Annotated in this window: 76 protein-coding genes and 2 pseudogenes; 32 read left to right on the top strand and 46 right to left on the bottom strand. The window is 67.4% G+C overall.

Going from position 1 to position 89,031, the window contains the following annotated elements; translation table 11 throughout:
- The 9 genes and pseudogenes from ACWPOB_RS22850 to ACWPOB_RS22810 form a co-directional block, all read right to left on the bottom strand.
- Positions 1-361: pseudogene (locus tag ACWPOB_RS22850) on the bottom strand (NAD(P)(+) transhydrogenase (Re/Si-specific) subunit alpha); the annotation flags it as partial.
- Positions 362-440: 79 nt separating this feature from the next.
- Positions 441-1,544 (bottom strand): acyl-CoA dehydrogenase family protein, encoded by a 1,104-nt coding sequence (locus ACWPOB_RS22845; protein ID WP_455402223.1) that lies wholly within the window; start codon positions 1,542-1,544, stop codon positions 441-443.
- A complete protein-coding gene (locus ACWPOB_RS22840; protein WP_455402222.1) occupies positions 1,541-3,058 on the bottom strand; it encodes a class I adenylate-forming enzyme family protein in 1,518 nt (505 codons plus the stop codon). Before ACWPOB_RS22840 ends, ACWPOB_RS22845 begins: the two co-directional genes overlap by 4 nt.
- A 10-nt stretch (positions 3,059-3,068) precedes the next feature.
- Complete coding sequence (locus tag ACWPOB_RS22835; protein WP_455402221.1) at positions 3,069-3,269, bottom strand: hypothetical protein; 201 nt, start codon at positions 3,267-3,269, stop codon at positions 3,069-3,071.
- Between the two features lie 136 nt (positions 3,270-3,405).
- Positions 3,406-4,707, bottom strand: a complete 1,302-nt coding sequence (locus ACWPOB_RS22830; protein ID WP_455402220.1) for an acyl-CoA dehydrogenase family protein — start codon at positions 4,705-4,707, stop codon at positions 3,406-3,408.
- A 21-nt stretch (positions 4,708-4,728) separates the two neighbouring features.
- Positions 4,729-5,880, bottom strand: coding sequence for a thiolase family protein (locus tag ACWPOB_RS22825; protein WP_455402219.1), 1,152 nt, complete (start codon positions 5,878-5,880; stop codon positions 4,729-4,731).
- Positions 5,877-6,329, bottom strand: coding sequence for a Zn-ribbon domain-containing OB-fold protein (locus tag ACWPOB_RS22820; protein WP_455402218.1), 453 nt, complete (start codon positions 6,327-6,329; stop codon positions 5,877-5,879). The genes ACWPOB_RS22825 and ACWPOB_RS22820 overlap by 4 nt, the downstream gene beginning before the upstream one ends.
- Positions 6,330-6,546: 217 nt before the next feature.
- Positions 6,547-7,797 (bottom strand): acyl-CoA dehydrogenase family protein, encoded by a 1,251-nt coding sequence (locus ACWPOB_RS22815; RefSeq protein WP_455402217.1) that lies wholly within the window; start codon positions 7,795-7,797, stop codon positions 6,547-6,549.
- 109 nt (positions 7,798-7,906) lie between these two features.
- On the bottom strand, positions 7,907-9,001 hold the full coding sequence (locus tag ACWPOB_RS22810) for a phosphotransferase family protein (RefSeq protein ID WP_455402216.1): 1,095 nt from the start codon (positions 8,999-9,001) through the stop codon (positions 7,907-7,909).
- A 608-nt stretch (positions 9,002-9,609) separates the two neighbouring features.
- Here ACWPOB_RS22810 and ACWPOB_RS22805 point away from each other — a divergent pair.
- Positions 9,610-10,407 (top strand): FadR/GntR family transcriptional regulator, encoded by a 798-nt coding sequence (locus ACWPOB_RS22805; RefSeq protein WP_455402215.1) that lies wholly within the window; start codon positions 9,610-9,612, stop codon positions 10,405-10,407.
- An 84-nt stretch (positions 10,408-10,491) separates the two neighbouring features.
- Here ACWPOB_RS22805 and ACWPOB_RS22800 read toward each other — a convergent pair whose 3' ends face one another.
- The 3 genes from ACWPOB_RS22800 to ACWPOB_RS22790 all read right to left on the bottom strand — a co-directional run bounded on the left by ACWPOB_RS22800 (position 10,492) and on the right by ACWPOB_RS22790 (position 14,614).
- Positions 10,492-10,848 carry a hypothetical protein gene (locus tag ACWPOB_RS22800; RefSeq protein ID WP_455402214.1) on the bottom strand — a complete coding sequence of 119 codons (357 nt, stop codon included), beginning with the start codon at positions 10,846-10,848 and terminating at the stop codon, positions 10,492-10,494.
- A gap of 93 nt (positions 10,849-10,941) precedes the next feature.
- Positions 10,942-11,868, bottom strand: a complete 927-nt coding sequence (locus ACWPOB_RS22795) for a DUF7065 domain-containing protein (protein WP_455402213.1) — start codon at positions 11,866-11,868, stop codon at positions 10,942-10,944.
- Between the two features lie 31 nt (positions 11,869-11,899).
- On the bottom strand, positions 11,900-14,614 hold the full coding sequence (locus tag ACWPOB_RS22790; RefSeq protein WP_455402212.1) for a PEP/pyruvate-binding domain-containing protein: 2,715 nt from the start codon (positions 14,612-14,614) through the stop codon (positions 11,900-11,902).
- A 367-nt stretch (positions 14,615-14,981) separates the two neighbouring features.
- Here ACWPOB_RS22790 and ACWPOB_RS22785 point away from each other — a divergent pair, with 367 nt between their 5' ends.
- A complete protein-coding gene (locus ACWPOB_RS22785; protein ID WP_455402211.1) occupies positions 14,982-15,755 on the top strand; it encodes a tyrosine-protein phosphatase in 774 nt (257 codons plus the stop codon).
- A gap of 260 nt (positions 15,756-16,015) precedes the next feature.
- On the opposite strand, the gene ACWPOB_RS22780 is transcribed toward ACWPOB_RS22785, so the two are convergent.
- The 6 genes from ACWPOB_RS22780 to ACWPOB_RS22755 all read right to left on the bottom strand — a co-directional run bounded on the left by ACWPOB_RS22780 (position 16,016) and on the right by ACWPOB_RS22755 (position 23,522).
- On the bottom strand, positions 16,016-17,692 hold the full coding sequence (locus tag ACWPOB_RS22780; protein ID WP_455402210.1) for an aldehyde dehydrogenase: 1,677 nt from the start codon (positions 17,690-17,692) through the stop codon (positions 16,016-16,018).
- Positions 17,664-18,440 carry an SDR family NAD(P)-dependent oxidoreductase gene (locus ACWPOB_RS22775; protein ID WP_455402209.1) on the bottom strand — a complete coding sequence of 259 codons (777 nt, stop codon included), beginning with the start codon at positions 18,438-18,440 and terminating at the stop codon, positions 17,664-17,666. Before ACWPOB_RS22775 ends, ACWPOB_RS22780 begins: the two co-directional genes overlap by 29 nt.
- A gap of 85 nt (positions 18,441-18,525) precedes the next feature.
- On the bottom strand, positions 18,526-19,359 hold the full coding sequence (locus ACWPOB_RS22770; protein ID WP_455402208.1) for a mycofactocin-coupled SDR family oxidoreductase: 834 nt from the start codon (positions 19,357-19,359) through the stop codon (positions 18,526-18,528).
- 65 nt (positions 19,360-19,424) lie between these two features.
- Positions 19,425-19,862 carry a Zn-ribbon domain-containing OB-fold protein gene (locus tag ACWPOB_RS22765; protein WP_455402207.1) on the bottom strand — a complete coding sequence of 146 codons (438 nt, stop codon included), beginning with the start codon at positions 19,860-19,862 and terminating at the stop codon, positions 19,425-19,427.
- A complete protein-coding gene (locus ACWPOB_RS22760) occupies positions 19,859-20,980 on the bottom strand; it encodes a thiolase C-terminal domain-containing protein (RefSeq protein ID WP_455402206.1) in 1,122 nt (373 codons plus the stop codon). The genes ACWPOB_RS22765 and ACWPOB_RS22760 overlap by 4 nt, the downstream gene beginning before the upstream one ends.
- A gap of 70 nt (positions 20,981-21,050) precedes the next feature.
- Positions 21,051-23,522, bottom strand: coding sequence for a CoA transferase (locus ACWPOB_RS22755; RefSeq protein WP_455402205.1), 2,472 nt, complete (start codon positions 23,520-23,522; stop codon positions 21,051-21,053).
- A gap of 1,425 nt (positions 23,523-24,947) precedes the next feature.
- On the opposite strand from ACWPOB_RS22755, the gene ACWPOB_RS22750 reads away from it, so the two are divergent.
- On the top strand, positions 24,948-25,712 hold the full coding sequence (locus ACWPOB_RS22750; protein ID WP_455402204.1) for an SDR family NAD(P)-dependent oxidoreductase: 765 nt from the start codon (positions 24,948-24,950) through the stop codon (positions 25,710-25,712).
- Between the two features lie 692 nt (positions 25,713-26,404).
- Here ACWPOB_RS22750 and ACWPOB_RS22745 read toward each other — a convergent pair.
- Positions 26,405-26,779, bottom strand: coding sequence for a DUF4247 domain-containing protein (locus tag ACWPOB_RS22745; protein ID WP_455402203.1), 375 nt, complete (start codon positions 26,777-26,779; stop codon positions 26,405-26,407).
- 235 nt (positions 26,780-27,014) lie between these two features.
- On the opposite strand from ACWPOB_RS22745, the gene ACWPOB_RS22740 reads away from it, so the two are divergent.
- Together ACWPOB_RS22740 and ACWPOB_RS22735 are read left to right on the top strand one after the other, a co-directional pair.
- Complete coding sequence (locus ACWPOB_RS22740; protein ID WP_100055274.1) at positions 27,015-28,346, top strand: YhgE/Pip domain-containing protein; 1,332 nt, start codon at positions 27,015-27,017, stop codon at positions 28,344-28,346.
- 113 nt (positions 28,347-28,459) lie between these two features.
- Complete coding sequence (locus tag ACWPOB_RS22735; RefSeq protein ID WP_455402202.1) at positions 28,460-30,037, top strand: bifunctional 3'-5' exonuclease/DNA polymerase; 1,578 nt, start codon at positions 28,460-28,462, stop codon at positions 30,035-30,037.
- On the opposite strand, the gene ACWPOB_RS22730 is transcribed toward ACWPOB_RS22735, so the two are convergent.
- Genes ACWPOB_RS22730 through ACWPOB_RS22715 form a run of 4 tightly spaced genes read right to left on the bottom strand, consistent with a single transcriptional unit; the run spans position 30,016 to position 32,435 of the window.
- A complete protein-coding gene (locus ACWPOB_RS22730; RefSeq protein ID WP_455402201.1) occupies positions 30,016-30,879 on the bottom strand; it encodes a DNA-3-methyladenine glycosylase family protein in 864 nt (287 codons plus the stop codon). The two genes, ACWPOB_RS22735 and ACWPOB_RS22730, sit on opposite strands and share 22 nt — an antisense overlap.
- Positions 30,876-31,463 carry a methylated-DNA--[protein]-cysteine S-methyltransferase gene (locus tag ACWPOB_RS22725; protein WP_100059291.1) on the bottom strand — a complete coding sequence of 196 codons (588 nt, stop codon included), beginning with the start codon at positions 31,461-31,463 and terminating at the stop codon, positions 30,876-30,878. Before ACWPOB_RS22725 ends, ACWPOB_RS22730 begins: the two co-directional genes overlap by 4 nt.
- Entirely contained in the window at positions 31,460-31,951 is a 492-nt protein-coding gene (locus tag ACWPOB_RS22720; RefSeq protein WP_006939896.1) for an RNA polymerase sigma factor, read from the bottom strand. The genes ACWPOB_RS22725 and ACWPOB_RS22720 overlap by 4 nt, the downstream gene beginning before the upstream one ends.
- Positions 31,938-32,435: a methylated-DNA--[protein]-cysteine S-methyltransferase gene (locus ACWPOB_RS22715; protein WP_455402200.1), complete on the bottom strand. Its 498-nt coding sequence runs from the start codon at positions 32,433-32,435 to the stop codon at positions 31,938-31,940. Before ACWPOB_RS22715 ends, ACWPOB_RS22720 begins: the two co-directional genes overlap by 14 nt.
- Positions 32,436-32,825: 390 nt before the next feature.
- On the opposite strand from ACWPOB_RS22715, the gene ACWPOB_RS22710 reads away from it, so the two are divergent.
- The 15 genes from ACWPOB_RS22710 to ACWPOB_RS22640 all read left to right on the top strand — a co-directional run bounded on the left by ACWPOB_RS22710 (position 32,826) and on the right by ACWPOB_RS22640 (position 49,425).
- A complete protein-coding gene (locus ACWPOB_RS22710; RefSeq protein ID WP_455402199.1) occupies positions 32,826-33,863 on the top strand; it encodes an AraC family transcriptional regulator in 1,038 nt (345 codons plus the stop codon).
- 339 nt (positions 33,864-34,202) lie between these two features.
- Positions 34,203-35,099, top strand: a complete 897-nt coding sequence (gene ppk2, locus ACWPOB_RS22705; protein ID WP_455402226.1) for a polyphosphate kinase 2 — start codon at positions 34,203-34,205, stop codon at positions 35,097-35,099.
- A 28-nt stretch (positions 35,100-35,127) separates the two neighbouring features.
- On the top strand, positions 35,128-37,917 hold the full coding sequence (locus ACWPOB_RS22700) for a cation-translocating P-type ATPase (RefSeq protein WP_455402198.1): 2,790 nt from the start codon (positions 35,128-35,130) through the stop codon (positions 37,915-37,917).
- Between the two features lie 119 nt (positions 37,918-38,036).
- Entirely contained in the window at positions 38,037-38,468 is a 432-nt protein-coding gene (locus ACWPOB_RS22695; protein ID WP_100057323.1) for a DUF7144 family membrane protein, read from the top strand.
- A gap of 623 nt (positions 38,469-39,091) precedes the next feature.
- Positions 39,092-40,066: a quinone oxidoreductase family protein gene (locus ACWPOB_RS22690; RefSeq protein WP_455402197.1), complete on the top strand. Its 975-nt coding sequence runs from the start codon at positions 39,092-39,094 to the stop codon at positions 40,064-40,066.
- 65 nt (positions 40,067-40,131) lie between these two features.
- Positions 40,132-41,031 carry a TauD/TfdA dioxygenase family protein gene (locus ACWPOB_RS22685; protein WP_455402196.1) on the top strand — a complete coding sequence of 300 codons (900 nt, stop codon included), beginning with the start codon at positions 40,132-40,134 and terminating at the stop codon, positions 41,029-41,031.
- Between the two features lie 60 nt (positions 41,032-41,091).
- Positions 41,092-42,144 carry a 3-keto-5-aminohexanoate cleavage protein gene (locus ACWPOB_RS22680; RefSeq protein ID WP_455402195.1) on the top strand — a complete coding sequence of 351 codons (1,053 nt, stop codon included), beginning with the start codon at positions 41,092-41,094 and terminating at the stop codon, positions 42,142-42,144.
- A gap of 176 nt (positions 42,145-42,320) precedes the next feature.
- Positions 42,321-43,658, top strand: coding sequence for an MFS transporter (locus ACWPOB_RS22675; RefSeq protein WP_455402194.1), 1,338 nt, complete (start codon positions 42,321-42,323; stop codon positions 43,656-43,658).
- A 52-nt stretch (positions 43,659-43,710) separates the two neighbouring features.
- Positions 43,711-44,304, top strand: coding sequence for an RBBP9/YdeN family alpha/beta hydrolase (locus ACWPOB_RS22670; RefSeq protein ID WP_100055414.1), 594 nt, complete (start codon positions 43,711-43,713; stop codon positions 44,302-44,304).
- Positions 44,305-44,402: 98 nt separating this feature from the next.
- Positions 44,403-45,167 carry a CoA transferase subunit A gene (locus tag ACWPOB_RS22665; RefSeq protein ID WP_455402193.1) on the top strand — a complete coding sequence of 255 codons (765 nt, stop codon included), beginning with the start codon at positions 44,403-44,405 and terminating at the stop codon, positions 45,165-45,167.
- Positions 45,164-45,811: a CoA transferase subunit B gene (locus ACWPOB_RS22660; RefSeq protein WP_455402192.1), complete on the top strand. Its 648-nt coding sequence runs from the start codon at positions 45,164-45,166 to the stop codon at positions 45,809-45,811. The genes ACWPOB_RS22665 and ACWPOB_RS22660 overlap by 4 nt, the downstream gene beginning before the upstream one ends.
- Positions 45,812-45,851: 40 nt before the next feature.
- Entirely contained in the window at positions 45,852-47,432 is a 1,581-nt protein-coding gene (locus tag ACWPOB_RS22655) for a long-chain-fatty-acid--CoA ligase (RefSeq protein ID WP_455402191.1), read from the top strand.
- On the top strand, positions 47,429-47,836 hold the full coding sequence (locus ACWPOB_RS22650; protein WP_455402190.1) for a carboxymuconolactone decarboxylase family protein: 408 nt from the start codon (positions 47,429-47,431) through the stop codon (positions 47,834-47,836). The genes ACWPOB_RS22655 and ACWPOB_RS22650 overlap by 4 nt, the downstream gene beginning before the upstream one ends.
- A 309-nt stretch (positions 47,837-48,145) precedes the next feature.
- Positions 48,146-48,598 carry a MaoC family dehydratase gene (locus ACWPOB_RS22645; RefSeq protein ID WP_100055410.1) on the top strand — a complete coding sequence of 151 codons (453 nt, stop codon included), beginning with the start codon at positions 48,146-48,148 and terminating at the stop codon, positions 48,596-48,598.
- Complete coding sequence (locus tag ACWPOB_RS22640) at positions 48,595-49,425, top strand: alpha/beta fold hydrolase (protein WP_455402189.1); 831 nt, start codon at positions 48,595-48,597, stop codon at positions 49,423-49,425. Before ACWPOB_RS22645 ends, ACWPOB_RS22640 begins: the two co-directional genes overlap by 4 nt.
- 78 nt (positions 49,426-49,503) lie before the next feature.
- Here the strand turns inward: ACWPOB_RS22640 and ACWPOB_RS22635 are convergent, their stop codons facing one another.
- Positions 49,504-51,240: a SulP family inorganic anion transporter gene (locus tag ACWPOB_RS22635; RefSeq protein ID WP_455402188.1), complete on the bottom strand. Its 1,737-nt coding sequence runs from the start codon at positions 51,238-51,240 to the stop codon at positions 49,504-49,506.
- Between the two features lie 199 nt (positions 51,241-51,439).
- Between ACWPOB_RS22635 and ACWPOB_RS22630 the strand changes: the two genes are divergently transcribed.
- Positions 51,440-52,951, top strand: a complete 1,512-nt coding sequence (locus tag ACWPOB_RS22630) for a serine hydrolase domain-containing protein (RefSeq protein ID WP_455402187.1) — start codon at positions 51,440-51,442, stop codon at positions 52,949-52,951.
- Between the two features lie 192 nt (positions 52,952-53,143).
- Here the strand turns inward: ACWPOB_RS22630 and ACWPOB_RS22625 are convergent, their stop codons facing one another.
- Positions 53,144-56,344, bottom strand: a complete 3,201-nt coding sequence (locus ACWPOB_RS22625) for a type I restriction endonuclease subunit R (protein ID WP_455402186.1) — start codon at positions 56,342-56,344, stop codon at positions 53,144-53,146.
- Between the two features lie 186 nt (positions 56,345-56,530).
- Between ACWPOB_RS22625 and ACWPOB_RS22620 the strand changes: the two genes are divergently transcribed.
- The 3 genes from ACWPOB_RS22620 to ACWPOB_RS22610 all read left to right on the top strand — a co-directional run bounded on the left by ACWPOB_RS22620 (position 56,531) and on the right by ACWPOB_RS22610 (position 58,469).
- Positions 56,531-57,013: a hypothetical protein gene (locus tag ACWPOB_RS22620; protein WP_455402185.1), complete on the top strand. Its 483-nt coding sequence runs from the start codon at positions 56,531-56,533 to the stop codon at positions 57,011-57,013.
- A gap of 33 nt (positions 57,014-57,046) precedes the next feature.
- Entirely contained in the window at positions 57,047-57,721 is a 675-nt protein-coding gene (locus tag ACWPOB_RS22615) for a DUF4352 domain-containing protein (RefSeq protein WP_455402184.1), read from the top strand.
- 142 nt (positions 57,722-57,863) lie between these two features.
- Positions 57,864-58,469, top strand: coding sequence for a DUF2510 domain-containing protein (locus ACWPOB_RS22610; RefSeq protein ID WP_455402183.1), 606 nt, complete (start codon positions 57,864-57,866; stop codon positions 58,467-58,469).
- A 208-nt stretch (positions 58,470-58,677) separates the two neighbouring features.
- Here ACWPOB_RS22610 and ACWPOB_RS22605 read toward each other — a convergent pair whose 3' ends face one another.
- The 11 genes from ACWPOB_RS22605 to ACWPOB_RS22555 form a co-directional block, all read right to left on the bottom strand.
- A complete protein-coding gene (locus tag ACWPOB_RS22605; RefSeq protein WP_455402182.1) occupies positions 58,678-59,034 on the bottom strand; it encodes a HepT-like ribonuclease domain-containing protein in 357 nt (118 codons plus the stop codon).
- Positions 59,031-59,489: a helix-turn-helix domain-containing protein gene (locus ACWPOB_RS22600; RefSeq protein WP_455402181.1), complete on the bottom strand. Its 459-nt coding sequence runs from the start codon at positions 59,487-59,489 to the stop codon at positions 59,031-59,033. The genes ACWPOB_RS22605 and ACWPOB_RS22600 overlap by 4 nt, the downstream gene beginning before the upstream one ends.
- Positions 59,490-59,706: 217 nt before the next feature.
- A complete protein-coding gene (locus ACWPOB_RS22595; protein ID WP_455402180.1) occupies positions 59,707-60,513 on the bottom strand; it encodes an acyl-CoA thioesterase domain-containing protein in 807 nt (268 codons plus the stop codon).
- Positions 60,514-60,549: 36 nt separating this feature from the next.
- Positions 60,550-61,803: a hypothetical protein gene (locus tag ACWPOB_RS22590; RefSeq protein WP_455402179.1), complete on the bottom strand. Its 1,254-nt coding sequence runs from the start codon at positions 61,801-61,803 to the stop codon at positions 60,550-60,552.
- Between the two features lie 759 nt (positions 61,804-62,562).
- The gene (locus ACWPOB_RS22585) at positions 62,563-64,182 is read right to left on the bottom strand and encodes an alpha/beta fold hydrolase (RefSeq protein ID WP_455402178.1); all 1,620 of its coding nucleotides are present in this window, start codon (positions 64,180-64,182) and stop codon (positions 62,563-62,565) included.
- 222 nt (positions 64,183-64,404) lie between these two features.
- Complete coding sequence (locus tag ACWPOB_RS22580) at positions 64,405-64,854, bottom strand: DUF6508 domain-containing protein (protein ID WP_455402177.1); 450 nt, start codon at positions 64,852-64,854, stop codon at positions 64,405-64,407.
- A complete protein-coding gene (locus ACWPOB_RS22575; RefSeq protein WP_455402176.1) occupies positions 64,838-65,593 on the bottom strand; it encodes a PASTA domain-containing protein in 756 nt (251 codons plus the stop codon). The genes ACWPOB_RS22580 and ACWPOB_RS22575 overlap by 17 nt, the downstream gene beginning before the upstream one ends.
- A 35-nt stretch (positions 65,594-65,628) precedes the next feature.
- Positions 65,629-66,711, bottom strand: coding sequence for a phospholipase D-like domain-containing protein (locus ACWPOB_RS22570; RefSeq protein WP_455402175.1), 1,083 nt, complete (start codon positions 66,709-66,711; stop codon positions 65,629-65,631).
- A gap of 9 nt (positions 66,712-66,720) precedes the next feature.
- Positions 66,721-67,920: a restriction endonuclease subunit S gene (locus ACWPOB_RS22565; protein WP_100055397.1), complete on the bottom strand. Its 1,200-nt coding sequence runs from the start codon at positions 67,918-67,920 to the stop codon at positions 66,721-66,723.
- Positions 67,917-69,530 carry a class I SAM-dependent DNA methyltransferase gene (locus tag ACWPOB_RS22560; protein WP_100055396.1) on the bottom strand — a complete coding sequence of 538 codons (1,614 nt, stop codon included), beginning with the start codon at positions 69,528-69,530 and terminating at the stop codon, positions 67,917-67,919. Before ACWPOB_RS22560 ends, ACWPOB_RS22565 begins: the two co-directional genes overlap by 4 nt.
- A gap of 2 nt (positions 69,531-69,532) precedes the next feature.
- The gene (locus ACWPOB_RS22555; protein WP_100055395.1) at positions 69,533-71,605 is read right to left on the bottom strand and encodes a restriction endonuclease subunit S domain-containing protein; all 2,073 of its coding nucleotides are present in this window, start codon (positions 71,603-71,605) and stop codon (positions 69,533-69,535) included.
- A 189-nt stretch (positions 71,606-71,794) separates the two neighbouring features.
- On the opposite strand from ACWPOB_RS22555, the gene ACWPOB_RS22550 reads away from it, so the two are divergent.
- Entirely contained in the window at positions 71,795-72,640 is an 846-nt protein-coding gene (locus ACWPOB_RS22550) for a ribonuclease H family protein (protein ID WP_100055394.1), read from the top strand.
- A gap of 53 nt (positions 72,641-72,693) precedes the next feature.
- A complete protein-coding gene (locus ACWPOB_RS22545; protein WP_455402174.1) occupies positions 72,694-73,326 on the top strand; it encodes a ribulose 1,5-bisphosphate carboxylase large subunit in 633 nt (210 codons plus the stop codon).
- A 3-nt stretch (positions 73,327-73,329) separates the two neighbouring features.
- On the opposite strand, the gene ACWPOB_RS22540 is transcribed toward ACWPOB_RS22545, so the two are convergent.
- On the bottom strand, positions 73,330-74,388 hold the full coding sequence (locus tag ACWPOB_RS22540; RefSeq protein ID WP_455402173.1) for a 2,3-butanediol dehydrogenase: 1,059 nt from the start codon (positions 74,386-74,388) through the stop codon (positions 73,330-73,332).
- A 230-nt stretch (positions 74,389-74,618) separates the two neighbouring features.
- Here ACWPOB_RS22540 and ACWPOB_RS22535 point away from each other — a divergent pair, with 230 nt between their 5' ends.
- Positions 74,619-75,884 (top strand): GAF domain-containing protein, encoded by a 1,266-nt coding sequence (locus tag ACWPOB_RS22535; RefSeq protein ID WP_455402225.1) that lies wholly within the window; start codon positions 74,619-74,621, stop codon positions 75,882-75,884.
- 4 nt (positions 75,885-75,888) lie between these two features.
- On the opposite strand, the gene ACWPOB_RS22530 is transcribed toward ACWPOB_RS22535, so the two are convergent.
- The 5 genes from ACWPOB_RS22530 to ACWPOB_RS22510 all read right to left on the bottom strand — a co-directional run bounded on the left by ACWPOB_RS22530 (position 75,889) and on the right by ACWPOB_RS22510 (position 80,909).
- A complete protein-coding gene (locus tag ACWPOB_RS22530) occupies positions 75,889-76,641 on the bottom strand; it encodes an SDR family NAD(P)-dependent oxidoreductase (protein ID WP_455402172.1) in 753 nt (250 codons plus the stop codon).
- Complete coding sequence (locus ACWPOB_RS22525; protein WP_455402171.1) at positions 76,638-77,669, bottom strand: phosphotransferase family protein; 1,032 nt, start codon at positions 77,667-77,669, stop codon at positions 76,638-76,640. Before ACWPOB_RS22525 ends, ACWPOB_RS22530 begins: the two co-directional genes overlap by 4 nt.
- Positions 77,666-78,883 carry an acyl-CoA dehydrogenase family protein gene (locus ACWPOB_RS22520; RefSeq protein ID WP_455402170.1) on the bottom strand — a complete coding sequence of 406 codons (1,218 nt, stop codon included), beginning with the start codon at positions 78,881-78,883 and terminating at the stop codon, positions 77,666-77,668. Before ACWPOB_RS22520 ends, ACWPOB_RS22525 begins: the two co-directional genes overlap by 4 nt.
- 138 nt (positions 78,884-79,021) lie before the next feature.
- Complete coding sequence (locus ACWPOB_RS22515) at positions 79,022-79,642, bottom strand: TetR/AcrR family transcriptional regulator (protein WP_455402169.1); 621 nt, start codon at positions 79,640-79,642, stop codon at positions 79,022-79,024.
- 139 nt (positions 79,643-79,781) lie between these two features.
- Positions 79,782-80,909 (bottom strand): NDMA-dependent alcohol dehydrogenase, encoded by a 1,128-nt coding sequence (locus tag ACWPOB_RS22510; protein ID WP_100056348.1) that lies wholly within the window; start codon positions 80,907-80,909, stop codon positions 79,782-79,784.
- Between the two features lie 143 nt (positions 80,910-81,052).
- Here ACWPOB_RS22510 and ACWPOB_RS22505 point away from each other — a divergent pair, with 143 nt between their 5' ends.
- Together ACWPOB_RS22505 and ACWPOB_RS22500 are read left to right on the top strand one after the other, a co-directional pair.
- Entirely contained in the window at positions 81,053-81,496 is a 444-nt protein-coding gene (locus ACWPOB_RS22505; protein ID WP_455402168.1) for an SRPBCC family protein, read from the top strand.
- Between the two features lie 180 nt (positions 81,497-81,676).
- Positions 81,677-82,120 (top strand): SRPBCC family protein, encoded by a 444-nt coding sequence (locus tag ACWPOB_RS22500; RefSeq protein WP_455402224.1) that lies wholly within the window; start codon positions 81,677-81,679, stop codon positions 82,118-82,120.
- Between the two features lie 16 nt (positions 82,121-82,136).
- Here the strand turns inward: ACWPOB_RS22500 and hppD are convergent, their stop codons facing one another.
- Positions 82,137-83,342, bottom strand: a complete 1,206-nt coding sequence (gene hppD / locus ACWPOB_RS22495; RefSeq protein WP_006940681.1) for a 4-hydroxyphenylpyruvate dioxygenase — start codon at positions 83,340-83,342, stop codon at positions 82,137-82,139.
- A 185-nt stretch (positions 83,343-83,527) separates the two neighbouring features.
- On the opposite strand from hppD, the gene ACWPOB_RS22490 reads away from it, so the two are divergent.
- The 3 genes from ACWPOB_RS22490 to ACWPOB_RS22480 all read left to right on the top strand — a co-directional run bounded on the left by ACWPOB_RS22490 (position 83,528) and on the right by ACWPOB_RS22480 (position 86,915).
- Positions 83,528-84,037 carry an Lrp/AsnC family transcriptional regulator gene (locus tag ACWPOB_RS22490; RefSeq protein WP_006940680.1) on the top strand — a complete coding sequence of 170 codons (510 nt, stop codon included), beginning with the start codon at positions 83,528-83,530 and terminating at the stop codon, positions 84,035-84,037.
- A 210-nt stretch (positions 84,038-84,247) separates the two neighbouring features.
- On the top strand, positions 84,248-85,513 hold the full coding sequence (locus ACWPOB_RS22485; protein ID WP_455402167.1) for a Glu/Leu/Phe/Val dehydrogenase dimerization domain-containing protein: 1,266 nt from the start codon (positions 84,248-84,250) through the stop codon (positions 85,511-85,513).
- Positions 85,506-86,915, top strand: coding sequence for an amino acid permease (locus tag ACWPOB_RS22480; protein ID WP_100056345.1), 1,410 nt, complete (start codon positions 85,506-85,508; stop codon positions 86,913-86,915). The genes ACWPOB_RS22485 and ACWPOB_RS22480 overlap by 8 nt, the downstream gene beginning before the upstream one ends.
- Before the next feature lie 81 nt (positions 86,916-86,996).
- On the opposite strand, the gene fabG is transcribed toward ACWPOB_RS22480, so the two are convergent.
- The 3 genes and pseudogenes from fabG to ACWPOB_RS22465 form a co-directional block, all read right to left on the bottom strand.
- Positions 86,997-87,758 (bottom strand): 3-oxoacyl-ACP reductase FabG, encoded by a 762-nt coding sequence (gene fabG, locus ACWPOB_RS22475; protein ID WP_029546459.1) that lies wholly within the window; start codon positions 87,756-87,758, stop codon positions 86,997-86,999.
- A gap of 32 nt (positions 87,759-87,790) precedes the next feature.
- Positions 87,791-88,552: an SDR family NAD(P)-dependent oxidoreductase gene (locus tag ACWPOB_RS22470; RefSeq protein WP_043797318.1), complete on the bottom strand. Its 762-nt coding sequence runs from the start codon at positions 88,550-88,552 to the stop codon at positions 87,791-87,793.
- 153 nt (positions 88,553-88,705) lie between these two features.
- Positions 88,706-89,031, bottom strand: a pseudogene (locus ACWPOB_RS22465) (acetyl-CoA C-acyltransferase); the annotation flags it as partial.

The raw sequence follows: 89,031 nt of genomic DNA, 5'->3' as shown, positions 1-89,031 counted from the left end.
CCCCGGCGGCGGCCAGCGCCGGGATCTGGTTCTCGGCGTTGCGCGGCGCGAGGAACCCGATCAGCGCCTGCCCCGACCGCATCCGGGCGACCTCGGCATCCGACGGCGGCGCCACCTTGAGCACCACATCCGCCGACCACGCATCCCCGATCCGCGCACCGGCCTCGACGTAGGCCTCGTCCGGGATCAGCGCACCGAGCCCGGCCCCGGACTCGACGACCACGTCGAGCCCCTTCTCGAGCAACGACGGGACGATCATCGGCACCAGCGCGACCCGCCGCTCGCCGTCGTTGGTTTCCCGAACGACGCCGACGGTGGGAGGCGGTGCTGACGGAGAACGGGAATCAATTGATACGTCCATGGTTCGACTTTCGTGAGGTAAGAACACATCGCTTACGAGGTGGTGCTGTGTCAGAGTGCATGTGACCTGCGTCCGCCCGTCAGATACCTGCCGCCGACAGGACGTTCTCGCGATGGCGGTCGACATCACCGAACAGGGCTGCGTCGCTCGTGGCTCGGCGGAAGTAGAGATGAGCCGGGTGTTCCCACGTGAATCCGATGCCACCGTGCAGCTGGATATTCTCGCGGGCGCAGTCCTGGAAGGCACGGGTACACACGACCGCGGCCATCGGCGCGGCCACCCCCACCTGATCGGACCCTTCGTGCAGTGCCCACACTGCATGAACGACTGCCGAGCGAGCATCGTCGGCAACGATTGCCAGATCTGCGCAGCGATGCTTGATCGCCTGGAACGAGCCGATCTCGCGGCCGAACTGCACGCGGACCTTCACGTAGTCCACCACCATGCGCAGGGCTTCCTCCGCCCCGCCCAGTTGTTCGCACGCCACTGCGACCGTCAGGAGGTTCTGCAGATCGGTAAGCACTGCGTCCGCGATGCCGGGCTCCCCGACGGGACGCGCCGTCACCCCGTCGAAGTCGAGTCGCGCGAAGGACCGGGTGAGATCCATGGAATCCTGAACGGTGCGCCGGATACGGGAATCGTCGGTGTCGACGACGAACAACCGCCCACCGTCGGGGGTGCGGGCACGAACGAACACCCACCCGGCCGTCGCCCCGTCCAGGACGAACGAGGTGTGTCCCGTGATCGTCCAGGTGCCGTCGGTCTGCGCGACTGCCTTGAGGTCTTCGGGCACGGTGCCGTCGTTGCGGAATGCACCGAGCGCAACCGTCGCCGTCCGTGAGCCGTCGAGCAACGCCGGGAGCAGCTCCGTTCGCGTCTTCTCGTCGCCGGCCCGCGCGAGGAGACCCTGGGCAAGCACGACCGAACTGAGGATCGGCAGGGGCGAGAGGACCCTTCCCGCTTCCTCGAGCACGATCGCCAAACCTGCGACGCCGATGCCCGCGCCGCCCAGGTCTTCGGGTTCTGCGACACCGGCGAGGCCCAGTTCCTTGCACGCGCGGGACCAGCGCGCCGGATCCCACCTCGGTTGCCCCTCGGGCGCGGCCGTGACTTCGCCTTCGTCGAGGAAGTCCCGGACCACCTCGCGGAGGGCAGCGAGATCCTCGTCCTCTCGAAGAATCATCGGGTTCCCTCTCCCAGCCGGGCCCGCGCGTTCAGCTCGTCCCGCAGCGCCCGCCGCAGCAGCTTTCCGGTCTCGTTGAACGGCAGTTCCGTCCATTCATGGATGTGCGCCGGCACCCGTGTCGAGCGCAGCCGGGCGCGCACCCAGTCCTGCAACGCGGATTCCGACACGACCGCTCCGGGCACGGCGACGACGACGGCCTCGACTCGCTCGCCCCACTCGGGGTCCGCGACGCCGACTACCGCGGCTTCGGCGATCGCGGGATGCTCGGTGAGGACGTCCTCGATTTCACCGGGCGAGATGTTCTCGCCACCGCGGACAATCACGTCGTCGGCGCGACCGTCGAGGAACAGATACCCCTCGGAGTCGAGACGTCCGCGATCCCGTGTGGGATACCATCCGTCGGCATCGAGTGCGCTGTGCGAGGTGTACTCACCGGCGACCTGCTCTCCGCGGACGAACACCTCCCCGTATTCCCCGGCGGGGACCGGAGCGCCGGTGTGATCCCGAATCTCGACCTCCACCGAGTGCAGAGGCCGGCCGACCGAGCCGAGCCGTGCCCGGACGTCGGGATCGACGCTTGCGAGGGCGGCACGATGATCCTCCGGGCCCAGCACCGCGATCGTCGAACTCGTCTCGGTGAGTCCGTATGCGTTGACGAAGTCGACATCGGGCAGCAGCTCCATGGCGCGCTCGACCGTCTGCTGCGGCATCCGGCCCCCGCCGTAGGACAGCGCCCGCAGCGCCGGCAGCCGGGTGCCGGTCGCTTCCAGAACATCGAGGATCCGTCCGAGCATGGTCGGAACCACCATTGCCTGGGTAATGCTCTCTGCGGCAGCAAGTTCCACCCACGGCTCGGGCGAGAACGACGGCAGCTGAACCATGCGGCGACCCGCATAGACCGAGCTGAGGATCGAACTGACACCCGCGATGTGGTAGTTGGGAACCGAAACCAGGATGGCTTCGTCCTCGTCGGCGTTGAAGAACTCGACGGTGCCGACGATGTAGTTGGTCAGGTGCCGGTGCCGCAGAACCGCGGCCTTCGGTGTGCCCGTGGTACCGCTGGTGAACAGCAGGACCGCGGGGGCGTCCGGATCCACGAAGGGCAGGTCCGGATCGGCGACGGATGACGACGCGGCGCGAGTGACGTCGTCGGTGCGACGGATCAGCACGTCCTCACGCGCGGTGAGTCGACCGGCCGCGTCCGCTCCCACCACGACCGTCGCAGGCGCGAGCCGGCCGACCGCCTCGTCGAGCTGAGCGTCGGTGAGCCGATAGTTCAGCGGTGCGATCGGAAGCCCGGCGGCGGCCGCCCCGAAGAGCAGGACCGGAACGGCGGGGGTGTTGAGGTCCAGCAGCGCGACATGCTCGTGATCCGATGCAGTCAACTGCGCAGCCAGAGTGCGTGCTCGGTCGAGCAACTGGCGGTAGGTCAGCCCCCCGTCGCGGGATCCGACGGCGATCCGATCGGGTGCGGTGTCCGCCGCCATCTCGAGGAGCATGGTGAGATTCATCGGTTTCTCCTCAGTCCGACGACGGCAGCGGCTTCGAGGACTTGAGCGTGAGCGGACGGCCGTCGACGGTGAGCGTTCCCACGCCGGCCTTGACGCACAGGACCTCGAGTCCGGTGTCCTGGTCCTCGTATCGCTTTCCGACCTGCGTGCCGTCGGTCAGCCCGGCGGCGGGCTGACCGCCGCCTTCGGCGGGGGCTGCGGTATCGATCATCGGCTGTCCGCCGCATTCGACGACCACTTCGCCCGCCGGACGTACGACGACAACGGACGTATCGCATACGGTGCTGCGGAGTTTGGTTCCCGGCTTCATGTCATTTCCTTCTCGGTGCTGGAGCAATGGTCGACGTTCAGTTCAGGGCGAGTTCTTCGTCCACGAACAGCTCCCGGAACTTCGCCAGCGCCTGCTCCCGTCGGGCGGGGAGGTGGCCGGTCGGGAAGAGCCCGGGCGCGGGTTCCACGCCGCGCAACAACTGCTTGGCGACCTGGATCTTGTGGAGTTCGGTGGCACCATCTGCGAGAGCCATGTGGAAGCTCTCCATCACCCAGCTGCCGAATGGCATCTCCGTGGAGATGCCGAGGGATCCGTGGATCTGGATGGCACGACCGGCGACGTCGAGTAGCACCTTCGGCATCGCGGCCTTGACGGCGGAGATGTCGATGACGACCTTGCGGTAGTCGTTGTACTTGTCGATCTTCCATGCCGTCTGCAGAACCAGCAGCCGGAACTGCTGGAGCTGGATCCACGAGTCGGCGATCATTTCCTGAACGAGCTGGTGATCGGCCAGGGTGCCGCCGCGGCTCTGCCGTGACACGGCACGCTCGAGCATCATGTCGAGCGACTGCTGGACGAGTCCGACGGTGCGCATCGCATGGTGGATCCGGCCGCCGCCGAGTCGGGTCTGTGCCACGGCGAAGCCCTGGCCCCGCTCCCCGAGCAGGTGGTCCTTCGGGATCCGCACATCGGTGTAACGGATGTAGGCGTGCGTACCACCGAGGTTCTCGTGCCCCGACACACCGACGTTGCGGATGATCTCGATTCCCGGCGTATCCGACGGAACGACGAACATCGACGCGCGATGGTGCCGGTCCGCGTCGGGATCGGTGACCGCCATGACGATCAGGAACGACGCGAAGTTGGCGTGCGAGGAGAACCACTTCTCCCCGTTGATCACCCACTCGTCACCCACCAGCTCGGCGCGGGTGGTGAACGCGGTCGGGTCCGAGCCCCCTTGCGGCTCGGTCATCGAATAGGCGGAGACGATGTTGTTTTCGATCAGCGGCTCGAGGTAGCGCTTCTTGAGTTCGTCGTTGCCGTAGTGCGCCAGGATCTCGGCGTTACCCGAATCCGGTGCGTGGCAACCGAAGACGACCGGACCGCTGTGCGTGCGGCCGAGCTTCTCGTTGAGCAGTGCGAGCTTGAGCTGGCCGTATCCGGGGCCGCCGAGTTCGGGGCCGAGGTGGCAGGCCCACAGCTTGTGTTCACGTACCTGCTGCTGCAGCGGTTTGATCATGGAGTTGCGGACGGGATCATTGACGTTCCAGGCATGGTCGACGACGCGATCGACCGGCTCGATTTCCTCGGTGACGAACTCCTCGACCCATTCGAGGTCTTTACGGTACTCGTCGTCGGGTTCGAATCCCCAGCTCATAGCCATATCTCTTCTCCAAACTCAGCGGGTGAGGACGGTGCAGGCACTGATGCCCGGGGCGCCGTAGACGTGGGTGAAGGCCGTGCGGGGTGAGCCCGGAACCTGTCGGTCGCCGGCGTCGCCACGCAACTGCAGGACGTTCTCGTAGACCTGGCGCAGCCCGGTCGCGCCGATCGGTTCACCGTTCGCGAGCACACCACCGTCGGTGTTGATCGGCAGCCGTCCGTCGATCTCGGTGGCGCCGGTCTTGATCAGGGCGCCCTGTTCGCCGTGCTCGCACAGCCCGGTCTCGGCCATGTGCATGATCTCGGCGCCGGATTCGGTGTCCTGGATCTGCGCCAGATCGATCTCGCTCGGTTCGATGCCTGCGGCTTCGAACGCAGCCGCGGCTGCTTCGACCGAGGGACCGTCCGCGACAGCCGGCGACGTCCAGGGGCTGTACACCTCGAACGAGCCGAACCGACGCGACCTGAATTCGCAGGATCGCAGGTAGATCGGCGTCGAGGTGTACTGCTTCGCGCGATCTGCCCGGGCCAGAACGAGCGCCACCGCCCCCTCTCCCGGCGAACAGAACATGTACTGCGTGAGGGGGTAGCTGATCATGGGCGCGGTGGCGATCTCCTCGACCGACAACGGCTTGCGGCGCCACGCGTTCGGATTGCGTGAACCGTTGCGGAACGCCTTCGCGGCCACCTCGGCGAGCGTGGCGTGTTCGATGCCGTGCCCACCCATGTAGCGCTGGATCTTCATGGCGAAGAACTGCGTCGTGACCATCATGCCGGTCTCGCCGTACCACGCACCGAGCCCCAAGTTCTCCGGGTCCTCGTTGAACGCACCGGGGGAATGCTTGTCGAAGCCGACCACCATGCCGACGTCGTACGCACCGGAGAGGATGGCGTGACGGGCGGACGTGAGCGCGGAGCCGCCCGTACCGCATCCGTTCGAGACGTTGATGAACGGAAGACCGGTCATGCCGAGCTCGGACACCAACGTGTCCGCGTCACCGGCGGAATAACTTCCGCCGTAGGCAAATTGCATGTCCTTCCACTCCACACCGGCATCGGCGAGAGCCCGCCGAACGGCATAGGCGCCCTGTGCCCGCCCGCTCACACCAGGGGTGCGACCGAACGGGTGGATGCCGATTCCGACGATGGCGACGTCCTTCGGGTTCATCGGATGTCCTCGCCTTCCGAGTCGAGGGGTGCGAAGGCGTAGGTGAGCACCGTCGTTCCGTCAGGGTCGGTGAAGGCAGGGATCAGACGAAGCCCGTAACGGTTCCCGTTGTTCAACCTCTGTGGGTCGTTCTCGGTGAGGACGGATTCGACGAGTACCTCCCCCAGGTCGATGTATCCGACTCCGTAGGGTGTGAACGGTCCGCCATCGGAGCGGTACGGCGACTTGGGTTCGAACCCCTGCACGGTGAACGCCCACAGTGTTCCTTCGCGCGGTAGTTCGTGGGGTTGTGTGTTGGTGCGACTGCAACGGGGGCACGCATCGTGGAAGGGGAAGGTCACCGTCGCGCAGTCCGCGCAGCGACTCCCGCACAGCGCCGGTCCGTCGCCGGAGCCGGTGTCGATGTCAGTCGTGAACAGCGTCCGGTCGATCAATCGATACGGCTTCACGTCCGGTCCTTTCTGTACGAATATGCGTGCGACGCAATAGCGGATGGGCGGTACGGGCCGCGACGGCGGGACCAGCCGACCCGGCCACGCTCGCCCAGCGTCGCTGGGATGTGATGCGGCTCGCATCCACTTACGGACACTGTATTCATCATGAGGAAAAAAGGCAAGGAGATGTCGGATCTTCGCGGGACCGGCGAGCGGCTCCCGACCTGCCCTGTCAGCGGCGGCAGTCCCGCCACGGCGTCGTGCGGTCCGAGCGCGGCTCTGCCGGCAGGCCGAGCATGCGTTCGGCGATGATGTTGCGCTGGATCTCGTCGGATCCGCCCGCGATGCGGTAGCCCGGCACGCCGAGCACGTGCTGGCTCCACGCGAACGTGCCCCATTCCCCGGAGTCGACAACGAGCCGGGGACCGAGCGCCGCAGCGACGAAGTCGGAGATCCCCAGCATCCGGTGCACCCATTGCATCTTTCGAACGGACCCCACCGCGCCGAGAGGATGCCCCAGCTTCCTGGCCTGCTCGTCGCGAGCGTGGGCGATCTCTCCGAGCTTGTGCGCGATGACCACGTCCGCGAGTTGCTGCCGCAGCACGGGGTCCCGGTCGGCCCCGGTGAACGCGGCCAATCCCAAGGTCTGCAGACAACTGCCGCCCACGCCGGCCGAGGACGAACTGGCCCCGCGCTCGAAACCGAGGGTGGTCAATGCCACCTTCCAACCGGCCCCGACCTCACCGAGGCGCAGGCTGTCCGGAATCCGTACTTCGTCGAGAAACACCTCGTTGAAGCTGGTCCCACCCGACATCTGACGCAGCGGCCGGATCTCGATGCCGGGCGAATCCATGGGGACGAGGAAGGCGGTCATGCCCTGATGTTTGGGGACGTCCGGATCGGTGCGAGCGATGAGCTCACCCCACTGCGAGAACTGCGCCCCGGAAGTCCACACCTTCTGCCCGCTGATCACCCAATCGTCACCGTCCCGCACGGCGCGGGTCCCCAGCGACGCCAGATCCGATCCCGCCCCTGGCTCGGAGAAGAGCTGACACGCGAGCTCGCGCCCGCTCAGGAACGAGCGGATGAAGCGCTGCTTCTGCTCGTCCGTGCCGAGCAGCCGAATGGTCGGCGCGATCAGATGGAGAGTGACCGAAAGCAACTCGTGAGCTCCGCCGCTGTCGAAAGCCCGTTCCTCCGCGGCGAACGCGTCCTCGAACTCCGGCGACAGTCCACGACCACCGAACTCCTCGGGCCACGTCAGAGCCCCGTATCCGGCCTCGTACTTCGTTCGCTGCGATTCCCGCAACCGGTCGAGGAGCGCCTTCTCCGCCTCGAACGACAGGTTGTGGAACACGGAGACATCGTCCGAACCGCTGCCCCAGACAGGAACACCGTCGTCCGCGCCGGCCCGCGGCAGGCCCGATTCGGCGAGCCAGGCCCGAGCCTGATCGCGAAACTCCTCCAAGTTCGGAGTGCGCACCCGAACCACCTCCTTCGAGCCCAGGGCTCGTGTTGAACGTCCTTCGAGCCCGAGGCTCGTGTTGAAATGTCGATAACGCCTCTATTCGCCCCGGCTGCCGAAGCGAAGATCACGGCGTGAGGAGCCCCAGAGCGCGACGGGCCAGTGGTGCCACCGCGGCGCCGCGCTCGCCCATTCGCGGGTCCGTCGTCTCGCCCCGGACGTACCGGGCATAGAGCTGTTGCAGGATCACGACGGTCTTCCAGCAGCCGAAAGCCTCGTACCACGCGATATCCCCGAGATCGAGTGTGCTGCTCCGCGCGTATCGTTCCACCACGGCCTGCCGACCCGGCAGCCCGAGCGCGTACATCCCCGGTACCGCGATGAACGCGGCGTCGGACGACGGATCGACGGTGGAATCGGGCCAGTAGTTCAACAGGGTTCCCAGGTCCACGAGGGTGTCGCCGACGGTGGCCATGTCCCAATCGAACACGGACGTCACTCGATCGGGATTCTCGGGAGCGAACTGGCAGTTGTCCGCCTTGTAGTCGTTGTGCACAATGCCGCTGCGCTGGCTCGCCGGTTTGCCCGTCACGAGGCGCGCTGCAACCTCCCGCACCAGCTTCACCGTCTCTTCGTCGTCGACCTGCGCCTCGACCGCCGCCCATCGCTTCTGCCATCCGGCGAGCTGGCGATCCAGGTATCCGTCGGGACGACCCAGGTCACCCAAACCGACCGAGTCCGGATCCAATTCGTGCAGATCGGCCAACGCATCGATCACCGCGAATCCGATCCGCTCACCCGCATCGGCGAAACGGCGCATCGAGTCCGGCACCGCGTCCCAGACCACGATGCCCTCGCGGTACTCGTTGACGAAGAACTCCGCTCCGATGACATCGGCGTCCGCGCAGTGCAACAGGGCGCGGGGCGCTCGCGGGTATCCGGCGTGCAACCGCGACAGCACCTTGAACTCCCGAGCCATGTCGTGCGCTCCGGGCGCCAGCGTCCCGAACGGTGGCCGGCGCACGACGAGGGGCATGTCGCCGAACATCACGCGATACGTCAGGTTCGCGGATCCCCGAGGGAACTGCAGCACTGAGAACTCGCCGTTCAGCCCGGGAATATTTGCGCGCAGATATCTTTCGAGTCGGTCCCAGTCCAGATCCTCGCCGGGTCGAACCGGTGCGAGCTCCGACTGGGGTTCGGTGTCTTCGGTGGACCTCACTGAGTTCCCTCCCATACCAGGGCAGCATCCTGCGTTGCGCCATACCGACGTGACTGCAATGGCAAAGGAGGACGCAGGGTCGTCGGCCGTCTGTCGAATCCCGCACGAGGTCTCGACGAAGTCGACTCCGAACCCTCCCGGATCCGTCGGTCGGCGAATTCGTGAACTTGTACACGGCGGTGCTACCGCCCTATCCACCACCGTATCGGTAATTGCTCATGAGGTAAAGACCCGATCCGGCCGCGTTGTACAGCGGGATGGCAAGGCCGACCGAAGCCGAACCGGCCCGGACACCGATGTACCCAACGCGCACGGTCACGAATCCGATGTGCCCGACCGTCACACCCGGGAATACCCCGTCCCGGCCGTCTCGACGCGGCCGAAGAACAGGGCGCGGCGACGCCACCGAGCCGAGTCACCATTGTTCCGCGTTCGGCAGCGCACCGGAGCCCGCGGAGCGAACGACTCGAGGGCGCGGTGAGCCACAACAGCGCGACACTCTCGCGCTCTCCCCTGCGGCTAATCAGTAGGGTATATTTTGCCCCGAGCGACACAACCGAAGCTCGCCAATTTGATCAACGGCGCTACTATCAGTCGGAGCGAGGGGCTTGACTAACAAGCATGCCACCCCAGGCCTACCGGTCGTCTACGATCCCGGATTCAACCATTTCGGTGGTGCCCGAAGCGCGAGTGCGCGTTCCCCCAAGGCCTCGGAGGTCACGGCGACTCGGATCGTCAACGACATCGTCGAACAGAAGCTTCAGGTGGGTGATCGACTTCCCGGCGAGGCCGAAATGCTCTCCGCATATGCCGTTAGTCGCGAGACGCTCCGGGAGGCGCTCCGCATCCTCGAAGTGCAAGGCATGATCGCGATAAAGCGAGGACCCGGCGGCGGCCCGATCGTCAGTGCACTCAACGCCTACTACCTGGCTCGGACCGCAACCATGTACTTCATGCTGGCGGGCGCGACGTACAACGAACTCTTCGAGGCCTGGGAAGTTCTCGAACCTCCGATGTCCGCCAAGGTTGCGCGCCTCAGCGATTCGCAGATGAAGAAGGAGGCCTTCGCGGCTGCCGAAAGAGCCGCCGAGATGTCGTCCGACGAAGCGGAGCTCTTGACTGCGGTGAACGACTTTCACGCAGTGATAGCGCAGTTGAGTGGCAGCCGAGTGCTGATGCTTCTCACCCAGGCCGTGAATCACATAGTCGTGGCTCACATCCTGCAGGACGGTGAACTGATGGCCGAATCGGACATCTCGCACGCTCACGCGGAAATCGCCGAGGCCATCATCGCCGGCTGGCCACGCAAGGCATCTCAGCTGATGCGCGACCATATCGAAGAAGTCGTGGCATTCGTTCGCTCCCGCCATCCGGAACGGATGGACGAAGTCATCCAGTGGCGGTGAGGAACGTTCGTAGCACCGGAACCGGACTCACATCCGGTCCGGCCGAGCGGTCGAGCTGCTCGGTGGCCTTCCGCTCAGCGGATGTCATCCACCGACGTACTCACGCAGCTCTTTGAGAAGGCCGCCGTCGCCGACGTTTCCCACCACGCAGGCATGACGGACCTCGATGCCACCGCCCGGCAGTGACGAATGGACTTCGTGCTCCTCGACGAATCCGGCCTCGAAGAACTCCCGCCGGACCGCCGAGTAGCGGTGCCGCGCGGAGTCGGCCGGCCGACCGTCGAGTCGGCAGGCAACCGACCCCGCGGACCGCCTGTCGCCACCGTTCTTGACGATCACGCCGCCCTTCTCGAAGCAGGCGAGAAACGCATCTGCATCGCCTCGCTCGATCGCTCCGAACAGGGCATCGGCGAGCGCGTCCAGCGTCTTCTCGGCTTCCATCGTCTTCCTTCCTCCCACCACGTGCCCCATACCCCCGTGGGGACGTCGGAACGTCCCCACGGGGGCATGGTCGGTGTGTGATCCGACTGCGTGCTATCCGTTTGCTTCGTCGAGCTTCTGTTGCAGGCTCGGGGTCAGCTTCTTCAGCTCCGCGATCTCGAGCACCCCCGTTCCCACGCGTCCGCCGCATTCGAACGTCGCGAACCCGTTGCTCGTGAACCAGCCCTCGTGGTGACTGCTGATCTGCGAGCTGACGCAGTCACCGGTGATGTGGTACGCATCGCCGGGTTTCGTCCAGATGTACGTGTCGCAGCCTTCGACACTGAAACCGTCGTCGCCGATCCGGCCGCCGAAGGCGACCCGGGTCACCTGCTTGAATTCGCCGTCGAACACGTACCCGAAGGACCGTATGCCCGCGTCGGTCGAGAACGTCCCTGCGGCACAGAAGAAGTCCTCGGAGAACTGGGCCTGGATCCAACGGTGTGCACCGATGGTGTTCCAGTCCCGGATCCCCCAGGAGTGATCCTGGAAGGCCCAACCGGACACCTCCGTGGACACCCCGTTCCGGGTCACCGTTCCCGATGCGCGGCCGAAGGTCTCGTAGTGGTTGGCCCCGACCTCGGCGCCCTGGCCGTCGAGCTGCACCGAGATCGCCTCAGTGAAGGCCTCGTAGACGATGTCGATGCTGGTCCCAGTGCTCGGATACTCACTGGCGAAGCGGTACCTCTTCAGCGGATCCAACGTCTGGATCTTCATGTTGCCGAGCTCGAACTTCGAGATGTCCTGGTCGGGGATCGGCAACGTCAGGGCGTTGAAGTGGCCGGCCGGCCGGCCATCGACTGCGATCCAGTCCCAGACATCGGCCCGCTCGCGAGGTCGTTGAAGACCGAAGTGGTGCGATCCGCCGGTATTGCTCGATGGGTCGAACCAGTAGAGCACCCAGCTTTCCTGCCAGCGTTCGTCACCACCGTCCGGGTAGTGCGAACCGTCGTCGGCGGGATCGACCGTGCGTAGCTTCATGGTGTCTCTCCTCGGGAGGTAACCGTGGCGATCATGCGTCGGCCACCTCGAGCAACTCCACCGCTCCGGTCGTCCCGTTGATGCGAATGCGAGCGCCGTCCTGGATGATCTGGGTCGCGCCGACGATCTGCACAGCCGGGATCCCGTGCTCGCGGGAGAGGCAGGCGCCGTGTGCCAGCATTCCGCCGGTCTCGATCACCAGTCCGCTGATCACGCCGAACACCGGCGACCAGCCTGGGTCGGTGGCATTGCAGACGAGCACGTCACCCTGTTCGAGCGTGCCGATCTCGGTCATGCTCGCCAGCACGCGCGCGCGACCCTCGACCTGGCCGGCGGACGTACCGACACCCATGATCCGCCCGGCTGCAAGGTCGGCGGTGGGAAGCACATCCTCCACCGGCACCTCGCCCCGCATGAAGGTCGGCGGCGTGAACTTCCGCGATTCGAACGTGTCGAAGTCGCGCCGGCGGGCGACGATCTTGGCCTGCACCAGCCGATGCTGAGCGGTGCCTCTCAGGACCTCGAACAGCTCGGTCTCGCCGAGGAAGAAGGCGTCGTCTTCCTTGTCGAGTCGGCCGCGCTCGACGCAACGCCGGGCAACCTCCAGGAACGCCTTGCGCTTGGCGTACGTGATGCGGTCGATGAAGTGGCGCCAGTCGTCGCGGAGCACCAGGAAGTCGATGATCTGGCTCTGCAGCAAGGTGAAGAGCTGCTGCTTGAGGGCACCCATCGTGCCCTTGCCCAGGGACTCGAGGACCTCCGCCTCGGCCGCCAGTCGCTTGTCCCGGACGCGCGCCTCCAGTACCGCTGGCGGCGTCGATTCGGGCGCCGCCAGATGAACCTTGAAGGCCTCGTAGTCGACAGCGGGGTCGTCAGCGCGGCGCTTGAAGATCACATCGCGGTCCGGGTGCCCCCGGTGGCCGTGCTCGGTGAGGAACTCGGCGTACTCCTTCAGGAACTCCCTGCCCACGTCGCTGTTCTCCAGCTCCCGGAAGAACGCGGCGCCCTGATGCTGCTTGAACACCGCAGACAGCTTCTCGGAGTTGCGGATCTTCGAGGTGAGCTCGAAGAACGCACGGTTCTCGACGTGCTGGAGCGTGGTCGGCAGGCCGCTGATCAGCTCCTGCCCCAGGAGCTCGTTCGTTCCGGTGTAGTACTTGGACACGAGTGCGCCGTGGAGCGCGAAGAACATCGACATCGCGGTGTAGGCGCCGAACCACAGGGGGTCCATGAAGTCGATGGCGTACTGCTGCAGGTCGCGCTGGTACCTGTAGAGCTCGTCGTCGGACAGTCTCTCGAGCTCGTCCTGCGACAGTCCGTTGGCCCTGGCGACCGCCTTCTCGTTGAAGAGGTAGTCCTCGCGAATGACCTTCTTCCACCGCGACAGGGAGTACACGGGTGAGACGCTGAAGCTGACCATTGCCTTGAGCCAGCGCACCACGTCCAGCGGCTCGTTGAACATGGACTCGTGCATGTCCGCCGGCACCACGTTCGCTCCCGCAGGGCGCGCGAACTTCGGCAGCACATAGCGAAGGCGCTTCTCGTCGAGGTCGACGTTCCAGTAGATGGTGCCGTGCTTGTACTTGTACAGGCGCTGGCCGAGGAGATCCTGGAAGCCGGCGCGGGCGTTCATGTTGTCGTAGCCGACCTGGGTCTCACGAGCACGCACCGAGAAGAACAGCGGGGTCACGCCACCGGTCCAGTACTGCTCGGCGTACTTGAAGGTCCACAGCGTATCCGGGTCCTCGGGACCGTTCTGCCAGTCGTTGAAGCCTTCCGGCCACGTGAAGTTGTGGGCCGTGATCGGACGAGCCTGAAGCAGGTAGAACTTTCCGTCGACGAACGCCCATTCGATGTCCTGCGGGAGGCCGCCGTAGTGTGCCATCACCTTGCGGCCCACGTCCGCGAGCTCGGCCACCTGGCTGTCGGTCAGGCTGAGCTTCTCCGCGTCCTCCTCGGCCACGGGAAGGGTGACCGTGCCACTCGCCTTGTCCGGCGCCCGGACGATCTTCTCCTTCTTATTGCCGACGTTCGCCTGCTTGATGCTCAGTGTGGCGGCATCGATCGTGAACTCGTCCGGATTGATGACGCCGGACACGATCGCCTCGCCGAGGCCGTAGGCCGCATTGACAACGAGTTCGTCGGTACGGTTGGTCAACGGGTTGGCCGTGAACATCACGCCACTCACATCCGCTTCGACCATGGTCTGGACGACGATCGCGATGCTGGCCTCGTGATGGTCGAACCCGTGATCTTCGCGGTAGGCGACCGCACGGGACGTCCACATCGACGCCCAGCAGCGGCGGACCGCATCCAGCACGTTGTCGACTCCGCGGATGTCGAGGTAGGTGTCGTGCATGCCGGCGAAGCTGGCGTCGGCGGTGTCCTCGGCCGTGCCGGACGAGCGAACAGCGACGTAGATCTCGTCGCCCAACTCGGCATAGGCGCGTTCGATCTCCTCTGCCAGTACGGCAGGGATCTCCACCGAGTGGATGACGTCGCGGATCGCGGCAGCCGTCTTCTCGAGCTGATCCAGGTTCTTGTGGTCGAGACCGTCCAGGATCTTGAAGATCCTGTCGGTGGTCCCGCTCTCCGCGAGGGTCTTGATGTACGCCTCGGTGCTTACCGTAAAGCCGTTCGGAACCCGAAAGCCCGCACGAACGAGCTCACCGAGGTTCACTCCCTTGCCGCCGACCAACCGCGCGTCCGTGGCGCCGGGATCGACAAATCGAATGGCTGTACTCACGTGTGCTCCATTCCATCAGTGCTGTGGGCTGTGACTCCCGCCATAGCGGCAATGATGCAGAGCTGCGCCGCGACTGTCAAGGTTCCTCAGGAGGATTTCGGTCCGCGGGCAGGGTCCCGCCGGCTCTGGTCGTGGTATTATGAACTCGTTCAACGAATTTCACATAATCTTGTGCATACCCTGCCGGGTACTCGCCAATCGACAAATTCCTCGGAAGAAAAGGCCTTGACTGTCGGCCTGTCCTCACCTTGGATGGAGTCGGGCACCGCGACTTCGTCAGGATGCATCGCACGGCGCACGTCAACACTGGAGGTACACATGAGCGCCCCGTTCTCAGACCGTGATCCGAGCCGGGCCGGTGGTTGAGATGCCGTCCAGCTTCCTGTCGGGCGTCCCCAACTTCCGGTCCCTCGCCGGCCTTCCCACAATCGACGGCCGCAAGATCAAGGAAGGCGTCCTGTATCGGTCGGAGTCCCTCACCGGACTCGACGAATCCGCGCAGAAGCAACTGGCCGATCTCGGCATCCGCAGCGTCTGCGACCTCCGCAGTGACGGCGAGCGAAACCTGCACCCCCTGATCTGGCCGGGCGATCAGCCGCACTTCGTGCCGGTGGAGACCCTGCCCGACACCCGTGTCGCCGGCAGGGAGCTCATTTCCAAGATCATGAGCGATGCCGAAGGCGATTTTCTTGTCGGCGTCCTGAGCAAGAACGCCGCGGACATGCCAGGCGCCTTCGTCAACAGCATGAAGACGATCTACGACTCGATCATCGACGACGAGCAGCTTCCGCTCGTCGTGATGTGCGTGGCAGGCAAGGACCGCACCGGTTTCGTCATCGCCAACATCCTTGCGGCGCTCGAGGTGGAGAAGGATGCGATCATCGCCGACTACCTGGCGTCCAAGGACGCCATCGACAAGGATCGGCTGCACCGGTCGATGATGGAGTACGTCGACGAGCTTCCTCCGGGCGGTGTCCTCTCGCCCGAACGCCTCGTCGAGGCGGGCAGCCGGCCCGAGTATCTCGAAGCCTCGTTCGAGGCGATCGAGTGTGAATTCGGATCTTACGAAAAGTATCTCGTCGATGTCTGCGGATTGACCCCGGAACGCCGCGCTCGGCTGAAGGATTTGATGCTCGACTGAGCAAACCCCTCTTCGAGGGCCTGGCCCCTGTCCCTTCCCGGGACAGGGGCCAGGTCTTTTCGTCGACGAGCGCCTCCCCGCCCCACCGATCCAACGGGTTGCCTAGCCGACCCGGTGCGCGACGAGCAGTCGCGCCTACGGATCCGGCGACAATACGACCCCCTCTCCCGGAAGGGACAGGGGGTCGAATCGCATCGAATCCCGTTCGCGTCGAACTCGATCGGCCGTCGGAGGTGAACCATATGGCCGCAGGGAAACCGTTACGCGCCGTTGTGGACACCTCGGGTCACAACCGCCGCCGACTCCACGATCTCCTTGGGGAGCTCGTAGCTCGGATCGATGGCGATCGTCTGCGGGCGCAAGTACTCCTCCAGGCCCGCCGGTCCGTGTTCCCGCCCGATCCCCGACTTCTTGAGGCCCCCGAACGCGGCGTTGAAGTCGGCCGTGTAGGAGTTCACCGCGAAGGTTCCGGTCTGGATACGTTGCGCGAGCTTGAAGCCGTAGGCCACGTCGGCAGTGAACACCGATCCCGAGAGCCCGTACTTCGTGTTGTTCGCGATCTGTACGGCTTCGTCCTCGTTGTCGTAGGGGATCACCACGACAACCGGGCCGAACACCTCCTCCTGCGCGATCTCCATCTCGGGCGTCACGTTCGTCAGCAGGGTCGGCTCGACGTACCAGCCGTCGGTCACGCCCTCGGGGACACCGCCCCCGCATTCGACGGTCGCTCCGTCGTTCACCGCACGCTCGATGAAGCCTAGGATGTTGTCGCGGTGTGCTTCGGAGATCACCGGCCCGATATCGGTCTGGGGGTCGTGCGGATCACCGGTCTTCAAGTGCCCGATTGCGTTCACGAGCTTCTCGACGATTTCGTCGTGCTTGGCTCGGGGAACCAGGATGCGGCTCTGGGCGGTGCAACTCTGCCCACTGCTGGGAACGACGCTGACGGTCGCCAGCGTCGGCGCGATCGCGTCGAGATCGGCGTCTTCGAGAACGATCGCCGACGCCTTACCGCCCAGCTCCAGCACGACGGGGCGGATCCGCTCGCCGCAGGCCGCACCGATCTTCGAGCCCACGCCCAGCGAACCGGTGAAGCTGACCATGTCCACATCGTCGTGCGTGACGAGGTGGTTCGATGCCTCTGCACCGCCGGCGACGATGTTGATGACGCCCGGAGGGAAGCCGACCTCCTTGATCAGATCACCCATGGCGAAGACCGCGAGCGGGTTGGGCTCCGGCACCTTGATGACCACGGTGCAGCCCGCCACGATCGCGGGTGCGACCTTCTGTGCGGTACCGGGCATCGAGAAATTGAACGCGACGAGGGTGGCGACCACGCCGGCAGGTCTCTTGACGGTGAGGCTCTGCGTCTGGAACGGCATGACCATTCCGCCCGCAGAACCACCGGCCAGCGGACCGAGGTCTGCGGTGCGAACCTCCGTGAACGGGTACTCGCGACCGACCGCGGCGTTGTAATTCCAGTGCAGTGTCGGCGCAACAGCCTGGTAGACGTCTGCCAGCTGCCGGGTGCACCCAAGTTCGTCGATGAGCAGATCGGCGAACTCGTCCTTGCGCTCGTAGAGCTTCGCGGCAAGTGCTTCACAGAGCTCGGCCCGCTTCTCCACCGGCAGCGTGGGCCAGTCCGTTTCATGGAAGGCTCTGCGAGCTGCCTCCACGGCCGCGTCGATATCGGAGGTGGTGGCCGACGGTACGTGACCGATGACCTTTCCGGTCGACGGCGAGATCACCGACATCTTCTCGTTCGAGGCAGCAGCACGCCATTCACCGTCGATGAAGAATTCGTCGTATTCTCGTTTGAGCTGCATTTCATTCACTCCTGTTTCGACGGCCACGGAATGCACCGTCACGGATTTGCGTATGTCGTGAATCCCGACCGTCGCCGGCGTGTCAGTAGGGTGACGAGCCGCCGTCGACATTGAGGGCGGTCCCGGTTATGGCGGAACTTTCTTCGGCGACGAGCATCGACACGGCATGTGCCACTTCGCTCAGCTCCATGTGCCTTCCGATCCTCGACAGATCCTTGTAATTCTGGTGAGGATCGGCGAAACGGCCCTCCGCCATGGCTTTGGATGCCTTCCGAACACGGGTGGGGATGTGCACGTAGCCCGGGCAGACCGCATTGCACGTGATGCCGTCCATCCCGTAATCGAAGGCGATCGCCTTCGCGAGGCCGAGCAGCGCATGCTTGCTGGTGACGTATGGTCCCACCTTCGGGAGGGTCGGCATCTTCCCCTCCAGGGACGACATCATGACGATGCGGCCCCACTTGCGCTCGAGCATGTCGGGAACGACCGCATGCGTCATCCGGATCGCACTGAGAACGTTCCGGTTGAAGCTGTCGGCCCACACCGAAGGATCGAGATCATGTATGTACCCGAACTCGCTCGACGATCCACCACCCACGTTGTTCACGAGAACGTTGATTCTGCCCAGCGAGGCATGGCATTTCGCCACTACCCGCGCCGCGTCCTCGGGGTCGAGGGCATCGGATTCGATGTACCGGAAGTCGTCGGGTCGCCCGACCGAGTCCGCCAACGCCTCGCCCTTCTCGGCGTTGCGGCCCGTCACGGCAACTCGCATCCCGTCGTCGAGCAGCCGAAGCGCGATCGCCTTCCCGATACCGTCGGTCCCGCCTGTCACCAGCGCGATGCGGGGTTCACTCATGTTCTTCATCCTTCGTCGCCATGAATCTGACGGTCTCACCGTTAGGCTCGACCCCTGTGATCGGTGGTCCGGACCGGGCAGCAGGTCACTTGACCAATTGGCCGGCGTCGACCGGAATGGCCAGGCCCGTGATGTAGCGTGCCGCATCGGACGCCAGGAATGCGATGACCTCGGTGATGTCCTCGGGTTCGAGAACGTCGACGGGCATAGCCGGCATCTGACCGAACACCTTCAGTGCGTCCTGCTCGGTCGGCGATTCGACGTCGGGGCAGAAGAGATCGAACGTCGGTTGATTCATGATCATTCCGGTACGAACGGACCCGGGGCATACCGCGTTGACGCGGATGCTGTGCGGTGCCAGCTCGTTTGCCAGCGTCCGCATCAGACCGATCACGCCGTGCTTCGAAGACACGTACGGCGCGAGGTGCTCGTAGCCCTTCAGTCCCGCCGACGACGACGTCAGGGTGATCGACCCGCCCTTGCCGGCTTCGATCATCGAAGGAACGGCCGCCTTGACCGTGTTGAAGACACCCGTCAGATTGATGTCGAGGACGTCTTTCCAGTCCTTCTCCGGGATCTCCCAGGTCTTGAGGTAGTTCGAACCGATGCCGGCATTGGCGCAGATGATTCCGACAGGACCGAACTTCTCGATGCCTTCCTCGACGAGGGAGCGCACATCCTCGTAGTTGCGGACGTCGCCCTTCTTCGCCAGGATGCGCCCACCCCCTTCCTCGACGAGGCGAACCGTCTCGTCGAAGTCATCCTGCGTCGCCAGCGGGAAGAAGCAGCTGTCGATATCCTCGGCCACATCCAGGGCGAGAATGTCCGCGCCTTCGCGGGCAAGCCGAAGTGCATGGGATCGACCCTGCCCTCGAGCTGCCCCGGTGATCAGCGCAACCTTGCCGGTGAACATACCCATTTGTGTCAACTCCTACTCTGATGTGGGTGCTATTCGATTGTCGAAATGCCGGGCACTGCTCGGCATCAGATCGTCGGGTCGACAGGATCGACGTCCGGCTCCCATTGCGGGATGGTAACGCCGGATCGCTCTTCCCAACGCACCCGCATCGGCATTCCTGCTGACAGGGGCACTGCCGCGTCCAGTGTTCCGACGAGGCGCACCGTCGGGTGGTCGGTGAGCTGTACGAGGATCAGACTGTAGGGCGCCTCGAACGCCGGATCGACGGTGTGCTCGACCACGGTCCATGTGTGGAGCGTCGCGGTACCCGCCGCCTCGACCCACCGCACCGGCCCGTACTTCGTGCCCACCAGCGCAGGGGGGTGCATCGGTGTGCCGTCGTCGTGCAAGGCCACCAGTAGCTTTCGCTCAGCGCAGCCGGCCCAGAACGGTGCCGAGTCGGGGTCGTCGGCGGTCGGGATCGGCAACTGTTCGAGCTGCACCGCTTCCGATACTGATCTCACTCGTCCCTCCTCAGGATCAACGCGCTGGTGGGGGCCGGCGAACCTCCGGTGACCAGACAGGTGCTGGCGTTCGGGACCTGGCCGGTGGATTCACCACGCATCTGGCGCACGCCTTCGACCACATGATTCAGCCCGTGGATGTAGCCCTCCGAGAGATGCCCGCCGGACGTATTGATCGGAATCTGCCCACCGAGGTCGATTGCTCCGCTTGCCGCGAAGGGACCACCTTCGCCCTTCGCGCAGAATCCGTAGTCCTCGAGTTGGACGAGGGCAGTGATGGTGAAGCAGTCGTAGATCTGCGCGACATCGATATCGCTCGGTCCCAGCCCGGCGCGCGAGTACAACGTCCGCGCGGCCTGCACCGAGGGGAAGGTGGTGTACGCATCGCGGAACAGCGAAGGAAAAACCACGCCGCCTTTCGGTTCCGCACCGGTCGACATCGTCACGGCCCGGATCAGCACCGGGGGCCGGTGCCCGTCTCTGGCTCGATCGGTCGCGGTGACGACTACCGCACACGCCCCATCGGTTTCGAGACAGTAGTCGAACAACCTCAGCGGTTGCGAGATCATCCGCGAGTTCTGGTGGTCGTCCAGTGTCATCGTCCGGTGACCCAGCTGCGCCCGTGGGTTCGCGTTGGCCCGCTTCCTGATCGTGCTGGCGATGCTTCCCAACTGCGCGCTCGTGGTGCCGTACTCGATCATATGGCGCTGAGCCACCATCGCGTAGAGCTGACCGGCCGCAGCGAGGCCGTACGGAAGGAAGTATTCGTCGTACGTGCTGTTGCCTCCGACGACGTTCGGTCCGTCCAGCCCTCGCCGGGTCTGTCCGTAGCGGTCGGCACCCGATCTTCCGTTCAGCGCGCGATACACCAATACCGTTGTGGCTTGGCCACTCTCGATGGCCGCCACAGCCTGGGCGATCTGACCCGGCGCTGCCGAGCCTCCGGCGCCGTTGAGGCCCCAGTACGTGAGGTTCTCGATGCCGAGGGCGTTCGCCAACTCGTTGTGTGTCACCGTGTCGAAGTCGTTGCGGATCAGGCCGTCGATGTCGCCCGGGTGCAGGCCCGCGTCCTCGAGCGCGCGATGCGAGGCCTCCACAGCGAGCGCCAGGTCGCTCACACCGGACCGGCGAGTGTACGCCGTCTCACCGATCCCTATGATGGAGCATCTGTCGCGGTGTTCGGCATAGCTACGCACCACTGCCCACTCCCGTCTCTGCGGTTGCGGTATCGACGACGATCCCCGCACGCACGAGGCGGTCGACCTCGTCGTCTCCGATGCCCAGTTCCACGAGGATCTGCCTGGTGTGCTCGCCGAATACCGGTGCGCGTCCCAGTGGAGCGGCACCTTCGATGTCGATGAGCCTGCCGGCCATCTCCATCGTCCCCATCTCGGGATGGAAGAACGATTCGATCAGTCCACGATCCTTGAGGTCCTGGTCATCGAAGACAGCGACCGCCGGCGCATCGGGCAGACCTTCGGCAGGAACGCCGTGGGCATCGAGACGGACCGTCAGCGAACTTGTGGCTTCGGCTATAAAGACGGCCCCCAGCGTCTTCGCCAGTTCGGTCGCGCCACGCTTCCGGCCTTCCTCGTCGGCGAACTGCTCGATGTCGAGTTCGGGGATCGCCCGGACAAGTCGCTGCCAGTCCTCCTCGGAGGTGACCGCGAGGCAGATCCAGCCGTCGCTGGTGGGATAGATCCGCTCGAGCGGCGAGATCCCCCAGCTCTGCGAGTCGATGACCGGGCGATCACCGCGGTGAGCTCCGTCAGGAGTGACCCAGGCCATGGAGGCATTGAGCAGATGTGCGTACACGATCGAAGTGTCCACGTCCTGTCCCTCACCGGTGCGATCGCGGTGGTACAGGGCTTGGAGGACGCCGATCGCCGACAGCAGCCCGTTTCCGGTGTCTCCCAGCGACACGGAAGGCCAGATCGGTGTGCCGCCGTTGTCGGCTGCGCCGTCCACCCACTCGGTTCCGGCCAGTGCCGCCCCGGTTTGATCGTTGGCCGGCTTGGCCTCCCGCTCGCCGTGTTCGTAACCTCTGGTGTGGCAGTAGATCAGACTGGGGTTGATCTTGCGCAGGCTGTCCGAGTCGACTCCCAGCCGTCGGGCCGCGGATGCGCGCATGTTGTGGTGCACCACGTCCGCAGTCTCGACCAGCTTCCGGAAGAGCTCCTTACCGTCGGGCGCCTTCATGTCGATCACCACGCTGCGCTTGCCACGATTCGACATGTGGGAGTACTGGGTCCTCATCCAGGCCTCGTCCTGACGTGCACTCACCCGGATCACGTCGGCACCGAGCGACGCGAGCACCTGTGCACCGAACGGACCGGCGATGGCAAGTCCCAGATCCAGGACGCGCACACCCGCGAGAGGTGCGGACGGATCGCCCGGGGTTGTCCGCGGCGTGGGCCGGGCCTCCCGAGCCCCGCCGCGTGCCTGCTCGTCGTGGTCAGCACCGGAGCGGGTACCCGCACCGATGCCGGAGCAGCACCGCGAGAGGCGGACGACGTCACCGACCGCCCGGATAGGCCCGAACTCGTCGTCCTCGAATTCCCGCACACAACCGTCGGCCAGCAGCGACTCGTCTTGCAGAGCCTCCTCCGGGGATCGAACGATCTCGAACGGCACATTGGCGGTCTTCGCGGCCTTCTCCCATACGTCGGCCGGGAATTTCCTGGCCGCCGCTTCCATTTCGGGGTGGAAGTGCCCGAGCATCACCATGTCGTGGTAGTCCGTCGAGATCCGGAGCTCGGCATCCTTCGGCGACACTCCCGACTCGGGCACGACCAGTTCGTCTCCCTCGCTCACGCCCAGCATGAAACCGGGAAGTTGCACCCATTGCTGGATCCATCGGTCGTCGGAGCTCCGATAGAAGCCCTTGGGCGCTCGAGGGTCCGTGGTCCATCCCAGATAGCCTTCGGCGTAGGGGTTTTCGGACCGTTGCCACGCGATGCTTCCGGCGCAGAGGGCACCCTGCAAGAGGGAGGTCTCGACGTGCTGACCGCGCCCGGAGACCTCGCGTGCCCGCAACGCGGCGCTGATCCCGATCGTCGCGAGATACGCGGCGCCGTTGCTGGCCCACGGAATTCCCATGTACATGGGGCCCGGACGGTCCGGGCCCACGCCGGTCCCGGGACCCAGGTCCATGTCTGCCAGCGGGTCCTCCCAGCCGGACAGGGCGCCAATGGTTGTGCCCGGGATTCCGCGCGCCTCCCAGTGGAGGCCGGTACGGGCGGCGACCAGGGCGTCGATGGGCCGACGCCCCTGATGGTTCGCAGCGTCGCCGTATCCGGTGATCGAGCACCAGACCAGCCCGGGGTTACCGGTCGCGATGGCACCGAGGTCGACTTCTTCGGGGAGAGCTTCGACGGCATCGACGAGAACGTCCGCGGTGGCGACCAGATCATGAAGTGCGGCACGATCGGCTCGCCGCGAGAGATCGAGCTGCACGCGCTTTTTCCCGCGGTGCCAGACGCGATAACCCGAGAGTCCGTCGAACGGATCGTCGGGTAGCTCGATGCGTACGACCTCTGCTCCGGCGTCCGCCAACAGCATCGTGCTGAGCGCGCCGGCTATGCCTTGAGTCAGGTCGATGACGCGCAATCCCTCGTACACCGGGGGGGCATGCTCGACTATCTCTGTGAAATCCTGCACGTCGCCTCCTTGACTGGGCAGTCAATACGGCCTCAGGAGCACTGAATTGCTCATTAGCCAGCCCGAGAACCTCAGTAGTCTGTGTTGGCCGACACACTAGTTCCTCATGAGGGATTAAGCAACGATGGTGGCCGGCGGCAACGGCCTGGAGCATGTCTCTCATGGCGTGGATCGTGCGCACGGCGCGGTGCCTGGCAGGAGGAGATGCCTTCGCGGTAGGTGCCGGATGTGTCGAAGGAGTGTGTCGACCGTCGGCAGAACCAGGCGACCCGTGGCGAAGGCACCAGGACTGGTCCGCCGCACTCGAAGGATGAGGCGTATGCCTGGGCGGAGTAGGGCCCTGTTGGCATATATGGGGTGGGTCCATCCGGGTAGCCGGGGTCGACAGTCGGTCGCCTTCGAAACTGCCCATTCGACGACCTTTGCTCGATCGGGCCAGGCTCGCCGGCTCTCAGGCGGGGATGCTGCAGGCTGGGTCGGAGTCGCCGGCACGGCCACGTCCGGAATCGACCAACTGCACCCTTGACAACATCATCATGAGGAATATGGTGAGGGTGTCCCAAGTAGGAGACCATCGCGGTCTCCTCGGGTACTGACGGTGGGAGGGATCGGTATGGGCGTCCGTGAAGTCGCCGGGGTCGACCTGTTCGACGACTCCCTATTCGGCTGCAATGACAATAGGGAGGCGTGCCTGTGCGAAGCAGCCTGGGCATGCTGCGTGACCGCGCGCTTTCCGTATCGGAACTCCAAGCACAACGATCGACCGACCCAGGCAGTGGCTACCGGACTCGACCAGCGGCGGGGACAGCACGGGCGCATGGTCGCTCAGGCGCAGAGTACTACCGGGTCGGCACCCGGTCTCGCCATCGCCGGCGTCGGGCTCCGTTTTCTTCGGCCGGACGTCCGATTACACGGGATGCGAGCATGGCGCTATCGCCACGTGGACGACGCTGGTCAATTCGGGGATCGACCGGTCCAGCATCGAATTCTCCCTCGGAGGAGGTTGGTCCATCGGCGATACCGACACCCTGATCGCCGATCCCGTGCTGTCGATATCGGGCAGCGGGTACAAGGCAGCGGTCGGTTACGGCATCGTCTCCGGCACACTGAGCTCGCTGCGGCAACTCCGCTGGATACCTCGACTCACCGCAGCGTCGGAGTACGCCCGCGCCGCGTCGGGACGCCGACTGGCGGTAGGCACCGGGAGTGGAGGACCTTCGCCCGGCCCCAGTACGTCCCGGGTTCGAACGAAGACTTGCGCAACATCGTCGACAATCGGCTGCTCGACATCCCGTCCAAGCCCAGATCGGCAACACCCATGGCTCGACATCCCGAAGCAAATTCATCCGGCAGAGCATCGGGCGCGGCGTATACGTGCTCATAGCGGACCGAGTCGAATCCCCGAACAAGCAACGAGGAAGAACAATGACCGTCGAACGTAATGAGTTGAATGGCAAGGTTGCCCTGGTGACCGGCGGTAGCCGGGGATTGGGTAAGGAGATGTCCATCGCGCTGGCGCGCGATGGCGCCCACGTGATCATCGCCAGCCGCAATGAGGAATCATGTCGGGCTCTGGCCGCCGAAATCAGCCGGGACACCGGCTCGGAGGCGAAGGGGATCGGCGTTCACGTGGGCGACTGGAACTCGGTGACCGCATTGGCAGACAAGGCCTACGATGCCTTCGGTCGGGTCGACGTGCTGATCAACAATGCCGGGATCTCGCCGCTGTACCCGAGCCTCGATAAGGTTAGCGAAGGACTGTTCGACAAGATCTTCGACGTCAATATCAAGGGTCCGTTCCGGTTATCCGCGCTGATCGCGCCTCGGATGGTCGCAGACGGCGGCGGTTCGATCATCAATATCTCGAGCAATGCAGCCGAACGTCCGGCGCCGGAATACGTCCCGTACGGTGCGGCCAAGGCGGCACTGAACTCCCTGACCAAAGGCCTTGCTGCCACTTATGGCCCGAGTGTGCGTGTCAACACGATCATGTGCGGCGCCTTCTTCACCGACATGAGCAAGGGCTGGGACGCCAAGGCGTTCGAAGATCTGGCCTCCCAGTGGCCGCTCGCACGAGGCGGTGACCCGCGTGAGATCATCGGTGCGGTTCTGTATTTCGCCGGGGCTGCGTCGTCATATACGACCGGCGCCCTTCTTCCGATCGACGGCGGCCGGATGGCGATCGGATAGACCGTTCGAATGCTCGACGGTCGGCACTCCCGATCTCATACTTTGGGACGTCGGTTCCGCAGTCGATTCCTGAGTGGATCACCTGTAGCGCTTTCGTTTACGTCAACACCTGGTAGCGATTTGGCGTCCCGGCGGTCTTCGCCTGAAAGATCGGTGTGCGCGTGTAGCCCGGTGAACGAGTACGAGACCGGCGCCGACGTCCCACTCACACCTGAGGGAAGGTGTTGTCGCTCCAAGGTGCCGCCGGGGCTTGTACTGCGGCCAAGGACGCGCAGTGCGGCCCCGGCAGCCGAGGTGGTTCAGCGCCGAGACCGGCGCTGAACGCGATCTTGAAGCAGGTATCGGCCCTCTTCGCCACGGACTTGTGCGCCACAGGCGTCGGGTGATCGAAAGGCGGTGAGAGACCTTCTCCCGCAGGTCGTCTCAGCGGTCTGAGTGTAAAGGTGCGGGCGATTCCGAGCCGGGACGCCGGCCAAGGCCGGCGACCGGCCCCTGACGAAGGCGAGTCGCACCAGGACTGCCGGACGGTGCGGAATCGTCGGCGCACTGACCGTTCGAACGCGGAATCCGTTCGCTGCACCATGACGCGTGGCGGGCGGCACTGGCATCGCTGGATCGGTGCAACGATCCGGACGATCGGCGCCTGCGTCGTCCCTCACCACAGCGTCGGTCGAGCAACCCCGCCTCCGCACCTACCTCACCCCTCGCCCAGATCCCGGACGGTGCCCCGCCCCGGACGAGTCGGACTCGAACAGCGACCCCAGCCGCTGGAGCAGACCCCGGCGCGGTTTCCGGTCGACGTCCCGGACCGTGACGGTGCTACCGCCCTCGGCTGCGGTCTCGACAGTCACGACGTCGCCGGGGAACCGCAGGTGCCACCGGCCATGGTCGAGGGTCCGCGCCGTCGGCTGTTGTTTGCGCACGATGGCGTCGACGGTCGCCTGCACCGGATCCGGCGAGTGGTACACCGCGGTGTCCCCTCGCGTGCTGCGATGCTCGTAGATGTCGGCGATGCGGTCCCGGATCTCGCTGCCGCAGCCCACGAGCAGCAGCAACGACGCGAGCACCGGCACCACTCGCTTTGCGACGGACCTCCGGCCCGCGCGCACGATTCCCCCCCATGAAATCCCCCCGTATCGAATTGTTCCGCGGGGCACCCTACAGTCCGGAAGTGAGCCGCCTCGCGCGCGTGTCCGTTTCGTGTCTCGTACCACGAGGAAGCCGGGATGGATCCACATCTGACCACAGGTGTGCACAATTGAATGGCACCGCACAAACTGCACAACCCACGGAAGGTCTGGAATGAGTTCGACGGAGATCAGCGCCGACCCCCACGCCGGCACGCTGCGCAGCCCCCGCTTCTGGCTGGCGCCGGTCGTCGTGGTGACCGCCGTGATGGCGGCCCTGGCGGCCCTCTATATCGGCAGCATGATCAATCCGGCCGACAATCTGCACAAGTTCCCGGTCGCCATCGTGAACCAAGATGTCGGCGACGTGCTCCCCGGTTCGGATCAGCAGCGCAACCTGGGCGCCGAGATCACCGCCGCCATCGCCGACGGGGTCGATCCGGAGGAGATCGATCTGCAGCAGGTCGGGATCTCCGCGGCGACCTCGGGACTCGACTCGGGCCGGCTCTACGGGGCGATCGTGATTCCGAGCGACTTCACCAAACGCACGTCGATCCTCGCGCAGGGCAGCGTGATCCCCGGTGACATCGAGAAGCCGATCATCACCGTCTACACCAACCCGCGCACCGGCACCTTCGGCAAGGGCATCGTCGAGTCGATCGCCAACCGCGCCCTGACCACCGTGAACACGACCGTCGGGGAGCAACTCACCACCACGGTGACCGATACCCTCGCCACCAGTGCCCCGGATCTGCAGTTGTCCGGCGGAAGCCGGTTGGTGCTGGCGGATCCGATCGACGTCCGCTTCGTCGAGCACAAGCCACTGCCCGACGGCACGGGGCTGGGCCTGTCCGCGTTCTACTACACGCTGCTGCTCATCCTCGCGGGCTTCACCGGCGCCACCATCGTCAACTCGCTCGTCGACAGCGCCCTCGGCTTCGTCCCCACCGAGTACGGGCCCTGGTACGTCGACCGGAAGACGGCGCACCTGTCGCGGTTCCGGGTCCTGCTCGTGAAGTGGGCGATCATGGTGATCCTGGGACTGATCGTCTCCGCGCTCTACCTCTGGATCGCCACCCTGCTCGGCATGCCCGTGACCCGCGCCCTGCTGCTGTGGGAGTACGGCGCCCTCGCGATCACCGCCGTGGGTGTCACCTCGATCTCGGTGATGGCCGTGTTCGGTTCCGCGGGTCTGCTGGTGAATCTGTTGATCTTCATCATCCTGGGCCTGCCGTCGTCGGGGGGCACCGTGCCGCTCGAGGCCATGCCGCCGTTGTACTCGTGGCTGTCGACGTTCGAACCGATGCACCAGGTGTACATCGCGACCCGGGCCATCCTGTACTTCGACGGCAGCGGGCCGGCGGGTCTGACCCGGGGTGCCCTGATGACACTGCTCGGACTCGGCATCGGCCTCGTGCTGGGTGGGGTGGTGACCCGGATCTACGACGTGCGCGGATTCCACCGCCGCAGCGACGCCGAACCCGCACCCCTCCCCGCCTCGGTGTAACGGCGCGAAAGACAGGACCCCGCTGCTCCTCGAGGGCAGAGCAGCGGGGCCCCGGGTCTCGAACGTAGCGTTCCGATTCCGCCCGGCCCAGCCGCGCCGGGGTGAAACGAGGGATGAAATCGCCCGGGGTGCAGACTGGACGGGTGCGCACCGTACTGGTTCCCGACACCGCCGGCGGGCAGCCGCCCGGCGGATGGACCGTTCCGGTCGGCGCCGACGGACGCCCGATCGCCGCGGCCGAACACCACGACGACCTCGCGACGGCCGTGCGGACGCTCGAGGCGGCGGATCCGCCGCGGTGGATCTGGACCGGCACCGCGACCGTGTACCCCGCCCTGCTACGCGCCGGGGTCCGGGTGCGCCGATGCCACGACCTGGCGTCCACACGCGCGATCCTGAACGTACGCGCCGGGATTCCCGCACCACCGGAGCAACAACCGGTCGACGAGCGTCCCGGGCTGTTCGACGTCGCCCCCACCGTCGACCTCGAGACCGTGCTCGCCGAGTTCGAGCGGCAGCGCACCGAACTCGCCGGCAATGCTCGGCTCGAACTGCTCGTCGCCGCCGAATCGGCGGGCACGCTGGCCGCCGCGGAGATGGGTTTCGACGGGTTGCCGTTCTCCGCCGACGCCCACCGCCGGGTGCTCGAGCGCACCCTCGGTGCGCGTCCCGCCGACGATGGGCTGCCGCCCCGGATCGCGGAACTGAACGCACGGATCGGCGAGGTCTTCGGCCGTGCGCTGAATCCGGCCTCGCACACCGAAATTCTCGAGGCGTTCCGGCGCGAAGGCATCGACCTGTCGTCCACCCGCAAATGGGTGCTGCGTGAACTCGACCATCCGGCGGTGCCGCTGCTCTTGCAGCACCGGGATCTGTCGAAGCTGCACAGCACCAACGGCTGGCAGTGGCTCGACACCTGGGTGCGCGGCGGCCGGTTCCATCCGGTCTATGTACCCGGCGCCGTGGTGTCCGGGCGCTGGGCGAGCCGCGGCGGTGGGGCCCTGCAGATCCCGAAGGCGCTGCGGTCGAGCGTGATCGCCGAGCCCGGGCACGTCTTCGTGATCGCCGACGCCGGCCAGCTCGAACCGCGCATCCTGGCCGCGATGTCCGGCGACCCGCGGATGACGGCGGCGGCGGGCGGCGACGACCTGTACGCACCGGTGGCTGCGGCCGCGTTCGGCGGCGACCGGGCGAAGGCGAAGGTGGCCGTGCTCGGCGTGCTCTACGGTGCGACGGCCGGCGAGTCACGTGCGCTGCTCACCCTGCTGCGCAGGAGCTTTCCCGAGGCGGTGGAGTTCGTGGAACGCGCCGCACATGCCGGTGAGCGCGGTGAGGTGGTGCATTCGTGGCTCGGCCGCGCGTGCCCGCCGCCGGGTGCCGACTTCTTCGCACACGGTGACGCTCGGGCGCGGGGGCGGTTCACCCGCAACTTCGTCGTCCAGGCGACGGCCGCCGAATGGGCGCTGTGCGTGCTAGCCGATCTGCGCCTGCGCCTGGCAACCGACGACACCGGCGAACTCGTCTTCTTCCAGCACGACGAGATCGTGGTGCACACCCGCACCCCGGACGCCGCGACGACGCACCTGTCCGCCGCGGTGGAGTCGGCGACCCGACTGCTGTTCGGTGACACGAAAGTGCTTTTCCCCATGCATGTCTCGATCCGGGAACGCTACGGCGAGGACGAGCCGTAGGCGGCGTGCGTCCACAGGTGGAACGCGGCGTAGGCCCGCCACGGACTCCACTGCCGGGCCCGGGCCGTCGCCTCGCGGGCAGAACCCACGCCGAGGGCCCTGCGCAGCACCAGATCTCCGGCGGGGTACGCGTCACGGTCCCCGAGGACGCGGACGGCGAGGTAGTCCACGGTCCACGGCCCGATGCCGGGCAGCGCCGCCAGATCGGTACGGAACCGCACCGGTTCGGCCGGATCGAGCCCGTCGGCCGCGGCGCGAGCGAGCGCCAGCACGGTCCGCACCCGTGCCCGGGTGAGCCCCACCGCCCCCTGCACCTCGTCGGCATCCGCGGCGGCAAGCCGCTCGGGGGTCGGAAAACAGCGCATATCACCGGATCCCGGATCGCCGTAGCGGGCGACGAGCCGACCGGCGAACGTGGCGGCGGCGGCGACGCTGACCTGCTGGCCCAGCACGGTCTGCACGGCGGTGTCGAACCAGTCCGTTGTCCCGAGCACGCGCAGTCCCGGCCGGGCCGCCACCATCGGGGTGAGCTGCGGATCGGCGCCGAGCGCCGCGTCGATCACGGCAGGCTCGGCGTCGAGGTCGAGCCATCGCCGGACCGACTGCTCGACCTGGGGCAGGTCGCGGCGGTCCGCGTCGATCCGGACGGGCACGTGCTCGGCGTCGGGCCGGGGCCGGATCGCGACCACCGCCGGGCCGTGCCGGCCCCGCACCGACCGCACGTGCGTGCCGGTGGCCGCGTCGTGTCGTTCGAGACCGGCGACGGTGTGGCTGCGCAGGGCCGCCAGCATCGGGGCGGTGGCCAGCGGCGGCGTCACCGCCAACCGCAGGACGACGCTCACGCCGCGGCCTCGAGCCGCAACAGCGTGCGCTTGGCGTCCGCTCCGCCCACGTACCTGCCGAGGTCTCCGTCGCTGCGCACCACCCGGTGGCACGGCAGGACGACGGGCAACGGATTCCGCGCGCACGCCGTACCCACCGCCCGGACGGCACGGGGGCTGCCGGCCACGGCCGCCACCTCGGCGTAGCTGGCGGTACGGCCGTAGCCGATGCGCGGCAGGTGCGTGATGACCTCGCGGCGGAAGCCCCTGGCCAGGCGCAGGTCGAGCGGCAGGTCGAACGCGGTGCGGGCGCCGCGGAAGTACTCGTCGAGCTGGCGGGCGGCGGCGTCGAGCCGAGCGGGCGCGGCGAGGATGCGCGGGCTGATGTCGGCGGCGAGCCGGGCGAGGACCGCCTCGTGATCCTCGGCGGCGTAGGCGACCCGCACGAGGCCGGCGGGGGTGGCGGCGAGCAGCAGCGGCCCCACAGGGGTGTCGACGATCCGATAGGCGACGTCGAGCAGGTCGGCGGCCTCGGCGTCGAGGATCAGCCGCGCGTGCAGGCGCGTCAGGTCGGCAGCATCGACAGGCGACGATTCGAGCGTCATGACGGTTCCTCCGTCGGGTAGCGGCGGCGCAGCGCGGCCCGGCCGTCGGCGGCGGCGCGGCGCGCGGCGTCGGTGGAGTTGCCGAGGATCGCGGCGATCTCGGCGTAGGGCAGGCCGACGACGTGGTGGTAGACGACGGCGGCGCGCTGGGTGAACGGCAGCGCGGCCACCGCCGACCACAGGTCGTCGTCGGGCTCGGGCATCCCGGAGGCGAGGGGGCGTTCCGGCAGGGCGGCGACGGGCACCGGGGTCCGCGCCCGGGCGCGGTGGACGTCGACGGCCTTGCGGTGCGCGATCGTGACGAGCCACGCCTCGACGTTGCTGCCCGGACGCAGCGCCGGGTAGGCGCGCAGCGCGGCGAGGAACGTCTCGGACCACGCGTCGTCGGCGTCGACCGGACCGAGCAGCGCGCGGCACACCCGCAGGACGGTGGCACCGTGCTCGGCGACGACCCGCTCGAACGGCGGCAGCGGGTCAGGGGACGGCATGGGTCACCTGCGCCTCCCGGTCGAGCAGGTAGCGCTTGCGGGCGAGACCCCCGGCATATCCGGTGAGGCTGCCGTCGCGGCCGATCACGCGGTGACACGGCACGACGATGCTGACGGGGTTGCGGCCGTTCGCGGCGGCCACCGCACGCACCGCCGTGGGGTGCCCGACGGCGGCGGCCAGGTCCGTGTAGGTGCACACCGTGCCGTATGCGACGGTCCGCAGCGCCTGCCAGACGCGGAGCTGGAAGGCGGTGCCGTGCAGTGCCAGGGGCACGGTGAACTCGGTGCGCTGCCCGGCGAAGTACTCGGCGAGCTGCTCGGTGACCTCCTCGAAACCGGTCGCCGCGACGTCTCCTAAGGTGCGCGGGCCGGGCCGGTGCCAGTGTTCGGCGAGGTACAGGCCACTGAGTGCCCCGTCCGTCCGCACCAGGGTCAGCGGTCCGATCGGTGAGTCGACGACCGTGTGGGTTCGCGTCGCGTTCACGGGGTTGATCCTTCCATCCGGCGTATACGAGGTAGACGCATCGGCGGAGAGAAATGTGAGAAACGAGCGATCCGAGATGCAGTTCACTCGGGCGGGGATGGAATATCGGGGACAGGGGCGGTGTTGAAGAGTTCGGATCGGCACGCTCCGTGTCCCCCGGGCTCAGTTATTTTGCCTTTGCAGAGTTCCGTCCGGCTGGAGCTGCATTGCGCCTTTCGCCGTGAGGCGACCGGGCGTGCCGGTCCTTTTTCTTTCTTCCCGTCTCGGCGGGCGTGGCCCCGTCCCAGGGCCGGGCGAACCCGCGGTCGCGGCGTCGAGCCTCTCGGTCGACGCCGATATAGTCGTCATCACTCGTCGCGTGGCTTATCGATTCGGGACAGGAAGCGGCAGTTGAAGCCTCTCGCACGCTATGCCTCACTGAACAACTACGTCGAACTCGCCCACTCGCTGGGCCTGGACCCCGCCTCTCTCGTCAGGCGCGCCGGCCTGGACCCGGCCGGCCTGAGCCTGCAGGACCGCTGGGTGCCGGCAGCGACGATCGCCGAGTTGCTCGAACGCTCCGCCGCCGAGTCCGGCCGGGACGACTTCGGTCTCGCCCTCGCCGAGCGCCGGCGATTCTCCAACCTCGGCCCGCTGAGCCTGGTCATCCGGGAGGAGCCCGACGTCCGCAGCGCGCTGAAGGTCCTCATGCGGTACGAGCACATGTACAACGAAGCCCTGCGCATCCGATTGAACGAACACGGCGGTGTCGCAACCCTCCGGCTCACCCTCGACCTGGGGAAACCGGGAACCTTCCGCCAATCTGTCGAGCTCGCCGTCGGAGTTCTGCACCGATTGCTGCAAGGCTTCCTCGGGCCGGCCTGGCAGCCCGTCACCGTGTCGTTCACCCATCCCGCCCCGCGCAACATGCGCACGCATCTCCGGACCTTCGGACCCGTCGTGGAATTCGAGCAGGACTTCGACGGAATCACCCTCTATGCCAAAGACCTCGACGCCCCCAATGCGATGTCCGATCCGCTGTTGCGGCCCTACGCCCAGCAGCTCCTGGATTCGATGCATGCCCCTCGTGAGGCGACGACGCTCAATCGCGTCCGCGAGCTGATCGAACTCCTGCTTCCCACCGGTCGTTGCTCGATCGAGCAGGTCGCTCGCAGCCTGGGGGTGGACCGCAGGACGGTGCACCGCAGACTCGCCGACGACGGCTACACCTTCTCGTCGCTCCTGCATTCGGTCCGCGCCGAACTGGCCGGGCACATGGTCGGCAACCGGCGCTACTCCCTGACCGAGGTCTCCGAGCTGCTCGGATTCTCCTCGCCCGGCAACTTCTCGCGCTGGTTCCGGAAACGTTTCGGCTGCACCCCGAGTCGCTGGCGCGCCGGAGACTCGTCGTCGGAACAGATCCAGGCACGTCACATCGAAACGACCTGACGTGATGCCAAAGCTCGACCCGTCCGCTCGCGCCCGCGAGCCGACAGGCCGGGGGCGCCGGCATGAGCCCCCGCCCTCGCAATCGACCGCCCTCGCAATCGACACAGCGCCGACCATCCGCCGCAAAACGCGACATGCCCTGCACGGTTGGGGGGAGAATCCCACTCATGCACGCCACCGCCGGAACACGCGAGCGCCACGTCCGGCGGTGCGCCTTCGGTTCATACGCATCGTCCGCACCTCCGGTGCAGGACCCGAGAACGCGACGTCGGGTCGGAAAGGCGCCGAGCCGGCCCCGGGCTTGATCGCATCGGATTCCTGGTGGCAGGAGATACAGCTGTGGGATCGAAATCCGCACCCTCGAAATCGAAGAAGAAGGGCAAGGCTCACGGGGACGGGAAACGTGAGCCGCAGCATCGTGCCGATACCGGTGAATTGCACGCGCCGACCGTCGAGTTCACCCCACCGATGAAGAACAAGGAATACCGGCGCCTGCTCAGACCGCTCCACGCCGAGCTCGTCGCGGTGCAGGAATGGGTGAAAGCGTCGGGCGCGAAAGTCTGCATCGTGTTCGAGGGGCGTGACACCGCCGGGAAGGGCGGAGTCATCAAGGCGATCACCGAGCGGGTGAGCCCTCGGGTGTTCCGCGTGGTCGCGTTGCCCGCACCGACCGAGCGGGAGAAGACGCAGATGTATGTGCAGCGATATCTGCCGTATCTGCCGGCCGGTGGTGAGGTCGTGATCTTCGACCGCAGCTGGTACAACCGCGCCGGGGTGGAACGTGTGATGGGCTTTTGCACCGAGGAGGAGGCGCACCGCTTCCTCCAGCTCGTTCCGGCCGTCGAACGCGCGATGGTGGAGGCGGGTGTAATCCTGCTGAAGTACTGGCTCGAAGTGAGCGAGGAGCAACAGACCGCACGGCTGCAGAGCAGGATCGACGATCCGCGCAAGATCTGGAAGCTGTCGGACCTCGATCTGCAGTCGTACAGCCGGTGGTACGACTACTCACGGGCGCGGGACGAGATGTTCCGCTTCACCGACACCGGCTGGGCACCGTGGTATGTCGCCGACAACGACGACAAGAAGCGCGGGCGGCTCAATATCATCAACCATCTGCTGAGCAAGATCCCCTACGAGCCCCTGGAAGGTCGCGACATCACCCTCCCGGCGCGGCAGAGCCCCGACAACTACCAGGTGACGACGCAACCGCTGCACTGGATCCCCACTCCCTACTGACGTCCGCGCCGGGAAAGGACCGCCCGTCATGGCCTCGACAGAACGCACACCGGAACGGGCGGACTCCCCCGCGACTGGGCAAGCACCCACGACGTGGCACGCCCAGAGTGCCGACGTCGTGGTGTCCGCACTGGCCTCGGACACGCAGACCGGACTGACGAGCGACGAGGTGGGCGAGCGTCGCCGACGCTACGGGTCCAACAGCATCGTCTCCGAACCCGCACCGTCGGCACGGGTGCTCGCGCTGCTCCAGCTGAAGGATCTGATGAACCTGATGCTGGTCGCGGTGGCGGTCGTCAGCGTCGTCATTGGGGAGATTCCCACCGCCATCATCGTTGCCGTACTCGTCGGACTCAACGTGGTCCTGGGCACCCGGCAGGAGTTGAAGGCCCGCGCCAGCGTCGACGCACTGGCGAAGATGCAGACCCCGCAGGCGCGGGTGACCCGTGACGGGACACTGGTTCAGCTCGCCGCCACCGACCTGGTGCCGGGCGACGTCGTGCAGCTCGAGGCGGGCGACATCGTCCCTGCCGACGGCCGACTGCTCATCTCGGCCACCCTCGAGACGCAGGAGGCGGCACTGACGGGCGAGAGTGCCCCCGTCCCGAAGGATCCCCAGACCCTCGGCACCACCGACGTCCCCCTCGGCGACCGCAGCAACATGGTTTTCCAGAACACCTCGGTCACCCGCGGCACCGCCACCATGGTGGTCACCGAAACCGGCATGCACACCCAGATGGGCCGCATCGCCTCGATGCTCTCGGCCGTCGCGCCGAGCAAGTCGCCGCTGCAACGCGAACTGAATTCGCTCACCAAGTTGCTCGGCATCATCGCGTGGACCGCGGTCGCTCTCATCGTCGTCCTCGGAGTGATCCGCGGACAGAGCCTGACCACGGTCTTGCTGCTGGGCATCTCCATGGGGGTCTCCGCGATCCCGACCGGCCTGCCGACGTTCGTCCAGGCCATGCTCGCCTATGGCGCCCGCCAGCTGGCCGAGGCGAAGGCCGTCGTGAAGAACCTCACCGACGTCGAGACCCTCGGCGCCACCAGCGCGATCAATTCGGACAAGACCGGCACGCTGACCATGAACCAGATGACCGTGCGGTCACTGTACTTCCACTGCCGCTGGTACACCGTCGACGGCGAGGGGTACAGCAAATCGGGGCGCATCACCCACGTCGCAGGCGAGGCGCCCCCCGACTTCACCCTGCTCGCCTACGGGCTGTGCCTCGACAGCGACGCCACCGTCTCCGACACCGGACAGGTGGTCGGCGATCCCACCGAGGCCGCCCTGGTGGTGCTCGCCGCGAAGGTCGGCGTCGACGCCCCGCAGACCCGGCGGGCGTATCCCCGCGTCGCCGCCGTGCCGTTTGACTCCGCGTACAAGTTCATGGCGACGTTCCACCACCTACCGGTCGACGGCACCACCCGCTTCGTGGAACTGGTCAAGGGCGGACCGGACGTCGTTCTCGCGCGGTGCGCGAGCGCCTTCCGTCCCGGCCGGCAGGCGGTACCGATCGGCGACGTCCGGCAGGAACTGCTCGCGGCGAACCAGACCATGTCCGAGAAGGGCCTGCGCGTCCTGGCGTTCGCCGTACGCCTGCTCGACGGGCAGGAGCAGGCCGTGAACGCCGACCCCATGTCGTTCGTCGAGGACCTCACGTTCGTCGGTATGGTCGGCATCATCGATCCACTCCGGCCGGAGGCCATCGAGGCCGTGCGCACCGCCCACGAGGCCGGCATCGAAGTCCGAATGATCACCGGAGACCATGCGATCACGGCGTCGGCGATCGGTGCCGAGCTCGGCCTCGGGCCGGGCGCGATCGGCGGCGCCGAGCTGCAGGCCATGTCGGACGAGGAACTGACGGCAGCACTGCCGAACCTCCACGTCTTCGGTCGCGTCACCCCCCAGGACAAGCTCCGTCTCGCCGGCGTCATGCAGCAGAGCGGGGCAGTGGTGGCGATGACCGGCGACGCGGTCAACGACGCCGCGGCCCTGAAGAAGGCCGACATCGGAGTGGCCATGGGCTCGGGCAGCGAGGTCACCAAGCAAGCCGGCAAGATGGTGCTCACCGACGACAACTTCGGAACGCTGATCACCGCGATCCGGTTGGGCCGCAACATCTACGAAAAGATCGTCTCCTACATCCGCTACCAGATGTCGAAACTGTTCTCACTGGTTCTGCTGTTCCTCGTCGCGAGCATCTTCGACATCAACGACGGGGTGGCGCTGACCCCGCTGATGGTGCTGTTCCAGCACTTCTTCATCACCCTGTTCCCGGTCGCCGTCATCATGCTCGACCCGCCGCCGCCCGACCTGATGAACAAGCCACCCCGCGACCCCGAGATGCCGATCGCCAACCGGAAGGCATTCACACAGTGGCTGGCCTACGGCATCCTGCAGTTCGCCGTCACCCTCGCCGCGATGCTCCTCGCTCCGGGCGAGATGAGCACCACCGAAGCGAACGTCCCCATGACCACGGCGTTCGTGGTGCTGTCGTTCGGGTCCGTCCTCGCCGGACTCGTCATGCGGCGCGATCCGGAGTCCGGCCTACAGGCACCGATACTCGGGGCGCTGAAGATCCTGTCGATTCCCGTCGTGGTCACCGTATTCGCCGTCGAAATCGGCTTCCTCCAGGAACTTCTGATGACCACATCGCTGACCGGAGACCAATGGCTCGCCTGCCTCGGCTGGTCCCTGATCATCCCGATCGTCGTCGAAGCGGAGAAGGCGCTGCGCCGCCGCCGTCGACCGGTGCCGCCGGCACTGCTTCCCCCCGAGGTCGCAGTCGGCCCGCAACGAGCCGGTGCGCACTGACGCCGACTCCTACGGGCATCCCGGTTCGAGCGCGGCCCGAAGTTCGCGATATTCCTTGTGGGGTCAATACGAACGGAGGCACAATTCAGGCAGAGATTCACCTCCGAAAGGGGACCGTCATGTCCCAGCATGTGCGTGGTGAGCAGGAAACCATGTCCGTCAAACAGGGGATTGCAGCAGGAACGTCGATCGGGGCCGCAATCATCGTGGCCACCCTCGGCATCGTCCAGTTCTTCCAAGGCATCGCCGCAGTGGCCGAGGACGAGGTGTTCGTTCAAGGCCAGGAGTACACGTTCGCGTTCGACCTCACCACGTGGGGCTGGATCCACATCGTGCTCGGTGTGGTCATGGTGGTGGTCGGCATCGCTTTGATCACCGGTGCGACGTGGGCGCGGGTGGCTGCGATCGTCCTCGCCGCCTTGTCGATCCTGGCGAACTTCATGTGGCTGCCGTACTACCCGTGGTGGTCGGTGCTCATTATCGCTCTCGACGTGGTGGTGATCTGGGCCGTCTCTACCTGGAATCCCCGAGCCGACTACTACCAGGGCTGATCGGCGGTCCCTCGCAGAACCCGAGTGCAGGACCGGACCGTGAGCGCGCCGCCGGACGCCGGCGGCAGCGGGGTGCCGGCCGACCGCCGGTGGTGAGCGCGCACCCGCCCCTCAGCCACACCCCTCGTGCTGCGGCCTCTCGACGTCGTGGTGACAGATTTCCACTCCCGCGGGGCATGGCCATCGGCCTGTTGCGCCCCCCGATCGCGGTCTGACGCAACGCCCCGCCACCCGAGATCCTTCACATCGGCGCCTCCGGGACGCGCTATCCCGCATCGGATTCGCGACCCACGCCGCCCCGGGGCCGATCAACGGGCCGGATACCCCGCCTCTGCACTATGTCCCCAAATGAACAGTTCTACGTCCCGCAGGGATAAGCACCCGGGCACGCCTTCCACTACTGTTAGGTCCATCACACAGAGCCGGCTGGGGAGAGGGAAGGTCGGTCGCGGCCGCGACATCGCCCACCTCATCCCGCCGGAACACCGACAGCTGCCGAGCACGGCAACGTGCCCTCGACAGCCCGGATCCCGCACAGCGGGAAGCAATTACATCCCGAGAAACATCCAGGTGCCGAAGCCTGCCCGGTGGACCGGGCCGGCAGGCGCGACAAGGAGGAGACTGTGGCAAAAGCCGTCCGCTTCTACGAGACCGGTGGCCCCGAGGTCCTGCGCTGGGAAGCCGTCGAGGTCGGCGAGCCCGGCCCGGGCGAGGTCCGGATCCGGCATGAGGCCGTCGGTCTCAACTTCGCCGACACGTACTTCCGCACCGGCCTGTACCCCGCCCCGCTGCCGGCCGGCATGGGCGTGGAAGCCGCCGGCGTCGTCGAGGCCGTCGGACCGGGCGTGTCGCACGTGCGGGAAGGAGATCGGGTGACCTACACCGGCAGCCCGCTCGGCGCCTACAGCACCGAACGCGTGATGCCCGCCGAACACCTGATCCCGCTGCCCGATGCCATCGGGTTCGACACGGCCGCGGCGATGACCATGCGCGGCTTGACCACCGCTTACCTGCTGCGCCGGATCCACCCGCTGAAGGCCGGCGACACGGTACTGCTGCACGCCGCGGCCGGAGGCGTGGGTCTGATCTTCACTCAGTGGGCGAAGTTGTTGGGCATCAACGTGATCGGAACGGTCTCGAACGAGGAGAAGGCCGAGACCGCGCGCGCCCACGGGTGCGATCACGTCGTGATCTACACGCAGGAGGACGTCGCGCAGCGAGTGCGGGAACTGACGGACGGCGCCGGCGTTCCCGTGGTGTACGACAGCATCGGCAGGACGACGTACTCGACCTCCCTCGATTCGCTGGCGCGCCGCGGCCTGCTGGTGTGCTTCGGCACCGCGTCCGGACCGATCCCGCCGATCGATGCGATGCAGCTCGCGGTCAAGGGCTCGCTGTTCGTGACCCGTCCGGCGCTCGCGGACTACATCGCCGACCCGGCCGAGCGCACCGAACTCGCCGCAGAGCTGTTCACCCACGTCGCAACCGGGAAGATCACGATCGAGATCAACCAGCGGTATGCACTCGAGGACGCGGTCCGCGCCCACCACGATCTCGAAGCCGGTCGCAGCATCGGCTCGTCGGTCTTCACCCTCTGACCCCGGCTGGGCGGGATGTTGCTCCGGACACCACCGCCACCCCCACCACCCACGAAGGATCTGTCATGACTACCACCACCCGGCCGTCGGAGACGACCCCGACCACCACGCGGGCGTTCCGCGTCGAACCGCTCACCTGCACCATCGGCGCCGAACTGTTCGACGTCGACCTCGGGGAGGTTTCGCGTGACCACGCGCTGTTCGAGCAGCTGCACGCACTCCTGCTCGAATACAAGGTGCTCTTCTTCCGCGATCAGGACATCACCCGCGCCGAGCACGTGGCGCTGGCCGAGCGGTTCGGTCCGCTCGAGGATCACCCGATGGTCGGCAGCGACCCCGACAACCCTGGCCTGGTGCGGATCTACAAGGACCTCGACAGCGCGCCCGAGCACTACGAGAACGCCTACCACTGCGACGCCACGTGGCGGCAGAACCCGCCCATGGGGTGTGTGCTGCGGTGCGTGGAGACGCCGCCGGTCGGCGGCGACACCATCTGGGTGAACATGGCCGAGGCGTACCGACGGCTGCCCGTGCCGGTGAAGGAACAGGTCGCCGGACTGCGGGCCCGGCACAGCATCGAGGCCAGCTTCGGTGCCGCCCTGCCGATGGAACAGCGCCATCAGCTGCATGCGCGGTTCCCCGACGCCGAGCACCCGGTGGTGCGCACCCACCCCGAGACCGGCGAGAAGATCCTGTTCGTCAACGCCTTTGCCACGCACTTGGTCAACTACCACACCCCCGACAACGTCCGCTTCGGGATCGACTACGCCCCCGGCGCCGGCAACCTGCTGCAGTACCTGATCAGCCAGGCCGCGATCCCGGAATACCAGGTGCGGTGGCGCTGGACCCGCAACAGCGTCGCCATCTGGGACAACCGATCCACACAACACTATGCGGTGCAGGACTATTGGCCCGCCGTGCGCAAGATGGAACGCGCCGGCATCGTCGGCGACCGCCCCTTCTGACCCATCCCCCTTCCCAGTCACCCTCACCAACCACACAACAACTCTGATCGGAGCACCACCATGCACTTCCACGACGACGCCCTGTTCCCGGAGAACCAGGAGAAGCTGGTCATCACCGTCGCCCCCTACGGCCCGGAATGGGACATCGACGACTTCGCCGAGGACCTGCCGCTGACCATGGACGAGCACGTGCAGAAGGCGGTGGACTGCTACGACGCCGGCGCCACCGTGCTGCACATCCACGTGCGCGAACTCGACGGCAAGGGCTCCAAGCGGCTCTCGAAGTTCAACGAACTGCTCGGCCGGCTGCGCGAGGCGGTGCCCGAGATGATCCTGCAGGTCGGCGGGTCGATCTCGTTCGCCCCCGAAGGCGAGGGCGCGGACGCCAAGTGGCTCTCCGACGACACCCGCCACCTGCTCGCCGAACTCGACCCCAAACCCGACCAGGTCACCATCGCGATCAACACCAACCAGATGAACATCGTCGAGCTGATGACCGCCGACGACATCGCCGGCACCTCCTTCCAGCGCCCCGAGGTCTACGACGCCTACCGCGAGATGACCGTCCCGGCCGGGCCGGGCTGGGTCGAGGAGCACCTGCGCCGGCTGCAGGCCAACGGCATCCAGCCGCACTTCCAGCTCGCCAACATCGCCCAGCTCGAGACCGTCGAACGGCTCATCCGTCGCGGCGTCTACACCGGCCCGCTGATGGTGACCTGGGTCGGCATCGGCGGCGGCTTCGACGGCCCCAACCCGTACAACCTGATGGAGTTCGTCCGCCGCACCCCCGACGGCGCGGTGCTCACCCTGGAAACCCTGATGCGCAGCGTGCTGCCGGTCAACACCATGGCCATCGCGATGGGCCTGCACGCCCGCTGCGGCACCGAGGACACCCTGTGGGGCCGCAAGGGCGAGAAGATGACCTCCGTGGCGCAGGTCGAACAACTCGTCCGCATCGCCGGCGAGCTCGGCCGCGAGGTCGCCACCGGCAAGGAGGCCCGCGAGATCTACAAGCTCGACGAGCACTACACCAGCGCCGACGAGACCCTCGCCAAGATCGGCTTCGCACCCAACCGCCGCCCCGGCCAGCGCGGCTTCACCCAGCACGCCTGAGCCAGGCGCACCGGACACCTCCCCGGAGGGGGCACGCACACAGCACCGTGCGTGCCCCGGCCGTGGGTGCCACCTCTCCCGTGGCGGTGCCACGGGAGAGGCCCACGCCGTCTCGTTCTGTCCTCCTCGCCGTCGTTCCTCCGCATTCACCGCCACCCTCGCCCACAGGAGTTCCCATGGGACTGCCCACCTCCTCCGTGGAGAATCCGACCGGCAACCCGGACGCCGGTCCCCGCACCACCTCCCGCACGCGCTCACGGACGTACCCGTGGATCGTCTTCGCCCTGACCTTCGGGCTGTTGCTCTCGGACTACATGTCCCGGCAGGTCCTCAGCGCCGTCTTCCCGTTCCTGAAAACCGAATGGGCGCTCTCGGATTCACAGCTCGCCTCCCTCACCAGCATCGTCGCCCTCATGGTCGGCCTGCTCACCCTGCCGCTGTCGCTGCTCGCGGACCGGTGGGGCCGGGTCAAGAGCCTCGTGCTCATGGCCGTGTTGTGGAGCGCGGCCACCCTGCTCTGTGCGGTCGCCTCCAGCTTCGAGCAGATGCTCGGTGCCAGATTCCTCGTCGGCGTCGGCGAAGCCGCCTACGGCAGCGTGGGAATCGCGGTGGTGCTGAGTGTATTCGCACCGCGGGTACACGCCTCACTCAGCGGCGCCTTCATGGCCGGCGGATCGTTCGGCTCGGTGATCGGCGTCGCGCTCGGCGGAGTGATCGCCGTGCACCTGAGCTGGCGATGGTCGTTCGCGGCCATGGCGGTCTTCGGCCTGATCCTGGTTGCGCTGTTCCGGACGCTCGTCACCGAACGCAAGCTCGCCGAGAACGCCGCCGACGAACACCCGGGGCAGACCCCAACCCCACCCGACGGCTTTCGCGCCCCGGTGTCGAGCCTGTTCACCAATCCGGCAGTGCTGTTCGCCTACATCGGTGGCGGACTGCAGATATTCACCGCCGCAGTGCTGCTGTCGTGGACGCCGAGTTACTTCAACCGGTACTACGGCCTCGCCCCGGACAAGGCCGGAGCCGCCGCCTCGATCGTCGTACTTCTCGTCGGCAGTGGCATGGTCGTCTGCGGCATCATCACCGACCGCCTCGGCCGCCACGACATCACCCGCAAGTGGACCGCTGCCGTCGTCTTCTGCATCATCGCGCTGGTGTGCCTGCTTACCGCCTTCCGGCTCGAGGCCGGCCCCGCCCAGCTTGTGCTCATCGGAATCGGTGCCTTCTTCTCCGCCGGCTCCTCGGGTCCGACCGCAGCGATGGTCGCGAACCTGACCCACACGTCGGTCCGCGCGTCCGCGATGGGCACGCTCACCGTCGCCAACAACCTGCTCGGTCTCGCCCTCGGCCCATTCGTCGTCGGCGTCCTCGCCGATCGGCTCGGCTTGCGAGAGGCGCTGCAGCTGTCTCCCCTGGTCTACCTCGCCGCCATCGCCGCACTGCTGGCCGGCAAGCGCCTCCATCCTGCGGGACTGCGCAAACTCCTCGCACTGACCACTCCTCCCGCCCGTTGAAACCGACGACCCTGCTTCCCAGTCACTTCCGAATGATCCACCGGAGCCGATCTTGAACATCCCCACCTCTCCGACCGTAGTGATAGTGCCGGGTCTGCGAGACCACGTCGCGGACCATTGGCAGACCCTGCTCGCCGGACGCCTCGACAATGCGCGCACCGTGCCCCCGCTCGAGCACGACAAGCTCGACCGTGCCGCCCGGGTCGCCGCTCTCGACACCGTCCTGAACGACGTCTCCGGCCCGGTCGTGCTCGTCGCCCACAGCGCCGGAGTCATGACCACAGTCCACTGGGCACAGAACCCCACCCGGCCGATCCAGGGCGCCCTGCTGGCGACCCCGGCGGACCTGGAGCTGCCGCTGCCCTCCGGCTATCCCTCCGGCGAAGACCTCGACCGCGGCGGCTGGAACCCCATCCCTCGCCGGAGGCTGCCGTTCCCGAGTGTCGTCGCGGCAAGCCGCAACGATCCACTCGCCTGCTACCGCCGTGTGACCGGCATGGCCGAGCTCTGGGGCAGCCGGCTGGTCGACCTCGGCAACGTCGGGCACCTGAATCCAGCCGCCGGCTACGGATATTGGCCCCGCGCCGAGGAACTACTACAGGAACTGATCGAGCACACCGCAGCGTCCGCCGCAGCGCGGTGTTGATTCCGGGGCGGGCCACGACTCGAGGTCGCCGGCCCGCCCCTCACACCAGCCACACGCCACCATGTATCGCGCCTCGTGCGCCAGTACGGAGAAAGAAATTGAGCAAGGTCTACACAACCGCAGCCGAGGCCGTCGCCGACATCCCGACCGGCGCCTCGCTCGCGGTCGGAGGTTTCGGCCTGTCAGGCATCCCGGACGAGCTGATCGCAGCGCTCGCGGAGGGGGAGGGCACCGATTTCGAGGTGTTCTCCAACAACTGCGGCATCGACGGGCACGGACTGGGAATCCTGCTCGGCGACAAGCGCATCCGCCGAGTCACCGCCTCCTATGTGGGAGAGAACAAGGAGTTCGCCCGCCAGTACCTGTCCGGTGAACTCGAGGTGGAGCTGACCCCGCAGGGCACCCTGGCGGAGAAGATGCGTGCCGGCGGCGCCGGCATCCCGGCGTTCTTCACTCCCGCCGGGGTCGGCACCCCCGTCTCCCAGGGCGGGCTGCCGTGGCGCTACCACGCGGACGGATCCGTCGCGCTCGCGTCGCCGCCGAAGGAGATCCGCGAGTTCCGGGGCAGGCGGTACGTGCTCGAGGAATCGATCACCGCGGACTTCGCCCTGGTACATGCGCTGCGCGGCGACACCGAGGGCAACCTGGTGTTCAACAAGGCCGCGATGAACTTCAACCCGCTGGCCGCGATGGCCGGGAAGATCTGCATCGCCCAGGTCGAACAGCTCGTCGAACCCGGCGAGATCGACCCGGGGCAGGTGCACCTTCCGGGAATCTTCGTCGACCGCATCGTGCACACCGGCATGCAGCACAAGCAGATCGAGAAGCGCACCGTGCGCGCCGCCAAGGAGGCCCGAGCATGACCGCAGTGATCGAAACCCTCGGCTGGTCACGTACCGAGATGGCGGCCCGCGCCGCACAGGAACTCACGCCGGGGCAGTACGTCAATCTCGGCATCGGGCTGCCGACGCTGATTCCGAACTTCCTGCCCGAGGGCGTGCGGGTCACCCTGCATTCGGAGAACGGGATCCTGGGGACGGGCCCCTACCCGGCCGAGGACGCCGTCGATCCGGACCTGATCAACGCCGGCAAGGAAACCGTCACCGTCCACCCCGGTGCGGCGTTCTTCGACTCGGCCATCTCGTTCGGGATGATCCGCGGCGGGCACATCGACACCGCGGTGCTCGGTGGGATGCAGGTCTCCGCCACCGGGGATCTGGCGAACTGGATGGTGCCGGGCAAGATGGTCAAGGGCATGGGCGGGGCGATGGACCTCGTCCACGGCGCCCGCACGGTCATCGTGCTGATGGAGCACACGGACAAGACCGGCGCATCGAAGATTGTCGAGCGGTGCACCCTGCCGCTCACCGGGGAGGCCGTGGTGCAGCGGATCATCACCGACCTCGCCGTCCTCGACGTCACCGACGCCGGACTGGTGCTGGTCGAGTGCGCACCCGGCGTCACCGCCGAGCAGGTCCGCGCCGCCACCGACGCACCCCTGGGCTGACCCCACCGTCTCCATCGTCACAACGACAGGACACACTCTCGTGCTCAATCTCTCCGTACTCCTGGAAGACTCCGTCCGTCGCTACCCCGATCGCGTCGCACTGGTCTTCGGCACGGAACGCCTCACCTACGCCCACCTCGACGCCCTGGCCAACCAGGTGGCGAACCTGCTCGCCGCCCGGGGCATCGGCCCCGGCGACAAAGTCGCGCTCTCGTGCCCGAACATCCCGCAGTTCCCCGCCGTCTACTACGGGATCCTCAAAGCCGGCGCGATCGTCGTGCCGTTGAACATCCTGCTCAAGCCTCGCGAGATCACCTACCATCTCGACGATTCCGGTGCCGCCCTCTACTTCTGCTTCGAGGGCACCGACGACCTGCCCATGGGCGAATACGGCCGTGCCGGATTCGACAACGCCGCCGGATGCCGCGAGATGATTCTCCTCACCGCGGACCCGGACACGTCGTCGCCGATCCCCGGCGTCGACACCCTCGCCCGGGCCGTCGAGACCCGTCCGGACACATTCGACACCGTCGTTCGCGAGCCCGGCGATACCGCGGTGATCCTCTACACCAGCGGCACCACCGGCCGGCCGAAGGGCGCGGAACTGACGCACGCGAACATGCTGCTCAACGCCCTGACCGCCAACCGGTTGTTCGACAGCACCCCGCTGCGCCCGGACACCTGTCTGCTCACCCTGCCGCTGTTCCATTCCTTCGGCCAGACCGTGACGATGAATGCCGGCCTGTCGGTCGGCGCCACCCTCGTGCTCCTCCCACGGTTCGACGCGAAGGCAGCGCTCGAGCTCATGGTCGACGAGGACATCACCGTCTTCGCCGGGGTGCCGACCATGTACTGGGCTCTGCTCGCCGCGGTCGACGACACCGTCGACGTCGACCGCATCTCCCGCTCCCTGCGGCGCGCGATCTCCGGTGGCGCCGCGCTGCCCGTGGAGATCCACACCCGGTTCGAACGCCGCTTCGGCGTGCGGATTCTCGAGGGCTACGGTCTGTCCGAAACGTCGCCGCTGGCGGTCTTCAGCGACCCCGAACGCGACCCCCGCCCCGGCTCGATCGGTGTTCCGGTCTGGGGCATCGAGGCCGAGCTCGTCGACGAGCACTGGAACCCCGTCCTCGGCGACGACCAGGTCGGGGAGCTCGCGCTCCGCGGCCACAACGTGATGAAGGGCTACCTCGGCCGGCCCGACGCCACCGCCGAGGTGATGCGCGACGGCTGGTTCCGCACAGGCGATCTCGCACGGCGCGACGAGGACGGCTTCTACTACATCGTCGACCGGGCCAAGGATCTCATCGTCCGCGGCGGATTCAACGTCTACCCCCGAGAGGTCGAGGAAGTACTGATGACGCACGCCGCGGTCTCGCTCGCAGCCGTCGTGGGCGTCCCGGACGAACGGCACGGCGAAGAAGTCAAGGCATTCGTCATCCTCGAACCGGGTGCACGGATCACCGAGGCGGAGCTGATCGACTGGTGCAAGGACCAGATGGCCGGCTACAAGTACCCCCGGTCCGTCGAATTCACCGCGGCCCTGCCCATGACCGCCACCGGAAAGATCCTCAAGCGCGAGCTGGTCTCGGCCGTCGTCGACCAGGTTCGCGGCCGATGACCGCCCACACGGCCGGTGCGGCTCCTTCCATCGTCGACCGCATGAAGGCGGAGGGCACCTGGAACCCGCTGTGGGACGGGATCGAGGAACTCGATCCCGAATGGACCGAGCATTACATGACGGCGACGATGCAGCCGTACCAGAGCGGCGTGCTCTCACCGCAGGTCGTCCAGTTGCTGTGCATCGCCGTCGATGCCTCCTGCACCCACATGTACGCTCCCGGGCTGCGGCGACACATACGAGCCGCACTCGATCTGGGCGTCACCGCCCGCGAGATCGTCGAAGTCCTGAAGCTCGCGACCACCATCGGCATCCACTCGCTGAACATCGGCGTGCCACTCCTCCTCGAGGAACTGTCCTCACAGGGTCGGGTGCCCGAATCGGACCGTGCCGGGCACGCCTGACACAACGCCGCTCTCCCGCCCGCGGCGATGGCGGAACACCTCCACTGTCCCGATCCCCCTCGTCCTCCGCACCGGTGGATGCGGAAACGCCCGAAGAGTGGACCGACACGGCCCAGACGGCAACCGGATCGTGGTGGTCGGACCACGCGTGCTGGTTGGCCGACCGCAGCGGTTCCGCCGTCGACGCTCCCGCGACCCTGGGCTCGCACCGTCATCCGCCGCTCGCTCCGGCCCCCGGCACGTACGTCCACGGCAACCGACCGGTCCCGCACTCCCCGGGCAGAACACCCCGCACCTCGAGGAACAATCATGACGCTTCGACTCCACCATCCCGCCGAACTGCTCGACCTGATCGGCCACGACCTCGGCACGACCGTCCCCCACGAGATCACCCAGGAGCAGGTGGACCGGTTCGCCGTAGCCACCGGAGATCATCAGTGGATTCACACCGATCCCGTCCGCGCCTCCCGCGGCCCGTTCGGCGGCACGATTGCACACGGCTACCTCACCGTGTCGCTGATACCGGTGATCCTCGCGGAGGTGCTGGCCGTGGACAACTGCTCCGCGATGCTCAACTACGGGCTCAACCGGGTGCGCTTTCCCGCCCCGGTTCCGACCGGCTCCAAGCTGCGCGCCACTGTTCGGGTCGCCGGCGCTCGGCACAAGCCTGCAGGCCTCGAGGCGGTCTTCGAGATCAACTGTGAGATCGACGGTGGGACACGACCGGTGTGTATCGCCGAGATGGTTGTGCTCTACACATGACCGCCGGAAACGTGCTCGATCACCACACCCGGTTCGAGGAGCGGATCGTCGGCGTCGGCTGCCACCGGATCCGGGTCAGCGTGCGCCACGGGAGCGGAGTTCCTGTGGTGTTGTGCAACGGTCTCGGCGCCGGATTGGAAATCCTCGGTCCGCTCGTGGAGTCCTGGAACGCGGGAGCGACGATCGTGCGCTTCGACGTTCCCGGCGCCGGCGGGTCTCCGTCGTCGCTGGTGCCGTACGGCTTCCCGTATCTGGCGTGGGTGGTGGGCCGGGTCCTCGACGCCCTCGGTTTCGGAGTCGTCGACGTCGTCGGATACTCGTGGGGCGGCGCGCTGGCCCAGCAGTTCGCCCTGCAGAATCCGCGTCGCTGCCGGCGTCTCGTGCTCGTCGCCACCAGCACCGGCGCAGTGTCCGTCCCGGGCAGTCCGCGCACCTTGGCGAAGATGCTCACCCGCCGGCGCTTCGACGACGCCGCCTGGGCCGCGGCGAACGTCGCGGAACTGTACGGCGGTACCGCCCGCCCGAACGCCGGCGCGGTCGCCGGCCTTCTCGGCAGGCAGCCCCGCACGACGTCGCGAACCGGATATGTGCAGCAACTGCTCGCCGGGGCCCTGTGGACGAGCCTGCCGCTGCTGCCGCTGATCCGGCAACCGGTCCTCGTGGTCGCCGGCACCGACGACCCGGTCGTTCCCGCCGTGAATGCGCGCATCATGCACCGGCTGCTTCCCCATGCAACCCTGCACATGCACTCCGGGGGGCACATCGACGTGCTCACCGGAGCCGGCGAGGTCGTGCCGGTCATCGATGCGTTTCTCGCGACCGAATGACGGTTTCGACGCCGCGACGGTCCGACGAGGAGGCACGTGCCGCACTTCGCTCGTCGGAGCGGACCGATCCGCGGTACGTCACGATGTTCCCGGGCCGTCGCCCTCGGGCTGGTCGTCGCCGTGGCGCCGACGCCGTTGCTCGAACGCGCTCACCGCAGCTTCGATCGTCGGATAGAACCGTGACGTATCGAATCGGTCACCCACGCCGAAGCGCACGAGCCGATCCTTGACGGGGCCCTTCATCTCTGCGAAGACGAGCCTGACGTGCTGGCTCTCCAGATACCGGTCGAGGTCGACCACTTCGTCGACGGCTGTGGTGTCCAATCCGATGATCGGCTCGGCGGCGACGACGACCCATTCGACGGGAGACGCCGAGTCGTTCACCAATGAACGGACGTAGCTGTCGAACATCTCCCCGTTGGCGAAGAACAACGGGGCATCGAATCGAACGAGGACCAGACCCGGGATGCGCCGGCCCTCGGGGTGCCGGGTGATGTCGTGGAACCCGTCCCGATCCGGAAGGGCGACCAGCTCCGTCCGATAGGGCTGCCATACTCGCACAACCACTGCCACGAAAGACAATCCGATCGCCACCAGGATGCCCTGCAAGACCCCCACCAAGGCGACGCCGACGAATGCTGCCGCGGCCAGACCCGCTTCGACGCGGCTCATCCGCCACATTCGCACGACACCGGGCACGTCGACCAGCGCCCACGCCGCGACGATCACCACCGCCCCCAGCGTGGCCTGGGGGAGATACGCCGTCACTCCGGGTGCGAGCAGAACGAACAACAGCACCGCTACGGCTCCGACGACTCCGGCCAACTGGGTGCGGGCTCCGCTCTCCTCGGCCACCGGCGTGCGGGACCCGCTGGCCGAGATCGGGAACCCACCGAACACCCCACTGGCCACGTTCGCGACTCCGATCGCCTTCATCTCCGCACTGCCGTCGACGTTCTCGCCCCGCCGGGCTGCGAAGGTGCGCGACAGCACGCCCGAGTCGGCGAAGGCGATCAACGCGATACCCGCCGCCGGTCCCACGAGCTCGGCCACATCACCCCAATTCACCCCGCCGAACGATGGGAGGGGCATGCCGCGCGGCAAGGCGCCGACCATGTCGATGTCGTCGGTGAGGTCGACCGCGAAGGAGACGGCCATGGCTCCCACGACCGCAACCAGAACACCCGGAACCTTGGAATGCAGCAGCTTGAGACCGATGATCACCGACAGCGACACTCCGCCCACGAGCGCCGTCGTCGGGTCGATGTCTCCGTCCAGTACCGCCCCGGCGGTCGCGGCGAGCTCGTCGAGAAGGCCCGAGGCGTCGACGGAGAAGCCCAGCAGCTTCGGTAACTGCCCGACGATCACGATGAGCGCGATCGCATTGAGATAGCCCAGGCGCAGGGGCTTGGACAACAGCTCGGTGACGAACCCGAGCCGCAGCAACCCTCCGACGACCATGATCACGCCGACCAGCACCGCCAGGATGCCCGCCAGGATCAGTGCGCTTTCCGGGTCCGCGGCCACGGTCAGCGGCAACACCGCCGCAGCGATCAGCGGCGCCAGCGACGAGTCCGGCCCCAGAACGAGAATCTTGGACGGTCCCACGACGGCGTACGCGAGCAACGGCACGATGGTCGCGTACAGGCCCGCGTACGCGGGCAGCCCGGCGGCTTCGGCGTAGCCCATGCCGGCAGGAATGAGCAGTGCGGTCAGAACGAGCCCGGCCGTCACATCCGAGCGCAACCATTCGCGGCGATAACGGCGTACCGTCACGACACCGGGCAGCCCAGCCAGGGCTCGGCTGAAGGACATTCAGAGAGTATGGCACCCCCGGCCCGGTCGGAAACGCCGATTGCGGGCAACACACGCAGCGGTTGCTGCGTCGGCTCGGAGCACCCGCGCGCATCGGTGTTCTCTCGCGCGTGTTCTTACCCGCGCGGACCGCACTTTCGGGCGCGACGCGAGCAACCCACCTACGATCGATTCGACCCGGAACGCACGAGGGGGAGCCATGTCCGAGATCGATCGGCACGAGCTACGGGCCACAGTCGACGAGATCCTCAACCGCCGGCCCGCCGTCGGCCTGGCGGTGGGCGTGGTCCGCGACGGAACCCTGGAGTTCTTCCACGGGCACGGCGTCGCGGACATCCCGTCGAACAGACCCGTCACCGAGGACACGATCTTCCGGATCGCATCGATCACCAAGACGTTCACGGCGATCGCGGTCATGCAGCTGTGGGAACGGGGACTCGTCGACCTCGATGCACCCGCCGCCGACTACCTGCGCGCCTTCCGGCTGGTCCCCGCGAAGTCCGGCTGGCGGCCCGCGACGGTGCGCCACCTGCTGACCCACACCGCGGGACTCGGCGAGGTGGCACCGGCGTCCGGCGCGCTCCGACCGAATTTCGGGGAGAACGTCGAGCCCGGACGGCCACGATCCCTGGCCGAGCACTACCGAGGAAGGCTGCGCATCGACGCGGAGCCCGGCACCAGGTTCCGGTACGGGAACCACTCGCACGCGACGCTCGGCCAGATGGTCGAGGACATCACCGGTCGGCCGCTGCACCGCTACCTGCACGAGCACGTCTTCGACCCCCTCGGCATGACGAGCACCGGCCTCGTCCGGTCCGAGCTGGACGCCTCACGGATCGCGACCGGCTACACCCTGCGCTCGAACGGCCCCCGGGCGGTCCCCGAGCGGGAACCGGTGACGGCGGGAGCCGGCGCGGCGTACTCGACACCCACGGACATGGCCCGCTACGTCGCGGCGCTGCTGGGCGGCGGCGCCAACGAGCACGGATCGGTGCTCGAACCCGCGACGCTGGCCACCATGTTCGCGCCCCAGTACCAGGCGGATCCGCGGCTGCCCGGGGTCGGCCTGACCTTCTTCCGCGGCGACGTGGGCGGCCACCACGTGGCCGAGCACCAGGGCATCCTGCCCGGCTTCAACTCGCAGATCACCGTCGCCCCGGACGACGGCGTCGGGATCCTCGCCTTCACCAACGGAGCGCACCGGGCCGTGATGTGGCTGCCCGTGGAAACCGGGACGCTGCTCGCCTCCGTGCTCGGCGTTCCGGGCGAGAAGATCCGCACCGACGTTCCGCAGCGCCCCGAGGTCTGGTCCGAGATCTGCGGGTGGTACTACCTACCCGGCCGGCTCACGGACACCCGCGTCCGGGCCATGATCGGCGTCGGCGTCGAGGTCTTCGTCCGTCGCGGCGAACTCCTGCTCCGATTCCTGACCCCGCTGCCGCCGCTCTACCGGGGCCTGCCGTTGCACCCCGACGACCCCGCCGATCCGTACGCGTTCCGGGTCGACCTCGGCGACGGCCTCGGCGCAATGCGGATGGTGCTCGGCCCCGACCGGGAAACCCGCATCCTGTCAGTGCATTTCGACTTGATGCCGCTGTCCGCGCGGAAGCAGCCGCAGTCGACGAACCCACGGCTGTGGGTGGAAGGGGTGGGCGTCGCCGCGACCGCCGCGGTGCTGGCGCGTCGCGTCGTGCGCGGTCTCGTGTGGTGACGGGATCCGGCCCTCCCGCGGCCATCGTCGGCGCGAAGAGAACTCGGATACCCGCGCGCATCGGTGTTCTCTCGCGCGTGTTCTTACGTGCGCAAGAAGCACTTTCGGGCGCGTGAACCACGAACCAGCCCTCGCTGCGATTGCAGAGGATGGCCGATGTCGCGCCGACCGGTGAACCCGGAATGGAGCCGCTCAGGCGGCCATCGTCGGCGCGATCGCCTCCATCTGTTCGAGCACCAGCTTGATCGCGCCTGCCTGCCGGTCCGGCGGATACTTGTACCGGGTGAGCAGCCGCTTGATCTGGGAGCGCAGCTTGGCCTTCACGTCCGCCCGCACCCGCCAGTCGGTCTTGACATCACGCCGCATGACGGCGACGAGTTCGCGGGCGATCTCGGCGAGCACGTCGTCGCCCTGCTCGGCGACGGCGGACTCGTTCTGGGCCACGGCGTCGTAGAAGGCGAGTTCGTGGATGTCGAGCGGTGGGTCGAAGCGACGACCACGGTCGCCTTCCGCTTGCACCTCCCGCGCGACCTCGACGAGCGCGGCGATCACCTCCGCCGACGTGAGCTGCGAGTTGGTGTACTTGTTCATCAACTCCTGCAGGCGCTGGGAGAACGCGCGCTGCCGCACAAGATTGTGTCGCGCGACCTTGCGCGCTTCCTCGTTGATCAGTTTTCGCAGGGCCTCGATCGCCAGGTTCGGGTTCTTGGCGTGTTCGGCCTGGGACAGGAAGTCCGCGTTGAGTTCGGTCAGCGACGGCCGCGGAATGCCTGCCGCGTCGTAGATGTCGAGAACCTCACCGGATTCGACCGATGCGGCCATCAACTGACGCAGCGCGCGGCGCACGTCCTCCGGGACTGCGAGCCCGCGGGCCTGCCGGTCTTCGGCGTCGAACTTCGCCATGTAGACGCGGACTTCCTCCAGGAATTTCGCGTCGGCTGCCAGGCCTCTCAGGTCGGGGTGGGTGCCGCAGATCGCCCACGCCCGGGACAGCTGGGAGGAGAACTTGCGGAACCGGGCCGCCAGGGTTTCCTCCCCCTCCCCCACCTGGTTCTCCGGAAGCTTCGGGTCGCGCAGGTAGTTCACGGTGGCGAGCACGGCATCGAGATAGCCACGTGGTCCGGTGGCCGCGCGGAGCCGCTCACGCCAGTCGAAACCGTGCAGCATGTTGCCGAGCACGGTGAGCAGATTCTTCACAGCGTCGACCGATTCCTCGATCGGACGCCCGAGCGGCTTGGTTTTCTGGTCCGTGGCCGTGTATTCGGCCAGGGCTTCGGCGAGGTTGTCGGCCACGGGCGCATAGGCCACGAGCAAGCCGTCACGCTTGCCACGGAAGGTGCGGTTGACGCGGGCCAGGGCCTGCATGAGCAGCGCGCCCTTCAAAGGGCGGTCGAGGTAGAGGGTGTGCAGCGGGGGCGCGTCGAAGCCGGTGAGCAGCATGTCCTTGACGATCACGAGCTCGAGTTCGTCGTCGACGTTCTTGAGCCTCTTCTTGATCGCGGCGTTCGCCGAATCGCGGCGGACGTGCTTGCCGATCGGAGGTTGATCCGCAGCGGTCCCCGAGTACACGACCTTGATCCGGCCGGTGGAGATGTCGTCCGTGTGCCAGTCCGGACGCAGAGCGACGATCTCGTCGTAGAGGTTGGCGCAGATCTCGCGGGTCGCGCACACGACAAGGGCCTTGCCCGGAGCGGTGGGGTTGTCGTCGGAGCCGACGAACTTGGCCATCTGCTCGCGCCGGCTTTCCCAGTGCTCGACGAGGTCGGCAGCAAGCTTCTTCAGCCGGGCGGGCGCACCGTAGACCGCGTTGACGACGGCGACGGACTTTTCGATGCGATCGCGGTCGGTGTCGTCGAGCCCGACGGTGAGCTCGTCGGCGGACGCATCGATCTGCTCCTCGGTCACGTCGCCGGCGAACGACACCTTGACGAGCCGGCTCTCGAAGTGGACGGGAACGGTGGCGCCGTCCTCGACCGCGCGGGTGAGGTCGTAGATGTCGATGTAGTCGCCGAACACCGCCCGCGTATCGCGGTCCTCGAACGAGATGGGCGTGCCGGTGAAGGCGATGAGGGTCGCGTGCGGCAGGGCGTCACGCAGGTGCCGCGCGTAGCCGTCGAGGTTGTCGTAGTGGCTGCGATGCGCCTCGTCGACGATGACGATGATGTTGCGTCGCGCCGAGAGCAGCGGATGGCTGTGGCCGGACTCCCGTTCCTCGCGGCTGCGCCCGAACTTCTGCAGCGTGGTGAAGTAGATACCCCCGGTGGTCCGGCCGGACAGTTCCTGGCGGAGTTCGTCGCGGCGCCGGATCTGCCGCGGCTTCTCGGGCAGCAGCTGTGAGCGCAGGAACGTTTCGTAGAGCTGGCCGTCGAGTTCGTTACGGTCGGTGATGACGACGATGGTCGGGTTGGCGAGCCGCGGATGTCGGATCACCTGGTTGGCATACAGCTCCATTTCCATGGACTTGCCGGAGCCCTGGGTGTGCCAGACGACGCCCGCCCTGCCCTCCGAGTCGACGGCGTGCACGGTCGACGCGACGGCCTTGGTGACGGCGAAGTACTGGTGCGGCTTGGCAATGCGTTTGACGAGCCCGTCCTCGCTCTGGTCGAACGCCGTGAAGTCGCGTACGAGCTGCAGGAACCGTTCGACGTTGAACAGCCCGTACAGGGCGACGTCGAGCGCGGTGTGCTCACCGGTGAACTCGACGGGCTTGCCGTCGTCGTCGACGTTCCACGGTGAGAAATGCTCGTACGGGGTGAAGGGCGTCCCGTACTTGGCGGTGATGCCATCGGAGACGAGCGCGACGACGGCAAAGCGGAACGCGAGCGGAAACTCCCGCAGGTAGGTGTGAAGCTGGGCGTGCGCACCGCTGAGCCCGGCATGTTCGCTGCCGGCGTTCTTCAGTTCGATCACCGCGACGGGCATCCCGTTCAGGTACAGGACGACGTCGAAGCGGCGTTCGTGGTCGCCGCGGATGACGGTCACCTGGCTCGCGGCGAGCCAGTCGTTGTCGTCCGGGTCCACGGAGACCAACCGGATCGTGGGCGTGACCTCCACGCCGCTGTCGTCGACATAATTGATCTTGCGCAGGCCCTCGGTGAGGTAGGTGTGCACGGCACGGTTCTCGGCGATCGCGTCCGTCGACCCGGCGGTAGTGATCGCGTCGACGGCCTGGTCAATCACCTGGGGCGGCAGGTCGGGATTCAAATGGGTGAGGGCGACCCGCAGTCGAGGCTCGATCACCAACTCGTCCCACGACGAGCGTTCCCCGCTACCGGGTGCGATGTCCACACCGGACACGGGACGCCAGCCCAGTTCGCCGAGGGTGTCGAGCGCAAGCTGCTCCCACACCGACTCGTTCAGGCTGTGGCCCGTGAAATCCAGGATGTCTGCCATGGCACCAACTTAGGAGGTCGGCTCGCGACGGGCGAGCAGGGTGGGCGGTATTCCGTCGAGACTCGTCGCTTCTGATGGAAACTTCGTATTGACTATTGATAACCCGCCTTATCGATCTGAAACTACGCCAAATCTCCCGGAACCCGGAAGCTGGGTGCACTCGCCCCGCTTCACCGAGGAGATCCCGTGACGTATCCGAGCATTCATCCCGCCCCCGTGGCCGAAGTCGACCTCGCCCGCCGTCCCTTCCGTCGCGGCTTTGTTGCCGGCGTCGTCACCACCCTCGCGGTCGGCGCGCTTCTGGCCGGAGCGGTGCTCGTCGTGCACCGGATCGCCGGCCCGGATTCGTTCGAGGTGAGCGGGACTATGACGCTGCACGACGGATCCCGCACCAGCACCGTGTCGGGTTACGACTGCGAGGGCAAGGGCGGGTATTCCGACATGTCCCCCGCCGCGGCGGTCACCGTCTCAGACCAGTCAGGCACCCTCCTCGCCAAGGGCCGGCTCGACGGCAGCATCGACATGGGCGACAGCTGCATCTTCACGTTCACCGTCGCCGACGTGCCGCGCGGGGCCGATTTCTACGAGGTCGAAATCTCGCACCGCGGCGGAATCTCCTTCACCGAGTCCGAAGCCGAGGACGGCGTCTCCCTCAGCCTCGGCGACTGATCCACCACTTCTCATCTCGAAAGCAGGTTTGTCATGAATCAGAACGATCCGCGTATCCAGCCGCCCCAGGGTTTCCAGACCCCGCAGTACCCGGGCTGGCAGCACTCGACCGCCCAGCCGCAGCCGCCGCAGAAGAAGTGCAAGAAGTGGCCGTGGGTCGTCGGAGCCGTCGTCGCACTGTTCGTGATCGCCGGCGTGTCCGGGGGCGGCGACGAGGAGGAGTCCCCCACGGCGGCCGCACCGTCGGCCGGACAGACCCGGGCCGATCAGCCGTCGGCACCTTCCCGTCCCACCCAGGTGGAGCAGCCGACCGCGGGGCTCGACACCCCGGTGCGCGACGGCAAGTTCGAGTTCGTCGTCACCGAGGTGCAGACCGGGCTGACCACGCTGGGCGACAACCAGTTCCTGGCCGAGGACGCCCAGGGCCAGTTCGTCATCGTGACGATGACCGTCACCAACATCTCCGATCAACCGAAGGGTCTGAGCCCGAGCGATCAGAAGCTGATCGATTCCCAGGGCCGCACGTTCAGCCCGGACACGTCGGCGGCGCTGAACCTGGAGACCGACGTCGCGTTCTGGGACGAGATCAACCCGGGCAACACCGTCACCATGCCGGTCGTGTTCGACATGCCGGTCGACGCGGTTCCCGCCTCGATCGAGTTGCACGACTCCATGTTCTCCGGTGGGGTCACCGTCTCCCTGCGGTAACCCTGCCGGGCCGGTGCGCCCGCGAGGGGTCGGGCGCACCGGCATTTCCCACCTTCGGAGCGAGCGAATGTATCGCTCACCTCCTCAGATCGACGGAACGACACATTCGCTCGTTCCGGCGCTCCCAACTTTCAAGAAGGGCATGACGATGTCGGACGACAAGAAGCCCGCGCCCGCCGGCTGGTATCCCGACCCGGACGGGGGTCAGCGCTATTGGGACGGCACCCAGTGGCTGGACCTCCCCGGCCCCGGCGCTGTCGACGGCAAGAAACGCCGGATTCGGAAGAAGCCGTTCCTCGTAGTTCTGGTGGTCTTGCTGCTCGCCGCCGGTGGTGGTGCGCTCGCATGGAAGCTCAACCATGACGCCCAGGTCGCCGCGCAGGTTGCCGCGGCCGAGGAAGCGGCAGAGAGGGAAGCCGAACGCCTGGCCGCCGAGAAGGCCGCGCAGCAGCAGCGCGACAACGCCGAGCGCGCCTCCCGCGCGCGGTCCGTGTCGGAGATCGAATCGAGCGTGGAGCAGATGGCGAACAAGCACATCGACAACGGAATGTTCGACGGACCGGTGATCGACGTGTCGTGTTCGCCCGTCAACGGCGGTTCCACCGACAATCTCACCGAGACGACGACGGTGTTCGAGTGCTTCGTCGCGACCGAGGACAACGGGGACGGCACGATGAGCGGCTACAAGTATCACTCGACGATGAACTGGACGACGGGAAGCTTCACCTACGGGTTCGGCGCGCCGTAGCGGCTTCGATAGCCCCGCGCATCGGTGTTCTCCCGAGCCTGTTATTTCCTGTGCGGGAGGCACTTTCGCGCGCGAGTACGTCGAAGCACCGGCTCGAGGCGGCCGTTGCGCCCGTCCTCCCGCACCTCTTCCGGACATCGACAACGAACGCGACGGTTATCGATGTCCGGTGCTGAACAGTCTGCGAGGTGAGCCGCAGAGACCCGGCTCAGTGGCGCAAACCCAGCTTGGCACTCAACTCGGGGATTCGTGTCGCCAGAGTCGAGTACACGAGACGGTCGTTCACCTTGTCGTAGTGGTGTGCAAGCAGGTTTCGCATCCGTCCGATCGCGATCCAGTCGACGTCGGGGTACTCGGACTTGAAGTCCGCCGGCAGCTTCTCGACCACCGTGGCCACCTGGATCAGGATGTGGCGACCGTTGTTCCTCAGCACACGCCCCTGGGGACTGTCCTCCAGGTAAGCGCGCAAGCCGAGTCCCACCGTGTAGGCCGCATCTGCCGCGAAATCGGCGAGGTCCTGCAAGCGACGGCGAACACGCTCATCTGCATCCTTCTTCGACGTCACAGCGCAATCGATTCATCTCGCGCCCGGTCCCCCACACGCCCCTCAGCTCGCCCGTCGATGATATCGACCCGCACCGTGAGCAGGTCTTCCAGAGTCTGCTGCAACGCCAGGAGATCGACGATGTCGTGGCGATCGGTGAATTCCACGATGAGGTCCAGATCCGAGGCGACATCGTCGTCGCCGCGCGCTACAGAGCCGAACACCCCTGGGTTCGGCAGTCCTGCCTCGGCAAGGAGCTCACGCACCTCGCCGCGCCGAGCAGCCAGAGCCTGGGAGGGACGTATGGCCAGGGCCGCCGTCAACGCAGCACGGGTCGGCTCGGACGGCTGACGTCGCCCGGTCTCGATCGCTGCGATCAGCGGCTGCTTGATGCCGGAGCGCTCGGCAAGCTCCCGCTGCGAGAGACCCAGAATCCCTCGCCGGAGGCGAACGAAGTCACCGAAGCCGACAGCCACGACCTCACGATAACAGATTTTGTTATCACTTGAAGGGGTGTGGCCGGCCCCCCGCATCCCCAACAGCCCTGCGCGACGATCGCCCGACCGGTGACCGGGTGGCGCGCGCGACGCGGCCCATGCCCCGCGGGCAGTCACGGGTTCGATCGGATGTGCAGTTCTCGTGACGACTCGCCGGGCAACGTCCACGAGAACTGCGCGCTCGGCACAGTGCCGCTCAACCGAAATCGACCTGACGACGAGCGTTCGCCAGGCATGTGACGGCGCCCGTCCCGAACGGGCCGAGCCGGTCGAACAGCACCGAGGTACCCACCGCGACGCCGTCGGCGCTGAGGTGGTGGTCGGCTTCGACGCCGACCTCGGTGCCGACGGGCAGCCGCGAGAGGGTCAGGGTGAGGTCGCCGTTGATGAAGCCGACGCCCTCGTCGCTCCAGTTGGCCATGAAACTGGTGCCCTCGCCGACGACCGCGGTCCGCACGAACGGCGACATCTTCTCCCCCACGATCACCGGAATCTGCCGGGACCACATGCGTTTCCGGCTCGCGTTCTGGTGTTCGGCCCGCACCTGCGACCAGCCGTCGGGGTGCGCGTCACTGCCGAACCAGGTGCGCGCGAATCCGGTCTCCGGGTCGTCGAGTGCCTCGGCAGGCGGCGTCGGGTGCTCGTCGCGGGTCCAGACGGTGCCCGGCGGCTGCTCGGACGGGCGCAGGTAGACGACGGTTCCGCGGGCGGTGACGTCGTCGCCCTGGATGAGGTAGGCGTCGGCGACGCGGATGCGGTTGCCGTCTCGCACGCGGGTCGTCTCGAACCGGACGGGTGCGTTCTGCACCGGCCTGAACAGGTCGACGGTGAGCCGGGCGGGGACGAACCCGTCGGGACCGTGGTCCTTGTCGAGTTCCCGGGCGAGGAGGCCGGTCACGCACGGCCCGGCCAGCATGGTCGACGACCAGGGGCTGACGGCGTACTTCGTGGGAAGGTACGTGCCGTCGGATTCGGTGAAGTATCCGCGCATGGAGTCAGGCATGCTCAGATTCTCGCAGTGTCCGTTTCCGCGGCTGCGTCAGGTTTCGACGTCCTCGCCCGCCCTGCGATATCCCAGCCACCCCATCGCCGCACCGCAGGCCAGGACGGCGGCGGTCGACGCGCCCACCGACGTCCACGCCCACGCACTCGGGCTCCACCCGGCTGGGTCGTCGGTGAGCGGGGTGTAGGCCGTCCACCCGAACTGCGCGAGCAGCGGCAGCGCCAGTACCGCCGGCAGGGTCAGCGAGGTGGCGGTCACGGGCGCCGTCGACGGCAGTGACGCGACGATCGTGTACGCGGCGGCGAACGGCACCACGAGGATCGTCGCCACAAAATTCGCGTTGTCCCACGGGGGACGATCGAAGATCCCGGCAGCCGCGACGAGCGCGAGCAGGCCGACACCGACCAGCGGCATCGGGCGGCGGCGACCCAGCCACACACCGACGGCCACGAGAACAGGCCCGATCAGCAGCGCCGGCCACGCCGCCGGCGACCACGAGACGGTGCCGCCCACGGCGACGACCATCGCCGTCGCCGCCAGAAGCACCGTCCCCGTCCGTCCCCGCAGCCACACCGCGGCGGCGATGAGCACAGGCACCGCGACCAGGCCCAGCAGCCATCGCCCTTCCCCGGCATCGTCCAGGGAGAACAGCGCGTGGTGGAACGACCAGTACAGTCCCGCCCCGAGGATCGGCACACCGATCCCGACGGCCACCTCCCGCCCGCGCGCTCGGGGCGCGTCGACCGGGACTTCGTCGCTCCTGGCGGCCAGCGCCACCACCCCCACCGCGACGGCGGTGACGATCGCCAGCGGCAACCACACGGCATTGACCGGTTGCACCGCCGCTTCCAGGTAGGACGCGTACCGCTGAGGCGCCGAGTCCAGCTCCCGGAACTGTGCGAGCGGCTCGGCCGTCAGCAGCCCGGCCACCACCGCTCCGGCCAGGGCGGCGTGCAGCTTTCCGGTGCCCAGCACGACGAGCGCGCCGAGCAGCAGGCCCGCGCCGATAGTCGCGACGTACATGTCGAAACGCCACCCTCCCGGCAGCGCGACGACGGCCACCACCATCGCCCCCACCAGGGCGGTCTCGAGAACGCGCCGACGAATCGCTGCCGCCACGGCCAGTGCCGCGAGCCCTCCGGCTCCGGCGGCAGCGACGTCGGAGGTGAACACCGGGCCGGGCAGCAACCCGTCCGCCAACGGATAGGTGTCGACACTCGGAGCGGCCAGCACCAGCCCCGCGGTGAAGCCGCCGACGACGAATAGGACATATCGGAAAATTGACGCCACGCCCTACCATTGCCGGGCGACTCACCCTGGGAGTGCTCGACGCGCCGGACTCTCTTCGGATTTCACCACGCGCGCCGAGGGATCCGAACGCACGTTCGAGTTGACGGCACTCGTCGGTCGTGCCACCATCCCTGCATTGGCCTGAAAACAGGTCGACCCCGGCAGGTGTTGCAGCACCGCACCGGGGTCTGGGCACACGACAGAAAGAAGCTGTCATGCACCGTAGGGTGAAGTCTATCCACACGCCCGACAGGGGCGTGTACTCGCAACCGCGCGCACGTTCCGCGGCGCCAATCTCACACCGTCGCACCCGCGCCCGGTCGACGTCCTGACGCACGAGCCCCTCGGCATCGAGGGGCTCGTCGTGCATCGCTGTTCCCGGTGTGCGCGAGGGCAGTAACCGAGGCACACCGGTCCACGTCGCTAATCTCCCGTGGTCCGACGTCAGCGCACGGACGCTGCGAGCACGATTTCTTCGTGCTCGAAACCGACTGGGCACCAGTACCCTTGTCCCCGCCGCTGGTGGCGGGGCACCTGATCGCGCGGGTCGACACGTTCGTTCGGGTCCAGCATAGCCGCACGTCGCCCGCGACGTGGGGCCGAAAGTGCTGGCCGAGAAGGTCTATCGGGGCATGGCGACCGGGCAGCGTTGGGGAAGGGGCCGAAGAACACAGGGACCCGCAGGGTCTCCGATCGGTCGAGGGCAGCCGACCGCAGGGCGTCCGCTTCCTCGACACGCTTCCCGCTCCGGCACGTTCGCTATCCGCCGGGAACGCCGCCACCGAGGAAGTCCGTGACCGCCTCCATCACCTCGGCAGTCTGCTCGTCGTGCGGGCTGTGCCCGGCGTGGTCGACGATGCGAAGGCGCGCGCCGGGAATGCCGGCGGCCAGCTCCCGCTGACACTCCGGCGGGAACACGAAGTCGTCGCGCCCGGCCACGACGAGCGTGGGGGCGGTGATCTCGCCGAGACGATCGGTGACCGTCCAGTCCTTCAGCAGATGCCGGCCGGCGAAGATGAGCGGCGCCGGTCGCAGCCTCGAACGCCACGCTCCGCTGCTCAGCTCGCGAGCCAGTACGTCGAGGCCGGAACGGTAGAAGTATGCGTCCCCGATCTGCGCGAAGATCGGAAAGTACTCGCGGGGAGTGAAATCGCCGGTGAACCACCGCCGCGCCAGCTCCGCCTTCTCCCGGCCGTATCCGCGCTCGAGGAGCACCTTCGGTGCGTTCTGCCGCTCCCAGTGGCTGTCGGCGCCGGTGTCGAGAAGCACGAGGTGCGAGACCCGCTCGGGGTAGCGCAGGGCGTACTCGAGCGCGACCTGCCCGCCGAACGAGTGACCGAGCACCGCCCACCGTTCGAATCCGAGCCGCTCGCGCAGGGCGTCGGCGTCCGCGGTGAGGTTCTCCCACGTCATCGAGTCGACGGGCGCACCGATCGAGCGCCCGTTGCAGCGGTGGTCGTAGAACACCAGGGTGAAGCGGTCCGCGCACTGCCGGAAGGACTGCATCGTCCACATGTCCGCCGACGGTCCGCCGTGCATGAGCACGAGCGGCGGCCCCTGCCCGACGACGTCGACATAGAGGGAGGTGTCCCGGATCGGGATTCGACCGGGTCGGACCCGGCGCAGGCTGCTGCGCCATTTCACCGCCGCCGACGAAGGACGACGGTCGTAGCGTCGTCGCAGCTCGCCTGTCGCTGCATTCGAATCCGTTGCCCGCGAGTCATTTTCGATGATTCTTTTGAGGACCGCCAGCATGCGCGCTTGCATGATCCACACGACCGGGGGGAAGATTCCGGAGTAGACGAGGCGCGTAATCCATCGCGGTCGGCCCGCCTGATATCCGCTGATGACGAGGCGGGTGCGCCCGCCGGGCAGCTCCTTCAGCTGGAAGCCCCACAGTCCTTCCAGATAGGCGGACGGTCGCGGCTGCCCGGGGTCGAGGGTGCGGCCCCGCAGATCGATCAGCCCGTACAGCCCGAGGAAACGGTTCGGCTCGATCCGCGCGACCTTGTACGCGTCCATCGGTCCCGCGCCGGGCGCCCAGTACTTCAGTTGGTCGCCGGGCCGGATGTCCTGCCACTCAGGATGCACTTCCCGGGCGCTCGGGCGACCGGCATTGTCCAGGTGATCCCACGAGTACCACCCACCGCGGTCCCAGCCCATCTGCACCAGCCACGGCCAGACCTGCCCGGGCGGCGCGTCGATGGTGACGGCCATCGCTCCCGACTTCTCCCCGTCGGGTACCAGCTCCGCACCGGGGAACGGTCCGTTGATCTCCTCGTCGGTGGCACCCCACCGCACGAGCCGGGGGCGCACGAGGCTCCCGTAGACCACGGCCGTCGCCGCGCCCGCCACCGCAATCTTCGGTGCGACTGCCATACGTCCAGCGTGCGCCGGGGCGCCGGTGCTTCACAAGGGACCAGTGCCCCTGTTGCGGTGACCTCCCGTCCAGTAAGAGCTCCGCCCGGAGACCGCACGCGTCTGGACGGACGAACCAGACGCGCCGCCTCTGGACGGACGCTTCTCAGGATGGGAGTCGACGTCTGTCGCGTACGAGGTGAGGAACCGAGCTGAATTGGACGACTCGGCACGGGCGGATGTTCACCGGTCGCTGCCCATGATCTCCAGTAGTCGATGCAGCGCGGTTTGGACGAGTCGACGATCAAATGCCGACACGATGAACCCCGTCATAAACCGGTCGGCTCGACTGATGACGGTCAGGTACCTCAGACAGTCCTCCGCCGTTCCGGAGCCGATCGCTTCGAGGTCCCCCTGCTCGACCGCCGTCTTGCCGTCCCAGGCAGGCCAGTCGAACGGAACGATGAATTCACGGTCGTAGAGGAACGTCATCGCCTCGTCGACGATCGGGCCTCCCATTGGGTAGGCGAACGCGTCTGCTGCATCCGAAACCGTGCTCGACTCCGGTCGAGGTGCGAACGGCGCACCATTGTCGTCTATGCGCTGCAACAATTCCCGCAGTTCTTCCCAGTCTCGAGGCGTCATCGCATCCAGTACCGCCCGGAATGGTGCATCATCACGAACAGTCACCACGTTCACCCTCCTTGACCACGGACAGTACGGCATCACCCTCTCCCACAATCGCCCCCGGCGCCGGTGACTGGGCGACTACCACCCACTTCCGGTCGACAATCTGGGCGCGGCCCTGCCCGGTGGCGTCAACGCTGCGCGAGTAGAAGACACCGGCGGACTGGATGGTGTCCTGCGCAGCCTGCAGATCCATGCACACCACGTCCGGCATCACCGCGGTCGGGGTGGCCTCAGCCGCGGCGACATCGGTCGTCGTGGTCGGTGCCGATAGGGTCGTCGACGAGGTTGTCGGCGCCGCAGTCGAAGACATCCTGGTCGGGGCGGTCGTCTCTGCAGTCCGCGATGACGATGCACTGGTAGGCGGAGCCGACGTAGTGGTGGAGTCCGGTTCGTTGGGGTCTTCGAGTCCGTTCTGGATGTCGGTGATGATCCCGAAGATCACGAACAGTGCGGCGCCCGCGGCGGCGACCACGACGCCCCTGCGAACGGGCTGCCGTGGAGTCGGTTCGGGCGGGAGCGCAAACGCTGCCGGGTCTCCGGCGAGGAACGCGCGGTGGCCGGCCTCGGCTCTGGCGGCCAGCGCCTCGCTCTCTGCCTTGGTCCGGGCGCGACGGTCGCGAATCAGCCTGCCGACCGCCAGGTAGCCGAGGCCGCACCCGACGACGAGCATGAAGAAGAACCCCGCAACGTCGCCGTGGATGACATACAAAAACGCCAGCCACAGGAATATGACGGCAAACATCCCAGCGACGATGCGCAGGTACGGCGCGCAGCGGTTCAATTCACTTCCTCTGATATATCCGGCCAGAGCGCAAGAAGGGCGTCGATGACCGGTTTGCGGTAGTAATTCCGCTCGAACTCAGGCTTCTCGCTGAGCGACTGAAACGCCACAACAACGTCGGACCATGTCCGCCCGTGCGAGGATTGCTTGATGTTCAGGTAGTAGTAACGATCCCCACACTCGTCGTCGAATACGTATACAACTCGACCGGGAGGCGCGATGTAGGTGTGTCCGCTGACGTGGCCCTTCTTGCTCGCGTCGATGACGACGACGTGCGATCTTTCGGATATGGACAAGCGCCACTCGGGACTGTTTTGGTCTCGGAACACAAATATAAGAGAATCAGAATCCTGCCCATCACAACCGAGTTCCGCGGCAATCCTGTCCTTATGATATCGAGCTTCGGAGGAAGGCTCGATCTCTTCGGCGACCCGGAGCAATAGCAGCGACGTCGGTCGTGAACTGGAAGCGGCATTGCCTCCGCGAGGAGCGGGCATGGCCTCTTTCGAGCCGACGGCTTCGATTTCGCCTGCAAGTTCCGATGGATCCGAGTTCGCTGACGAGCGATCGAGGCCGAACTGGTTTTCCAGATCTCGCAGCTCGTCAGCAGTGAGCACTGATCCGGCCAACAACTTCCACGCGATCAGTTCGCCTCGGGCCTCGTCGAGGCACTCCCGACTATCGGTTAGGACCACGCATTCGGTGAGTCTCGTTGCCGACGATCGCGACAGATTCGCTGATCCAATGACGAGGAAGGCGCCGTGCACGTCGTCTATGGATTCGGCAAGTATCGTCTTCGCATGCAACCCAGCGAGCGAATACACCTGCACGCCTGCACTAACCCACTCGAGTAGCACAGCCGGGTCGGTGGACCCGGATCGCACGGCTTCGACACTCGCGTCGACGACAATCGACGAACCGCGTTCGAGCTGCAGAAGTCCACCTCCTCCTGATCCGACGTAAGCAATAGCAGCAAAGATCTTGTGGGAGTATGGGGCAAGAAGTGGCGTAAGCTCATCCCAAACTCGGCGTCCGGCAACTACTCGGGCGGTCCGCGTCTCTAGGCCGACCCTCGTCACGCGTTCCACCTACAAAACCGATTCCACAGCATTCTCCGCATCGTGAATGCGGAGCCTCCCCGACATGAGCTGTGGGAGCAGAGTGTCGCGGATCAAACCGAGTGTGCGCGACTCAGCGCTGGCAGTCGATGCAACGCGATGCAACTCGGCGGCCTTGGTAGAGAATTTCGCGAGGACGGAATCGTCGGGAATTTGCACAGGAAGGTTCTTGAATCGTCCACGCGGGAGCTCGAGGAATGTCGCCCCGTTCGCGTGCGAGATAAACTCATCGACGCGTGAGCGCATGTCATGATATAGCCACCACTGACATGAAGGATTCTTGGCATTGACGACGATGAACCCCTGATTAACGGCGACTGGTATCTCAGCGATTGCGAATGCGCCGATTGTGGCCCGCGACGTCATCAGGATTGAGCCCACCGGATACAAGTTTGCGGAGCTATTCAGAAGTCCCTGTTCAGTAATCGTTCGCGATGTCTCAGCCAGAGAAGGCACATTGAGGGCGGTAACGTCGGTCGGAGTCGCCCACTGAATCGGCCCATCCCAGTACTCAGGAACACTCGTCCTCGGCGTTCCGCCTCCACCGATGTCGGCGATGTTCTCGTACGTCACCTCATGAGCAGTAGCGCCCCATCTGGCCCTCTTGAAAATTGCGCGGGCGAGCGCGTCCGCAGTCGCTGCGACCTTGCGGTTTGCAGCGATTTTGTCGTCAAGGGCGCCAAGGACCTCGGCGATGGCGTGTTGGCTTTCAAAGGTTGGGGCTGGAATTTTCACAGACCTGAGGGCAGACTGGCGAATACCCACCACGGTAGTTCCCGTAGCACGCCCAACCAGTTGAGATTGGACCGGACCGCACTGCAGGGCGTAGTAGAGATACCCCGTGTGCAGAACGCCTTGCTTTCCTCTAAGGCCAAACAAGCGTTGTCCGAGGACCAAGGGCTCATCAGACGGTACGCGTGCGACACGCCCCAGCGGCGCTTCACTGGTCAGCAGTACATCCCCACGACGAAGAGGAACCGGCATCCACTTCTCAGCTGTTTCTTCCGATACGTATCGAGCCTCCTCAAGGTGGAGGCGGCCATCGGATACCAACATCGCTGACGCGACAGGGACACCAACCGCAGAAAAGTCAACACCCAACTTCTTTGGTGTCTTACCTCGATGGTCTATGAGAACCTCCAGGGACTCGCCAAGAACGAGGTCTCTCATTCCACCCTCCCCAACTGCTCCCGCACCATAGCCGCCAGCCGCGCCGACTCGTCGAACTGCTCGTACAGCTCCTTCGTCAGCCGCGCGATCTTCTCCTCGATCGGCTCGCCGTCGTCCTCGACCGGGGCCGCGCCGACGTATCGGCCGGGCGTAAGCGCGTAGTCCGCTTCCTTGATCTCCGCGAGTGTTGCCGAGTAGCAGAACCCGGGCTCATCGGCATACTCGACATCGGCAGCAGATTCCGTTCCGCGCCAAGCATGGTAGGCACCGGCGATCTTCGCGATGTCGTTGTCCGACAGCGCTCGCTCGGCTCGATCCACCATGTAGCCGAGGTTGCGGGCGTCGATGAAGAGCACCTGGCCGCGACGATCGACCTTGCCCTTCGCGCCGGCCGACTTGTCCTTTGCGAAGAACCACACGCACACCGGGATGCCGGTGCTGCGGAACAACTGGGTGGGTAGCGCCACCATGCACGAGACGAGGTCGGCCTCGACGAGCCGCGCGCGGATCTCGCCTTCACCACCGGAGTTCGACGACATCGAGCCGTTCGCCATCACCACGCCAGCGCTGCCCTTTTCGGCAAGCTTGGAGATGATGTGCTGAATCCACGCGTAGTTGGCGTTGCCGGCCGGCGGAACACCGTACTTCCAGCGCTTGTCGTCTTCCTTGCGGGTCCAGTCCTTGATGTTGAACGGCGGATTCGCCATCACGTAGTCGGCGAGCAGATCCGGGTGCTTGTCGTGGGCGAACGTATCCTCCCACCGGTCACCGAGATTCGCGGTGATGCCGTGGATGGCGAGGTTCATCTTCGCCATCCGCCACGTGCGCTCGTTGAGCTCCTGCCCGTACACCGCGACGTCGGTCGGGTTGCCGCCGTGGTGCTCGATGAACTTCTCGGTCTGCACGAACATGCCGCCCGAACCGCAGCATGGGTCGTACACCCGCCCGTTGTACGGCTCGAGCACTTCCACCAGCACCCTCACCACGCCGGCGGGCGTGTAGAACTCCCCGCCGCGCTTGCCCTCGGCTCGGGCGAACTTCTCCAGGAAGTACTCGTATACCTCACCCAGCAGGTCCCGCGCCTTGCGCGCACCCTCACCGGTGAATCGCGTGTCGCCGAGCAGGTCCATCAGTTCGCCGAGACGCCGCTGGTCCACACTCTCGCGGTTGAAGATCACCGGCAGAGTCCCCACGAGGGTCTCGTTCGCGTTCATCAGCTCTCGCATTGCGCCGTCGATCAACTGGCCGATGGTGCGGGCTTCGACGCCAGGAGCCTCCTGGATGCCCTTGGCGTTCTGCGCGAGATACGACCACCGGGCCGCTTCCGGCACCCAGAACACGCCCGAGCCGAGGTACTCGTCCTGGTCGTCGATGAGCGAGGCGATGCCGTCCTCGTCGAGTCCGTCGGCGACCAGCTCGGCGCGGATCTGCTCACGACGCTCGTCGAAGGCGTCGGAGACGTACTTGAGGAACACCAGACCGAGGATCACGTCCTTGTACTGGGAGGCGTCCATAGAGCCGCGCAGCTTGTCCGCGGCCTTCCACAGCGTGTCCTTCAGTTCCTTCATCGTCGACGGCGCGGTGGGCGCCGCCTTCTTCCTCGGTGGCATGGTCAACCTTCCTCCCGGCCGTGCCGGGTTCCTGCGGTGACGGTGAGGACACCGTGGCCTACACCGTCGGTCAAGGTATCGGTGAGTCGGTCGAGCGTGTCGAGCAGTTGCTCTGCGGCATCGCGGCGCGCGCGTAGTTCGTCCACCGCGGCACTCACCGCGGCATACTCATCCGGCGGGACGACCGGGATCGGCCAGTCCCGCCACCCCAGGCCGGACCGGATCGCCCCGGCAGGTTTGGACGCGACGGGCATCTGCCGCAGGCTGCGCGCGACGAGCTCGGGCAGTATCCCGGAGGTCTGCGGATCGGTGATCCGGAGAATCCGTGCCGGGGCCGGCACGATCGCCGCCCCGTCGTAGTCGACGACCACGCCGAACTCAGGTGTGGCACAGAAGACGATGTCGCCGGGCTCGGTGTAGCGGCCGCTCGGATAGCGGGTGGCCAAGGTGAGACGATCGATTCCGCGATCTCCGATGCGGGCCCGGCCGAGCAGTTCGTCGGGGCCGATGACGCGCACGTCGCCGCTCTCCTCGATATCTTCGTCGTCGATGCGGTTGCCGGGCACCACTTTCAGCGCGCCGGCGTCGGCAAGCCGGCCTGCCGTCGGCAATGGTCGCGAGGTGCGCCGGTACTCGACGGCAATGCGCAGGTCGTCGTGCACCGCGCGGGCCGCTCGGTTGGCGGCGACCACCAGCTCGACGACCTCGGCTGCGGTCTCGGCCCCGGAAGTTCGACGGCGCCGACGCCGGGGCGCTGGGGGCAACAACCCACGACGGTCGTCGGCGAGCAGTTCGGACGTGCGGTGGATCGACGCGAATTGGAAGGCGTGTGCACGCAGGAACTCTCGCGAACCCGTGGCGGCGGTGATGTCCGCGACGATTCCGTCGGCGACGGCCGCGTCCAGAGGCCGGGATCGCAGATCGGCCAGCACGGTCCAGCGGTCGGCAGGAGCGGTCGCCGGGTCGGGAGCACCCAGCACCCACAGCGCCAACGACGAGCCCGGCCGGGTGACGAGCAGCCCCTCTGGCAGGCGGAACGCGGCGCGCAGTCGATCCGACCGCAGCAGGTCGGCACGCACCGCGGCGGCCGCTCGGTCGCGCAACGGATCGGTCAGCGCGGACGCCGGCCCGACGATCACCGCGATATGTTCGGCACCCATCTGCATGGTGATGTTGTCGATCTCCGTGAGAATCCGGGCGTCGGTATAGCCGAGGGTGGCCGGCGACGGGTACTGGGTGAGGAACACCGCCGGCCCGTCGATCGAGAAGTTCTCGTCGAACCCGGACTCCGGCGTGGGACGACGGCGCCACCGGTGCACGGCGAGCCGGCGACGCGCGAGGCGAGCGGTCGGCGTGTCGGCACGGCCGGTCATTGCCGTCGGCTCGACGAACTCGGGCAGTCGCCGTCGCAATGCCACGAACAGGTCGCTGCCGTCCGGCGACGGGTCGACGAAGACGGCACGGTCGTCCGGGGCCAGTGCCGCGATCACCTGCGCGCACATCTCGAGCGCGGGCGGGCTGAGCGCCGTGTCGGCCAGCGCCTCGAGCGGCAGGCGAAAGCGCTGCGCCATAAGGGTTTCGAAGGCGTGCTCGACGGTGTACGCGGCGTCGGCCAGGCGGTCGGCGTGTGCGGCGTAGGCGGGCAGCCGATCGCCCAGCGCGTCGATTTCGCGGTAAAGGTAGGCATCGTCGGGGTCGAGGTCGTCGGCCTCGTCGAGCAGGTCGTCGATATCGAGGCCGGCAAGTTGCTCACCGGTTTGCGCCTTCACACACAGCAAGGCGGTCAGAGCCGCGAACACCGCGGCCGGCTCGGCCCCGGCCGGGTCCTCGAAGGCCGCATGCGCTGCGAGGTCCTCGGCGAAGGCCTCGTTATTGCCGAGCCCACGGCTGGCGAGCCACGCGACGACATCGTCTGCGCGGTAATGCTGCTGTCGTCCGTCCACGCGAACGGGATCGGGAAACGGCCGGTCGCGCCCACGGTAGCGTTTCACCCACATGGAGACGACGGGCCGCTGCACCCGCGCGAGGGCCGCGATGTCCGTCTTGGAGAGCAGCAGTTCGGAGTCGGTGCTCACGGTGTCGGCCCTCCCTTCTACAGTGCGACGAACGGCCGCCGTGGGACGGTTCCTCCAAAATCTAGATCATCGGACCGACAAGAACTAACGTCGCGTCGATATCCCCCCTTATCAATCTCGCTCATGCTGTGATCGACTCCGGGCACGCATCCTCGAAGGCACAGAAGGCACGCCGCAGAGGAGGACACCATGCTCGCAGCCATCCACATCCGGCAGACCGTCACGGCCGCCGGCCCGCTGAGTTGCGCGGCCCTGGCCACCGACACGGGCGTCGCGCTGTTCACCCGCGCCGGCGGTACCGCGGAGGCTCGCTTCGCCGCCGGGCTCGATGCCTTCGCCGAACTGTGCGGCCGCGCCGGGAACGTCACTGCGCGGCTGCACCTGACGGACGCAGACCTGCGCCGAGAACTGCGTGCCGTCGCGGATTCCTTCCCCACTGTCGCCCTCGTCGACGTCGGCTACGGTCCCCTCGGTGCTCTGGCCCGAGCCGCGGCCGACGCGATCGGAGAGCACGTGGCCGCGGTACTCGCTGCGGAAGAGGTGGCACGCGAGGCAGCGACGAACCCGCCGGCCGAGCAGACAGTCGCCACCGACGCGTCGAAGGGCTCCCGCAGGGGCGTGGGAGTGGCGTGCGTGCGGGCCGACGGCAGCTACCGCCAGAAGGTCTGTCCCGATACCCGGTCGATACTCGCCGGCGAGCTCCTCGCCATCGAACTGGCCGTCACCACGTACCGGAACCGGCCCCTGCACATCCTCAGCGACAGCCGGCACGCGCTGGCGGGCCTGCGCGGCGAAGCCCCGCTCACCACCGAAGCATCGGTGATCGTCGACCGCATCCGGCACCGCACCCGTGGGCTGCCGATCCGCTACTCGTGGGTGCGCGGGCACAGCGGACATCCGCTCAACGAGGTCGCCGACCGGCTCGCGGTTGCCGCCCGGCGCGCTCACGAGGCCCAGCTTCCTTCTGCCGCTCGGCAGACGATCGCCGAGAACATCGTCGCCTCGTTGTCCACCCCTGCGTCCGCCGCGGCCTGAACCGCCGCGGTCCTGCCGCCGGGCCACGCATTCCCGTCCGGCAGGATGAGCGCATGATGTCGCTTCTCGCCGCGCCCCTCGGAGCCGCCCGCATCGCCCTGGACCGGACCGTGGAGGTCGCCGAGTTCGCGGTGTCCGTTCCCGGGCGGGTCACGAGCCTGTTCGAGGCCACCGAGGCGCTCGTCGCCCGCGTCGACGACGTGGTCACCGACGCCCGCGCGATCGTCGCGCGCATCGACGAGGTCGTCACCGACGCCCGCGCCGCCGTCAGCCGGGTCGACGAGGTCATCGACAGCAGCTCGACGGTGGTCGGCGACGCCGCGGCCGTGGCCCACCGGGCGCAGGATGTGGTGTCGTCCGCCGGCCGCACGTCCGACGCGGCTGGCGAACTGCTCGACACCTACGCGCCGATGGCGACGCGGGCCGCGCCGCTCGCGGGCCAGTTCATCGAGGAACTCAGCGCCGAGGAGGTCCACGCGGCCGTCGTCCTGCTCGATCAGCTGCCGGAGCTCGCGGACCGGATGACGGCCCTGATGCCGATCCTGGGCACGCTCGAGAGCGTCGCCCCGGAGATCCACGAGCTGCTGGGCGTCGCGAAGGACGTGCGGCAGGCGATCGTCGGCGTCCCGGGCTTCAACTTCCTGCGCCGTCGCGGCGAGGACAAGGAGAACGGCGACGAGGACTGATCGTCACGGCTGGACGAGAATCTTGACGTTCTCCTCCTTGTTGTTGATCAGTTCCTCGAAACCACTCTCGACGATGTCGTCGAGCGCGATCCGGCCGGTGATGAACTGGTAGGGGTCGACCTTGCCGGAGGCGATCATCTCGATCGTGGCGGGATGGTCGTTCGCATAGGCCAGGCTGCCGAGCAGGTTGACCTCGCGGAAGACGAGGTCGTTCATGGCGACGGACGCCTCGTGGCCCCAGATCGCGACGTTCACGCACGTGCCACCGGCGCGAGTGGACAGGATCGCGGACTTCAGCACGGCGTCGATGCCGGCGCATTCGAAGGAGACGTCGGCGCCGCGGCCGCCGGTCAGCTCCAGCACCTGCTCGGTGACGTCGCCGTCGCGCGGGTCGATGATGTGATCCGCCCCGGCCGGCTCGGCCTTCTTCTTCCGCACCTCGGCCGGTTCGACGACGATGATCTGCTCGACCCCGGCGGCGCGCAGCGCCGAGGTGGTGACGAGACCGATCGGCCCGGCCCCGAACACGAGCGCGGAATGGCTCGGTTGCGCGCCGGACAGTCGCACGGCGTGGTACGCGACGGCGAGCGGTTCGACGAGGGCGCCGACGTCGGTGCCGAGTTCGCCGAGCGGATGGATCCAGCGCCGCTCGGCGACGACGTACTGCGAGAAGCCGCCGCCGTACCCCGACAGGCCCACGAAACCCAGTGTGCTGCACACGTTGTAACGGCCGTTGCGGCAGGCGTCGCAGCGGCCGCAGATGATGTACGGCTCGACGACCACCCGGTCGCCCACCCGCACGTCGTCCACGCCGTCGCCCACTTCCGCGACGACACCGGCGAACTCGTGACCGAGCGTGATCGGCACGGTCTCACCGGTGATGGGGTGCGGTGCGTCGGCAGGCGGGGCGAAGATCGGGCCCTCGAGGTACTCGTGCAGGTCGGTGCCGCCGCAGATACCGCACCACTCGACCTCGACCTTGACGGTTCCGGGCCGGGTCGCCGGTTCGGGGACATCCTCGACCCGGATGTCCCCGGGGCCGTGGAAGCGGGCTGCCTTCATGGGTCGATCTCCTCGCTGTACGGGCGTCGGACCTGTTCGGCCATGTCCGACGCGGGACCATCCGGGTGCGCCGCTACCGAGGCCGGCGCGTGATCCAGAACACAGCGCGGGCGTCGCCGCAACAAGCGTTGCAGTGCGTTGCGCCGCGGCACCGCCGCACGCCGGGTGTGGTGCCGGACACATCTCCGGGCATATGCTCACCGCAACCCGACCGACGAGAGATGGAGACCGTGGTCAACTTCAGCGCCATCGAACCCGGCACCGACCTGCATCGATACGCGCGCGAACTGGCGCGCATGCACGATGCGGTCATCGGCGGCGGTCGTTCGCCGTTGCGGCCGCGGTCGGTGGTCGCGCGATCGTGGACGCGGGTGCTCGGGGCCGGACTCGCCCCCGACGGCAGCAACGCCCGCGCCCTGCTGCCGCTCGCCGAGGTCGAACGGCGCCGGCGGAACTCCCCGCTGTCGGGGGTGATCGGCGACCTCGAGCAGGTGGTGTGCTCCGTGGCCGAGGCGTCGCACATGTTGATGGTCGTGACCGACGCGGACGGGATCGTGCTGTGGCGGGCCGGGTCGGCCAAGGTGCGCAGCCGCGCCGACAGCCTCGGATTCAGTGAGGGCGCCCGGTGGACGGAGTCGACCGTGGGGACCAATGCGATCGGGACGGCCCTCGCCGAGGCCGCCCCGGTACAGCTGTTCTCCGCCGAGCACTTCGAGCAGTCCCAGCACCCCTGGTACTGCACCGCGGCACCGATCCACGATCCGCGCACCGGGGAGCTCCTCGGCGTGGTCGACGTGAGCGGGCCTGCCCTGACGATCCATCCCACCATCAGCGCGCTCGTCGAGACGGCGGTGCGGCTCGCCGAGGCGCAGCTGTGGCGGTTGCACGAGAACCGGCTCGAACGGCTGCGCACGGCCGCGGCGCCGGTGCTCGCCTCGATGAGCGGGCCGCTGCTGCTCGTCGACGAGCACGGGTGGGTGGCGCACGCGTCGGGCGTTGCGGCCACCAAGCGCGTGGCGGCGCCGACGTCCGAGCGGACCTTGAGCGTGCCCGGCCTGGGCCTGTGCGTGCCGGAGCAGCTCGCGCACGGCTGGCTGATCCGGCCCGCGGGTGGCCCGGCGCGGATGGCGATCGAACTGGACCTGTCCGGCACGCCGACGGTCGTCGTCAGCGGCACCGACTCGGCGTGGCGCAGCCCGCTGTCCGCCCGCCATGCCGAAATCCTGCTCCTGCTGCACCTGCGCGGGCCGCAGGGAATGACGGTGACCGAGGTGAGCAACGGCATCTACGGCGACCCGGACCACGCCGTCGCGGTGCGGGCGGAGGTGTCCCGGCTGCGCCGCGTGCTCGGCTCCGTCGTCGAGAGCCGGCCCTACCGGCTCGCCGACTCGGTCGACATGACGCTCACGCTCGGAACGGCCGAACGCCTCGCGGACTGCGCGTTCGTCCGGCACGCGACCAGCCCGGCCGTCCGCGCGCTCGCGGACGGCCGGTGAGGGCTCAGGCCCGGTAGGCGTCCGTCCCGGCCCGGCTGAGCACCAGGCGCGGCAGCACCGCACGGGAGGACAGCCGCAGCACCGCGTCGACGAGTTCGACGACGTCGTTCACCTCGAGCATCTCCTCGGCGGGGATGCGGTCCTTGATCCAGTCGGACATGTCGGTGTCGACGTAGGCGGGTGCGATCGCGGACGCGCTGACGCCGTTGCCGGACTCCTCGGCGTTGAGCGTCTCGACCAGAGAGATCAGCGCCGCCTTCGTCGCCCCGTACACGGCCAGGCCGGCCTCGGCGTAGACACCGGTGATCGACGACAGCGCAACCACTTTCGCACCACGGCCCGGGGCGGCGGTCGCGGCCTTGCGCAGCAGCGGCAACGAGGCCTGGATCAGGGCGAAGGGGGTCTCGAAGTTGACGGACACCGTCTTGCCGAAGCGCCGCATCGGGAACTCGGCGATGGTGCCGGCAGTTCCGACGCCGGCGTTGAGCACGAGCGCCCGCATGCTGCCGAACGTCTCCTCGTGCGCCGCGACGACGCGCGCCGCGGTGTCGGGGTCGCCGAGGTCGGCGGCGACGACCCGGACCTCGGGCGCACCGGCGTCGCGCAGGCCGACGGCCACCGCGTCGAGCCGCGCCTCGTCGCGCGCGGTGAGCGTCAGACCGTAGCCCTGCTCCGCGAGGCGGGTGGCGACACCGAGCCCGATGCCGCGGGATGCGCCGGTGACCAGGGCGCTGGGGTTCACGAGATCGGTTGTCACGCTGCGCCTCCCCGCAGTGCCTCCAGGCCGGCGGCCGCGAAGACCGGTACGGCCTCCCCTGCCCTGTCGAAGCCGTCGCCGACGGTCGCCCCCACGCGCCAGCGGTGGTTGATGCCCTCGGCGATGACGGCGAGCTTGAAGTTCGCCAGGCCCATGTAGAAGTTCCAGTGGGCGAGTTCGCGGCCGGTCGCCACCGCGTAGCGCTGTGCGAGGTCGTCGGCCGACGGCAGGCGCGGGCTGGTCCACGCGGCGGATTCGCCGAGCACCTGATCGAGCGCGGGGTTGCGGTACACGCACATCAGGGCGACGTCGGTGAGCGGGTCGCCGAGCGTGGACAGCTCCCAATCCACCACCGCCGCAATCTTTCCGGCGTCGACGGGATCGAGAATCGTGTTGTCGATCCGGTAGTCGCCGTGCACGATCGACGCCGCCGACGACGCGGGGATCGCGTCGGCGAGGGCGGCGTGGAGCCGATCGAGGTCGTCGAGGTCGCGGGTCTTGACCCGGTCCCACTGGCCGGCCCACAGCTTCACCTGCCGGGCGACGTACCCGTCGGGGCGGCCGAGGTTTCCGAGGCCGACGGCCTCGTAGTCCACCGAGTGCAGGGCGGCGAGCACGCGGACGAGCTCGCCGGTGCACGATTCGATCTCGGCGTCGCCCAGGGTGGCGAGGTCCTCGGTCGTGCGGATCACCCGGCCGGTGACGTGCTCGACGACGGTGAACGGAGCGCCCATCACGGAGTCGTCCTCGCACAGGACGACGGTCTGCGCGACGGGCACGCCGCAACCCTGCAGCGCCGACGTAATGCGGAACTCGCGGGCGACGTCGTGCGCGGACGGGGTGAGCCCCGCCGTCGGCGGCCGGCGCAGCACCCACCGCGACGTGTCGTCGAAGATCGCGTACGTCAGATTCGACTTGCCGCCGGAGATGAGTTCGGCGCGCAGTTCGCCGTCGAGGGCGATACCCGAGTCCTCCAGATAGCGGTGCAGGGCACTCAGGTCGAGTCCCTCGTGCTGTGCGGTCTTCATGCCCGGCTCTCCTTCGCGGCGGCCGCCTTCTTCGCGGCGCCGACGGCGCGCTTGGCGATGGCCCAGCGGTGCACCTCGGAAGGCCCGTCGTAGATGCGGAACGGGCGGACCTCGCGGGCGAGCCGCGCGACGGGCAGGTCGGCGGAGACGCCGAGGCCGCCGCACATCTGCATCGAACGGTCGACGATGCGGAACACCGCCTCGGCCGCGAAGGTCTTGGCGATGGACGTGGAGTTGGACGCGTGCGATCCCTGGTCGAGTTCCCAGCATGCCTGCGTCAGCAGGGCACGGGTGGCGGCGATGTCGATCTCGTTGTCGGCGACCATCTTCTGGATCATGCCGAGGTCGCCGAGCTTGCCGCCGAACCCTTCCCGCTCGGCGACGCGGGCGACGGCGATGTCGTGGCCGCGGCGCGCCGCGCCGAGCCAGCGCATCACGTGCGTCATGCGGGCGGGCCCGAGCCGCACCTGCGCGTAGGCGAAGCCCTGGTCGACCTCACCGAGGACGGCGGAATCCGGCACGAACAGGTCCTCGAAGAACACCTCGCAGTGACCGCCGATCATGGCGCGGTCGATGGTGTCGATGTGCCGGCCGACGGTCAGGCCCGGGGTGTCGGCGGGGGCGAGGAACATCGTGGCCCCGCCGCGCTGTCCGGGTTCGCCGGAGGTGCGGGCCATGATGATGAAGAAGCCGGCGCCGTCGGCTCCGGTGATGAAGTACTTGCGGCCGTTGATCTTCCAACCGCCGGAGACCTTCTCGGCGCGGGTGGTGAGCGCGTTGGGGTCGGACCCGGCGCCGGGCGCCGGTTCGGTCATCGCGAATCCGGACCGCACGTCGCCGTGGGCGAGCGGCGCGAGGAACTGCTCCTTCTGTTCCGGGCTGGCGATGTGCGCGAGCATGTGCACGTTGCCCTCGTCGGGGGCGGCGATGTTGAGCGCGATGGGCCCGAACAGCGAGTAGCCCGCCGCCTCGAACACCGGGGCGCGGTCGACCATGCCGAGTCCGTGGCCGCCGTACTCGACGGGTGCGTGCGGCGCGAAGACGCCGGCGTCCTTGGCCGCCTGCTGCAGCTTCACCCGCAGGTCGTCGCCGCCGGCGGCGGTGATGTCACCGTTGTGGGCGTCCTCGACGGGCAGCACGTGCTCCCGGACGAACTCCTCGGTCCTCGCCACCAGCGCCTGGACGTGTTCCGGGTACGACAGATCGACAGCCATCGCGATTCCTCCTCCTCACCCCGACCGATCGATCGCTCGGTTACGACAACCGTGACACACCCCACCCCGCGCGGTCAACCCGGACGCTCTACCGTGCGCCCACGGCGCAGTCGCTACCGTGCGCCCACGGCGCAGTCCTTACCGTGCGCCCACGGCGCAGCGCGCGATGGCGAGGTAGCGGTGGACCACCTCGTCGGGCGCAAGCGGCCCGTCCGGTCGATACCACCCGGCGACGGCGACGCACATGGTGATGACCGCTCGGCTGGCGTCCTCCGGGAACTCGGTACCGAACTCCCCGCTCGTCACCCCGTCCCGGACGATCTCGTCGAGCATCCGCTGCTGCTCGTCGCGCAACGCGATGTAGGCCTTCCGGCTGTCCGGTTCCATACTGCGCATCTCGGTGGAGGCGACGAAAGCCTGATTGCGCCGGAACATGTGGAACCGCAGCAGGGACTCGACGACCGCGTCGAACCGCTCGGAGGCCGTGGGGCCGGCCTCCGCGAGGGCCTGCCGGCTGCGGTCGAGCAGATCGCCCATCACCGCCGTCGTCAGCGAGACCAGCAGCGCCTGCTTCGACGGGTAGTGATGGTACAGGCCCGGCACCGACAGCCCGGCCCGGGCGGCGATCTCCCGGATCGAGGTGCCGTCGTAACCGCGCTCGGCGAACGCCTCGAGGGCGGCCTCGAGCGGCTTGGGCAGGGTCGACGGCCCGTACTGCCGCCACGATCCCGATTCGACGGCTTCCTCACGCGTTTCCATGGCATCACCGTAGGCGACCCCGGCGGGCCGGCCGAACGTCACTGCCGGCGGGCCGGCCGAACGTCACCGCCGGCGGGCCGGCCGAACGTCACCGCCGGCCGGCCCGTCACCGGATCGCGGTGCCGGTGCCCGCTCCCTGTCAGTAGTCGTCGTCGCCGTAGAGCACCATGCCGCGCAGGTTTCGGCCCTCGTGCATGTCGGCATAGCCGTCGTTGATGTCCTCGAGCCGGTATGTCTTGGTGACCAGCTTGTCGAGCTCGAGCTGTCCGCTGCGGTAGAGGTCGAGCAGCTTCGGGATCTGCGAGCGCGGGCCGACACCACCGAAGATCGCGCCCTGCAGGCGCTTCTGCAGCAGGGTCAGTTCGAACAGGCTCAGCGTCACCTGGGTGTCGGCGGCGCTGCCCATGCCCACCACGACCACCTGGCCGCCCTTGCCGGTCAGCGCCATCGACGGGGCGATGATGTCCCCGTGGATCTCACCGACGGTGATGATCGTGACGTCGGCCATCGCACCCCAGGTGATCTCGCCGATCACCGGCAGCGCCTCCTCGATCGAGGCGAACGTGTGGGTCGCCCCGAACTTCTTGGCCTGATCCCGCTTGAACTCCACCGGGTCGATGGCGACGACGTGCCGGGCACCCGCGTGCGCGGCCCCCTGCACCGCGTTGATGCCCACGCCGCCGATGCCGATCACGACGACGGAGTCGCCCACCTTGGTGCCGCCGATCGCCGTCGCGGAGCCCCAGCCCGTGGCAACGCCACAGCCGAGCAGGGCGGCTTTGTCGAGCGGAATGTCGTCCTCGATCTTGATGACCGAGGCCTCGTGCACGGTGACGTAGGGCGCGAACGTGCCGAGCAGGCACATCTGGATGACCGGATCACCATTGAGGGTCACCCGGTGCGTCTTGTCGGCGATCGCCTGCCCGGTGAGGAGGTTCGCCCCCTCGTCGCAGATGTTCTGCAGGCCCTTCGCGCACGAACGGCATCGCCCGCACGCCGGGATGAAGGCGAGCACCACGTGGTCGCCCTCCCGGATGTTGGCCACCCCCGGCCCGACCTTGGTGACCACGCCGGCGCCCTCGTGCCCGCCGAGGATGGGGAAGGACGGCATCGGCGTCGCGCCGGAGCGTAGATGTTCGTCGGAGTGGCACAGTCCGGACGCTGCCAGACGCACCTGCACTTCACCGGCGACCGGGTCTCCGAGGTCGATCTCCTCGATCTCCCATGGCTGATTGAGCCCTTTGATCACCGCAGCCTTGGTCTTCACGAACCCTCCCACCGGATCCACTGTGAACTGTGTCACCATGAGTAGAGCAGGACGAGCGTCCGCATGGACGACTTTGAGGATCTCCCCAGGACGCGAGTTACCTGATACCTTGGGTAACGGCAATGTCCCCATGGAGGTACACGATGATCCACATCCGCCACAGCGCCGTTGCGGAGGTTCCCCCCGAGGTGGCGTTCGCCTACCTCGACGATCACCGCACGGTCCCCGAATGGATGTACGGCGTCAACCGCTTCGTGCCGGTGGGGCCGCAGGTCAACGGCCTCGGCGCGGTCTTCGACGCGACCATGCAGATCGGACCGAAGGGCCTCGAATCCCGCCTCGCGATCGTCGACTGGGAACTCGACCGCCGGATCGTTCTCGACTCCATCGCGGGGTTCCGCACCGCCTCGTCGTGGGAACTCGCCGACCTCGGCGACGGGCGGATCCGCCTCGACGTCGACTTCGGGTACCAGCTTCCCGGCGGCCTGGCCGGACGGGCGCTCGGCAAGCTCATCGAACCGGTGGTGGGCACCGCGATCCGCCAGACCGAGCAGGCGCTGCGCTCGAACCTCGGCCGCGTCGCCTGAGCGACGCGTCCCCTGCGCCGACACGGCGCTCGCCTCGGGCGACAAACATCTTGGAGAGCAAGGCGATTCACGCGATCATCCGGAATCCGCCCACACAGTTGCGCGGGCGGATTCCGGAGACGCGAGCAACTCCGCTAGGTTCGGCGGCGGAGGTGCCGCCGGATGACTGACGATCGTCGCATGATCCATGTGCGCCACGACGGGGTGGCGCTCGTGGACCGTCAGGCCGCCTTCGCCTACGTCGCCGATCACCACACGGTCCCGGAGTGGATGTTCGGAGTCACCCGCTTCGAGCCCGTGGGTGATCGGGTCCGCGGCGTGGGCGCGCTCTTCGACGCGAGCATGCGGATCGGGCCGGCCACCTTCGACTCCCGGCTCGAGATCGTCGAGTGGGAGGACAACCACCGGATCGTGCTGAGCTCGATCTCCGGCTTCCGCACCCTGTCGTCGTGGCAGTTCGACGATCTGGGCGACGGTCGCATGCGCCTCGCCGTCGACTTCGGCTACCGGCTGCCCGGCGGCGCGGCCGGTCGCGCGGCGGGGCTGCTCATCGAGCCGCTGGTGGGCACGATCGTCCGCCGGACCGAGAACGCGCTGCGGGAGCAGGTCAGCCGGATCTCCTGACCCGCCGCGCGGCCGGTCAGAAGTTGCCGCGCGCCGCCTGCTCGCGCTCGATCGCCTCGAACAGGGCCTTGAAGTTGCCCTTGCCGAAACCGAGCGAACCGTGCCGCTCGATCAGCTCGAAGAACACCGTCGGGCGATCGGTGATCGGCTTGGTGAAGATCTGCAGGAGGTAACCGTCCTCGTCCCGGTCGACGAGGATGCCACGCTTCTGCAGTTCCTCGATCGGCACCCGCACGTTCCCGATCCGCGCGCGCAGCTCGGGGTCCTCGTAGTAGGCGTCGGGGGTGGCGAGGAACTCCACACCCTCCTCGCGGAGCCGGTCGACGGCGGTGAGGATGTCGTTGGTGGCCAGCGCCAGGTGCTGCGCGCCGGGCCCACGGTAGAAATCGAGGTACTCGTCGATCTGCGAGCGCTTCTTCGCGACGGCCGGCTCGTTGAGCGGGAACTTGACGCGGTGGTTGCCGTTGCAGACCACCTTGCTCATCAGGGCCGAGTAGTCGGTGGCGATGTCGTCACCGATGAACTCGGCCATGTTGGTGAAGCCCATGACGCGGTTGTAGAAGCCGACCCACTCGTCCATGTGGCCGAGCTCGACGTTGCCGACCACGTGGTCGAGGGCCTGGAAGATCCGCTTGGGCGCGCCGTCGCGCTTGCGGTAGGTCGACGACTTCTCCACGTAGCCGGGCAGATACGGGCCCGTGTAGCGGGACCGGTCGACGAGCGTGTGGCGCGTCTCGCCGTAGGTGGCGATCGCGGCGAGTCGCACCGTGCCGTACTCGTCGCTGATCTCGTACGGCTCCTCGAGGACCGTCGCGCCCTGAGCCCGGGCGTGCGCGATGCACTTGTCGACGTCGGGCACCTGCAGCGCGATGTCCACGACGCCGTCACCGTGCCGGCGATGGTGCTCGACGAGCGGGCTGTCCGGATCGACCGCACCCTTGACCACGAACCGCACCGCCCCGCTGCGCAGGACGTAGGCGTGGTGGTCGCGGTTGCCGGTGGTGGGACCGGAATAGGCGATCAGTTCCATCCCGAATGCGGACTGGTAGTAGTGCGCGGCCTGGGTGGCGTTGCCCACCACCCACACCACCGCGTCCCAGCCGCTGACCGGGAACGGGTCCCGCTCGGCGTCGTACTCGACGAGGCCGACGAGCTGCCGCAGTTCCTCGGGGTTCAGCTGGGCGAGCTTCTCGCTGTCGGTGAGGGTGAACTCGAGAGTCATGGCGATTCCTCCTGCCGCCGGACGCGGCGCCATCGGTGTGTCGTGTGTCACCAGGAAAAACCCCGTCGCCGCGACGGTGCAATCTCCTCTCTCCCAGCTGATCGACCTGACTGGAAAATGCGGGATGCCGGGCGAGCCGCTATACAATCGGCACAGTTTCCGCCGCCTCTTCGGAAGGAACGGCCATGCGTGACGCCGTGCAGCTGGACGAGTTGGATTTCGCGCTCCTGGACACGCTGCACACGGATCCGAAGATCGGCGCCCTGGAGTTGTCCCGGAGGTTGCGGGTGGCGCGCGCGACGGTCTCGGCACGGCTGCGCCGGCTCGAGGAGTCCGGGATCATCGCCGGCTACGAACCGCGACTGGACCTGGCGGCCGCCGGATTCGAGGTCCAGGCATTCGTGACGATGGAGATCGTCCAGGGTGCGCTCGAAGCGATCACCGATGTCCTCGAAGCGATTCCCGGGGTGCTCGAGGCGTTCGCGACGACCGGCGCCGGCGACATTCTGTGCCGGATCGCCGCGGACTCCCACCTCGGTCTGCAGCAGACGCTGATCGAACTGAACCGGTCGTCGATCGTCGCCCGGTCGACCAGCGTCATGGTGTTGTCGGAGGTGGTGCGGTACCGGGCCATGCCCCTGCTCCGCACGCTGCAGCCGGGCAAAACCGCCAAAGCGCCCGCCTACCGTCGGTAGAGCTGAAGGTCGGCACGCTCGCCCCCGCCCGCCGAAAACGCCGAAACAGCTCTGCACACTGCACAGAAAAACGACGGGCGGCTGCGCTACAGCTCTTCAGCCTGACCAGTAGTGCAGGCCGCACTTGCGCCCCCTCTGTAACCACGGTCACAGTCTTCTTCATTCGCCCGCTCCCCGGGCATCGCACCGTCCCGACTCCCGAGAGAAGACATGAAGAACCTGCTGACCCGTTTCGAGGACAAGGCCCCCGAGATCGTCTTCGAGTGGCACGACACCGAGACCACCGCCCGCGGCTGGGTCGTCATCAACTCCCTGCGCGGCGGCGCGGCCGGTGGCGGCACGCGGATGCGCCACGGCCTCGACCGCCGCGAGGTCGAGTCGCTGGCGAAGACGATGGAGGTCAAGTTCACCGTCTCCGGTCCGGCCATCGGCGGCGCCAAGTCCGGCATCGACTTCGACCCCTCCGACCCGCGCAAGGACGGCGTGCTGCGGCGCTGGTTCCGGGCGGTCGCGCCGCTGCTGCGCGCCTACTACGGCACCGGCGGCGACCTGAACGTCGACGAGATGACCGAGGTCGTGCCGCTCACCGAGAGCAACGGGCTGTGGCATCCGCAGGAGGGCGTCGTCAACGGGCACTTCGCGGCGGACGACCGCGAACGCGTCCAGCGGGTCGGGCAGCTGCGGCTCGGTGTCGCGAAGGTCGTCGAGGACACCCGGTTCACCCCGGCACCGGATGCGAAGTACACGGTGGCCGATCTGATCACGGGCTGGGGCGTCGCCGAGTCGGTGCGCCACCACTACCGCATCTACGGCGACCCCGCCGGCAATCACGGGCTCGGCGGCAAGCGGGTGATCGTCCAGGGCTGGGGCAACGTCGGCGCGGCCGCGGCCTACTACCTGGCCCAGGCCGGGGCTCGCGTGGTCGGCATCATCGACCGCGACGGCGGCATCCTCGACACGGCCGGACTCGACTTCGACGAGGTGCGCACGCTGCTGCTGAACAAGGACGGCAACGCGCTCCGCAGCGACCGGATGCGTCCGTTCACCGAGGTGCACGACGCGATCTGGGACCTCGGCGCCGAGATCTTCCTCCCCTGCGCGGCCTCCCGCCTGGTCACCCGCGAACAGGTCGACCGTATGGTCACGGCCGGCCTCGAGGTGATCGCCAGCGGAGCGAACGTGCCCTTCGCCGACGACGAGATCTTCTACGGCCCCACCTACGAGCACGCGGACAAGTCCGTCTCCGTGATCCCCGACTTCATCGCCAACAGCGGCATGGCCCGCGCCTTCGCCCAGCTCATGGAGGGTGACGTGGAGGTCTCGGACGCGGCGATCTTCGGCGACGTCTCGGACACCGTCGCGGGTGCGCTGCAGCGCTGCCACGACCGCTGCGCCGACCATACGGGCGTCGCGGCCACCGCGTTCGAGATCGCCCTCGACCAGCTGGTGCCGGCCGGGGAGCGCATCGATGACTGACACGTTGGCCACCACGCCGGCCACCACCACCGAGCCCGCGCCGCGGGCGATGCTGCACCAGGCGATGCGGCCGCGGCAGCTGGTGATGATGAGTCTCGGCGGCGCGATCGGCGCGGGACTGTTCGTCGGCTCCGGCGCCGGCATCGCCGTCGCGGGCCCGGCCATCCTCGTCTCGTTCCTCGCCGCCGCCGCTCTCGTCGTCCTCATCATGCGGATGATGGGCGAGATGGCGGCCGCGAACCCCGCCAGCGGCGCCTTCTCCGTGCACGCGGAGAACGCCCTCGGCTCCGTCGCCGGCCGCACCATCGGCTGGCTGTACTGGATCCAGGTGGTCATCGTGATCGCGGCGGAGGCGACCGGCGCCGCCGCCATCACCGCCGCCTCGATTCCCGGGATCCCGCAGTGGGCCGCGGCACTGTTCTTCATGGTGGCGCTCACCGGCGTGAACCTCGTCGGCGTACGCCGGTTCGGCGAGGTCGAATTCTGGTTCGCGGCACTGAAGATCGTCGCCATCGTCGCCTTCCTCGCGATCGGCGTCGCGATGATCGCGGGATGGGTGCCTGCCTTCGACAGCACCGGGTTCGCGAACCTCACCGCGCACGGCGGCTTCGCGCCCACCGGTATCGCCGGTATCGCCGCGGGCCTGCTCATCGTGGTATTCGCGTTCGGCGGCACCGAGATCATCGCCATCGCGGCCGCCGAGACCTCCGATCCGCGCCGCAACGTCGGCCGCGCGGTGCGCACGTTGATCTGGCGCATCCTGGTCTTCTACATCGGCTCGGTGCTGATCATGGTGACGGTGCTGCCGTGGACGTCCGAGGATCTCGTCACGGGCCCGTTCGTCGCGGTGCTGAACGCCGGCGCGGTACCGGGTGCGGCCGCCGTGATGACCGTGATCGTGGTGGTGGCGCTGCTGTCCTCGCTCAACGCGATGCTCTTCAGCGCCTCACGGATGATCTACTCCCTCTCGCAACGCGGTTCGGCCTACCCTGCGTTCGGCCGGGTGGCCGCCAACGGGGTGCCCCGCAACGCGGTCCTCGCCTCGGTCGCGTTCGGATTCGTCACCGTCGCACTCAACTACGTGCGTCCCGACAAGGTGTTGCCGCTGCTGCTCAACGCCGTGGGCTCGACCATCCTCGTACTGTGGACGTTCGTGGCGGTCTCGCACCTCGTGCTGCGCCGACGTGCCCGTCGCGACGGCACCGAAGACGCCCTGCCGCTGAAGATGTGGGGCTTCCCGTACCTGTCGTACGCGACGCTCGGCCTGCTCGCCGGCATCGCCGTGCTCGCGCTGTTCGACACGGCCGCCCGCACCCAGCTCATCGCGACGGGCGCGCTCACCGCCACGATCGCGGGCGCGTGCTGGCTTCTGCACCGCCGGCAGACGGTTCGGCAGTCGTAACCGACCGCACAGACGACGACGCCGTGCGTCCTCCCGCAGGGGGGAGGGACGCACGGCGTCGTCGTGGATCGGTCCCCGCCGTCAGTCCTTCGGACCACCGGCGACGTAGATGACCTGACCCGACACGAATCCCGCACCCTCGCTCGCGAGGAACGAGGCGGTGTGCGCGATGTCGTCGGGCTTTCCGGTGCGGGCGACGGGGATCTGCGAGGCCGCGGCGGCCTTGAAGTCCTCGAACGACATGCCGACCCGCTCGGCCGTCGCAGCGGTCATCTCGGTCTCGATGAAGCCGGGGGCGATCGCGTTGGCGGTGACGCCGTACTTGCCGAGCTCGATCGCGAGGGTCTTGGTGAAGCCCTGCATGCCGGCCTTGGCGGCGGAGTAGTTGACCTGACCGCGGTTGCCCAGCGCGGAGGTGCTCGACAGGTTGACGATGCGGCCGAACTTGGCCTCCACCATGTACTTCTGCGTCGCCCGGGACATGAGGAACGCGCCCCGCAGGTGCACGTTCATCACGGCGTCCCAGTCGTCGACGGTCATCTTGAACAGCAGGTTGTCGCGGGTGATGCCGGCGTTGTTGATCAGCACCGTGGGATCGCCCAGCTCGTTCGCGACCTTCTCCACGGCCGCGGCGACGGACTGCTCGTCGGCGACGTTCGCGCCCACCGCGAGGGCCTTGCCGCCGGCCGCCTCGATGGCCGAGACGGTGTCGCCGCATGCGGACTCGTCGAGGTCCAGGACCGCGACCTGGAATCCGTCCTGCGCCAGTCGCTTGGCGACTGCGGCGCCGATGCCGCGCGCGGCCCCGGTGACGATGGCGGTGCGGGTGACTGTTTCGCTCACTGCTTACCTCCGTGCTGTTGTGGTTGGAAACTTCAGTTGATGGTCAGGCCGCCGTCGACCGCAATCGTCTGGCCGGTGACGTAGCCGGCGGCCTCCGAGGTGAGCCACACGGCGGTGGCGGCGATCTCCGCGGGATCACCGGTGCGGCCCAGGACGATTCGCGGCTTCATGCTGTCGAGGTAGCCGGGCTGGTACTCGTCGGTCATCTCGGTCTCGAAGAATCCCGGCGCGATGGCATTGACGCGGATGCCCTTGCGTGCCCCCCACTGCTGGGCCAGGTCCCGGGTCAGGCCGATCACGCCGGCCTTGCTGGCGGCGTAGGCGGCCTGCGGCAGTCCCGCGGTGGTGAGGCCCAGGACGGAGGAGATGTTGACGATGGAGCTGCCGGGCTGCATGACGCGCCCGGCGGCCTGCGCGGCCCAATAGGAGCCGTTCAGGTTGATGTCGATGACGCGCCGGAACTGCTCCGGGGTCTCCTTGGTGGCCGGGACGGCCGTGCCGATGCCGGCGTTGTTGATGAGGATGTCGACCTTGCCGAAGTGCTCGACCGCGGCATCGACCATCCGTTGCGCCTGCTCGGGCTCGGCGATGTCGGTCTCGACGCTCAGCGCGCGGCGGCCGGCGGCGCGGACGAGTTCGGCGGTCCGCTCGAGCCGGTCGGCGCGACGGGCCGCGAGCACGACGTCGGCCCCGGCCTCCGCGAGAGCCTGGGCGAAGGCGACGCCGAGGCCGGAGGAGGCGCCGGTGACGATCGCGACGCGGTCGTCGAGGCGGAACTTGTCGAGCACGGACATGTGTGTAGTCTCCTCCGATAGTCGATACCTATGCGAATTGTATAGTTGAATTCGCGCTCGAGTTCAAGACCGGAAGTTCGAAAAAGGCGCGGCCACAAGCCCTTTCGGGCCCGCGACCGCGCCTCATCCGTCTTCCCGGTCCGAGGGGGACGATCAGCTCAGGCGCTCGAGGACCATCGCCATGCCCTGACCGCCGCCGACGCACATGGTCTCCACGCCGAACTGCTTGTCGTGGGTCTGCAGGTTGTTGAGCAGGGTGGCGGTGATCCGCGCCCCGGTCATGCCGAACGGGTGACCGAGGGCGATCGCCCCACCGGAGACGTTCAGCTTGTCCTCGTCGATGCCGAGTTCCCGGGCGGAGCCGAGCACCTGCACGGCGAACGCCTCGTTGATCTCGAACAGGTCGATGTCGGAGATGGTCTTGCCGGCGTGGGCGAGAGCCTTCTTCACGGCCTCGATCGGGCCCAGACCCATGATCT

It is taken from the genome of Rhodococcus sp. 2H158, from assembly GCF_053764755.1.
The sequence above is the reverse complement of the archived record's forward strand: the minus strand, read 5'-3'. Positions and strand labels throughout refer to the sequence as shown.

Bases quoted from the DNA above. Each gene is read 5' to 3' on its own strand.
- ACWPOB_RS22565 (WP_100055397.1), bottom strand. From the start codon at position 67,920: ATGAGAGACCTCGTTCTTGGCGAGTCCCTGGAGGTTCTCATAGACCAT.
- ACWPOB_RS22835 (WP_455402221.1), bottom strand. From the start codon at position 3,269: ATGATCGATACCGCAGCCCCCGCCGAAGGCGGCGGTCAGCCCGCCGCC.
- ACWPOB_RS22840 (WP_455402222.1), bottom strand. From the start codon at position 3,058: ATGAATCTCACCATGCTCCTCGAGATGGCGGCGGACACCGCACCCGAT.
- ACWPOB_RS22740 (WP_100055274.1), top strand. From the start codon at position 27,015: ATGAGTTCGACGGAGATCAGCGCCGACCCCCACGCCGGCACGCTGCGC.
- ACWPOB_RS22675 (WP_455402194.1), top strand. From the start codon at position 42,321: ATGGGACTGCCCACCTCCTCCGTGGAGAATCCGACCGGCAACCCGGAC.
- ACWPOB_RS22695 (WP_100057323.1), top strand. From the start codon at position 38,037: ATGTCCCAGCATGTGCGTGGTGAGCAGGAAACCATGTCCGTCAAACAG.
- ACWPOB_RS22825 (WP_455402219.1), bottom strand. From the start codon at position 5,880: ATGAACCCGAAGGACGTCGCCATCGTCGGAATCGGCATCCACCCGTTC.
- ACWPOB_RS22735 (WP_455402202.1), top strand. From the start codon at position 28,460: ATGAAATCGCCCGGGGTGCAGACTGGACGGGTGCGCACCGTACTGGTT.
- ACWPOB_RS22845 (WP_455402223.1), bottom strand. From the start codon at position 1,544: ATGATTCTTCGAGAGGACGAGGATCTCGCTGCCCTCCGCGAGGTGGTC.
- ACWPOB_RS22515 (WP_455402169.1), bottom strand. From the start codon at position 79,642: ATGGAAACGCGTGAGGAAGCCGTCGAATCGGGATCGTGGCGGCAGTAC.
- ACWPOB_RS22505 (WP_455402168.1), top strand. From the start codon at position 81,053: ATGATCCACATCCGCCACAGCGCCGTTGCGGAGGTTCCCCCCGAGGTG.
- ACWPOB_RS22780 (WP_455402210.1), bottom strand. From the start codon at position 17,692: ATGTCGACGGCGGCTCGTCACCCTACTGACACGCCGGCGACGGTCGGG.
- ACWPOB_RS22785 (WP_455402211.1), top strand. From the start codon at position 14,982: ATGCCGTCCAGCTTCCTGTCGGGCGTCCCCAACTTCCGGTCCCTCGCC.
- ACWPOB_RS22775 (WP_455402209.1), bottom strand. From the start codon at position 18,440: ATGAGTGAACCCCGCATCGCGCTGGTGACAGGCGGGACCGACGGTATC.
- ACWPOB_RS22720 (WP_006939896.1), bottom strand. From the start codon at position 31,951: ATGCCGTCCCCTGACCCGCTGCCGCCGTTCGAGCGGGTCGTCGCCGAG.
- ACWPOB_RS22500 (WP_455402224.1), top strand. From the start codon at position 81,677: ATGATCCATGTGCGCCACGACGGGGTGGCGCTCGTGGACCGTCAGGCC.
- ACWPOB_RS22470 (WP_043797318.1), bottom strand. From the start codon at position 88,552: ATGTCCGTGCTCGACAAGTTCCGCCTCGACGACCGCGTCGCGATCGTC.
- ACWPOB_RS22490 (WP_006940680.1), top strand. From the start codon at position 83,528: ATGCGTGACGCCGTGCAGCTGGACGAGTTGGATTTCGCGCTCCTGGAC.
- ACWPOB_RS22545 (WP_455402174.1), top strand. From the start codon at position 72,694: ATGATGTCGCTTCTCGCCGCGCCCCTCGGAGCCGCCCGCATCGCCCTG.
- ACWPOB_RS22595 (WP_455402180.1), bottom strand. From the start codon at position 60,513: ATGCCTGACTCCATGCGCGGATACTTCACCGAATCCGACGGCACGTAC.
- ACWPOB_RS22635 (WP_455402188.1), bottom strand. From the start codon at position 51,240: ATGTCCTTCAGCCGAGCCCTGGCTGGGCTGCCCGGTGTCGTGACGGTA.
- ACWPOB_RS22575 (WP_455402176.1), bottom strand. From the start codon at position 65,593: ATGTTTGCCGTCATATTCCTGTGGCTGGCGTTTTTGTATGTCATCCAC.
- ACWPOB_RS22525 (WP_455402171.1), bottom strand. From the start codon at position 77,669: ATGAAGACCGCACAGCACGAGGGACTCGACCTGAGTGCCCTGCACCGC.
- ACWPOB_RS22795 (WP_455402213.1), bottom strand. From the start codon at position 11,868: ATGAAGCTACGCACGGTCGATCCCGCCGACGACGGTTCGCACTACCCG.
- ACWPOB_RS22625 (WP_455402186.1), bottom strand. From the start codon at position 56,344: ATGGCAGACATCCTGGATTTCACGGGCCACAGCCTGAACGAGTCGGTG.
- ACWPOB_RS22480 (WP_100056345.1), top strand. From the start codon at position 85,506: ATGACTGACACGTTGGCCACCACGCCGGCCACCACCACCGAGCCCGCG.
- ACWPOB_RS22770 (WP_455402208.1), bottom strand. From the start codon at position 19,359: ATGGGTATGTTCACCGGCAAGGTTGCGCTGATCACCGGGGCAGCTCGA.
- ACWPOB_RS22650 (WP_455402190.1), top strand. From the start codon at position 47,429: ATGACCGCCCACACGGCCGGTGCGGCTCCTTCCATCGTCGACCGCATG.
- ACWPOB_RS22830 (WP_455402220.1), bottom strand. From the start codon at position 4,707: ATGAGCTGGGGATTCGAACCCGACGACGAGTACCGTAAAGACCTCGAA.
- ACWPOB_RS22485 (WP_455402167.1), top strand. From the start codon at position 84,248: ATGAAGAACCTGCTGACCCGTTTCGAGGACAAGGCCCCCGAGATCGTC.
- ACWPOB_RS22630 (WP_455402187.1), top strand. From the start codon at position 51,440: ATGTCCGAGATCGATCGGCACGAGCTACGGGCCACAGTCGACGAGATC.
- ACWPOB_RS22680 (WP_455402195.1), top strand. From the start codon at position 41,092: ATGCACTTCCACGACGACGCCCTGTTCCCGGAGAACCAGGAGAAGCTG.
- ACWPOB_RS22645 (WP_100055410.1), top strand. From the start codon at position 48,146: ATGACGCTTCGACTCCACCATCCCGCCGAACTGCTCGACCTGATCGGC.
- ACWPOB_RS22610 (WP_455402183.1), top strand. From the start codon at position 57,864: ATGACGATGTCGGACGACAAGAAGCCCGCGCCCGCCGGCTGGTATCCC.
- ACWPOB_RS22540 (WP_455402173.1), bottom strand. From the start codon at position 74,388: ATGAAGGCAGCCCGCTTCCACGGCCCCGGGGACATCCGGGTCGAGGAT.
- ACWPOB_RS22560 (WP_100055396.1), bottom strand. From the start codon at position 69,530: ATGCCACCGAGGAAGAAGGCGGCGCCCACCGCGCCGTCGACGATGAAG.
- ACWPOB_RS22550 (WP_100055394.1), top strand. From the start codon at position 71,795: ATGCTCGCAGCCATCCACATCCGGCAGACCGTCACGGCCGCCGGCCCG.
- ACWPOB_RS22520 (WP_455402170.1), bottom strand. From the start codon at position 78,883: ATGGCTGTCGATCTGTCGTACCCGGAACACGTCCAGGCGCTGGTGGCG.
- ACWPOB_RS22640 (WP_455402189.1), top strand. From the start codon at position 48,595: ATGACCGCCGGAAACGTGCTCGATCACCACACCCGGTTCGAGGAGCGG.
- ACWPOB_RS22660 (WP_455402192.1), top strand. From the start codon at position 45,164: ATGACCGCAGTGATCGAAACCCTCGGCTGGTCACGTACCGAGATGGCG.
- ACWPOB_RS22800 (WP_455402214.1), bottom strand. From the start codon at position 10,848: ATGGAAGCCGAGAAGACGCTGGACGCGCTCGCCGATGCCCTGTTCGGA.
- ACWPOB_RS22685 (WP_455402196.1), top strand. From the start codon at position 40,132: ATGACTACCACCACCCGGCCGTCGGAGACGACCCCGACCACCACGCGG.
- ACWPOB_RS22700 (WP_455402198.1), top strand. From the start codon at position 35,128: ATGGCCTCGACAGAACGCACACCGGAACGGGCGGACTCCCCCGCGACT.
- hppD (WP_006940681.1), bottom strand. From the start codon at position 83,342: ATGACTCTCGAGTTCACCCTCACCGACAGCGAGAAGCTCGCCCAGCTG.
- ACWPOB_RS22615 (WP_455402184.1), top strand. From the start codon at position 57,047: ATGAATCAGAACGATCCGCGTATCCAGCCGCCCCAGGGTTTCCAGACC.
- ACWPOB_RS22725 (WP_100059291.1), bottom strand. From the start codon at position 31,463: ATGACGCTCGAATCGTCGCCTGTCGATGCTGCCGACCTGACGCGCCTG.
- ACWPOB_RS22750 (WP_455402204.1), top strand. From the start codon at position 24,948: ATGACCGTCGAACGTAATGAGTTGAATGGCAAGGTTGCCCTGGTGACC.
- ACWPOB_RS22585 (WP_455402178.1), bottom strand. From the start codon at position 64,182: ATGGCAGTCGCACCGAAGATTGCGGTGGCGGGCGCGGCGACGGCCGTG.